Origin of the sequence: Neisseria sp. P0019.S003 (assembly GCF_051957115.1) — a bacterium.
In the GTDB taxonomy this organism is placed as follows: Bacteria; Pseudomonadota; Gammaproteobacteria; order Burkholderiales; family Neisseriaceae; genus Neisseria; species Neisseria flavescens_D.
Map to the genome: position 1 here is coordinate 114,998 of NZ_JBQCWT010000003.1, position 113,352 is coordinate 228,349.

The 113,352-nt window shown below is 50.8% G+C and carries 107 protein-coding genes, 3 tRNA genes and 2 pseudogenes (2 of these 112 only partly in view); 62 read left to right on the forward strand and 50 right to left on the reverse strand.

What is annotated here, in order from left to right; translation table 11 throughout:
- The 3 genes from ACTHTS_RS05960 to rpmE form a co-directional block, all read right to left on the reverse strand.
- Positions 1–712, reverse strand: the 5' portion of a protein-coding gene (locus ACTHTS_RS05960; protein ID WP_440369512.1) for a hypothetical protein. It extends 176 nt beyond the left edge of the window; 712 of the gene's 888 nt are visible here — the first part of the coding sequence; the start codon lies at positions 710–712; the stop codon falls past the left edge of the window.
- Between the two features lie 138 nt (positions 713–850).
- Positions 851–2,509 carry an ArnT family glycosyltransferase gene (locus ACTHTS_RS05965; protein ID WP_440369513.1) on the reverse strand — a complete coding sequence of 553 codons (1,659 nt, stop codon included), beginning with the start codon at positions 2,507–2,509 and terminating at the stop codon, positions 851–853.
- Positions 2,510–2,744: 235 nt separating this feature from the next.
- Positions 2,745–2,960, reverse strand: a complete 216-nt coding sequence (gene rpmE / locus ACTHTS_RS05970) for a 50S ribosomal protein L31 (protein WP_003681847.1) — start codon at positions 2,958–2,960, stop codon at positions 2,745–2,747.
- Positions 2,961–3,240: 280 nt separating this feature from the next.
- Here rpmE and ACTHTS_RS05975 point away from each other — a divergent pair, with 280 nt between their 5' ends.
- Complete coding sequence (locus ACTHTS_RS05975) at positions 3,241–3,774, forward strand: acyltransferase (RefSeq protein ID WP_440369514.1); 534 nt, start codon at positions 3,241–3,243, stop codon at positions 3,772–3,774.
- Positions 3,775–3,836: 62 nt separating this feature from the next.
- On the opposite strand, the gene ACTHTS_RS05980 is transcribed toward ACTHTS_RS05975, so the two are convergent.
- The 9 genes from ACTHTS_RS05980 to ACTHTS_RS06020 form a co-directional block, all read right to left on the reverse strand.
- Positions 3,837–4,292: a four-helix bundle copper-binding protein gene (locus tag ACTHTS_RS05980; protein WP_440369515.1), complete on the reverse strand. Its 456-nt coding sequence runs from the start codon at positions 4,290–4,292 to the stop codon at positions 3,837–3,839.
- Positions 4,293–4,507: 215 nt separating this feature from the next.
- Positions 4,508–5,362, reverse strand: a complete 855-nt coding sequence (locus ACTHTS_RS05985) for an amino acid ABC transporter substrate-binding protein (protein WP_070837101.1) — start codon at positions 5,360–5,362, stop codon at positions 4,508–4,510.
- A gap of 75 nt (positions 5,363–5,437) precedes the next feature.
- Entirely contained in the window at positions 5,438–6,169 is a 732-nt protein-coding gene (locus tag ACTHTS_RS05990; protein WP_440369516.1) for an amino acid ABC transporter ATP-binding protein, read from the reverse strand.
- A gap of 1 nt (position 6,170) precedes the next feature.
- Positions 6,171–6,839, reverse strand: coding sequence for an amino acid ABC transporter permease (locus tag ACTHTS_RS05995; RefSeq protein WP_049344971.1), 669 nt, complete (start codon positions 6,837–6,839; stop codon positions 6,171–6,173).
- Positions 6,829–7,488, reverse strand: coding sequence for an amino acid ABC transporter permease (locus ACTHTS_RS06000; protein WP_440369517.1), 660 nt, complete (start codon positions 7,486–7,488; stop codon positions 6,829–6,831). The genes ACTHTS_RS05995 and ACTHTS_RS06000 overlap by 11 nt, the downstream gene beginning before the upstream one ends.
- 164 nt (positions 7,489–7,652) lie before the next feature.
- Complete coding sequence (locus tag ACTHTS_RS06005; RefSeq protein WP_440369518.1) at positions 7,653–8,870, reverse strand: MFS transporter; 1,218 nt, start codon at positions 8,868–8,870, stop codon at positions 7,653–7,655.
- A 301-nt stretch (positions 8,871–9,171) separates the two neighbouring features.
- Positions 9,172–9,600, reverse strand: coding sequence for a hypothetical protein (locus tag ACTHTS_RS06010; protein ID WP_049332858.1), 429 nt, complete (start codon positions 9,598–9,600; stop codon positions 9,172–9,174).
- Positions 9,601–9,608: 8 nt separating this feature from the next.
- On the reverse strand, positions 9,609–10,124 hold the full coding sequence (locus ACTHTS_RS06015; RefSeq protein ID WP_049332857.1) for an outer membrane protein assembly factor BamE: 516 nt from the start codon (positions 10,122–10,124) through the stop codon (positions 9,609–9,611).
- 459 nt (positions 10,125–10,583) lie between these two features.
- Positions 10,584–11,222: an MBL fold metallo-hydrolase gene (locus ACTHTS_RS06020; RefSeq protein ID WP_440369519.1), complete on the reverse strand. Its 639-nt coding sequence runs from the start codon at positions 11,220–11,222 to the stop codon at positions 10,584–10,586.
- Between the two features lie 111 nt (positions 11,223–11,333).
- Here ACTHTS_RS06020 and ACTHTS_RS06025 point away from each other — a divergent pair, with 111 nt between their 5' ends.
- Complete coding sequence (locus ACTHTS_RS06025; protein WP_440369520.1) at positions 11,334–12,140, forward strand: DNA ligase; 807 nt, start codon at positions 11,334–11,336, stop codon at positions 12,138–12,140.
- Positions 12,141–12,205: 65 nt separating this feature from the next.
- On the opposite strand, the gene ACTHTS_RS06030 is transcribed toward ACTHTS_RS06025, so the two are convergent.
- Both ACTHTS_RS06030 and ACTHTS_RS06035 read right to left on the reverse strand, forming a co-directional pair.
- Entirely contained in the window at positions 12,206–12,856 is a 651-nt protein-coding gene (locus ACTHTS_RS06030) for an HAD-IA family hydrolase (protein ID WP_440369521.1), read from the reverse strand.
- 10 nt (positions 12,857–12,866) lie between these two features.
- The gene (locus tag ACTHTS_RS06035) at positions 12,867–13,853 is read right to left on the reverse strand and encodes an RluA family pseudouridine synthase (RefSeq protein ID WP_440369522.1); all 987 of its coding nucleotides are present in this window, start codon (positions 13,851–13,853) and stop codon (positions 12,867–12,869) included.
- Positions 13,854–14,367: 514 nt separating this feature from the next.
- On the opposite strand from ACTHTS_RS06035, the gene ACTHTS_RS06040 reads away from it, so the two are divergent.
- The gene (locus ACTHTS_RS06040; RefSeq protein ID WP_440369523.1) at positions 14,368–17,262 is read left to right on the forward strand and encodes an Rne/Rng family ribonuclease; all 2,895 of its coding nucleotides are present in this window, start codon (positions 14,368–14,370) and stop codon (positions 17,260–17,262) included.
- A 259-nt stretch (positions 17,263–17,521) separates the two neighbouring features.
- Here the strand turns inward: ACTHTS_RS06040 and mscL are convergent, their stop codons facing one another.
- Positions 17,522–17,965 (reverse strand): large conductance mechanosensitive channel protein MscL, encoded by a 444-nt coding sequence (gene mscL, locus ACTHTS_RS06045; protein WP_036492108.1) that lies wholly within the window; start codon positions 17,963–17,965, stop codon positions 17,522–17,524.
- Between the two features lie 449 nt (positions 17,966–18,414).
- Entirely contained in the window at positions 18,415–19,203 is a 789-nt protein-coding gene (gene fabI / locus ACTHTS_RS06050) for an enoyl-ACP reductase FabI (protein WP_003748060.1), read from the reverse strand.
- A 208-nt stretch (positions 19,204–19,411) separates the two neighbouring features.
- Between fabI and ppk1 the strand changes: the two genes are divergently transcribed.
- Together ppk1 and ACTHTS_RS06060 are read left to right on the forward strand one after the other, a co-directional pair.
- Positions 19,412–21,469 (forward strand): polyphosphate kinase 1, encoded by a 2,058-nt coding sequence (ppk1, locus tag ACTHTS_RS06055; RefSeq protein ID WP_070461136.1) that lies wholly within the window; start codon positions 19,412–19,414, stop codon positions 21,467–21,469.
- A gap of 102 nt (positions 21,470–21,571) precedes the next feature.
- On the forward strand, positions 21,572–23,587 hold the full coding sequence (locus ACTHTS_RS06060) for a prolyl oligopeptidase family serine peptidase (RefSeq protein WP_440369524.1): 2,016 nt from the start codon (positions 21,572–21,574) through the stop codon (positions 23,585–23,587).
- A 248-nt stretch (positions 23,588–23,835) separates the two neighbouring features.
- Here ACTHTS_RS06060 and ACTHTS_RS06065 read toward each other — a convergent pair whose 3' ends face one another.
- Positions 23,836–24,009, reverse strand: coding sequence for a DNA topoisomerase (locus ACTHTS_RS06065; RefSeq protein ID WP_083307450.1), 174 nt, complete (start codon positions 24,007–24,009; stop codon positions 23,836–23,838).
- Between the two features lie 22 nt (positions 24,010–24,031).
- Here ACTHTS_RS06065 and ACTHTS_RS06070 point away from each other — a divergent pair.
- Positions 24,032–24,223, forward strand: a pseudogene (locus tag ACTHTS_RS06070) (aminotransferase class IV); the annotation flags it as partial.
- 44 nt (positions 24,224–24,267) lie between these two features.
- Here ACTHTS_RS06070 and ACTHTS_RS06075 read toward each other — a convergent pair.
- Positions 24,268–25,725 (reverse strand): DUF389 domain-containing protein, encoded by a 1,458-nt coding sequence (locus ACTHTS_RS06075; protein ID WP_440369525.1) that lies wholly within the window; start codon positions 25,723–25,725, stop codon positions 24,268–24,270.
- Positions 25,726–25,923: 198 nt separating this feature from the next.
- Here ACTHTS_RS06075 and ACTHTS_RS06080 point away from each other — a divergent pair, with 198 nt between their 5' ends.
- From ACTHTS_RS06080 to ACTHTS_RS06105, 6 genes are all read left to right on the forward strand, one after another.
- Positions 25,924–26,049 carry a hypothetical protein gene (locus tag ACTHTS_RS06080; protein WP_265511057.1) on the forward strand — a complete coding sequence of 42 codons (126 nt, stop codon included), beginning with the start codon at positions 25,924–25,926 and terminating at the stop codon, positions 26,047–26,049.
- 260 nt (positions 26,050–26,309) lie between these two features.
- Entirely contained in the window at positions 26,310–26,546 is a 237-nt protein-coding gene (acpP, locus tag ACTHTS_RS06085; RefSeq protein ID WP_003679644.1) for an acyl carrier protein, read from the forward strand.
- A 161-nt stretch (positions 26,547–26,707) separates the two neighbouring features.
- Complete coding sequence (gene fabF, locus ACTHTS_RS06090; protein ID WP_070712168.1) at positions 26,708–27,955, forward strand: beta-ketoacyl-ACP synthase II; 1,248 nt, start codon at positions 26,708–26,710, stop codon at positions 27,953–27,955.
- A gap of 178 nt (positions 27,956–28,133) precedes the next feature.
- Positions 28,134–28,826, forward strand: a complete 693-nt coding sequence (locus ACTHTS_RS06095; RefSeq protein WP_063068368.1) for a hypothetical protein — start codon at positions 28,134–28,136, stop codon at positions 28,824–28,826.
- A 141-nt stretch (positions 28,827–28,967) separates the two neighbouring features.
- Positions 28,968–29,855 carry a homocysteine S-methyltransferase family protein gene (locus tag ACTHTS_RS06100; protein ID WP_440369526.1) on the forward strand — a complete coding sequence of 296 codons (888 nt, stop codon included), beginning with the start codon at positions 28,968–28,970 and terminating at the stop codon, positions 29,853–29,855.
- 98 nt (positions 29,856–29,953) lie between these two features.
- Entirely contained in the window at positions 29,954–31,384 is a 1,431-nt protein-coding gene (locus ACTHTS_RS06105; RefSeq protein ID WP_440369527.1) for a basic amino acid/polyamine antiporter, read from the forward strand.
- A 66-nt stretch (positions 31,385–31,450) separates the two neighbouring features.
- Here ACTHTS_RS06105 and ACTHTS_RS06110 read toward each other — a convergent pair whose 3' ends face one another.
- Together ACTHTS_RS06110 and ACTHTS_RS06115 are read right to left on the reverse strand one after the other, a co-directional pair.
- Positions 31,451–31,780, reverse strand: a complete 330-nt coding sequence (locus ACTHTS_RS06110; protein ID WP_440369528.1) for a rhodanese-like domain-containing protein — start codon at positions 31,778–31,780, stop codon at positions 31,451–31,453.
- Positions 31,781–31,832: 52 nt separating this feature from the next.
- Positions 31,833–32,489: a protein-L-isoaspartate O-methyltransferase family protein gene (locus ACTHTS_RS06115; protein ID WP_440369529.1), complete on the reverse strand. Its 657-nt coding sequence runs from the start codon at positions 32,487–32,489 to the stop codon at positions 31,833–31,835.
- A gap of 182 nt (positions 32,490–32,671) precedes the next feature.
- Between ACTHTS_RS06115 and tpiA the strand changes: the two genes are divergently transcribed.
- The 5 genes from tpiA to ACTHTS_RS06140 all read left to right on the forward strand — a co-directional run bounded on the left by tpiA (position 32,672) and on the right by ACTHTS_RS06140 (position 35,047).
- Entirely contained in the window at positions 32,672–33,445 is a 774-nt protein-coding gene (gene tpiA / locus ACTHTS_RS06120) for a triose-phosphate isomerase (RefSeq protein ID WP_004519014.1), read from the forward strand.
- A gap of 7 nt (positions 33,446–33,452) precedes the next feature.
- A complete protein-coding gene (gene secG / locus ACTHTS_RS06125; protein ID WP_036492092.1) occupies positions 33,453–33,812 on the forward strand; it encodes a preprotein translocase subunit SecG in 360 nt (119 codons plus the stop codon).
- Positions 33,813–33,827: 15 nt separating this feature from the next.
- Positions 33,828–33,913: transfer RNA gene (locus ACTHTS_RS06130), tRNA-Leu, on the forward strand.
- A gap of 90 nt (positions 33,914–34,003) precedes the next feature.
- Entirely contained in the window at positions 34,004–34,561 is a 558-nt protein-coding gene (locus ACTHTS_RS06135) for a UbiX family flavin prenyltransferase (RefSeq protein WP_004519012.1), read from the forward strand.
- A gap of 51 nt (positions 34,562–34,612) precedes the next feature.
- Positions 34,613–35,047 carry a hypothetical protein gene (locus ACTHTS_RS06140; RefSeq protein ID WP_440369530.1) on the forward strand — a complete coding sequence of 145 codons (435 nt, stop codon included), beginning with the start codon at positions 34,613–34,615 and terminating at the stop codon, positions 35,045–35,047.
- A gap of 52 nt (positions 35,048–35,099) precedes the next feature.
- On the opposite strand, the gene ppk2 is transcribed toward ACTHTS_RS06140, so the two are convergent.
- Positions 35,100–36,029, reverse strand: coding sequence for a polyphosphate kinase 2 (ppk2, locus tag ACTHTS_RS06145; RefSeq protein WP_003748092.1), 930 nt, complete (start codon positions 36,027–36,029; stop codon positions 35,100–35,102).
- Between the two features lie 166 nt (positions 36,030–36,195).
- On the opposite strand from ppk2, the gene ACTHTS_RS06150 reads away from it, so the two are divergent.
- The 11 genes from ACTHTS_RS06150 to ACTHTS_RS06200 all read left to right on the forward strand — a co-directional run bounded on the left by ACTHTS_RS06150 (position 36,196) and on the right by ACTHTS_RS06200 (position 46,138).
- Complete coding sequence (locus tag ACTHTS_RS06150; RefSeq protein WP_440369531.1) at positions 36,196–37,977, forward strand: chorismate-binding protein; 1,782 nt, start codon at positions 36,196–36,198, stop codon at positions 37,975–37,977.
- Between the two features lie 101 nt (positions 37,978–38,078).
- A complete protein-coding gene (locus ACTHTS_RS06155; RefSeq protein ID WP_039863743.1) occupies positions 38,079–38,939 on the forward strand; it encodes a ParB/RepB/Spo0J family partition protein in 861 nt (286 codons plus the stop codon).
- A 276-nt stretch (positions 38,940–39,215) separates the two neighbouring features.
- Positions 39,216–39,569 carry an ATP synthase subunit I gene (locus ACTHTS_RS06160; RefSeq protein WP_222570738.1) on the forward strand — a complete coding sequence of 118 codons (354 nt, stop codon included), beginning with the start codon at positions 39,216–39,218 and terminating at the stop codon, positions 39,567–39,569.
- A complete protein-coding gene (gene atpB / locus ACTHTS_RS06165) occupies positions 39,559–40,425 on the forward strand; it encodes a F0F1 ATP synthase subunit A (protein ID WP_440369532.1) in 867 nt (288 codons plus the stop codon). The genes ACTHTS_RS06160 and atpB overlap by 11 nt, the downstream gene beginning before the upstream one ends.
- Before the next feature lie 64 nt (positions 40,426–40,489).
- Positions 40,490–40,726, forward strand: a complete 237-nt coding sequence (atpE, locus tag ACTHTS_RS06170) for a F0F1 ATP synthase subunit C (protein ID WP_004519005.1) — start codon at positions 40,490–40,492, stop codon at positions 40,724–40,726.
- A 73-nt stretch (positions 40,727–40,799) separates the two neighbouring features.
- Positions 40,800–41,270 (forward strand): F0F1 ATP synthase subunit B, encoded by a 471-nt coding sequence (locus tag ACTHTS_RS06175; protein ID WP_004464459.1) that lies wholly within the window; start codon positions 40,800–40,802, stop codon positions 41,268–41,270.
- A 4-nt stretch (positions 41,271–41,274) separates the two neighbouring features.
- Positions 41,275–41,808, forward strand: a complete 534-nt coding sequence (locus ACTHTS_RS06180; protein ID WP_004519004.1) for a F0F1 ATP synthase subunit delta — start codon at positions 41,275–41,277, stop codon at positions 41,806–41,808.
- A 10-nt stretch (positions 41,809–41,818) separates the two neighbouring features.
- Complete coding sequence (atpA, locus tag ACTHTS_RS06185) at positions 41,819–43,366, forward strand: F0F1 ATP synthase subunit alpha (protein WP_440369533.1); 1,548 nt, start codon at positions 41,819–41,821, stop codon at positions 43,364–43,366.
- A 24-nt stretch (positions 43,367–43,390) separates the two neighbouring features.
- Complete coding sequence (gene atpG, locus ACTHTS_RS06190) at positions 43,391–44,266, forward strand: F0F1 ATP synthase subunit gamma (protein ID WP_101755791.1); 876 nt, start codon at positions 43,391–43,393, stop codon at positions 44,264–44,266.
- A gap of 38 nt (positions 44,267–44,304) precedes the next feature.
- Complete coding sequence (gene atpD / locus ACTHTS_RS06195; RefSeq protein WP_003683789.1) at positions 44,305–45,702, forward strand: F0F1 ATP synthase subunit beta; 1,398 nt, start codon at positions 44,305–44,307, stop codon at positions 45,700–45,702.
- 10 nt (positions 45,703–45,712) lie between these two features.
- Positions 45,713–46,138, forward strand: coding sequence for a F0F1 ATP synthase subunit epsilon (locus tag ACTHTS_RS06200; protein WP_440369534.1), 426 nt, complete (start codon positions 45,713–45,715; stop codon positions 46,136–46,138).
- Positions 46,139–46,513: 375 nt separating this feature from the next.
- On the opposite strand, the gene ACTHTS_RS06205 is transcribed toward ACTHTS_RS06200, so the two are convergent.
- The 4 genes from ACTHTS_RS06205 to ACTHTS_RS06220 all read right to left on the reverse strand — a co-directional run bounded on the left by ACTHTS_RS06205 (position 46,514) and on the right by ACTHTS_RS06220 (position 50,534).
- Positions 46,514–48,226 carry a flotillin family protein gene (locus tag ACTHTS_RS06205; protein WP_296115620.1) on the reverse strand — a complete coding sequence of 571 codons (1,713 nt, stop codon included), beginning with the start codon at positions 48,224–48,226 and terminating at the stop codon, positions 46,514–46,516.
- Positions 48,227–48,431: 205 nt separating this feature from the next.
- Positions 48,432–49,097, reverse strand: coding sequence for a YqiJ family protein (locus ACTHTS_RS06210; RefSeq protein WP_440369535.1), 666 nt, complete (start codon positions 49,095–49,097; stop codon positions 48,432–48,434).
- Between the two features lie 214 nt (positions 49,098–49,311).
- Entirely contained in the window at positions 49,312–49,980 is a 669-nt protein-coding gene (locus ACTHTS_RS06215) for a PspA/IM30 family protein (protein ID WP_440369536.1), read from the reverse strand.
- A gap of 53 nt (positions 49,981–50,033) precedes the next feature.
- Positions 50,034–50,534, reverse strand: a complete 501-nt coding sequence (locus ACTHTS_RS06220) for a hypothetical protein (protein WP_049344991.1) — start codon at positions 50,532–50,534, stop codon at positions 50,034–50,036.
- Positions 50,535–50,715: 181 nt separating this feature from the next.
- Here ACTHTS_RS06220 and polA point away from each other — a divergent pair, with 181 nt between their 5' ends.
- The 4 genes from polA to ACTHTS_RS06240 all read left to right on the forward strand — a co-directional run bounded on the left by polA (position 50,716) and on the right by ACTHTS_RS06240 (position 59,961).
- Positions 50,716–53,511 (forward strand): DNA polymerase I, encoded by a 2,796-nt coding sequence (gene polA, locus ACTHTS_RS06225; protein ID WP_440369537.1) that lies wholly within the window; start codon positions 50,716–50,718, stop codon positions 53,509–53,511.
- 45 nt (positions 53,512–53,556) lie between these two features.
- The gene (locus ACTHTS_RS06230; protein WP_440361223.1) at positions 53,557–55,839 is read left to right on the forward strand and encodes a sel1 repeat family protein; all 2,283 of its coding nucleotides are present in this window, start codon (positions 53,557–53,559) and stop codon (positions 55,837–55,839) included.
- Between the two features lie 178 nt (positions 55,840–56,017).
- Positions 56,018–59,305, forward strand: a complete 3,288-nt coding sequence (locus ACTHTS_RS06235; RefSeq protein ID WP_440369538.1) for a DUF2339 domain-containing protein — start codon at positions 56,018–56,020, stop codon at positions 59,303–59,305.
- Positions 59,306–59,580: 275 nt separating this feature from the next.
- Positions 59,581–59,961: a putative zinc-binding protein gene (locus tag ACTHTS_RS06240; RefSeq protein WP_440369539.1), complete on the forward strand. Its 381-nt coding sequence runs from the start codon at positions 59,581–59,583 to the stop codon at positions 59,959–59,961.
- A 142-nt stretch (positions 59,962–60,103) separates the two neighbouring features.
- Here the strand turns inward: ACTHTS_RS06240 and uvrD are convergent, their stop codons facing one another.
- Together uvrD and gap are read right to left on the reverse strand one after the other, a co-directional pair.
- Positions 60,104–62,311: a DNA helicase II gene (uvrD, locus tag ACTHTS_RS06245; RefSeq protein ID WP_440369540.1), complete on the reverse strand. Its 2,208-nt coding sequence runs from the start codon at positions 62,309–62,311 to the stop codon at positions 60,104–60,106.
- A 100-nt stretch (positions 62,312–62,411) separates the two neighbouring features.
- Positions 62,412–63,440 carry a type I glyceraldehyde-3-phosphate dehydrogenase gene (gene gap, locus ACTHTS_RS06250; RefSeq protein WP_003682614.1) on the reverse strand — a complete coding sequence of 343 codons (1,029 nt, stop codon included), beginning with the start codon at positions 63,438–63,440 and terminating at the stop codon, positions 62,412–62,414.
- A gap of 775 nt (positions 63,441–64,215) precedes the next feature.
- On the opposite strand from gap, the gene ACTHTS_RS06255 reads away from it, so the two are divergent.
- The 3 genes from ACTHTS_RS06255 to ACTHTS_RS06265 all read left to right on the forward strand — a co-directional run bounded on the left by ACTHTS_RS06255 (position 64,216) and on the right by ACTHTS_RS06265 (position 66,685).
- A complete protein-coding gene (locus ACTHTS_RS06255; RefSeq protein ID WP_440369541.1) occupies positions 64,216–65,751 on the forward strand; it encodes a sodium-dependent transporter in 1,536 nt (511 codons plus the stop codon).
- Positions 65,751–65,843 (forward strand): methionine/alanine import family NSS transporter small subunit, encoded by a 93-nt coding sequence (locus ACTHTS_RS06260; protein WP_036472778.1) that lies wholly within the window; start codon positions 65,751–65,753, stop codon positions 65,841–65,843. Before ACTHTS_RS06255 ends, ACTHTS_RS06260 begins: the two co-directional genes overlap by 1 nt.
- 308 nt (positions 65,844–66,151) lie before the next feature.
- Positions 66,152–66,685, forward strand: coding sequence for a hypothetical protein (locus ACTHTS_RS06265; RefSeq protein ID WP_440369542.1), 534 nt, complete (start codon positions 66,152–66,154; stop codon positions 66,683–66,685).
- Positions 66,686–66,765: 80 nt separating this feature from the next.
- On the opposite strand, the gene ACTHTS_RS06270 is transcribed toward ACTHTS_RS06265, so the two are convergent.
- A complete protein-coding gene (locus ACTHTS_RS06270) occupies positions 66,766–67,461 on the reverse strand; it encodes an LrgB family protein (protein ID WP_039861867.1) in 696 nt (231 codons plus the stop codon).
- Between the two features lie 15 nt (positions 67,462–67,476).
- Positions 67,477–67,950: a CidA/LrgA family protein gene (locus tag ACTHTS_RS06275; RefSeq protein ID WP_371509404.1), complete on the reverse strand. Its 474-nt coding sequence runs from the start codon at positions 67,948–67,950 to the stop codon at positions 67,477–67,479.
- Positions 67,951–67,964: 14 nt separating this feature from the next.
- Between ACTHTS_RS06275 and ACTHTS_RS06280 the strand changes: the two genes are divergently transcribed.
- Positions 67,965–68,858, forward strand: a complete 894-nt coding sequence (locus tag ACTHTS_RS06280) for a LysR family transcriptional regulator (RefSeq protein WP_440369543.1) — start codon at positions 67,965–67,967, stop codon at positions 68,856–68,858.
- 248 nt (positions 68,859–69,106) lie between these two features.
- Complete coding sequence (gene mgtE / locus ACTHTS_RS06285; RefSeq protein WP_070848826.1) at positions 69,107–70,579, forward strand: magnesium transporter; 1,473 nt, start codon at positions 69,107–69,109, stop codon at positions 70,577–70,579.
- A gap of 149 nt (positions 70,580–70,728) precedes the next feature.
- Here the strand turns inward: mgtE and ACTHTS_RS06290 are convergent, their stop codons facing one another.
- Entirely contained in the window at positions 70,729–70,995 is a 267-nt protein-coding gene (locus ACTHTS_RS06290) for a SemiSWEET family transporter (protein ID WP_004518970.1), read from the reverse strand.
- Positions 70,996–71,213: 218 nt separating this feature from the next.
- Between ACTHTS_RS06290 and ACTHTS_RS06295 the strand changes: the two are divergent.
- Positions 71,214–71,743: pseudogene (locus ACTHTS_RS06295) on the forward strand (IS1595 family transposase); the annotation flags it as partial.
- Positions 71,744–71,763: 20 nt separating this feature from the next.
- Here ACTHTS_RS06295 and ACTHTS_RS06300 read toward each other — a convergent pair.
- Positions 71,764–72,147 (reverse strand): hypothetical protein, encoded by a 384-nt coding sequence (locus tag ACTHTS_RS06300; protein WP_004518967.1) that lies wholly within the window; start codon positions 72,145–72,147, stop codon positions 71,764–71,766.
- A gap of 207 nt (positions 72,148–72,354) precedes the next feature.
- Here ACTHTS_RS06300 and thiE point away from each other — a divergent pair, with 207 nt between their 5' ends.
- From thiE to ACTHTS_RS06320, 4 genes are read left to right on the forward strand one after another with little or no spacing between them, the layout of a single operon-like run.
- Positions 72,355–72,972 (forward strand): thiamine phosphate synthase, encoded by a 618-nt coding sequence (thiE, locus tag ACTHTS_RS06305; protein WP_049329750.1) that lies wholly within the window; start codon positions 72,355–72,357, stop codon positions 72,970–72,972.
- 42 nt (positions 72,973–73,014) lie between these two features.
- The gene (gene thiS, locus ACTHTS_RS06310) at positions 73,015–73,209 is read left to right on the forward strand and encodes a sulfur carrier protein ThiS (RefSeq protein WP_049351218.1); all 195 of its coding nucleotides are present in this window, start codon (positions 73,015–73,017) and stop codon (positions 73,207–73,209) included.
- A gap of 58 nt (positions 73,210–73,267) precedes the next feature.
- On the forward strand, positions 73,268–73,561 hold the full coding sequence (locus ACTHTS_RS06315) for a YciI family protein (protein ID WP_049332239.1): 294 nt from the start codon (positions 73,268–73,270) through the stop codon (positions 73,559–73,561).
- A 54-nt stretch (positions 73,562–73,615) separates the two neighbouring features.
- Entirely contained in the window at positions 73,616–74,404 is a 789-nt protein-coding gene (locus ACTHTS_RS06320; RefSeq protein WP_049332237.1) for a thiazole synthase, read from the forward strand.
- 71 nt (positions 74,405–74,475) lie between these two features.
- Here the strand turns inward: ACTHTS_RS06320 and ACTHTS_RS06325 are convergent, their stop codons facing one another.
- The 5 genes from ACTHTS_RS06325 to ACTHTS_RS06345 form a co-directional block, all read right to left on the reverse strand.
- The gene (locus ACTHTS_RS06325; protein WP_440369544.1) at positions 74,476–75,219 is read right to left on the reverse strand and encodes a uracil-DNA glycosylase family protein; all 744 of its coding nucleotides are present in this window, start codon (positions 75,217–75,219) and stop codon (positions 74,476–74,478) included.
- Complete coding sequence (rimI, locus tag ACTHTS_RS06330) at positions 75,213–75,656, reverse strand: ribosomal protein S18-alanine N-acetyltransferase (RefSeq protein WP_440369545.1); 444 nt, start codon at positions 75,654–75,656, stop codon at positions 75,213–75,215. Before rimI ends, ACTHTS_RS06325 begins: the two co-directional genes overlap by 7 nt.
- A complete protein-coding gene (tsaB, locus tag ACTHTS_RS06335) occupies positions 75,653–76,360 on the reverse strand; it encodes a tRNA (adenosine(37)-N6)-threonylcarbamoyltransferase complex dimerization subunit type 1 TsaB (protein WP_440369650.1) in 708 nt (235 codons plus the stop codon). The genes rimI and tsaB overlap by 4 nt, the downstream gene beginning before the upstream one ends.
- Before the next feature lie 129 nt (positions 76,361–76,489).
- Entirely contained in the window at positions 76,490–77,164 is a 675-nt protein-coding gene (locus ACTHTS_RS06340; RefSeq protein WP_440369546.1) for a glutathione S-transferase family protein, read from the reverse strand.
- Between the two features lie 188 nt (positions 77,165–77,352).
- Positions 77,353–77,428 (reverse strand) — tRNA-Phe (locus tag ACTHTS_RS06345).
- 204 nt (positions 77,429–77,632) lie between these two features.
- On the opposite strand from ACTHTS_RS06345, the gene ACTHTS_RS06350 reads away from it, so the two are divergent.
- A complete protein-coding gene (locus ACTHTS_RS06350) occupies positions 77,633–78,193 on the forward strand; it encodes a hypothetical protein (RefSeq protein ID WP_440369651.1) in 561 nt (186 codons plus the stop codon).
- A 47-nt stretch (positions 78,194–78,240) separates the two neighbouring features.
- Here ACTHTS_RS06350 and coaD read toward each other — a convergent pair whose 3' ends face one another.
- From coaD to ACTHTS_RS06365, 3 genes are all read right to left on the reverse strand, one after another.
- Positions 78,241–78,753 (reverse strand): pantetheine-phosphate adenylyltransferase, encoded by a 513-nt coding sequence (coaD, locus tag ACTHTS_RS06355; RefSeq protein WP_003682645.1) that lies wholly within the window; start codon positions 78,751–78,753, stop codon positions 78,241–78,243.
- A gap of 106 nt (positions 78,754–78,859) precedes the next feature.
- Complete coding sequence (locus tag ACTHTS_RS06360) at positions 78,860–79,546, reverse strand: Bax inhibitor-1 family protein (RefSeq protein WP_440369547.1); 687 nt, start codon at positions 79,544–79,546, stop codon at positions 78,860–78,862.
- A 163-nt stretch (positions 79,547–79,709) separates the two neighbouring features.
- Positions 79,710–79,985 (reverse strand): oxidative damage protection protein, encoded by a 276-nt coding sequence (locus ACTHTS_RS06365; RefSeq protein WP_003682648.1) that lies wholly within the window; start codon positions 79,983–79,985, stop codon positions 79,710–79,712.
- Between the two features lie 128 nt (positions 79,986–80,113).
- Here ACTHTS_RS06365 and glnE point away from each other — a divergent pair, with 128 nt between their 5' ends.
- A complete protein-coding gene (gene glnE, locus ACTHTS_RS06370; RefSeq protein ID WP_440369548.1) occupies positions 80,114–82,798 on the forward strand; it encodes a bifunctional [glutamate--ammonia ligase]-adenylyl-L-tyrosine phosphorylase/[glutamate--ammonia-ligase] adenylyltransferase in 2,685 nt (894 codons plus the stop codon).
- Between the two features lie 90 nt (positions 82,799–82,888).
- On the forward strand, positions 82,889–83,401 hold the full coding sequence (locus tag ACTHTS_RS06375; protein ID WP_440369549.1) for an SH3 domain-containing protein: 513 nt from the start codon (positions 82,889–82,891) through the stop codon (positions 83,399–83,401).
- A 113-nt stretch (positions 83,402–83,514) separates the two neighbouring features.
- Here the strand turns inward: ACTHTS_RS06375 and ACTHTS_RS06380 are convergent, their stop codons facing one another.
- A complete protein-coding gene (locus tag ACTHTS_RS06380; protein WP_440369550.1) occupies positions 83,515–83,736 on the reverse strand; it encodes a cell division protein in 222 nt (73 codons plus the stop codon).
- 311 nt (positions 83,737–84,047) lie between these two features.
- Here ACTHTS_RS06380 and ACTHTS_RS06385 point away from each other — a divergent pair, with 311 nt between their 5' ends.
- The 4 genes from ACTHTS_RS06385 (at position 84,048) to ACTHTS_RS06400 (ending at position 88,750) form a co-directional block, all read left to right on the forward strand.
- Entirely contained in the window at positions 84,048–85,142 is a 1,095-nt protein-coding gene (locus ACTHTS_RS06385; protein ID WP_440369551.1) for an FAD-dependent oxidoreductase, read from the forward strand.
- Between the two features lie 168 nt (positions 85,143–85,310).
- On the forward strand, positions 85,311–87,374 hold the full coding sequence (glyS, locus tag ACTHTS_RS06390; RefSeq protein WP_440369552.1) for a glycine--tRNA ligase subunit beta: 2,064 nt from the start codon (positions 85,311–85,313) through the stop codon (positions 87,372–87,374).
- Between the two features lie 161 nt (positions 87,375–87,535).
- A complete protein-coding gene (apbC, locus tag ACTHTS_RS06395) occupies positions 87,536–88,615 on the forward strand; it encodes an iron-sulfur cluster carrier protein ApbC (RefSeq protein ID WP_440369553.1) in 1,080 nt (359 codons plus the stop codon).
- A 59-nt stretch (positions 88,616–88,674) separates the two neighbouring features.
- Positions 88,675–88,750: transfer RNA gene (locus tag ACTHTS_RS06400), tRNA-Lys, on the forward strand.
- A gap of 155 nt (positions 88,751–88,905) precedes the next feature.
- Here the strand turns inward: ACTHTS_RS06400 and ACTHTS_RS06405 are convergent.
- The gene (locus ACTHTS_RS06405; protein ID WP_440369554.1) at positions 88,906–89,754 is read right to left on the reverse strand and encodes an RnfABCDGE type electron transport complex subunit B; all 849 of its coding nucleotides are present in this window, start codon (positions 89,752–89,754) and stop codon (positions 88,906–88,908) included.
- A 163-nt stretch (positions 89,755–89,917) separates the two neighbouring features.
- Here ACTHTS_RS06405 and ACTHTS_RS06410 point away from each other — a divergent pair, with 163 nt between their 5' ends.
- Positions 89,918–90,385, forward strand: coding sequence for a YchJ family protein (locus tag ACTHTS_RS06410; RefSeq protein ID WP_440369555.1), 468 nt, complete (start codon positions 89,918–89,920; stop codon positions 90,383–90,385).
- 264 nt (positions 90,386–90,649) lie between these two features.
- Here ACTHTS_RS06410 and ACTHTS_RS06415 read toward each other — a convergent pair whose 3' ends face one another.
- Positions 90,650–91,438: an inositol monophosphatase family protein gene (locus ACTHTS_RS06415; RefSeq protein ID WP_003684681.1), complete on the reverse strand. Its 789-nt coding sequence runs from the start codon at positions 91,436–91,438 to the stop codon at positions 90,650–90,652.
- A gap of 164 nt (positions 91,439–91,602) precedes the next feature.
- Here ACTHTS_RS06415 and ACTHTS_RS06420 point away from each other — a divergent pair, with 164 nt between their 5' ends.
- Positions 91,603–92,328, forward strand: coding sequence for a 16S rRNA (uracil(1498)-N(3))-methyltransferase (locus tag ACTHTS_RS06420; RefSeq protein WP_440369556.1), 726 nt, complete (start codon positions 91,603–91,605; stop codon positions 92,326–92,328).
- 53 nt (positions 92,329–92,381) lie between these two features.
- Here the strand turns inward: ACTHTS_RS06420 and ACTHTS_RS06425 are convergent, their stop codons facing one another.
- The 3 genes from ACTHTS_RS06425 to cyaY form a co-directional block, all read right to left on the reverse strand.
- The gene (locus ACTHTS_RS06425; RefSeq protein ID WP_440369557.1) at positions 92,382–93,779 is read right to left on the reverse strand and encodes a hypothetical protein; all 1,398 of its coding nucleotides are present in this window, start codon (positions 93,777–93,779) and stop codon (positions 92,382–92,384) included.
- Positions 93,780–93,963: 184 nt separating this feature from the next.
- Complete coding sequence (luxS, locus tag ACTHTS_RS06430) at positions 93,964–94,470, reverse strand: S-ribosylhomocysteine lyase (RefSeq protein ID WP_440369558.1); 507 nt, start codon at positions 94,468–94,470, stop codon at positions 93,964–93,966.
- Between the two features lie 54 nt (positions 94,471–94,524).
- Entirely contained in the window at positions 94,525–94,848 is a 324-nt protein-coding gene (gene cyaY, locus ACTHTS_RS06435; RefSeq protein WP_070585221.1) for an iron donor protein CyaY, read from the reverse strand.
- Between the two features lie 50 nt (positions 94,849–94,898).
- Between cyaY and lptM the strand changes: the two genes are divergently transcribed.
- Both lptM and lysA read left to right on the forward strand, forming a co-directional pair.
- Positions 94,899–95,090, forward strand: a complete 192-nt coding sequence (gene lptM, locus ACTHTS_RS06440; protein WP_003684659.1) for an LPS translocon maturation chaperone LptM — start codon at positions 94,899–94,901, stop codon at positions 95,088–95,090.
- A gap of 17 nt (positions 95,091–95,107) precedes the next feature.
- Positions 95,108–96,328: a diaminopimelate decarboxylase gene (gene lysA / locus ACTHTS_RS06445; protein WP_440369559.1), complete on the forward strand. Its 1,221-nt coding sequence runs from the start codon at positions 95,108–95,110 to the stop codon at positions 96,326–96,328.
- Between the two features lie 102 nt (positions 96,329–96,430).
- Here the strand turns inward: lysA and ACTHTS_RS06450 are convergent, their stop codons facing one another.
- Positions 96,431–96,658 carry a SlyX family protein gene (locus ACTHTS_RS06450; RefSeq protein ID WP_004518924.1) on the reverse strand — a complete coding sequence of 76 codons (228 nt, stop codon included), beginning with the start codon at positions 96,656–96,658 and terminating at the stop codon, positions 96,431–96,433.
- A 1-nt stretch (position 96,659) separates the two neighbouring features.
- Positions 96,660–98,033, reverse strand: a complete 1,374-nt coding sequence (locus tag ACTHTS_RS06455; RefSeq protein WP_440369560.1) for a Na+/H+ antiporter family protein — start codon at positions 98,031–98,033, stop codon at positions 96,660–96,662.
- 362 nt (positions 98,034–98,395) lie between these two features.
- Here ACTHTS_RS06455 and ACTHTS_RS06460 point away from each other — a divergent pair, with 362 nt between their 5' ends.
- The 3 genes from ACTHTS_RS06460 to ACTHTS_RS06470 all read left to right on the forward strand — a co-directional run bounded on the left by ACTHTS_RS06460 (position 98,396) and on the right by ACTHTS_RS06470 (position 104,986).
- Complete coding sequence (locus ACTHTS_RS06460; protein WP_440369561.1) at positions 98,396–99,715, forward strand: MFS transporter; 1,320 nt, start codon at positions 98,396–98,398, stop codon at positions 99,713–99,715.
- Between the two features lie 844 nt (positions 99,716–100,559).
- Complete coding sequence (adhE, locus tag ACTHTS_RS06465) at positions 100,560–103,175, forward strand: bifunctional acetaldehyde-CoA/alcohol dehydrogenase (RefSeq protein ID WP_440369562.1); 2,616 nt, start codon at positions 100,560–100,562, stop codon at positions 103,173–103,175.
- Positions 103,176–103,696: 521 nt separating this feature from the next.
- Positions 103,697–104,986, forward strand: a complete 1,290-nt coding sequence (locus ACTHTS_RS06470; RefSeq protein WP_004518917.1) for a ferredoxin reductase family protein — start codon at positions 103,697–103,699, stop codon at positions 104,984–104,986.
- 276 nt (positions 104,987–105,262) lie between these two features.
- Here ACTHTS_RS06470 and leuS read toward each other — a convergent pair whose 3' ends face one another.
- On the reverse strand, positions 105,263–107,893 hold the full coding sequence (gene leuS / locus ACTHTS_RS06475) for a leucine--tRNA ligase (RefSeq protein WP_440369563.1): 2,631 nt from the start codon (positions 107,891–107,893) through the stop codon (positions 105,263–105,265).
- A 210-nt stretch (positions 107,894–108,103) separates the two neighbouring features.
- Between leuS and dnaJ the strand changes: the two genes are divergently transcribed.
- Positions 108,104–109,243 (forward strand): molecular chaperone DnaJ, encoded by a 1,140-nt coding sequence (gene dnaJ / locus ACTHTS_RS06480; protein WP_440369564.1) that lies wholly within the window; start codon positions 108,104–108,106, stop codon positions 109,241–109,243.
- Positions 109,244–109,308: 65 nt separating this feature from the next.
- On the opposite strand, the gene ACTHTS_RS06485 is transcribed toward dnaJ, so the two are convergent.
- A complete protein-coding gene (locus ACTHTS_RS06485) occupies positions 109,309–109,752 on the reverse strand; it encodes a MarR family winged helix-turn-helix transcriptional regulator (protein ID WP_440369565.1) in 444 nt (147 codons plus the stop codon).
- A gap of 149 nt (positions 109,753–109,901) precedes the next feature.
- Here ACTHTS_RS06485 and ACTHTS_RS06490 point away from each other — a divergent pair, with 149 nt between their 5' ends.
- The 5 genes from ACTHTS_RS06490 (at position 109,902) to ACTHTS_RS06510 (ending at position 112,849) form a co-directional block, all read left to right on the forward strand.
- On the forward strand, positions 109,902–110,357 hold the full coding sequence (locus ACTHTS_RS06490) for a hypothetical protein (RefSeq protein ID WP_440369566.1): 456 nt from the start codon (positions 109,902–109,904) through the stop codon (positions 110,355–110,357).
- Positions 110,358–110,380: 23 nt separating this feature from the next.
- Positions 110,381–110,818 (forward strand): cytochrome b, encoded by a 438-nt coding sequence (locus ACTHTS_RS06495; RefSeq protein WP_440369567.1) that lies wholly within the window; start codon positions 110,381–110,383, stop codon positions 110,816–110,818.
- A 39-nt stretch (positions 110,819–110,857) separates the two neighbouring features.
- Positions 110,858–111,328 carry an antibiotic biosynthesis monooxygenase family protein gene (locus ACTHTS_RS06500; RefSeq protein ID WP_440369568.1) on the forward strand — a complete coding sequence of 157 codons (471 nt, stop codon included), beginning with the start codon at positions 110,858–110,860 and terminating at the stop codon, positions 111,326–111,328.
- Positions 111,329–111,618: 290 nt separating this feature from the next.
- Positions 111,619–112,197, forward strand: coding sequence for a TMEM165/GDT1 family protein (locus ACTHTS_RS06505; RefSeq protein ID WP_440369569.1), 579 nt, complete (start codon positions 111,619–111,621; stop codon positions 112,195–112,197).
- A 1-nt stretch (position 112,198) separates the two neighbouring features.
- Positions 112,199–112,849: a TIGR01621 family pseudouridine synthase gene (locus ACTHTS_RS06510; protein WP_440369570.1), complete on the forward strand. Its 651-nt coding sequence runs from the start codon at positions 112,199–112,201 to the stop codon at positions 112,847–112,849.
- Positions 112,850–112,923: 74 nt separating this feature from the next.
- Here ACTHTS_RS06510 and ACTHTS_RS06515 read toward each other — a convergent pair whose 3' ends face one another.
- Positions 112,924–113,352 carry the 3' portion of a LysR family transcriptional regulator gene (locus ACTHTS_RS06515; protein ID WP_003748251.1) on the reverse strand. 498 nt of this gene lie beyond the right edge of the window, so the window shows 429 of its 927 coding nt (coding positions 499–927); the start codon falls outside the window, past its right edge; the stop codon is at positions 112,924–112,926.

The window sequence follows — 113,352 nt, forward strand, 5'->3', positions numbered from 1 at the left end:
GCATTTTGCGCCAGCGGACGGGGTCGATGAATTGTTTGAAATAAGGGCTGTTGGTGGCCGAATAATATTGCGGCCAGATGTAGCCGATGATTTTTTTGTTGGGAAAGCGTTGGTGGATGTCATCAACGGCGGTTTTCACGTCTTTTTCCCATTGCACCAAATCGGGGGAAGTGATGTAGAACACAGGATTGGCATAGTCGCTGATGGCGGCGGTGGGCGCACGGCGTTTGCTGACTTGCCGCCATTTGGCCAAGATGGCTTCGTTGTCAACGTTGGGGCGGTAGTGGCGGATGCCGTGCAGGTGTTCGGAGGGCATGCCGTAGTTGCTGATGAAGGCGCGCGGGTTTTCTTCTCTGAAGATTTGGTACATCCGCGCGAAGTCGGTTTTCAATTCGTCGGGTGTCAGCAGCTGGCCGTCTTTTTCGGCAAACCAGCTTTCGATGTCGGTAGAAATGGTACGGTAGCCTTCGCGGCGCGATTGTTTGGCCAATTCACGGATGCGCGCTTCGTTGAGTACGCCGTGTTTGCGTTTGCCCGTCGGATCGGGTTTGACCAGCTCGCTTTCGTAAACCAAGAACACTTTGGAGAGTTTGTCGGCAGTAAGGTCGGGTTTGCCGACATAGTCCATGCGGTCGTAGATAATGAAATCTTTGGCATGGACGGAGAGGGCGGTCAATAAGAGGACGAGGGGCAAAAGGCGGTTGGGTTTCATGTTTTTAGGTAGATAAGGGAAAAGGGCCATTGTACGGGAAGCGGTGTTAAAGTGAGTCAAAGGCCGTCTGAAAGGATAAAAGTTCTTTCAGACGGCCTTTGTTGGACTGGGAATGTTCAGTTTTGAGGCTGGTGTGATTTATTGCATCGCAGTTTTTTCCAGCAATAGGAAAGTTTCGGTTTTGTTGCGCGGTCTTGCGCCTTGCCACAAGGTTTGCCAACCCGAAGGTGCGCCGATGTTGGCGGCTTGGCGGATAAGGCGGTAGCGGCAGGATGGGTTGTCGGTCGTGGTTTTAATATGGCTGTATTGTGTCCACGCGATGCGTGTGCGCTGGTCTTGGCCGTCGATGCTGATACATTCGAGGCCGTCTGAAAGTTTCTGTTTCAATTCGGAAGAAAGCGCGGCTTCCATTTGGTGTACTACCGGCGCATGGCTTTTGGCGGCGTTGAGCCACGGTAAAAACAGGGTCATTAGTAAAGCCCAAGCCAAGGTAACGCCGGCCGCCCAGTTGGTCACGGCTTGGCGGCCGCGGATGTTTTTACGCGTAATCGCCCAGAGCCATAACGGGGTAAACAGCAGGGCGACGGCCATTGGAATCGGGTCGATGTCGGGGATGTAATACGGGCTGAAATAGGCGGCACGTTCGGCCAGTTTGGCAGGCCAGCCGTAGTTCATGGCGAAGAAGCCCAGCCACAGGAAGACGGCAATCAGACCGAATGCCATGATGCCGAACCAGTTGATAAATGCCACTGCACCGCGACGCAGTCCGTCCAGTTGTGCCGCGCCGAGCAGGGCGAGTGGCGGCAACAGCCAAACGAGGTTGTCTTGTAGGCGTTGCGGGTTGATGGCGAGCAGGGCTGTCATGATAACCAGCCACGACAGGCTCAGAATGCCCCAGTTTTTATCGTGGATACGCGTGCGGCTGAGCGTCCATGCTGCCAGCGGCCAAGCAGGCAGGGTAAACCACAGCAGGTTTTTCAGATAATAGGGCAGGTTGAAGGCCGTCTGAATCTGATGGAAACCGCCGAATATGCCTAAGGAATAATGGTTGAACCAAATATCAAACCATTCTGGATTGGTTTTGGATAAAACCAGCGGATACAGAATCAGCAGGGGCAGGGAAACGACGATGGTGCCAATCAGAGTCAGCAGATAGCGTTTGCTTTGCCAAGTGGAATGGAACGACAGGGCAAGTGCCAAAAACATCATGGCCGCGGTCAGCAGATAGCCTGAGGATAGGGAGAGTAAAACCCAGCCGCCGCACAACAGCAAAATGGCAATAATGACGCGGCGGCGTGCCAGTGAAAAGCCGCACAGAATCAATCCAAACGCTGCAAAAGCGGCCGACATGGGATTGAGGAAGTGGGCGATGGGCAGCAAACCGATGCTGCCGATAAGGATTAAGACAACGCTGCGGCCGTGGTGTCTGCCGAGAAAGTTGAAACCGGCAAAACCGCAGGCGGTCAGTCCGATGGCGGTAAATACCACGCCGGCAAAACGTGCGGCATCATAGGCATCGGCCGCCCAAGGCGAAAACAGGGTTTGGAATGCGGTTGCCGCCCATAAAAAAGCAGGGGAGATGGTGAAATCGGGTTGGCCGAAGATTTGCGCAACCAGCAGGCTGCCGCCGTTTTTCATGGATTCGGAGGCGGTAAAGAGGGAGGGTTCGGCAGGGTTCCATAAGTCATGCGAGAACACGCCCGGCCACAGCCAAGCAAAGGCCATTAGCAGCAGAAGCCATGGTTTTTCATGGGTTTTTTGGGGGCGGCGCGGATCGGGCGGTGTGTAAGTCAGCATGGAAGGTCAAAAAACGGTTGGTTTGAATAGCAATGGTACAGGGTTTGACGGGTTTGCGCGACATGCCGGACCGGAGAGCTTTGTAAAATAATGCTGACGGCTCGTTTTTATCGGGTGTTTGGAATGATATGGCATTCGGTTGACGACAAAAGGCTCAGGACGTCTGAAAGAAATGTTTCAAACGGCCTGAATGCAAAAAAGACTGCACGAAGCAGTCTTTTTGACAAAGCGGCAATTAGCGTTTGAACAGGTTGCCGAATTTGTTGTTGAATTTGTCCACACGACCGGTAGTGTCGACGATTTTTTGAGTACCGGTGTAGAAAGGGTGGCACAGAGAGCAAACCTCAACGTTGAAGCTGTCTTTTTCCATTGCAGATTTGGTCACGAATTTGTTGCCGCAAGAGCAGGTAACGTTGATTTCGTGGTAGTTCGGGTGAATACCTTGTTTCATTTGATTTCCTTTCGATTAAGCGGGCACAGGGATTTTGCCTGTACTTCAGTTAAGCGTGGAATTTTCGCTATTTTTGGCTGTTTCGTCAAGAGGATATTTTGTAGCAGGGCAGTTTCGCAACAGACAAGAACAGTTTAGAATAGACTCTCGAACCAAACATTATGCGGTCAGATTGTAATCTCACTGAAAAGAGGATGTAAAACCTCCTCTAGATGTGAAACTTTAAGAAGAATAATAGTCTGAATAATATTTACGCTTGTACGAACAGGAGACGGAATCAATGTGGAAAAGGATATTGACGTGCATTTTGCGTGTTTGGGGAGGAATGTTGCCTCCGTCTTATTGCAAACCATTCGGCCGGATTGCGCAAAAATTCCGTGCTGCTTTGGCTGCGTGCATTTCTCCAAACATCGGTAAAAACGTCAATATTGAAAAAGGCGGATACGTCTTTCCGGATACAGTAGTCGGCGATAATTCGGGCATCGGCGTAAATTGCGAAATCTGCCGCGGTTTGACCCTCGGCAAGAACGTGATGATGGGGCCGGAATGCCTGTTTTATTCGACCAACCACAAATTCAACCCTGAAACCCGCAGCTTTGAAGGCTATACGGACATCCGCCCGATTGTGATTGAAGACGATGTCTGGATTGGTCGGCGTGCGATTATCATGGGCGGCGTTACCATCGGCAAGGGCGCGGTAATCGGCGCAGGTTCGGTGGTGACCAAAGATGTGCCGCCTTATTGCGTGGCTGCGGGCAATCCTGCGATTGTTCGGAAAAATCTGCTCGATGAGCAAGAGCTTGCAGCCGAATAGCGTAAACAAAATAGCAAAATAAAAGGCCGTCTGAAATTCAGACGGCCTTTTTTCAATAGTGCTTAAGCGGCAATTTTTTCGCATTCTTTAATGCAAGCCAAGCAAGATTCGTAGCAGGCTTTGCACTCGGCGTGGTGGCCGGCGTGTTCTTTGCAGGCGGCAGCACATTGTTTGCAGGCTTCGATGCATACTTTCGCCAAAGACGGAGTCAGGCGTGAATTTTGGGCGGCAAGGTTTTGCAAGGTGCCGCACAGTGCCAACATTTGGTTAACGCCGGTTGCGCAGTCTTTCATGGAAGTATCGCCTGTGCTCAACAGGGCAATGCAGTGTGCCAAACAGATTTGACCGGCTTCAACGCAATGTGCGGCGGCTTTGCGCGCAGCTTCGTAGGCGCGTGGTGCAGAATGTGCGTGACCGGCATGGTGTGCATGGCCGGCATGGTCGTGAGCGCGGGCGAAAGAAGCGGCGGCGGTGAGAGAGACAGCAGCGGCGCTGCCGATAAATTGACGACGGTTCATCATAGTTTCCTTTTTGCTTTGTAGAAATATCGGACGAATTATTTCATCCGTTATTAAAAGGTTATCATGTTATTCGTTTTTAAACAACAGGCCGTCTGAAGGTATCGATAGCACGTTCAGACGGCCTGTTGTTAGATATGATATTTGTTTAAATCAATCACAAATCGGATAGCTGAAATACGGTCAAGTGACTTTTTGCCGAGAAAATAGTCGGTTTATTCTGCCAACAATTCTTCCGGTTTGACTTTCTCGCCATACACGGGCAAGAGGGTTTTTTCATAGGCGGCTTTCAGACGGCCGTCTTTTTTCATGGCGGCGATTTCGCCGTTGACCCAGTTCAGGAGGTCGGTGTTGCCTTTTTGAACAGCTGGGGCGATGAATTCGGCAGGGCCGAGGTTGCCGATGGCGACTTCAAAATTCGGGTTTTCTTTTGCCCATGCCCACAGCAGGGCGTTGTCGTGGGCGAGTGCTACTCCGCGGCCGTCTTTCAGTGCGTCGAAGGTTTCGGTATTTTGGTCGAATTTCAGCAGTTTGACTTCAGGATGGTTTTTGGTGAAGAAGGCGTCGGCGGTGGTGCCTTTGTTGACCAGAAGGGTTTGGTCTTTCAATTGCGCAACGTCGGTAATCGGTTTGTCTTTGGGGGAAACTACGCCCAAGGCCACTTTCATGTAAGGATCGGCGAAATCGACGGCCTCGGCGCGTTCGGGTGTTTTGGTGAAGTTGGCGAGGATGAGGTCGACTTTGCCGGAACGGACGTATTCGACGCGGTTTGCGGCCTCGGTCAGGACGAATTCGACTTTGTCGGGGCTGCCGAGCAGGTCTTTGGCCAGGTCTTTGGCGATTTCAACGTCAAAGCCTTGGTTTTTGCCGTTGGCGTCAACATAGCCGAACGGAGGCTTGTCGCCGAATACGCCGATACGGATGACGCCTTTTTCTTTGATGGAGGCAACGGTTGCCGCGCCACTGCTTTGTGAAGATTGGGCATCGCCGGAGCCGCCTCCGCAAGCAGTCAGGCCGACGGCGATGGCGGCGGAGGCGAGGAGGGCTTTGAATTTGGCATTCAATTGCATGAGTGTTTCCTTTTCAAATGTTTGGTTGAAAGTGGAGGCCGTCTGAAAAAGGGTTCGGACGGCCTGAAAATAAAATCAGTAGTCCATGCCTGCCAAGAATTGGCGGGCGCGTTCGCTTTTGGGGGCGGAGAAGAAGGTTTCGGGGTCGGACGATTCGACGATGCCGCCTTTGTCCATGAAGACGATGCGGTCGGCAACTTTGCGGGCAAACCCCATTTCATGGGTTACGATGAGCATGCTCATGCCTTCATGGGCGAGTTCTAAAACCACTTCCAAGACTTCGCGCACCATTTCGGGGTCGAGTGCAGCGGTGATTTCGTCCAGCAGGATGACTTCCGGATTCAGGCACAGGGCGCGGACAATGGCGATGCGTTGTTTCTGGCCGCCGGAGAGTTCGCGCGGATAGGCGTTTTTGCGGTCGAGCAGACCGACGCGTTCCAACAGTTTGTCGGCTTGTGCCTCTGCTTCGGCACGGTTGCGGTTTTGTACTTTCACTGGGCCTAAGAGGATGTTTTCGATGACGGTCATGTGGGCAAACAGTTCATAGCTTTGAAAGACCATGCCGACTTTTTGCCGGGCGGTTTGCCAGGAAACGTCTTTGCCGAATTCGCCGACTCCATACATCACGATGCTGCCGCCTTGGTGCGGCTCCAAACCGTTTACGCAGCGCAGGAGGGTGGATTTGCCGCAGCCGGACGGGCCCAGCAGTACGATGACTTCGCCTTTTTCCAAGTCCAAGTCTAAGGATTGAATGGCGGTTACGTTGCCGTATTGTTTGTGCAGGTTGCGGATGCTCAGTAAAGCCATGTCAGTGTTCCCATTTTTGTTCAAGTTTTGCCGCCAGCAGCGACAGCGGCCAGCAACAGAAGAAATACAGCATAAAAATCAGGCCGTAAACCCAAAATGAAGCATTGGGTTGCGTCAGCAGCGAGTTTTCGATGATTTGCTGGCCGACTTTGACGACTTCGATGACGCCGATAAGGGAGGCGAGCGAGCTGGTTTTGATCATGCGCGTAAACAGATTGACGGCGCCGGGCAATACGCGGCGGATGCTTTGCGGCAGCTCGATGTAGCGGAATACCTGCCCGCGGCTCAAGCCGAGTGCTAGGCCTGATTCGACCTGGTGTTTTTCAATCGATTCCAATGCGCCGCGGACCAAATCGCCCATTTCGGCGATGCCCCACATGGTAAATACCCAGACGCAGACCCAAAATCCGTCGATGTGGATGCCTGTCCAGACGGATAGGCCGAAATACAGGCCGAACAGCCACACCAGAATCGGCACGATTCGGATGGTTTCGAGATAAAATCGTCCGATAAAGCGGATGAGCCGGTTGCGCGAACGTAAAACCAAGCCGAACAGCGTACCCAATACACAGGAGGCGGCAACGGAGGCCAGGGAAATCTGCGCCGTCAGCAATAAGCCTTCGCCCAAGCGTGCCGCGTTTTGTCCTTCAAACAGCCAGTCAAACACCATATTTTGCACTCCGTACGCGGTTTTCTGCCCAGCGCGCCAGAAGCGAAACGGGCAGAAGGATGATCAGGTAGCTGGCAAACAGCAGGAACAAGGCTTCGTTGGTTTTATAGTCCATGCCGATGATGTCTTTGGTAACGAACAACAATTCTGCAATGCCGACCGCGCTGACGATAGATGTTTCTTTCATCAAAAACAATACGTTTGCGCCGATGGCAGGAACGGCGACCGCCCATGCCTGAGGCAATTCGACATAGCGGAACACTTGAAAGCGGCTCAAACCGATGGCCTTGCCCGCTTCGATCTGCCCTTTGGGGACAGCCAAAATACCGGCGCGGATGGCTTCCGCCATATAGCTTGCGCCCAAGAAAACCAGTGCGATCACGCCGCAGGTGAAACCGTCCCATTTAATGCCCATTTTCGGCAGGCCGTAATACAGGAAAAACAATTGGATCAGCAGGGGCGTATTGCGCGACAGCTCGATATAGGTGCGTGCCAATGCGTAGAAGGGGCGGATGCGGTATGCCGTAACCACGGCAACGGGCAGGCCGAACAGCAACGACAAAACGACGCCATATACCGACAATTCCAGCGTCAGCTTTGCCGCATCGACAAATTTAGGGATGGCATCGATCAGATAAGACCAGTTCATCAGAGTCAGACAATCAGCATGATAAAGGCAGTATTTTAACGGGTTTGTAAGAGAGTGTTAAATAATGGATAGGAATATCGATTGTGGATAAAACACAAAAAATGGAATAAGGCAAAGGCCGTCTGAAACGTTTCAGACGGCCTTGAAATGTCAAGGTTTCCGCGTCAGGCGGCAGCCGCTTTCTGTTCATGAATCAGTAAATTCAACAGGGCGGCCGCGCCTGCCAAGACTGCGTCGGCGTACCACATCCAGCCGTAATCGTTGAAGTGCGTGATGACGATGCCGCCGATGTACGAACCCAAAAAGCCGCCAATTTGGTGGCTCAACATGGTCAATCCGAAGAGGGTGGCCAAGTAGCGCGTGCCGAAAAGTTTGCCGGTAATGGCGGCGGTGGGGGCGACGGTTGCCAGCCAAGTAAAACCGAGTCTGGCGGCGAAAAGATAGAAGTTCAAATCGGTTTTAGGTGCGGCCAGATAAATCAATATCATGGCGACACGCGAAGCATATAAACCGAAGAGGACGTATTTGCCCAAAAATCTGCCGGTACACCAGCCTGAAAAAATACAGCCGGCGATGTTTGCCAAACCAATAATGGCAATGGAGGTCGAAGCGACCGTAGCGGGGAGGCCGCAAAGTGAAATTTCGGTCGGTAGGTGGGTAACCAAAAAGGCGATGTGGAAACCGCAGGTAAAGAAACCCAAATGCAGCAAGATATAGCTGCGGTTGGCGAAAGCCTTGCAGACGGCCTGCTTCAGGGTTTGGCCGCCGTTGTCGGTATGGACGGTGTGAGAAGCATGTTTGCCGCCGGCCAGCCACCAAGAAATCGGCAAAATCAAGATGGCAATGACTGCCCAAACATAAAATGTCCCCGTCCAGCCGACGTGGGGGAGGGCAATCAAACCTTGAACCAGCGGCGCGAACAAAAATTGCCCTGCGGACCCGCCTGCATTGACCAAGCCGGAAGCCAAGCCACGCCGATGAGGCGGCGTTTTGGCGGCGACCTGTCCCATAATGATGGAAAATCCGCCCGAACCCGTACCGAATGCCAACAATAAACCGATACCCAGCATCAGCCCCCAATAAGTCGGCATTTGCGGTACCATCAGACAGGCGGCAATCAATAGAACCGTACCGCCGGCTAAAACCTTAAACGCGCCGAAGCGGTCGGCCAACGCGCCGGACAAGGGTTGCGATATGCCCCACATCAATTGGAAAACGGCAATAATCAGGCTGAACTGGGTCATGCTCAATTCGGTAGAGTTAACGACGGGCAGGACAAAAAGCCCTAAAGTCATCCTCATGCCGATGGTAATCAGCAGGATGGAGGCGGCAGCGGCAATCAGCAGCCACAAATTGGGTAATTTGGCAGAAGAATCGGTCATGATGTTTGTGTGTAAGGGGGCAGGGAATAAAAGCTATTCCTGCCACTATATTATTTATTTGATTTCTCGGTGAGCCGATATATAAACGCGCGATTCTACCATTGGGCGAGAAACGGCATAAATAACCGTTGGTTCTTTGGATATGGTAAAAAATGATATGGCTTTGAGGATGAATTGAGGATGAAGCGGTCAAATATTCTTTGTTTGGTACTGACGGAGCAAGCAAATTGCCGTTGAATTTTCGTTTGAGAAGAAAGGCCGTCTGAAAAGTTTCAGACGGCCTTTGTTTGACTGACTTACATCAGATGATTTCCAGAATGAAATACTGACGCAGTTTTTCGTACACATTATTTTGTACGTTGATACAACCATTGGTTATGATGCGGTCGGCCACATGAGGAGAAGCGATGCGTTCCATGCGTCTTTCCTGCGGCTTGAGCGTCCATACCCTGTGTAACGCAAACAGAAAGTCATTTTCTTCTTTGAAGCCGATAACCTCGCCACCGTAACCCGGTTTGCTGGTCATCATCGGCGTCATATTGAATTTGCCTTTCGGAGTGGTCTTGCCAATCAGTACCGGATGGCACTGACCGTCATCGGCAAAGCAAAGCTCCGCCTTAGCTGTATTGACCACAACTTTTTTACGCTGGATATAGTCACTGACAGCATCGGCAGCGGCCAAAGAATTCAGACCTGCTGCCAAGGCTATACCCAATAGGATCCGTTTCAAATTTGTCCTTATTGACGGATACGTTTAGGAGCTTCTTTAATGATCTCGCGGATGATCACTTGAGGCTCTTGTTTAGGTGTAGGTGCTGGAGGAGGACATACAGCATCTTTAGGGAATACTGGATTCCAGAAGAAGCTGCGTGCAAATTTGTCTTTGTCGAAGATCACTTTGTATTGGCAAGTAGTGATGCCTTCAACGCCGGAAGTGTTTTCAGGGTCAACACCTACGCCTGGGGTGTAGAAGTGGAACAGGTAGTCCCATTCACGCACGCCAACCATGCCTTCGTCGTAGTGAGGACGGCCGAGGATTTTGTAGATGTCGTCTTTGGTCAGGCCAGGACGCATTTGATCCAGCTCGTCAAAAGTCGGGAATGTACCGCGGTCTTTGTTGAAGGTCAGGGAGTAAGGTTTAGGGAAGCGTGGTTCGTCTGTAGTGCCTTCAGGAGTGATTTTGCTCTTAGTAGCACAGGCGGCCAGCAGGCCGGTAGCCAGCAGGACGAAGCCCACTTTTGCGATTTTTTTCATTTGATAATCCTTTTATTGATTTTACCAGCCGAACTTTTCAGACGGCCTGTTAGTGCCGGCAGCGAGTTTGCCGGTTTACCCAAATAATGTTGTGCTTCTTAAAGATGTACCCGACGGTTTGACAAACAGAACATCGGCACATTCCGGCAGGGCATTGCGCCTCATCTCCGTTGTATCCGCCTGAGTCGGCAGAACCGTTCAGACGGCCTGACTGACATTTATTGTCACTTTGTAACAATTTCACTGCGAGTAAGGCTTGGGGTTTAGAGATGTCCGGTTTTCGATAAATCAGGTTGTATTGCGTAATACCTTGTTATCTTTGTGCTTTAGTTCATTTTGGCATTTGCCGGAGATTAGGTACTTAATCTTTCGGGTGTTATCCCTGCAAATTGTATGCCAGTTTTCCTTTATACGCATAATCTGTGTATGCCAGAATGTTGGCTTTATACAACATTCATATTAACGGACCAGAAACGGATTGTACCTTTTCTCATGCCCGATGCTGGTCATGCGGCCGTGTCCGGCTATAACTTGCGTGGTTTCGGGCAGGGTTAATAGTTTAGCGCAGATATTGTTTATGAGGTCATCATGATTGCCGCGCGGAAAATCTGTGCGACCAACGGTCTCATAAAATAAAACATCGCCTGCGACTAAAAGACCGTTTTCAGCGTTGTAAAAAACGACTTGGCCGGGAGTGTGGCCGGGAATGTGGAGGACTTGGAAGCTGTGGTTGCCGACCTTGAGCGTTTCCCCTTCTTCCAGCCAGTGTGTCGGCGTGAATGACGGAGAAACGGGGAAGCCGTATTGCGCCGTCGTTTGCGGAAGGGCTTGGAGCAGGAATTCATCGTCTTTGTGCGGGCCGAGAACGGGTACGTTGCAGGTTTTTAAAAGCTCAACCACGCCGCCTGCGTGGTCAAGATGGCCGTGAGTCAGCCAAATGGCGGTCAGCTTGAGGCCTTTGTTTTGGACTTGTTGCAATAAATAGGGTACGTCGCCGCCGACATCGGTCAAAACGGCTTCTTTGGTTTCGTCATCCCAAATCAGCGTGCAGTTTTGACGGAAGGGGGTAACGGCGTTGATTTCAAATTGGAGTGCCATGGGTGTTCCTAGGAAATGCTTATTTAATGTTGTTTACGGTTCAGACGGCCTTTTGTTATTATGCATATATAATAAAAAGCAAGTCTGGAAGAGTGTCTTATGAATAATGTAATGCGAACCATGATACCGATTTTTGCGGCTTCTTTCATCTCTGCGGTGTTTGGTGCAGATTTGTTGTTGGCGCAGGAATATAAAAATCAAGATATTTCCGGTTGGGCCATGAGTGAAAAGTTGGATGGCGTACGCGCGTATTGGGACGGCAGGCAGCTGGTCAGTCGTCAGGGTTATGCGTTTACACCGCCCAAAGGTTTTACAGCAGGTTTTCCGCCGTTTCCGATGGATGGTGAGTTGTACAGCGGACGAGGGCGGTTTGAGCAAATTTCCGCGACGGTGCGTTCTGCCTCGGGAAATTGGGACGGCATCCGCTTGCATGTTTTTGATGTGCCGCAGGCGCAGGGTAATCTGTATCAGCGGTTGGAAACGGCTTCGAAATGGCTGAAATCACACCCGTCGGCACGGTTTACGGTTATTCCGCAAGTCAAGGTGCGCGACAAACAGCATGCTTTGGATTTTTTGAAACAAGTCGAAGCGCTGGGTGGGGAAGGTGTGATGCTGCGTCAACCTGAAGCCCGTTATGCAGGCGGTAGAAATGGGCAGCTGTTGAAGCTGAAAAGTGAATATGATGATGAATGTACGGTGACGCGTCATTATGAGGGCAAAGGGCGCAATGTCGGGCGTTTGGGTGCGGTAGGATGCAAAAACCAATATGGCGAGTTTCGTATCGGCAGCGGTTTTAAGGATAAAGACCGCGACCATCCGCCGAAAATCGGTGCGCTGATTACTTACCGTTATCGTGGTTTTACGCAAAAGGGAACGCCGAAATTTGCAACATTTGTCAGGGTGCGCTCGGATCGATAAAACAAATTAAAGGCCGTCTGAAAATAGGTTTCAGACGGCCTTTCATATAGATGTTGTATAGATTTTTATAAGGTTTCCAATACATCAGGCAATTCGGCCAAGCTGTTGAGCATGGCGACATGGGGCAGGGAGGAAAGCTGTTGGGCGGTATGTGCGCCGGTGGTGACTGCGATGGCGCGGATTTTGGCATTGGCGGCCATTTCTAGGTCGTGGGTGGTGTCGCCGACGACGACGGCCTCTTCCGGCTCAACACCCAGTCGGTCGCAGAGGGCGAGTACCATGTCGGGCGCGGGTTTGGACGGATATTCGCTAGCGCAGGCGGTTTCCAGCCAAAAGGCTTGGGTGTCGGTTTGCTCGATGGACCTATCCAGTCCGCTGCGGCCTTTGCCGGTCGCTACGGCAAGCCAATAGCCTTGTTGCTTCAAGCGTTGCAGGCAGGGTAGGGCTTCGGGGAACAGGGTCATGTTGTGATTGTTGGGATTGAGGTAGTGCGCGGCATAGGTCTCGATCAGGGTTTCCTGAACGTGTTCGCTGACGTTGTGGGCAAGGCGGCGGATGATGCCGGACAGGCTGTATCCGATGAGCGGACGGATTTGGTCGGCTTCGGGAACGGGTAGGCCGCAATCGGCAAAGCTTTGCTGAAAGGTGTGGATGATGGGGTTGGTGGTGTCGGCAAGCGTGCCGTCCCAGTCGAAAATAATAAGTTTGGGTTTCATGGTTTTCCTTTCAGACGGCCTTTTCCTGATTTTCCAACATTAAAACGAATTGCGCCAATTCTTGCGGCAGGGGGGCTTTCAGAATCAGTTTTTCGCCGGTCAGCGGATGGGCGAGGTGCAGCTCGGAAGCGTGCAGGAACATTCTTTTCAAACCGAGCTTCTGCAGGCGTTTGTTGGCTTGATAGTCACCGTAGCGTTCGTCGCCGGCAATGGGGCAGTCTTGCGATTGCAGATGGACGCGGATTTGGTGGGTGCGGCCGGTTTTTAGGGTGGCTTCGACAAAGGTCAGGTCGGATAAGCCGACTTGGTGCAAAAGGCCGTCTGAAAAACGGTTTAACACGCGGAAGATGGTGTGGGCGGATTGGCCGTCTTCGCTGATGCGCACCATTTTTTCGCCTTGTGCGCCGGTGTATTTGAACAAGGGGAGCTTGACGTGGAAGCGGTCGTTCGGCAGCTTGCCGACACCCAGCGCGAGATAGATTTTTTTCGGATGGTCATTGCGGATGGCTTCGTGCAGTTTCACCAAGGCGCTGCGTTTTTTGGCAATCATCAAGAGGCCGCTGGTGTCTTTGTCGAGGCGGTGGACGAGTTCGAGATAACGCGCTTCGGGACGGGCGCGGCGGATTTGTTCGATGACGCCGAAGCTCACGCCGCTGCCGCCGTGGACGGCAACGCCGGACGGTTTGTTGATGACTAAAAGCGCATCGTCTTCGTAAATGATGTCAAACTCGCGCGCAGGCGCGGCCTGGCTTTCAGACGGCCTTTGTTTTTCGGCGATGCGTATCGGCGGAATGCGGACGGTATCGCCTGCCTGAATGCGGGTGTCGGGTTTGCAGCGTTTTTTGTTCAGCCGCACTTCGCCGGCGCGGATAATGCGGTGGATATGGCTTTTCGGGACGCCTTTGAGGATTTTTATCAGATAGTTATCAAGGCGTTGGCCTTCCTCGTGTTCGGCAACGGCAATCAGGCTGACTGAATCTTTGCGTATTGCGTGCATTTTCTCTATAATCCCAAACGTCCGTTTCTGGACCCGAACCTGCCGTCGCAGGCCGTCTGAAACGGATTTATTGTTAAAACGAGATTTTATATTAAAAACGCACTCCGCAAAGCATTTCCTTGTGTTTGTTCAAAGCCGGCAAACGCAATCCCGTAATTAAGTTTGAATTGAACCTGCCGTCCGGCCGGGCGTAAGACGCAGTCTGCGCAGCACCGTCCGAAATTACCGGCGCTACGATAATAAGAAGATGTAGGCTGCCTTATTTTGTCCGAAGCATCAGCATTCGGACGGCAGCGGAACCATCAACCTTTCCGCCGCATTGTTCTTTATTTCCTTCTTTATCTGAATCCGTCCGCACATGGCTTGAGCTCAAGCATGCAACCTTGCGGATTTCAAATCAAATACTGGTTACACGGGGATTTTCCCATCTTGCCTTTGAAGAGTGCCAACCGGACAGACAGGCCGTCTGAAAAAGATATTCACAAATCAAACGGCCGCTGTTCACGAGGTGACTATGAAAAGAATGTTATTCAACGCAACGCAGGCCGAAGAGCTGCGCGTTGCCATTGTCGATGGCCAAAATCTTTTAGACTTGGACATCGAAACGCTGGGCAAAGAACAGCGTAAAGGCAATATCTACAAAGGTATCATTACCCGCATCGAGCCGTCGCTGGAAGCGTGTTTCGTCGATTACGGAACCGACCGCCACGGCTTTTTGCCGTTTAAGGAAGTATCGCGTTCATATTTCCGCGATTACGAAGGCGGCAGGGCGCGTATTCAGGACGTGCTCAAAGAGGGCATGGAAGTTATCGTCCAAGTCGAAAAAGACGAGCGCGGTAACAAAGGCGCGGCACTGACTACTTTCATCAGCCTGGCCGGCCGCTATTTGGTATTGATGCCGAACAATCCGCGCGGCGGCGGCGTATCCCGCCGTATCGAAGGCGAAGAGCGTCAAGAGTTGAAAGCCGCTATGGCCGAACTCGACATTCCGAACGGCATGAGCATTATTGCCCGTACTGCTGGTATCGGCCGTAGTGCGGAAGAGTTGGAATGGGACTTGAACTACCTCAAACAACTCTGGCAAGCCATTGAAGAAGCAGGCAAAGCACATCATGACCCTTACCTGCTCTTCATGGAAAGCTCGCTGCTGATTCGTGCGATTCGAGACTATTTCCGTCCCGATATCGGCGAGATTTTGGTGGATAATCAAGAAGTTTATGACCAAGTTGCCGAGTTCATGAGCTACGTCATGCCGAGCAATGTAGGCCGTCTGAAACTCTATCAAGACCACACGCCGCTATTCTCCCGTTTCCAAATCGAACATCAAATCGAAAGCGCGTTCTCACGCAGCGTCAGCCTGCCTTCCGGCGGCGCGATTGTGATCGACCACACCGAAGCCCTGGTTTCCATCGACGTCAACTCTGCGCGTGCCACACGCGGCTCTGACATTGAAGACACCGCGTTCAAAACCAATATGGAAGCCGCCGAAGAGGTTGCCCGTCAAATGCGCCTGCGCGACTTGGGCGGTTTGGTCGTCATCGACTTCATCGACATGGAAAATCCGAAACACCAACGCGATGTTGAAAACGTCCTGCGCGACGCACTCAAAAAAGACCGCGCCCGCGTGCAAATGGGCAAACTTTCGCGTTTCGGCCTTTTGGAATTGAGCCGCCAACGTTTGAAACCGGCTTTGGGCGAAAGCAGCCATGTTGCGTGTCCGCGCTGTGCCGGTACCGGTGTCATCCGCGGCATCGAATCCACCGCCCTGCACGTTTTGCGCATCATTCAAGAAGAAGCGATGAAAGACAACACTGGCGAAGTGCATGCACAAGTACCCGTCGATGTCGCCACCTTCCTGTTGAACGAAAAACGCGCCGAGCTGTTTGCGATGGAAGAGCGTTTGGACGTCAACGTCGTCCTGATTCCGAATATCCATCTGGAAAACCCGCACTACGAAATCAACCGCATCCGCATTGATGACGTAGAAGAAGACGGTGAACCGAGCTACAAACGCGTTGCCGAGCCGGAAGAAGACGAATCCGCCAAACCTTTCGGCAGCGAAAAAGCCAAAGCTTCCCGTCCTGAGCCGGCTGTCAAAGGAGTACGCCATACACAGCCTGCACCGACCGTTGCCCCTGAGAAAAAAGCCTCTTGGTGGGACAGCTTCAAAGCTTGGTTGAAACGCATTTTCGGCGGCGAGCCTGCACCTGCCGCAGTTGCTCCAGAGCCTGCCGAAAAACGCACTACAACCAACCGTAGCCAAAACAGCAACCGCCGTTCAAACAGCCGCCGTCAAAATCCACGCCGCAATAACAAACACGACGGCAGCAAAGTCGAAGTGCGCGAAGTGAATGCCGAAGCTGCCGACAGCAAGGTTGAAGAAAACAAATCAAACGAAAGCCGCAACGACGAGCGTAAAGACACCCGCCGCAACCGCAACCGTAACAACAACCGCCGCGATGATCGCAACAACGAGCGCAACCGTGTTGAGGAAGTGGTTGAAGACGTAAATGTTCAAGAAGTGGCTGCACTGGCTGAGATGCCGTCTGAAAACCAAGCGGAACAAAACGGCAATAAACGCCGCCGCAACAACGGCCGCAACGAGCGCAACCGTCATCAACCTGCGGAAAACCGTGTTGAGGACGTGAACGTTCAAGCCGATGGCGAACAGGCGCAAGTCGAAGCGGACGACAACGCCCGCAGCGAAGAGGGTGTGAAAAACAATGGCCGTCAAGGACGCGACCGCAACAACCGTCAGCGCAACAACCGCAACGACCGCCGTTCCAACAGCAAAAAACGCAATATTCCGTCTTCGGCAAAAATCGAGCAATACCTGAACATTACCGATACCGCCGACAAAGTACTCTTTGCCGTAGCGCATGTTTTGGGTTTGAACGAAACGGTTGAAGCTGCAAATGCGACATTGTCTTCTGAAAGCGACCAAGCCGAGCCACTGGTGATTGTGGTATCCGAGCCTGAAGTGACCAGCGCAGAGCCATTCGTATTTGCGATTGAAAGCGAAGACGAGCCTGCCATAGCGCAAACTGAAGGCGCTGATGCCGAACAAGCCCTGCTTGCTTCTGCCGTCAGCAACGTCAAAGAAGCTATTTCCGCGGTATTATCTCCGAATGAAACTGCCGTTGCAGAAGTCGCAGAACCGGTTGAAGCGGCAACTGAAACTGTGGCAACGCAAACTGAGGCCGCAGCTGAAGCAGCGCCTGTCGCAATCGTTGTACCTGAGAGCTTGGGCGATTTGATTTTCGTTGAAACCGATCCGCAAGCCGTTGCCGCTTTTGCCGCGCAGCCACAACCTGAACCGGTCGCTAAAGCACGCCGTTCGGATGTGCCTAAAGTAGAAGTGGAAGATGTAGCAATCGAAATGATTTTGGTGGAAACACGCAAAGACTAAGATTGGTTTTCCAGTTAAAAGCCCGATGTTGAACGCATCGGGCTTTTTTATTGGTTGAGAGGGAGCAAGCCACTTATTATTTTGTATTTGCTATGAGTGGTTGCTTCATGGTTAAAAAGCAGGATAGCTTGCTGAGAAAGGGAGGAGTGTGATTCTTTCGATGGGAAGGGCTTGACGATAAATAGATCGGTATGAAAAAAGGCCGTCTGAAATGGTTTCAGACGGCCTTGGTTTATGTGTGTATGTTTAGGTATTGTGATTATTTTTTGTTCAGAGAGTCACGGATTTCGCGCAACAACAGAACTTCTTCGCTAGGCTCTGCTGGTGCTTCTTCAGCAGGAGCTTCGGTTTTTTTCACAGAGTTGATGGCTTTAACCACGCAGAAGATGGCAGCGGCAACGATCAGGAAGCTGATTACAGTGTTGATGAACAGACCGATGTTCAGGGTAACGGCACCGGCTGCTTGAGCGGCCGCCAGGTTGGCGTAACCTTCAGCAGGAGCGGCTTGTGCGCCGTCTTTCAGGGTAATGAACAGGTTGGAGAAATCAACGCCGCCGATCAGCAGACCGATAGGAGGCATGATTACATCGTCAACCAATGATTTGACGATGCCGCTGAATGCTGTACCGACAACCATACCGACTGCGAGGTCGACAACGTTGCCACGCATAATAAATTCTTTAAATTCTGAAGCGATTGACATAATTAATCTCCTGTATGTGTTTGAGTCAAAATCAGATGTAGTTCAATAAAACGGCAGGCATATTAACGCTTTATCGGTTAAGAAAAATTCATTAATGTTAAATTTTGTATTTCATGCTAAAAATGCCCGGCTTCTATGCCTTCTGTATGAAAAAACAGGCCGTCTGAATTTTTTCTGTTACTTTTTTACACCACTTTTTATCAGCGGCTAAGTATCAGATAACATGAATGTTATCTTTAGAATCAATGCTCTATCGGAATTTCAGATTAAGGTGGAATGATAATATAATAATGTTGAAAACATAATCATTAAAAACCTGTAAAGGTAATGTTTCGTATCCGTATTTGACTTTCAGACGGCCTTTTTGGTTATGCAGTTATTCAAGCCATAATGTAATAGTCATAAAAAACGCACTTTCATCATGAAAGTGCGTTTTGCGTGTAAACCGTTTAGTTCTCTTCGTCGTTCAGTGCGTTGATGCTGTAACCGCCGTCAACGTACGTAATCTCGCCGGTGATGCCGGAAGCGAGGTCGGACAGCAGGAAGGCGGCTGTGTTACCGACTTCTTCAGTGGTAACGTTGCGACCCAATGGGTTGTGGGAAGCGACGTGGCCCAAGAGTTTGCTGAGATCGGCGATGCCGGAAGCGGCCAGGGTTTTGATCGGGCCTGCGGAGATGCCGTTGCAGCGGATGCCTTCTTTGCCCAGGCAGGCGGCAGTGAAGCGGATGCCGGCTTCGAGGCTGGCTTTGGCCATGCCCATAACGTTGTAGTTAGGAATGGCACGAACGGCGCCCAAGTAGCTCAGGGCAACGATTGCGGCGTTGCGGCCCTGCATCATCGGACGGGCGGCTTTGGCCAGCGCAGGTAGGCTGTATGCGGAGATTTCGTGAGCGGTGTTGAACGCTTCACGGCTGATGCTGTCGAGGAAGTCGCCGCTCAATGCTTCTTTGGGGGCGAAGCCGATGGAGTGGACGAGGCCGTCCAAGCCGTCCCAATGTTTGCCCAAGTCAACGAACACTTGGTTGATTTCGTCGTCGCTGGCAACGTCGCAGCGGAACACGAGTTCGGAGCCGAGTTCGGCCGCCATTTTACGGACGCGCTCTTCCAGTTTGTCGACAACGTAGGTGAATGCCAATTCCGCGCCTTGTTCGCGGCAGGCTTTGGCGATGCCGTAAGCGATGGAACGCTCAGAGATCATGCCGGTAATCAGAATTTTTTTGCCTTGCAAAAAGCCCATTTTCTTATCCTTTAGCAGTGGTATTGCGGTTGCATTAAACTGCGCATTATAGCAAAAACCGCTGTTTCGGCATAGAAAAAAACGGATAACCCTTTGTCTTGCCTCAAATAGGGATAAGGTTTTCTGCCAAGGCCGTCTGAAACCTGACGGAACGGCGGCAAAACGTTATACTTTATAGTCTTAATGACCGATGTTTCAGGAGTGAACCATGCCCGAGCAAAACCGCATTCTTTGCCGAGAACTCAGCCTGTTGGCGTTTAACCGCCGTGTACTGGCTCAGGCGCAGGATACGAAAGTTCCTTTGTTGGAGCGTTTGCGTTTTTTGTGCATCGTGTCTTCCAATTTGGACGAATTTTTTGAAGTGCGCATGGCGTGGTTGAAACGCGAAAACAAACTGCGTCCGCATCAACTGCTCGACAACGGAAAAACCGCAGCCGAAACCATCGAAGCGGTGGCGAAAGAGGCGCAGGCTCTGATCCGCGAGCAGTACGATCTGTTTAACAAAGTATTGCAGCCTGCACTCGGCCGCGCCGGCATTCATTTCTATCGCCGTCACAAATGGACGGCTGCGCAGAAAAAATGGATCGAAAACTATTTCGACAACGAGCTGTTGCCCATTCTTACCCCCATCGGCCTTGATCCGTCACACCCGTTCCCGCGCCCGTTAAACAAATCGCTCAACTTTGCCGTCGAACTCGAAGGCACGGATGCGTTCGGCCGTCCGTCCGGAATGGCGATTGTTCAGGCGCCGCGCATTTTGCCGCGCGTCGTCCCCATGCCGTCTGAAATTTGCGGCGGTGATGCAGGCTTTGTGTTCTTGTCTTCGATTTTGCACGCCCATGTCGGCAAACTCTTTCCCGGCATGAAGGTTAAAGACTGCCATCAGTTCCGCCTCACGCGCGACAGCGATTTGACGGTCGATGAAGAAGATTTGAAAAACCTGCGTGCCGCGATTCAAAACGAGTTGCACGACCGCGAATACGGCGACGGCGTGCGCTTGGAAGTAGCGGACACTTGTCCGGCGCATATTCACGACTTCTTGCTTGCCCAGTTCAAGCTAACTTCTGCCGAGCTGTATCAGGTCAAAGGGCCGGTCAATTTGGTGCGCCTCAATGCCGTCCCCGATTTGGTGGACAGGCCGGATTTGAAGTTTCCGCCGCGCAATGCAGGCCGTCTGAAAGCCTTGCGTAAAAATGGCTCCGTATTCAAACTGGTCAAACAGTCGCCGATTTTGCTGCACCACCCGTATCAGTCTTTCGATCCGGTTGTCCAAATGATACGCGAGGCCGCTGCCGATCCGGATGTGTTGGCCGTCAAAATGACCATTTATCGTACCGGCAGCAATTCCGAGCTTGTGCGCGCATTGATGAAGGCCGCACTAGCGGGCAAGCAGGTTACCGTCGTGGTCGAACTGATGGCACGTTTTGACGAAGCCAACAACGTCAACTGGGCGAAACAGCTGGAAGAGGCAGGCGCGCACGTCGTGTACGGCGTATTCGGCTACAAAGTTCATGCCAAAATGGCTTTGGTTATCCGTCGCGAAGACGGCGTGCTCAAGCGTTATGCCCACCTCGGTACCGGCAACTACCACCAAGGCACATCGCGCATCTACACCGACTTCGGCATCATCACCGCCGACGATCAGATTACTGCCGATGTGAACACTTTGTTTATGGAAATCACAGGTTTGGGCAAACCGGGCCGTCTGAACAAGCTCTATCAAAGCCCGTTTACCCTGCACAAAATGGTCATCGACCGCATCAAGCAGGAAACCGAACACGCCAAAGCAGGCAAACCGGCGCGGATTACCGCCAAGATGAACTCCCTCATCGAGCCGAGCGTGATTGATGCGCTGTATCAAGCTAGCACGGCAGGCGTGCAAATCGACCTGATTGTGCGCGGTATGTGTACTTTGCGCCCGGGTGTAAAAGGCTTGTCCGAAAACATCCGCGTCCGCTCCATTATCGGCCGCCAACTCGAACACTCGCGCGTGTATTGCTTCCATAATAACGGCGCAGACGATACCTTTATCTCCAGCGCCGACTGGATGGGTCGCAACTTCTTCCGCCGCATTGAAGTTGCCACGCCGATTACCACGCCCGAACTCAAAGAACGCGTGATCCGTGAAGGTTTGGAAATGGCTTTGGAAGACAATACCCAGGCTTGGCTGATGCAGCCTGACGGCAGCTATGTCCGCACCCAGCCGCAAGACGGCGAGCCTGCGTTTGGTTTGCAGGAAGGTTTGTGGAAAATATACGGACGTTAAGTTGGATAATGTCTCAGGCCGTCTGAAACGCAGGTTTCAGACGGCCTTTTTTGATTTTGCCGTTATAATTCCGTTTCCCAATCTTTCAGACGGCCTTTTCCTATGAAATCTTACCCCGATTCCTATCTCCATTTTGAAAACCTCGAATCTCCCGAAACGCAAGATTTTGCCGCCGCGGCGCATGCCGAAACGCGCAAGCGTTTTTTAGAAAACGACAAGGCGCGCGAATTGTCTGACGGCATTTTGGCGCAGTTGCAGGACACGCGGCAGATTCCGTTTTGTCAGGAACACCGCGCGCGGATGTACCATTTCCATCAGGACGCGGAATATCCGAAGGGCGTGTACCGCGTATGTACAGCGGCGACGTACCGTTCCGGCTATCCTGAGTGGAAAATTCTGTTTTCGGTGGCGGATTTCGACGAATTGCTCGGCGACGATGTATATTTGGGCGGCGTATCGCACTTGGTGGAAAAGCCCAACCGCGCGTTGTTAACACTGAGCAAATCGGGCGGCGATACGGCGTACACGCTGGAAGTGGATTTGGAAGCAGGGGAATTGGTAGAAGGCGGTTTTCACTTTCCGGCAGGCAAAAACCATGTGTCGTGGCGCGATGAAAACAGCGTGTGGGTGTGTCCGGCCTGGGACGAGCGGCAGTTGACCGAATCGGGCTATCCGCGCGAAGTATGGCTGGTGGAACGCGGCAAGAGTTTCGAGGAAAGCCTGCCTGTGTATCAAATTGCCGAAGACGGCATGATGGTGAACGCGTGGCGTTATCTCGATCCGCAGGGTTCGCCGATTGATTTGATTGAAGCGTCGGACGGTTTTTACACCAAAACCTATTTGCAGGTGTCGGCCGAAGGCGAGGCGAAACCGTTAAACCTGCCCAACGATTGCGACGTAGTCGGCTATCTGGCCGGACATCTTTTGCTGACACTGCGCAAAGACTGGAACCGCGCGAACCAAAGCTATCCGAGCGGCGCATTGGTGGCAGTAAAATTAAACCGCGGCGAATTGGGCGCGGCGCAGCTTTTGTTTGCGCCCGATGAAACGCAGGCATTGGAAAGCGTGGAAACGACCAAGCGTTTTGTCGTGGCGAGCCTGTTGGAGAACGTACAAGGCCGTCTGAAAGCATGGCGCTTTACCGACGGCAAATGGCAGGAAGTCGAACTGCCGCGCTTGCCTTCGGGTGCGTTGGAAATGACCGACCAACCGTGGGGTGGCGACGTGGTTTACCTTGCCGCCAGCGATTTCACCACGCCGCTGACGCTGTTTGCGCTGGATTTGAACGTGATGGAACTGACCGTCATGCGCCGTCAGCCGCAGCAGTTCGATTCAGACGGCATCAACGTGCAGCAGTTTTGGACGACTTCAGCCGACGGCGAGCGCATTCCTTATTTCCACGTCGGCAAAAACGCCACGCCCGACACGCCGACCTTGGTTTATTCCTACGGCGGTTTCGGCATTCCCGAATTGCCGCATTATCTCGGCAGCGTCGGTAAATATTGGCTGGAAGAGGGCAATGCCTTCGTGTTGGCGAACATACGCGGCGGCGGCGAATTCGGCCCGCGCTGGCATCAGGCGGCGCAGGGAATCAGCAAACATAAAAGCGTTGATGATTTGCTGGCAGTCGTGCGCGATTTGTCCGAACGCGGTATCAGTTCGCCTAAACACATCGGTTTGCAGGGCGGCAGCAACGGCGGCCTGATTACCGCCGCCGCCTTCGTACGCGAACCGCAAAGCATAGGCGTGCTGGTGTGCGAAGTGCCGCTGACCGATATGATCCGTTATCCGCTGCTGTCCGCCGGTTCAAGCTGGACGGATGAATACGGCAATCCGCAGAAATACGAAGTCTGCAAACGCTGGCTGGGCGAATTGTCGCCGTATCATAATCTTTCAGACGGCATCAATTATCCGCCAGCGCTCATTACCACCAGCCTCAGCGACGACCGCGTCCATCCCGCCCACGCGCTCAAGTTCTACGCCAAACTGCGCGAAACCTCGCCGCAATCGTGGCTCTACGCCCCGGACGGCGGCGGCCATACCGGCAACGGCACGCAACGCGAATCCGCCGACGAACTTGCCTGTGTCTTGCTGTTTTTGAAAGAGTTTTTAGGGTAGAAGTAAGCAGCAGGACTGACTGTTTCGTAAAGTTGAGAAACAAAATACTCTTGTTTCGGCAAGTGAAAAGAAGGCCGTCTGAAAAACGAATATTAAAGTTTTTCAGACGGCCTTCTTTTCTTTTAACTTTCAACATATCCCGATAAAATGGACACTTTGTAAGTGATCATTGATGGAAGACGCAATTATGGCAACCGAACCGAAAAATTATACACGATTTAGAAAATAATTTCAAACAAAACAATATATTAAAACTCAAACAAATCTTTCCCGAAGTCTTTTGCGAAGACCAAATCGACTTTGAGAAACTCAAACTCGTCCTTGGCGTAGAAAACCTTGCCGGTGTGGGCGAACGTTATCAACTCGATGCTGTAGAAACTAGTAGCGTTGTTTACAGTATTTCCAGGAGAATACTGAAACATGAACATGCACAAAAACACCCGTCTCACCCCGTCTCTGGATTTGGATATCCTCAACGGCATCATGCGCCAAGCCGTGTTGCAGCAGCTGCAAACCTACTTGGGCGCGGACACCATCATCGAAACACACATCACCCGCGATATGCTCGAACGCGCAGAAAAAATCCGCCTCTCCAACGCCTTGAGAGGCGTGTTTGAGGCGGATTTGGTGTACTAGGAACAATCAATGATTTCTCGGAAATGGATAAAGCCTGAAGGCGATTATTCGTTAGACGGTTTATCTGTCTGAGACTTGTGCGTTTGCAATATGCTCACTACCTTACCCTCATAACGCTGGCGTAACCACGCCTGTATCCGCTCGTAATCTTTGGCAGGTAGTGGCTGCTCCAATTCGAGAGAGACAACGACGATATCGTCATATGTATCTGTCTTCGGTTCTGCGTTTTTTTGGCTTTCAGACTGTTCGGAAACAGGCGTTGTTTGCGCTTTATCCCAAGCCAAGCCGCGTCCGACAACGATTTTTTCCGCTTCCGGATATTGGGCTTTTAATTCCTTAAGTACCGCTGCATCGTCGATATCGGAGGCTTTGCCTGCCAGTACGGTATCGATATAGGCCTGTTGCTCTTTCAGCTCATTTTGCTGCTGAACCGGGTTGTTTTGGCTTGCCAGCAATTCTTCGATTTTGGCATTGTCCCCTCCCGCATAGACCACGTTGACCTTCGGCTCTTTCACACCTGACGCTTCAAGGCTTTTCACGAGCAAGGCGGAAATTTTCTCGGCATTGCCCGTTCCATTGACAATCAGACTGACTTTATTTTCTCTATGGTTCAACATCTTACGCAGCACGAAAAAACCTTCCTGTTGCTTCGCAGTGGCAATGGCAGCATTGGCTCTGGTGTTGAAGATTTCCTGACGCACCAGTCCTGATGCCATATAGCCGCTCGGAATCATCACAGCCAACACGACGGCAGTAATAATGATGCTGTGCAACCGGCGTTTGGATTCCGTTACCAACCCCCTGCGCGGCAGCTTGAGCAGCTTGGAAAACAACAAGGTCGCAAAAGCGATGAACACGCAGTTGATGGCAAAAAGATATGAAGCACCGAGAAAGTAGTGCCAGTTGCCATGTGCCAGTCCGTAGCCCGCAGTACACAGGGGTGGCATCAATGCGGTAGCAATCGCCACACCCGGTATGGCATTGCCTCCCTCTTTTCGGGTCAGCGCCACAATACCCGCACTACCGCCGAAGAAGGCAATCAACACATCCCAAAGGGTCGGCTGAGTACGCGCCAAAATCTCGCTTTGCGCCTCTTTAAGCGGGGTTAACAGGAAATACAACGTAGCGGTAATCAAGCTGATGACGACGAATATAATAATATTGCGCACGGCTTGACGGATCAGCGCAGTATCCCCTACCGCCAAACCGTAACCCATACCGACTATCGGCCCCATCAACGGCGAAATCAACATCGCTCCGATCACTACTGCCGTGCTGTTTACATTCAGACCGATACTCGACACAGCAATGGCAAACATCAATACCCACATACTGGTTCCGGTCACCCGAGTATTGGCGCGGATGGTGGCATCGATCTTATCGGGATGAGCTTGGTCATGCGCAAGATTGAACACATCTTGCAACTTGGTCATGGCACCATTGTCTTCTTGTTTCTGCTTTTCTTGTATTTCCTGATTTTTACTTTCTTCCTGATCTTGCATATGCGTATCCTAAAGTTTTAATAGTTTATTTTAAACATCTAATTCATAAAGAATTTTTGAGTAATGAAATAATGCCTTGCCATTACGGCTAAATCTGACAGGCACACTTCCCACAATATATTATATTAGCATACGTCCGCAAACTTTTCCTCCGTTAGATGAAGGAAGGGCAAAGTTGCCGTTACAGCAAGCCGTAACGTGGGCTTTACCCACGAGATGAATGCCAAAATGAAAGTCTATGTGACTGTTGTCGGATTTAGTTGTTGGATGGTGGATTTCGTGGGCAAAGCCCACGCTACTTGGGTTATCCCAAATCTGCCTTGATTGAATAAAAGATCGTCTGAAAACGGGGAAATCAGTTTTCAGACGACCTTTCCGCTTATTAACTTATTGATACCAAGGAAAAACAAATTCCTGCTTGTAGGTTAAAATCAGCCTATGCTAATATGCGCAACAACAGGTTTTTCCAGAATAATCTGTGCTAAAATGCAGGATTAGATGGAAAACTCTATCCGAATTCGGTACAATACCGACGAATTATTTCCCTTAAACAACCTGCCGCAAGGCGAAAAGGAACGACTGACATGTCAAACATCGAACAACAAGTTAAAAAAATTGTTGCTGAACAACTGGGCGTAAACGAAGCCGAAGTGAAAAACGAATCTTCTTTCCAAGACGATTTGGGTGCTGACTCTCTGGACACCGTAGAACTGGTGATGGCTTTGGAAGAAGCTTTCGGCTGCGAAATCCCTGACGAAGACGCTGAAAAAATCACTACCGTACAATTGGCTATCGACTACATCAACGCCCACCAAGGCTAATCGGTCGCACCAAACATCCAGCCTCTGCTGCGCCATCGCAATAGAGGCTTTTACCTTATTATTAAACCCCTGAAATTTCAGACGGCATGAGTTTTGCCCGTTTCACGAAGAAAAAGAGCAAGGCTGCCGCGAAAATCCCGACAACCAACAGCGAGATTATCATGAGTCAGAGAAGAGTAGTCATCACAGGTCTTGGCCAAGTATCACCGGTCGGCAACGACGTCGCCACCGCATGGAGCAATCTGCTCGCAGGCAAAAGCGGCATCGGACGGATTACCCGCTTTGACGCATCCGACATCAACAGCCAAATCGCCGGCGAAGTGCGCGATTTCGACATCGGCCAATACATCAGCGCGAAAGAAGCGCGCCGTATGGACGTGTTCATCCACTACGGTATCGCCGCCGCCCTGCAAGCCATCAATGATTCAGGCTTGGACGATTTGGAAACCCTTGACAAAGACCGCGTCGGTGTCAACATCGGTTCCGGTATCGGCGGTCTGCCGAGCATTGAAGCGACCGGCAAAGCCGTTATCGAAGGCGGCGCGCGCAAAATCAATCCTTTCTTTATCCCAGGCTCGCTGATTAACCTGATTTCCGGCCACGTCACCATTCTCAAAGGCTACCGCGGCCCGAGCTACGGTATGGTTTCTGCCTGTACGACCGGCGCACACTCTATCGGCGACTCTGCACGACTGATTAAATACGGCGATGCAGACGTTATGATTGCCGGTGGTGCAGAGGGCGCGATCAGCACTTTGGGCGTTGGCGGTTTTGCCGCCATGAAGGCACTTTCCACCCGCAACGACGATCCTGCTACCGCTTCCCGTCCGTGGGACAAAGGCCGTGACGGTTTCGTCATCGGCGAAGGAGCAGGCGTGCTGGTGTTGGAAGAATTAGAACACGCGAAAAAACGCGGTGCGAAAATTTACGCCGAAATCGTCGGCTTCGGTATGAGCTCCGATGCTTACCACATTACTGCGCCTAACGAAGAAGGCCCTGCATTGGCCGTTACCCGCGCCCTGAAAGATGCTGGCCTGAACCCTGAAGACGTTGATTACGTTAACGCACACGGTACATCGACTCCTTTAGGCGATGCCAACGAAACCAAAGCCCTCAAACGCGCTTTGGGCGATCATGCGCGCAAAGTCATTGTTAACTCCACCAAATCCATGACCGGACACTTGCTCGGCGCGGCCGGCGGCGTGGAAGCGTTGTATAGCGTGTTGGCAGTACACGAGCAAAAATCTCCACCGACCATCAACATCTTTGAACAAGACGTTGAAGCCGGTTGCGATTTGGACTACTGCGCCAACGAAGCACGCGATGCGAAAATCGACGTTGCCATCTCCAATTCCTTCGGCTTTGGCGGTACCAACGGCACATTGGTATTCAAACGCTTCAAAGACTGACAGAAGGTTTTAAGTAGATTAAAAGGCCGTCTGAAACTAGGTTTCAGACGGCCTTTTTTATTTTAAAATACAAATATTCTTGATAATCTGTATCATTTATATAAAAATATCGACTCCTATCAATATCGCCCGAATTTTATCGGGTAATCAACCCAATTACATTTTTAAGGAGTCTGCAATGAAAACTATCCGTATTCTAGCATTGGCCGCTGCACTGGCCGCCGTGCCTGCATTTGCGTCTGATTTCGGCCATGAACAGGCATTGACCATAGACGGCAAGCCTGCCCATTTGGCAGAAACTTCAGCCCGTATTTTGGCAAACGAAACCCTGACTGCGCCGCAACTGGTCGAAGACATTACCGATGGATTCGGTTCGAAAAAAATTCCAGGTTATAAATTGATGATTATGGGCCGCACTTATTCGGTGGCGGCAGAAACCAAACCGCCAAAAGAGGGCCAAACTCAGTGGCGGGACAATACGTTCATTCATCGCGGCGTAAAACTGTTTGTCGGTATTCCGGTCAAAAACGGTAAGATGGATTTGGCGTCTGCCAGATTGATTAATATCGGCGTGGTTGACGATAACGGTGGTGCTGCGCCTCATGATGAGGGTGAAAAAATCCGTCCGGTCGGCAAACAGCTGATGTCTCCCGATACCAAAGTGGAAAATGCGAAACTCAATATTGCCAAACTGACGTTGCCAAATATGAAATTGGGTGAAACCAGTGGCGGTGGTGTGAAATTGGAAGCATCGGCAACATTGGATGGTAAGCCGATACAGACCAAAATCGACAGCACGTTCTCCCGCTTCTATTCCGCCAAACCAGCCGCTACACGGCCGTTTATGGCAGATGCACGGTTTGTGAAATAATCGTAAAGGCCGTCTGAAATCCAGTTTCAGACGGCCTTTTATATAACGAAACTGCATAAGTTTAGTTCTGTATAAATTAAAGATAAGGAGTTAAAAAAGCGTAGAATGGCGATTTTAAAAATTCATCATTGGAGGTCGATCATGACGGTAACGATTTTAGACGGTGGAATGGGGCGTGAACTGCATCGGCGCGGCGCACCGTTTCGTCAGCCGGAATGGTCTGCTTTGGCTTTGATGGAAGCGCCGGAGATTGTACGCGAAACGCATTTGGACTTTCTTCGCGCAGGCGCACAGGTGATTACGACCAACAGCTATGCGCTTGTTCCGTTTCATATCGGGCAGGAGCGCTTTGATGCTCAAGCTGCCGAATGGGCAAGGCAGGCAGGCCGTTTGGCGCGTGAAGCGGTGGAACAAAGCGGGACTACTGCAAAAGTGGCCGCAAGCCTGCCGCCGTTATTCGGTTCTTACCGCCCTGACTTGTTTGACAAACAAGTCGCACCTGCTTTGGCGCGCCCTTTAATATCGGGTTTGATGCCGTTTGCTGATATTTGGTTGGCAGAAACCGTATCCAGCTTGGAAGAAGCGCGTTTCTGGCGCAGCAGTCTGCCTGATGACGGTAAGCCGTTTTGGGTATCGTTTACTTTAGAAGATACGATGCCGCATGATGTACCGGTGTTGCGTTCGGGAGAAAACGTGCGCGAGGCGGCGGATTTCGCGGTAGAAATAGGTGCGGCGGCAATGTTGTTCAATTGCAGTCAGCCTGAAGTAATGGCAGAAGCTTTGAAAGTGGCACATGAAGCCCAAGGCCGTCTGAAACTGGGTGTTTACGCCAATGCATTTGAACCGGTAAAAGGACAGATGAACGAGGCCAACGACGGTTTGGACCCGATTCGCGCTGATGCCACGCCGGAAAATTATTTGGCGTGGGCGAGACAATGGGCGGATTTGGGTGCTGAAATCATCGGCGGGTGCTGCGGTATCGCACCTGAACATATCCGTGCGTTGGCGCAAGGATTTAAGGCCGTCTGAAAGCGGCTGCATAATATTTTGATACGGTTAGAACAGGCTAAAAAAGCCGGTAATGCCGTCGCTTCACAAACACATAATGATAAAAATCAGGAATAAACATGTCGCAAAAATCTCAAATCGGCTTGGTTGCACTGACGGCCTTGGTTATCAGTTCCATGATTGGTTCGGGTATTTTCAGCCTGCCGCAGAATATGGCTGCCGTTGCAGGTTCGCAGGCTTTGCTGTTGGGTTGGCTGATTACCGGTGTGGGCATTATCTTTCTCGGCTTGTCATTTTCGGCCTTGTCCAAACTTAAGCCCGAATTGGATGGCGGTATTTATACGTACGCCCGCGACGGCTTCGGCGATTTGATGGGTTTTTTCTCGGCGTGGGGCTATTGGCTTTGCACCACGGTCGGTATTGTCGGCTATTTGGTGGTTGCGTTTGAAGCAGTAGGCGGATTTGTCGATACGCCGGACAACGTGATTTTCGGCAAAGGCAACACATTTGCTGCTTTTGTTGGAGAATCAGTAATTGTGTGGCTGATTTACTGGTTGGTAGTGCGCGGTATTAAAGAAGCGGCAGGAGTGAACCTGATTGCGACGGCAGTCAAAGTATTTCCGCTGATTTTATTTATCGCTATGGCAGCCTATTTCTTTCAAACCGAAGTGTTTATGTCCGATTGGACAGGGGCGAGCCTTGCTACGCCTGAAAATCCTGATGTCAGCCTGATGACGCAGGTGAAAAACACAATGCTGATTACGCTGTGGGTGTTTACCGGTATTGAGGGTGCGGCGGTTTTGTCCAAGCATGCGCGAAGTCGTGCTGATGTCGGTCGAGCAACCATTATCGGAGTCAGCTTGACGCTGGCCATGTATGTGGCAATTACCGTCTTGGCTCAAGGTATTTTGCCTCGTGCGGATATTGCTGCAATGGCTAATCCGTCTATGGCGGGCGTGTTGGCGCACATGGTCGGCCCTTGGGGTAACGTGCTGATTTCTTCCTGCCTGATTGTGTCTGTGCTGTCGTCTTATTTAAGCTGGACGCTGTATGCGACCGAGATTCCGCACATGGGTGCGAGAAACGGCGCATTTCCAAAATCGTTTATCCCGTTGAATAAAAACGAAGTGCCGCAGGGTTCGTTGATGTTTACCACTTTGACCGTGCAGTTTTGCCTATTGCTGGTGTGGTTAAAAGGCGAAGATTATTCTGCCTTGCTGATGGTATCGACTTCCATGATTTTGATACCGTATCTGTTAATTGGTGCATATCTGCTCAAATTATCGCTGACACAAAAGGCCGCGGCAAAATACCGTCTTATCGGCGCTGCAGCAACGCTTTATGCGGCTTGGATTGTCTATGCGGCAGGCACGGAATATTTGCTGCTTTCAGTCTTGCTCTATTTACCCGGCGTATTGCTGTTTCTCTATTCGCAAAAGAAACACTATGGAAGTTGTCAGTTCAACCGTATGGAAAAAGCCGTATTGGTATTGCTGTTGATTTTGGCTGTGCCGGCCGTACAGCAGTTTGTCGCTAGCTTACAAGCATAAGCAGAAAGGTTTGAAAAAGGCCGTCTGAAATCCAGTTTCAGACGGCCTTTTATTGATAAAACCGATTCAGTACCGCATCATTTTGCTGTCCACCTGCATTGCCCAAGCATCAATACCGCCTTGCAGGTTGTAAAGGTTTTCAAATCCGGCGTCTTCCAAATACATTGCTGTGTGCAGGCTGCGGATGCCGTGGTGGCAGTAAATGACGATGGGCAAATCGTCGTCGGGCAGCTCGTTTTGGCGCAGGGGGATGAGGTTCATCGGGATATGAATGGCGGTGGGCAGGGTGCAGATGGTGCGTTCTTCATCGGTGCGGACGTCGAGCAGATGAAATGCGCGGCCTTCGTCCTGCCATTGTTTCAATTCGGTGGGCGAGAGTTGGATAATATCGGTCATAGGGTTGGGTATAAAAGTATGAGGCCGTCTGAACTTTCAGACGGCCTGTTGTTTAAAAATCGAAATCGCCGAACGGATTGGCCGATTTGTCTTCCAAGTGTGCCACGACAGTGTCGAACAATACTTTTTCGGAAAACTCATTGCCGTTACGCGTCAGCAAAAGCGCGTGTTGTACCGGTTTGCGGCCGACGATGACCACCATACGGCCGCCGTCTTTCAGTTGCTCTTTCAGAATTTCAGGTACGCTGTCTACTGCGCCGCCTACATAAATCGCATCAAAAGGCGCGCCTTGAGATGCTTCGGTCAGGCCGTTGCTTTGCACATAATCGACGTTGGCAAAGCCCAATTCATCCAAAACTTTTTTGGCGCGTTGCTGCTGTTCGGCATCGATGTCGTCGGTTACGACTTTGCCGGCCAGTTTGGACAGCAGGGCGGTTGCATAGCCTGAGCCTGTACCGATTTCTAAGACGGTTTCGTCTTTTTTCAGTTTCAAACCTTGAGCCAGGCGGGCAACGACTTTGGGTTCCAACATCTTATGGCCGTTGGCCAGCGGCAGCTCCATATCCGCATAGGCCAAACCTTGAAAAGCCTCGCCGACAAAATGTTCGCGCTCGATCTCCTCCAAAGCATCCAAAATGTCGAAGTCCAAGACATCCCACGGACGAATCTGCTGTTCAACCATATTGAAACGCGCTTTTTCAAAGTCCATATTTGTGCTCCGTTCAATTCTTAATTTTATCGAAACATACATTATAAATCCTTGTCGGAGAGTGTGCCATCTTTCAGACGGCCTCAAGGCTTGTTAATAATTGCCAAGCGCACATATATCCACTAAACTTTCACATCACACGACGCTACAACAAGCAACAACCAACACACGGAGCAATAAAGATGTATCACCAAATCGGAATGTGGGACCAAAAATGGGTTATCGGCAACTGGAAAATGAACGGCCGACTCCAAAACAACAATGCGCTTATGCACCGCTTCCGTGTCATGCCAACCGCAGAACGCGTGTTAATCGGCCTGGCCGCTCCGACCGTTTATCTGTTGCAACTGCACAACGCCATGCAAATCGTTTTGAACAACCGCATCTTGACCTGTGCGCAAGACGTGAGCCGTTTCCCGAATAACGGTGCGTACACTGGCGAAGTGTCCGCCGAAATGCTTGCCGACATCGGTACAGACATCGTCCTCATCGGCCACTCCGAGCGCAGCCTTTATTTCGGCGAGAAAAACGAAATCCAACGCCGCAAAATGGAAAACGTCCTCAACGTCGGCCTGATTCCATTGTTGTGCGTCGGCGAAAGCCTGGAAGAGCGCGAGGCCGGTAAAGAACACGAAGTCATTGCCCATCAGCTTTCCATCCTGCAAGGTTTGAACACCAAAAACATCGCCGTTGCCTACGAGCCGGTTTGGGCGATCGGTACAGGCAAAGTCGCCACCGTCGAACAAATCGCCGACATGCACGCATTTATCTACAAAGAAATCTTGTCTTTGTGCGGAAGCGATGTTAAAATCCGCGTTCTTTACGGCGGAAGTGTGAAAGCGGATAACGCAGCCGACATCTTCGCAGTACCTCATGTAGACGGCGCATTGGTTGGTGGCGCGTCATTATCCTATGACTCCTTTACCGCCATCATCAACGCAGCACAAGCCTCGTAGAAAACATATGGAAGCCTTTAAAACCCTTATCTGGATTATTAATATTATTTCCGCTCTGTTCGTAATCGTGTTAGTATTGCTGCAACACGGTAAAGGTGCGGATGCCGGCGCAACATTCGGTTCCGGCAGCGGTAGCGCGCAAGGCGTATTCGGTTCTGCCGGTAATGCCAACTTCCTCAGCCGCTCGACTGCCGTTGCTGCAACATTTTTCTTTGCGACCTGCATGGCAATGGTGTATATTCACACCCACTCCAATAAGCACGGTTTAGACTTCAGCGATGTGAAGCAGACCCAACAGGCTCCTAAGCCTGCAACGCCTGCACAAAACAATACAACTCCTGTTGCTCCGAATCCTCAGCAGCAGTAAGACAATTTGATTTATGCCGACATGGTGGAATTGGTAGACACGCTATCTTGAGGGGGTAGTGGCCGTAGGCTGTGCGAGTTCAAATCTCGCTGTCGGCACCACATTAGAAAATCTAACCGCTTTTTAGCGGTTATTTTTTCGTCTTTAGAATCTGCCTTTCCTTTATTTTTAGGCCGAGACAGGGAAATACAATGAAGCGTTTGGTTGTCGGCATCAGCGGTGCCAGCGGTTTTCAGTATGGCGTGAAGGCTTTGCAGCTTTTGCGTGAGCATCAGGTAGAAACGCATTTGGTGGTTTCGCAAGGGGCGGAGATGACCCGTGCTTTGGAAACGGATTACACCAAAGAAGACGTTTATGCTTTGGCGGATGTCGTGCATTCTGTCCGTAATGTCGGCGCAAGTATTGCCAGCGGTTCGTTTTTGACGGACGGAATGTTGATTGCGCCGTGTTCAATGAAAACTTTGGCTTCGGTTGCTCATGGGTTTGCCGATAATTTGCTCAGCCGTGCGGCGGATGTAACGTTGAAAGAGCGGCGCAGGCTGGTGTTGATGGTGCGTGAAGCGCCGTTAAACTTGGCACACATCGATAATATGCGCCGTGTAACAGAGATGGGTGGCATCGTGTTTCCCCCCGTTCCGGCTTTATATCAGAAGCCCGAATCTATCGAAGATATGATTACACACAGCGTCTCTCATGCTTTGGACTTGTTCGGTATTTTTCAAACCGATGCGCCGCGCTGGCAGGGTTGATGCTTTAGACGGCCTGAGCATAAGTTACGACTGAGAAGGAAGATAAAAGCCATGCAAACGATTCCTGCCAATATCGTGAAGTTTTTGAGTAATCATCATGTTGTCAGTATTGCTGCTGCGGAAGAGGGCGAAGTTTGGGCGGCTTGCTGTTTTTATGTGTTTGACGAGGCGAATGCCCGATTGATTGTGCTGACTTCTTTGAAAACGAAGCATGGCGGAATGATGAGCCGTTCTGCCAAAGTAGCCGGCACCATCGCTGGTCAGCTCGATAGTATCACGAAAATCAGCGGTGTTCAGTTTGCGGCGACTGCCGCTTTGATTGAAGATGAAGCGGATTTGAAAGCGGCGCAGTCTTTATTTTACAAAGCGCATCCTGCTGCTCGAGTGATGAAAAGTGATGTCTGGGCGTTGAATTTGGACAATGTGAAATTCACGGACAATAAATTGGTATTTGCACAAAAAACGTATTGGAATCGTGAGGATTAAGAAAAGGCCGTCTGAAAGATGAAATTTCAGACGGCCTTTGATGCTTTAAGAATTAATCGTGTCCGATGTCTACGGTTTTTTCTTTGTAACGTGTGTCGGGAATCAAAACAATTTTATCGTCCACTTTGCCGATGGCTTTCACGTCTTTGCCCGGATAGTCCAGCTGGTGCAGGAAGTAGCGGATACAGTTCAAACGTGCGCGTTTTTTGTCGTCGGAGCGGATGATGACCCAAGGCGCGTCGCCGGTGTGGGTGTGGAAGAACATGGCGTTTTTGGCTTCGGTGTAGTCGTCCCAGCGGTCGAGCGACTGGATGTCCACGGGGGACAGTTTCCAGTGTTTCAGGGGGTCGTCACGACGGGAGATGAAGCGGCGGAGTTGTTCTTCACGGGATACGGAGAACCAGAATTTGAACAGGTGGATGCCGCTGGCAACAAGCATACGTTCCAATTCAGGGGTTTGACGCATGAAGAGCAGGTATTCGTTAGGTTCGCAGAAGCCCATTACGCGTTCTACGCCGGCACGGTTGTACCATGAGCGGTCGAAGAATACCATTTCGCCTGCGGTCGGCAGGTTTTGGATGTAGCGTTGGAAATACCATTGGCCGCGTTCGGTAGTGGTCGGTTTTTCCAGTGCGACAACGCGTGCGCCGCGCGGGTTCAAATGTTCCATAAAACGTTTGATGGTACCGCCTTTACCGGCTGCATCGCGGCCTTCAAACAGGCTGACGATACGCTGACCGGAATCTTTAACCCAGCTTTGTACTTTCAATAATTCGATTTGCAGCTTCTGTTTTTCTTTTTCGTAAACAGAACGGCGCATACGTTGTTTGTACGGGTAGTTGGCAGGAAGCGGTGCGCTGCTGGAATCTTCGTCTGAACCGCGTCCTTCGTGTTCCAAAACAGCCTTTTCGAATACTTGCAGCTGGTCTTGTTTCTCGCCCAGTTCAACATTCTCGAACGGTTCTAGTTGGTGGTCTGCCATAAAGTCTCCTTATCGATTAAGTTTTAAATGATATAGTGTGGTATGGTTTGATTCTACCCTTTTATGCCTCGTTCGACTACATAAAATTACATTAGAGTACTTTTTTTGAATTTGTCTGCTAACTTATGTAAAAGCAGCGTATAATCAGCCTATTTGTACAGCAATCATGCCTTATTTCGCCCTGTTTGACGATGCCGTGAGCGGCCGAGCAAAACTCTATCAAAATCATGTAGAAAGCCATCGGTTTTATCATAACGAACTGGATTCGTTAACAAGTATTTTGCAAGCCGGCTGGAAAAAGGGTTTGCATGCAGTGTTGTTTGCAGACTACGAATTCGGGTTGCCGCTGATGGATATTCCGTCTGGTCGCAGTGGCAGTCTGCGTTTGCACTGGTTTGCCGATTATTCCGAAATCGATGCCGAAAGCTGGCTGGCCAATCATTCAGACGGCCTTGAGGCAGGCATCTCTACTCCCCGATTCTCCGTATCCGAAGCCGATTATCTCGAGCATATCCGTCAAATCCACGAAGCCATCCGCCGCGGCGATACCTATCAAATCAATTACACCGCACGCCTGCACCTGCAAACTTACGGCAATCCGATTCAACTTTACCGCCGCTTGCGCCAGCCTGTGCCGTATGCCGTTTTGTCTTGTCTGCCTGACGGGGCAGGGCAGGAGGCGTGGACTTTGTGTTTTTCTCCCGAACTTTTCCTCAAAATCGATTCAGACGGCCTGATTACAACCGAGCCGATGAAGGGCACTGCGCCGATTCTTCATGACGGACAAGATGAACGCCGCGCCGTTGAATTGCAAAATGACCCTAAAAACCGCGCCGAAAATGTGATGATTGTCGATTTGTTGCGCAATGACCTCGGCAAAATCGCGCAAACGGGCAAAGTACGTGTGCCTGAACCGTTTAAAGTTTCCCGTTTCGGCAGTGTTTGGCAGATGACCAGTGCCATCGAAGCGCAGGCGCTGGCTGATGTTTCGGTTGCCGATATTCTCCGTGCAGCCTTCCCGTGCGGCAGTATTACCGGCGCACCCAAACGCATGAGTATGCAGATTATTGAGTCCCTTGAATCTGAGCCGCGTGGTTTGTACACAGGCAGCATCGGTTTTTTGCATCCGTGTGATACGGGTTTGGGGTTTGAAGGCGTGTTTAATGTCGTGATCCGCACCTTATCCCTGAAACCGGTTTCAGACGGCCTTTATCAAGGTGTCTATGGCGTAGGTTCGGGGATTGTGATTGATAGCGATCCTGAGGCCGAATATCGCGAGTGCGGTTGGAAGGCGCGTTTCATCAATGAATTACGGCCTGATTTCGGTATTTTTGAAACCATGCGCGTGGAAGACAAACAATGCCGTTTGCTTGATTTGCATTTGGGCCGTCTGAACAGCTCGGCGCAAGCGCTCAACCTGCCTTGGCCTCAAAATGCAATAGAGCAAATCCAACATTATATAGATGCGTTGCCAAATGGGTTGTTTAGAGTCAAAGCCGCCTTGTTTTCAGACGGCCTTGCATTGAGCCATGCGGCTGTTTCTGAATTGGATGGGCAACAATACGTCATCCTGAGTGAGCACACATTAAGCCAACGCGATTATCTGCGCCGTTTCAAAACCACACGCCGTGAAATTTTTGACCAAGCATGGAAAACGGCAGAAGGGCAGGGTGCATTTGACAGCCTGTTTTTCAATTCAGACGGCCTTTTGTTAGAGGGTGGAAGAAGCAATGTGTTCGTCAAATATCAAGGACAATGGCTCACGCCGTCTTTGGATTTGGATATTTTGAACGGGGTAATGCGCCAAGCGGTATTGAAGCAGCCGCGGCTTTTAGGTGCGGATACAATCAAAGAAACCCGCATCACGCGTTCTATGTTGGAAAATGCGGAAGAAATCGGCTTGAGTAACGCTTTAAGGGGCGTGTTTGCGGTTTCGCTCCGTAAATAAATGGCAATAGTCAAATCATTGTGATTCAAATTGTCGTAAAGCGGCAATATCCGATAGAATACGTCATTTCAACAATGAGGCCGTCTGAAAGGGAAAACAATATGGCAAAAGCAAAAGGTGGATTGGGACGCGGTTTGGATTCGCTGATTTCCAATGCAGTGGACAGCAGCAGTAGCGACCGCCTGACAACGGTTGCCATCGCCGATATTCAGCCCGGCCGCTATCAGGCGCGTGTTCAAATTGATGATGAAGCTTTGCAGGAATTGGCCGATTCCATTAAAGCGCAAGGCATTATCCAGCCGGTTATCGTACGCGAACGTGGTTTGTCTCAATATGAATTGATTGCCGGCGAACGCCGTTGGCGCGCTTCCCAGTTGGCCGGTTTGACCGAAATTCCCGTCGTTATCAAAACCATCAGCGACGAAACCGCGTTGGCCATGGGTTTGATTGAAAACCTGCAACGTGAAAACCTCAATCCGATTGAAGAAGCTCAAGGTTTGAAACGCCTTGCCGACGAATTTGGCCTGACTCATGAAACCATCGCAAAAGCCGTCGGTAAAAGCCGTAGTGCCATCTCCAACAGCCTGCGTCTGTTGAGCCTGCCTGAGCCGGTTCAGGAAATGCTTTACCAACGCCGTCTGGAAATGGGTCATGCTCGTGCGTTACTGACCTTGCATGTGGTTGACCAATTGGAGTTGGCTCAAAAAGCCGTCAAAAACGGTTGGTCGGTGCGCGAGGTAGAGCGCCGCAGCCAGTTGGCACATCAAAAAGCCAAGCCGGAAGCAGCCAAAACCATCAGCCCGGATATCCGCCGTATTAATGATGCCCTGACTGAGCGTTTAGGTGTCAATGCCGAAGTCAAAACCAGCAATCAGAAAAAAGGCAAAATCGTACTGCATTTTGATACGCCGGAAACGTTCGAATATCTACTGAAACAGTTAGGCATTAATCAAGAGTTTTAACGGTTTGATAAACAGGCCGTCTGAAAAAAGTTTTTCAGACGGCCTGAATTTTTGATAAAAGGACTGGTCGTACAGATGTTTACAATACAAATCAAAATCTTCTGTAAAATCTGTGTAGCAACATGTAATTTGTGTTAAACTCCGTTCCTGCAAAGATTTGTTTTATATGTGTTAATCATTTATCTGTGAAAGGTTCACAAAGATTAACATATTGCTTGACGTTAACAAACTTCTTGATTATATTAATTTACCTTGCGTTTTGGGGTGTGAAGTACAATGAATCAGATAGTCCCATTGCAAGTGATTGTATTGTTAATAATTTCAGTTGTTTGTGCGTTATTTTCCGGATTGCCCGGCTTCCTCTCTGCTTTGGCGGGAGGATTTTCGTATATTTTGCCTACCCTGGTTGCAGTTTTACTTTTAAAGTTTTCCCGACGAAATCCCGATCTGCAAAGTTCGATGTTTATCGGCGGAGAGGTTTTAAAAGTAGTGCTGTCGCTGGTATCTATGTCGGTCGTTTTTGCGATATGGCATCGATCACTGGTATTTTACCCATTTTTATTGGCGTTTCTTGGCGTCAGTCATTTGGTTTTTTTAGTATTGTTGAGAGTGAAACACTATGGCAGGTGAAACTATGACCGCTGCCGACTACATCAAGCACCACTTGCAAAGCTTGACCAGTATGTCGGATGTTACTCAGGGTCAAGGACTGAAAAACATCGCTGATTTTTCGTTCATTAACCTTGATGCAATCTTTTTTGCCGTTCTGTTGGGTGTAATCGGCAGCTTCCTTTTGTGGCGCGGTGCCAAAAAAGCGACGGCCGGTGTTCCCGGTCGTTTCCAAGCGGCTGTTGAAATTCTGTTCGAATTCGTGGATGACATGTGTAAAAGCATTATTCATAACGAACAATCGCGTAAAGCTGTTGCGCCTTTAGGCTTGACTCTGTTTGTCTGGATTTTCCTGATGAACGCCATGGATATGTTGCCAGTCGATTTGCTGCCAATGGTATGGCAAGGCGTTGCCGGTAATCATCACGCACTGTTGCGTGTCGTACCGACTGCTGACTTGAATACTACTTTGGCTTTGGCAATTGGCGTATTGTTGGTATGTATTTATTACAATATCAAAATTAAAGGCTTTGGCGGTTGGATTCACGAATTGTTCAGCGCGCCTTTTGGTCCAATGCTTGCTCCGGCCAACTTCCTGCTGAATTTGGTAGAGTTCTTGTCCAAAACCGTATCCCACGGTATGCGGTTGTTTGGTAATATGTATGCCGGCGAGCTGGTGTTCCTGTTGATCGCTCTGTTGGGCGGTGCATGGGCGTCAACCGGTAGTGTCGAAACTTTGGATCCGATTTTATTTGTGTTCCACCTGATTGCCGGTTTGGCTTGGGCGATTTTCCACATTTTGGTTATCACCTTGCAGGCATTTATTTTCATGGCGTTGGCGTTCGTATATATCGGACAGGCGCATGATGCACACTAATCAAGTAGTTTTTTTGTAGTTTGTTTTTTGTAGTTTAACCTTTACTATTTTAAGGAGTTTAAAAATGGGTTTGATTGCTATCGCATGTGGTTTGATCGTTGCCTTGGGCGCATTGGGTGCCTCTATCGGTATCGCAATGGTTGGTTCTAAATACTTGGAATCTTCTGCTCGCCAACCTGAGCTGATCGGTCCTCTGCAAACCAAACTGTTCTTGATCGCTGGTCTGATCGACGCGGCTTTCTTGATCGGTGTGGCTATTGCCCTGTTGTTCGCCTTCGTTAACCCGTTTAGTGGTGCGTAATCAAGACGGAGCGATCCGTTCAGATACAGGCTTGCCGTCTGTTTGATTAACCCAGATACGAAGGTTAAGTAACGTGAATATTAATGCAACCTTATTTGCGCAAATCCTAGTTTTCTTTGGCTTGGTTTGGTTTACGATGAAATTCGTATGGCCTCCGATCGCCAAAGCATTGGATGAGCGTGCCGCAAAAATCGCCGAGGGCTTGGCTGCTGCCGAGCGCGGTAAGAGCGATTTTGAGCAGGCAGAGAAAAAAGTTGCAGAACTTATGGCCGAAGGGCGTAATCAGGTAACCGAAATGGTTGCCAACGCCGAAAAACGTGCTGCAAAAATTGTAGAAGAAGCCAAAGAGCAAGCTTCTCATGAAGCAGCACGCATTGCAGCTCAAGCAAAAGCTGATGTGGAGCAAGAAGTTAACCGTGCGCGCGAAGTGTTGCGCGAACAGGTTGCTACACTGGCTGTTAAAGGTGCGGAATCTATCTTGCGTAAAGAAGTTGATGCTTCCAAACATGCAGATTTGCTCAGTACCTTAAAACAGGAGCTGTAATCTTATGGCAGAGTTCGCAACGATTGCCAGACCTTATGCGAAAGCATTGTTTAGTCTGGCTCAGGAAAAAAACCAAATCGAGTCTTGGTTGGGCGAACTGAAAGAACTCGCAGCGGTTGTTCAGGATGAGAAAGTCATTGCTTTCATCGAGCAACCGGAAACGGGAGCTTCCGAAAAAGCAGAAACGCTCAAAGGTCTTGTCGGTATCAAAAATGTCGAATTGGCAAATTTCATTACCGTTTTGGCCGAGCAAAAGCGTTTGCTGGTATTGCCGGAAATTTATGCCCAATATCAAGATTTGACCTTGATACACAACAATACGAAATCGGCAGTAATTTACAGCGCGTATGAACTCAGTTCTCAGCAGCTGGCCGATGTTACCGATATCCTGACAAAACGCTTCAACAGCAAATTGGATGTGGTAGCTAAAGTTGCCCCTGAATTAATCGGCGGCATCAAAGTAGAAGTGGGTGATCAGGTCTTGGATTTGTCCGTACAAGGCAAACTGAATGCTTTGTATGCGACTATGACAAATTAGGAGAGTTTTCATGCAGCTTAATCCTGCTGAAATTAGCGATTTGATTAAAGCCAAAATCGAAAATCTGTCCGTCAATGCAGAAGTGCGTACTCGTGGTACCGTTGTTTCTGTTACAGACGGCATTGTGCGCATTCATGGCTTGTCAGACGCGATGCAAGGTGAGATGCTCGAATTCCCCGGTAACACTTTCGGTCTGGCCATGAACTTGGAGCGTGACTCCGTCGGTGCCGTAGTGTTGGGTGAGTACGAACACATTAAAGAAGGCGATACAGTTACCTGTACCGGCCGTATTTTGGAAGTGCCGATCGGTCGCGAACTGGTTGGTCGCGTAGTTGATGCATTGGGTCGTCCTATCGATGGTAAAGGTCCAATCAACACAACATTGACCGCTCCAATCGAAAAAATTGCACCAGGTGTGATTGCGCGTAAATCGGTTGACCAACCAATGCAAACCGGCCTGAAAGCTATTGACTCTATGGTTCCGGTTGGTCGTGGCCAACGTGAGTTGATCATTGGTGACCGTCAAACCGGTAAAACTGCTGTCGCACTGGATGCCATCGTTAACCAAAAAGGTACAGGCGTTATCTGTATTTATGTGGCTATCGGTCAAAAAGCATCTTCTATTGCCAACGTAGTACGCAAATTGGAAGAGCATGGCGCGATGGAGCATACTATCGTGGTTGCTGCAACTGCTTCTGAAGCCGCTGCACTGCAATATATCGCTCCTTACTCCGGTTGTACCATGGGTGAATTCTTCCGTGACCGTGGTGAAGATGCGTTGATCGTATACGATGACTTGTCTAAACAAGCCGTTGCATACCGTCAAATTTCCTTGCTGTTGCGTCGTCCTCCTGGCCGTGAAGCATATCCTGGCGACGTATTCTACCTGCACTCCCGTCTGTTGGAACGTGCGGCCCGCGTCAGCGAAAACGAAGTTGAAAAACTGACAAATGGCGAAGTAAAAGGCAAAACCGGTTCTCTGACTGCGTTGCCAATTATTGAAACCCAAGCCGGTGACGTATCAGCATTCGTACCAACCAACGTAATCTCGATTACAGACGGCCAAATCTTCTTGGAAACCGACTTGTTCAACGCCGGTATCCGCCCTGCAATCAATGCCGGTATTTCCGTATCGCGCGTAGGTGGTGCAGCACAAACCAAAGTCATCAAAAAACTGGGTGGCGGTATCCGTTTGGCGTTGGCACAGTACCGTGAGTTGGCAGCGTTCTCGCAATTTGCTTCCGATTTGGACGAAGCAACACGCAAACAGCTGCAACACGGTGAAGTGGTTACTGAATTGATGAAACAAAAACAATTCAGCACATTGAACACTGCCGAAATGGCATTGACTTTGTGGGCGATCAACAACGGTTCTTACGCAGATGTTCCGGTATCCAAAGCCTTGGCTTTCGAAGCAGAATTTTTGAGTTTCGTACGTACGCAACATCCTGAGGTTCTGGAAGCGATTAATGCATCAGGCGCAATGTCTGACGAAAGCGAAAGAGCATTGACCGAAGCCATGAAATCTTTCAAATCTTCTTACGCTTACCAAGCATAAGTATTGAGATGAAAGGAGTCTGAAATGGCAGTCGGAAAAGAGATTCTCACCAAAATCCGTAGTGTTCAAAATACCCAAAAGATCACTAAAGCGATGCAAATGGTGTCGACCTCTAAAATGCGGAAGACTCAAGACCGGATGCGCTTAGCGCGTCCGTACGCCGAAAAAGTGCGTACAGTGATGAGCCATCTTGCACAGACCAATGCCGATCATGGTATCAAATTGTTGGAGCCGCACCGCGAAGTGCGTCGTGCCGGTTTCATTTTGATTACCTCGGACAAAGGTTTGTGCGGTGGCTTGAACGCAAACGTACTGAAAAAGTTTTTGGCGCAAGTTCAAGAGTATCAGGAACAAGGCATCGAAGTCGAAGTCGTGTGCCTGGGTAGTAAAGGTTTGGCTGCATGCCAAAGTATCGGTTTGAATGTTATTGCCAGTGCAACCAATTTGGGCGATACCCCGAAAATGGAAGCGTTGCTTGGCCCTTTGACCGAAATCTTCCAACGTTATGAGAAGCATGAATTAGACCGTATCCATATGGTTTACTCACGTTTTGTCAACACAATGCGCCAAGAGCCGCGTATGGAAGTTTTGCTGCCTATCGGTGAAAACGTTATTGACGACGGAACAGGTCATTCTTCATTTACTTGGGAATACCTCTACGAGCCGAGTCCTATCGCCGTATTGGAATATTTGGTTCGCCGCTATTTAGAGTCTGTGGTTTATCAGGCATTGAGCGACAACATGGCATCTGAACAAGCCGCGCGTATGGTAGCGATGAAAGCCGCAACCGACAACGCAGGCAATGCCATCAAAGAATTGCGTTTGGTGTACAACAAATCGCGTCAAGCCGCGATTACCACAGAATTGTCAGAAATTGTAGCAGGTGCAGCGGCAGTTTAATGCCGTCTGAAGCCTGAACAGGAAATTAGGATACGATAATGAGCCAAGGCAAAATCGTACAAGTTATTGGTGCGGTGGTTGACGTGGAATTTCCACGCGACGCTATCCCGCATGTTTACGATGCCCTGAAATTGGACGAGAACGGTCTGACTCTGGAAGTTCAACAACTTCTGGGTGACGGTGTTGTCCGTACTATTGCAATGGGTAGTTCAGACGGCCTGAAACGCGGTATGTCTGTAAGCAATACTGGTGCGCCAATCACTGTGCCGGTAGGTAAAGGTACATTGGGTCGTATTGTCGACGTATTGGGTACGCCTGTTGATGAAGCAGGTCCGATCGATACCGACAAGAGCCGTGCCATTCACCAAACTGCTCCAAAATTCGACGAGTTGTCTTCAACTACCGAATTGCTGGAAACTGGTATTAAAGTGATCGACTTGCTGTGTCCGTTTGCTAAGGGCGGTAAAGTAGGTCTGTTCGGTGGTGCCGGTGTGGGCAAAACCGTGAACATGATGGAATTGATCAACAACATCGCCAAAGCGCACAGCGGTCTGTCCGTGTTCGCAGGTGTGGGTGAACGTACCCGTGAAGGTAACGACTTCTACCACGAGATGAAAGATTCCAACGTATTGGATAAAGTAGCCATGGTGTATGGCCAAATGAACGAACCTCCAGGCAACCGTCTGCGCGTTGCTTTGACCGGTTTGACCATGGCCGAATACTTCCGTGACGAAAAAGATGAAAACGGTAAAGGTCGCGACGTATTGTTCTTCGTTGACAACATCTACCGTTACACTCTGGCCGGTACCGAAGTATCTGCACTGTTGGGCCGTATGCCTTCTGCAGTGGGTTACCAACCGACATTGGCTGAAGAAATGGGTCGTTTGCAAGAGCGTATTACCTCTACCCAAACCGGCTCCATTACTTCCATCCAAGCCGTATATGTACCTGCGGATGACTTGACTGACCCGTCTCCAGCGACAACTTTCGCCCACTTGGACGCGACCGTCGTATTGAGCCGTGATATTGCATCTTTGGGTATTTACCCGGCAGTTGACCCGCTTGATTCTACTTCACGCCAATTGGATCCGATGGTATTGGGTCAAGAGCACTACGACGTAGCGCGCGGTGTACAGTCTACTCTGCAAAAATACAAAGAATTGCGCGACATTATCGCCATTCTGGGTATGGACGAATTGTCTGACGAAGACAAACTGACTGTGATGCGTGCCCGTAAAATCCAACGCTTCCTGTCTCAACCGTTCCACGTTGCCGAAGTATTTACCGGTTCTCCAGGCAAATACGTTTCATTGCGTGACACCATCGCCGGCTTTAAAGCTATCTTGAACGGCGAATACGACCATCTGCCTGAACAAGCGTTCTACATGGTAGGCGGCATTGAAGAAGCGGCTGAGAAAGCGAAAACCTTAAACTAAGGAGGCCGGCATGAGCACCATGCAAGTTGAAGTGGTTAGTAGCGAGCAAAACATCTATTCGGGCGAGGCCAGCTTTGTGGTGGTTCCGACCGTTCAAGGTGAGCTTGGTATTTATCCACGACACGAGCCGATTATGAGTTTGGTACGCCCCGGCGCATTGCGTTTGACTGTTCCGGGTGAAGCTAAAGAAGTGCTGGTTGCCGTTTCCGGTGGCGTTTTAGAAGTACAGCCTGATAAGATTACTGTATTGGCAGACGTTGCCGTTCGCAGTACAGAAATGGATCAGGCGCGTGCTGAAGCAGCTAAAAAAGCAGCCGAGGCAGGTGTTTCTGCAGCCAAAGATGATAAATCTCTGGCCGAAGCGCACAAAGCATTGGCAGCAGCCATTGCCCAGCTGAAAACTTTGGACTACCTTCGTTCGCAAAAAAACAAGTAATGTGGGTTCATCAAGAAAAAGCACAACGAAATGTTGTGCTTTTTTATTTGCCTGAAGATAAGCGGTTTGATATTAAAATACCGATAGACGAGTAGATGGCAAGCTTGAAATCGAAACGGTAGAATCAGTTTTTATGACTCAATTGTTGGCGGATCATTGTCAAAGCAGTTAGCCTTGTTATTTGGCTAAGAATAGCCCACTCAATCTTTTTTAACCACAAAAAGCAGGTTGGATAATTCCTAATTTATTGCAACCGCAACAGATCTGAATTGATCAGTATTGAAAATATTAGAATTTGTGGAAGTTTTTGTATAAACAAAAGGCCGTCTGAAAACCTGTTTCAGACGGCCTTTAAACCATTATGACGGTATCTGTTTATGATTGGTCGATGCTTTTATCCAGTCCTTGGGTCAGGCCGTTGATGTCGCCACCATTCAATCCCAACTCTTTCAAGAGACCGTCAACCAACGGGGCTTGGCTGCGGTAGCGCAGGGCGCTGTTGACCATTTGGTCTGCAAGGCTGGCTTGTGTGGTTTGGCCGTCTGAAGCACCTTCCGCGCTGTTTGCACCACCGGCAAAGCCACCTAGACCATTGACTTGCAAGATTTTGATGTCTTCGATTTTTTCCATTGGGCGGACGGATTCGCGGATGATGTCCGGCAGGTGTTTTAAGAGGGCAAGGCGGACTTGCATTTCAACCTGTTCAACGCTCAGGACGTTGGCAGCTTCGTTCACAGCGCGGGTACCTTCTGCATCAACCTTGTATTGTTGCTCTTGCGCTTGCGCCAACAGAATTTTGGCATCGGCCTCACCTTTGGCTTGAAGGCGTTGTTTCTCGGCTTCGGCTTCGGCGGCGATACGCACGGCTTCAGCGCGGTCTTGTGCAGCTTGTTTTTCAGCTTCAGCGGCGACGGTGAGCGAAATCGCATCTTTTTGCGCGGCTTCTTCTGCGGCAATCAATTCAACCGCTTTGGCACGCTCGGCGCGTTCGGTTTCGCGTACGGTAATCACGCTCTCTTCTTCGCGAACGGCGGCGGCGCGGGCTTTGTCGGCTTCGGCCTTGGCTTCGGATTCGGCACGCGATTTTTCGGCAACGGCGATGGCGCGGTCTTGCTCGGCCAATTCGATGGCTTTGCGGCGTTCAACCTCGGCCTGCTCAACGGCTTGGGCTTTTCTAATGTCTTCGTTTTTAATGTCGCGTTCGGCGGCAATGCGTTTCAAATCCACTTCGCGTTCAGCGGCAATTTTGGCTTCTTCCGCTTCACGTTTTTTCTGAGATTCTTGCTCGGCAATGCTGGCCTCTTGTTCGGCACGGCGGACGGCAATCTCACGCTCTTGTTCGAGTTTGGCGTATTCTTCTTCGCGCGAGATTTTCAGGCGTTGCTGCTCGGCTTCGAGGTTTTTGGTTTTGATTGCCAAATCGGTGTCTTGTTCGATTTCGTTACGTTTTTTGCGGCGGCCTTCGATGGTTTCGGTCAGTTTGGTCAAACCTTCCGCGTCAAAGGCGTTTTGCGGGTTAAAGAACTCAAAGCTGGTTTGGTCGAGGCCGGTCAGGGAAACGGTTTCGAGTTCGAGACCGTTTTTGAACAAGTCTTCGCTCACGACTTGTTGTACTTTCTGGACGAAATCAACACGTTTCTCATGCAGCTCTTCCATCGCCATTTCGGCGGCAACAGCACGCAGGGCGTCAACGAATTTACCTTCGACGAGGTCTTTCAACTCATCGGGAGACATGGTTTTCATACCCAGCGTTTGTGCGGCGGTCGCAATGCTCTCGGCGCTGGGTTTAACGCGGACGTAAAATTCCGCCATTACGTCAACGCGCATACGGTCGCGGGTAATCAGCGCTTGTTGGGCAGCGCGGCGCACTTCAAGGCGCAGTGTATTCATGTTGACGGGGATGATTTCGTGCAATACGGGCAGCACCATCGCACCGCCGTTCATGATGACTTTTTCACCACCAAAACCGGTGCGGACAAACGAGACTTCTTTGCTGGCGCGGCGATACAGACGGGTCAGGATGAGACCGAGTACAAACAGCGCGACGAGTATGACGCCGGCGATAGTGCCGATGGAGACCAAATTCATGGTTTTTCCTTTCTTCTTGTTAATATGCCTTTGGGGGCGGTGGATTCAGAAGGCTTTGAGAGAAAGAGGCCGTCTGAAAGGGTTAAAAATATGGGTTGAAATAATAGGAGTGTTCTAATTGTTATTTCAAATTTCTAGATAGTGAGGATAGGGCGGTAAAGTATCTATTTTTCCCGTATCGATAAATCAGCGGTTTCAGACGGCCTTAATCTACCAAGCTGCCGCTCGGATTCAAAATCGCTTTAAATGTATTTCCGTTCAACGACACCAGTAATACCGCATCTCCTTGTTTTAATACATCTTCAGAGTCAGGCTCTACCATCACATAATGCTGTTGGCCGTAAGCATCTTTCACGCGCACCTGCGCCGCATTGCCTACCCGAGCTTCGCCCAATACCACCGTGCCGACGCGGCCGATTAAACTTTCTTGCGAAACGGCAGTGGTTTCATCTTTCGGCATAATTTTGTACAAACCGCTAGCCGTCACCCGTACTAAGGGCAGGGAAAGAAACCAAACGATGACTGCTGCCAGCGTGCCATTCAGATAACTGCCGAATACAGTGGCAAAGGCCGTCTGAAACAGATAACCCGTCAGTCCGTATACGGCAAGAAACACCACCATCAACATCAACACCGGGATACGTCCGACATACAGCCAGCTCAGGAAACGCACGAATATGCCTGCATCCGCCACATCCAATCCGACCTCGGCGTGCGCGGTTTCGGTCAGACTGTCGGGCAACAGGTTGTCCAGCCAGTCGCTGATACCGCCTGCCAGCATGGAAATGACTTCCAACACACCGAGCAAAACCATCAGCGCAATGGCAATGCCGAAGATTTCAGTTTCGGGGGCGTTGATTAAATTCCACATATTGCATTTCCTTATTCTTTTTAATTTTCAGACGGCATATATTTTATTTTAAAGTTAAGCCGATTGGATATGGGTATTTTTATTAATTTGTCGTAACTGACAGGATTTTTCCCAATTCGGCATCTTCTTGTTATTGAGGTGTGTATGGTTTTCTTTTTTCAGACGGCCCCGTGAAGATAGAGGCCGTCTGAAACCGAGATTTTCTCAATATGGCTTATGATTTCGCTTTTAATGCTGCCAATCTTTCGGCAATGCGGTTGTTGCGGCTTAAGTCTTCCAGTTCTTTCAGCTTGGCTAACTGCGCCGCATCGGTGCTGCTGTGTACTGAGTTTTGGCGACCCATCACACGGTCGAAAGCTTTGCCGCTTTTTTCGGCATCACGGGCGATACGGTTGAGGTCGCTGCCGTTGCCTCCTGCCGCTTTGCCTGCGCCCACGCTTTGCTGTGCGGCACGCCAATCTTGCAACTGCTGCTGCATCTCGCGTTTTTTCGCCTGCAAGGCGGCGATAAAGCCTTCGAGCTCTTTTTCTTGTGCGGCACAATCGGCAATGGTGTTTTCCAAAACAGGCAGACGCGCTTCGATGTCCATTTGTTCGGCGATACCCGCTTCGGCAAGATCATCGCGACCGGCATCTACGGCAGCTTGCAGATTGGCATCGATGGCTTCGTGACGGTTGCTCTCGTCTGCCATTTTCTTGGCGGCAAGGTGTTTCTGCGCCAACACTTTGCCTAACTCAGCACGAACTTCATCTACTGCGCGCTCGATTTCGCGGATACTTTCGTTCATTACCGTTTCAGGCGCGAGGTTTTCCGCCGCATCAATCAGGGCATGAAAACCGCCGCTTACCAGACGGCCTACTCGGCGGGATAGGGTTTCGCTCATTTGGATTTTCCTTTCACTAAAATGTGTTTGTTTCATTTGGTATGGAGGCAGCCTTAAACTTCATTTGCCTGCTGCACAATCTTCGCCAGTTTCAAAGTATTTTCAAGCTGTTGCAACACGGTATCGTCGTATGCCGCGCCTTTACCGGTTACGGCGAGTTGCAGGATGCTGTCGGTCAGGCGGACGATGCGCCACATCAGTTCGCGCTCGTATTTTTTCAAATCGTCGAGGTCGGCTTCTTCGGGCAGGTCGGCTGCAAGCGTCGCACCCAAGTCGGGCAGCTGCTCAAACAATCTCGCTACGATATGCGAATGCACTCCGGCCTGTTTTTCAGCGTGCAAGATTTCATGTTTTGCCGCTTGGAAAAATTGCTCCTGCGCCGTCAGTGCAGAGCTGTAATCGCGCGTTTGCGTATGCGCCAAGCGCGCCAGCTTGAGCAGTTCGCGGATTTTTTCAGACGGCGTATTCGCTCCTTCGATTTTGAGTTCAGCAATAAAATCAGCATCTTCCTGAGTGATGCGCACACTAATTGGGATACGGTTCGTTGCATTCATATTCGTTTGCTTTGGTTTGTATTCATTTGAATACAAATATACAAGATGAGATTCTGAGGTGCAATACCTGAAACCGTATATTTATGTAAACATCAGACCGTCTGAAACTTGATTTTCGGTTTTCAGACGGCCTTTTCCTTTATAATCCGTACATTATTTTCATACACACAGCAGGTTCTCCATGTCCAACAAACCCACACTCCTTCTCGTTGACGGCTCTTCTTATCTTTACCGCGCCTATCATGCTATGGGACAGAATTTGTCTGCGCCCGACGGTGCGCCGACTGGGGCGATGTATGGCGTGTTGAACATGCTGCGCCGGCTGCGGGCGGATTATGTGCACGATTATTGCGCGGTGGTGTTTGATGCTAAGGGCAAGAATTTCCGCCACGAGATGTTCCCCGACTATAAGGCGACGCGTCCGCCAATGCCGGACGATTTGCGCTCGCAGGCGGAAGCTTTGCCGGATTTGGTGCGCCTGATGGGCTGGCCGGTATTGGTGATTCCGCAGGTGGAAGCGGACGATGTTATCGGCACTTTGGCTAAGATGGCTAGCGAAGCAGGGTGGAACGTGGTGGTATCTACCGGCGATAAGGACATGGCTCAGTTGGTGAACGAGCGTGTGACGCTGGTGAACACGATGAGCGGCGAAACGCTGGACATTGAAGGCGTGAAGGAAAAATTCGGTGTACGCCCCGACCAAATCCGCGATTATCTCGCACTGATGGGCGACAAGGTGGACAACGTGCCGGGTGTGGAAAAATGCGGCCCGAAAACGGCGGTGAAGTGGCTGGAAGCCTACGGCTCGCTGGCCGGCGTGATGGAACACGCTGGCGAAGTCAAAGGCAAAGTGGGCGAAAACCTGCAAGCCGCTTTGGAACAACTGCCGCTGTCGTATGAGTTGGTAACGATTAAAACCGATGTGGACTTGCACACCGAGCTTTCAGACGGCCTCGAAAGCCTGCGCCGCACTTCGCCGAAATGGTCGCAGCTTGCGGTCGATTTCAAACGCTGGGGCTTCCGCACTTGGCTGAAGGAAGCAGAAAGCCGTATGCACGAAGCGCAAAACACAGATTTGTTCGGCAGCGAGCATATCGGCGAACAGGCCGCATTGGCGATGGAAACACAGCCGGAAAAACAACCCGAACTTGCCCCAGCCCCTGAAAAACTGGATTATCAAGCCGTTACCACCGAAGCGCAGTTTGCCGCTTTGTTGGACAAACTGGCTCAGGCGGAAAAAATCGGCATCGATACAGAAACCACGTCATTAGACGCGATGAACGCCTCACTGGTCGGCATCAGCATCGCGTTCCAAGCAGGCGAAGCGGTTTACATCCCCGTAGGACACAGCCTGACTGCTGCGCCGGAACAGCTTGATTTACAAGACGTATTAGGCCGTCTGAAACCGCATTTGGAAAATCCCGCCCTGAAAAAAATCGGGCAAAACCTCAAATATGATCAACACGTTTTCGCCAACTACGAGATCGCCCTAAACGGCATTGCCGGCGACGCTATGCTCGCTTCCTACATCATAGAGAGCCATCTCGGACACGGTTTGGACGAATTGTCCGAACGCTGGCTGGGCTTGGAAACCATTACCTACGAATCGCTGTGCGGCAAAGGCGCGAAGCAAATCGGTTTTGCCGACGTCGCCATTGAGCAGGCGACCGAATACGCCGCCCAAGACGCAGATTTCGCCCTGCGCCTCGAAGCGCACCTGCGCGCGCAGATGGACGCCAAACAGCTTGAAATGTATGAAAAAATGGAGCTGCCCGTCGCGCAGGTATTGTTTGAAATGGAACGCAACGGCGTACAAATCGACCGCGCTGAACTCGCCCGCCAAAGTGCAGAACTCGGCGCCGAGCTGATGAAGCTCGAACAAGAAGCCTACGCCGCCGCAGGCCAGCCGTTCAACCTCAACTCGCCCAAACAGCTGCAAGAAATCCTGTTCGACAAAATGGGCATCCCCACCAAAGGCCTGAAAAAAACCGCCAAAGGCGGCATTTCCACCAATGAAGCCGTGCTCGAACAGCTTGCGCCTGACTATCCATTGCCCAAAATCATCCTACAAAACCGCAGCCTGGCGAAGCTCAAATCCACCTATACCGACAAGCTGCCCGAAATGATTTCCCCCAAAGACGGCCGCGTGCATACTACCTATGCCCAAGCCGTCGCCATTACCGGCCGCCTCGCCAGCAACAACCCCAACCTGCAAAACATCCCCATCCGCACCGCCGAAGGCCGCCGCGTGCGCCGCGCCTTCACCGCACCGCAAGGCAGCGTTATCGTTTCCGCCGACTATTCCCAAATCGAGCTGCGCATCATGGCGCACCTCTCCGGCGACAAAACCCTCATCGCCGCGTTCCAAAGCGGCGAAGACGTACACCGCCGCACCGCCGCCGAAGTATTCGGCACCGCCTCCGAAAACGTCTCGTCCGAACAACGCCGCTACGCCAAAACCATCAACTTCGGCCTGATTTACGGCATGGGCCAATACGGCCTTGCCAAATCATTGGGCATCGACAACATCTCCGCCAAAAACTTTATCGACCGCTACTTTGCACGTTATCCCGGCGTCGCCGAATACATGCAGCGCACCAAAGAACAAGCCGCCGCGCAAGGCTTCGTCGAAACCCTGTTCGGCCGCCGCCTCTACCTGCCCGACATCCACAACAAAAACGCCAACGCCCGCGCCGGAGCCGAACGCGCCGCCATCAACGCCCCCATGCAAGGCACCGCGTCCGACCTCATCAAACGCGCCATGATAGACGTATCCCGCTGGCTTTCAGGCGACCTCCTGCAAAGCAAACTGATTATGCAGGTGCATGACGAATTGGTGTTGGAAGTACCTGAAGCAGAGCTGGATTTAGTGAAAGAAAAACTGTCGCAGATTATGGCGAAAGTGGACGAAGGGATGTTGAACGTGCCGCTGGTGGCAGAAGTGGGCGTGGGTATGAATTGGGAAGAGGCACATTGAGATAGTATGGTGGTTAACAGATTGTTTTGAGAAAGGAATAAAGTAATGAGTGTTCAAGATTTAATTGACGACAGTGTAGAGTTATTCAATAAGAAAAAATTTGACGAAGCGATTGAGAAGCTGAATCAGGCTTTAGATAAAATTGAAGATAAAAATAGCCAAATTCAGGAGCAAAACGATATTCAGTTTTTGCTTGGCCGTTGTTATTTAGAGCAGGCGAAGAAAGCCAAAGGCAAGGATTCGGAACAGTTGTTTGAGCAGGCAGTTAAACATCACCAACAGCAATTGAGGCTTGCCGAACAGCTGGAAGATAAGCAAAACAGCCTTCAAGAACAAATCTATGCCGAATCTTGGCTTAGCCACTGCTATTTAGAGCAGGCGAAGAAAGCCAAAGGCAAGGAGTCAGAACAGTTGTTTGGAAATGCAGTTGAGCATTTCCAACAATCATTGGAATTTGCCAAACAGCTGGCAGACAAGCAAAACAGCCTTCAAGAACAAATCAATGCCCAATATTGGCTTGGTCGTTGCTATTTAGAGCAGGCGAAGAAAGCCAAAGGCAAGGAGTCAGAACAGTTGTTTGGAAATGCAGTTGAGTATTTCCAACAATCATTGGAATTTGCCAAACAGCTGGCAGACAAGCAAAACAACCTTCAAGAACAAAACAATGCACAATTTGGGTTAGGCAGCTGCTATTTTGAACAGGCGCTAAAAGCCAAAGGCAAGGAATCGGAACAGTTGTTTGGAAATGCAGTTGAACACCACCAGCAGCAATTGAGGCTTGCCGAGCAGTTGGAAGATAAACAAAACAGCCTTCAAGAACAAATCTATGCACAATCTTGGTTAGGGCGCTGCTATTTAGAGCAGGCGAAGAAAGCCAAAGGCAAGGAATCGGAACAGTTATTTGAGCAGGCAGTTGAACACCACCAACAGCAATTGAGTCTTGCCGAACAGCTGGAAGATAAGCAGAACAGCCTTCAAGAACAAATCGATGCCCAATCTTGGCTTGGCCGTTGCTATTTTGAGCAGGCACTAAAAGCCAAAGGCAAGGAGGCAGAACAGTTATTTGGACGGGCAGTTGAGCATTTCCAACAATCATTGGAATTTGCTAAACAGCTGGCAGACAAGCCAAACAGCCTTCAAAAACAAAACAATGCACAATCTTGGTTAGGCCGTTGTTATTTCGAACAAGCCATAATTCAAAAAAACTGGGAAAGATATTTTGACTGGAAAAAACAGAAAATACAGGGAGATTTATTTGGAACTCAAAAAGAAAAAACAGTAATAGACGACATTACTACCATTCTGGCAGTTTTAAATATCCCGCCTATGGAATTAGGGTCAATTCCTCTTGCCCATTATACTTCGCCCTCAGTATGCGAAAGATTATTCGGCATTGTTAGTGATAAAGCCGATGATAAAGTTCCTGTTGATAGTAATAAGGTTAGTCCGATGAGAATTGGCAGCTCCACTTATATGAACGACCCGACCGAAGGGGAAGGGCTGTTGGAGTTGTTGAATCTGCAGGATTTGGAATTGGAAAACAAGGCTGACTGCCCTGTCCATAATGCTTTCTTTACCTGTTTCTCCAGCCGCGTCAACGATTTGAACCAGTTCCGTTTGTATGGCAAAGAAAATGGAGTAGAAGCATCGGGCTGCTGCTTGGTATTTAATAAAAACGGAGATTGGTTGAAAGAGCCTGATATTTCTGCTTCGTTCGGAGGTTTTACAAACAAACAGAACGAAGGTTTAAAAGAATTAGCGAAGGTAGATGTAGCGGGTTTAGAAGATGAAAGCCTGCCACTTTATCAGGTGGCTTATATCGCTTATTACGATGAATATGTTGCTGAAGAGAAATGTAAGAAATGGTTGATGAATGAGAACAACCAAAAATTCGGCATTCGATTAAAGCCTGTAGGAAAAAATCCAAGTTTGTATCAATTGCGTATCAACAAGCTTGAAGAAGCGTTGATAGAGTTAATGAAAAAATCTAATAATATCAGCGATGAAGATAAAAAAGCTTTGGAATATATCCGTTATCTTTTTAAAGATTTCGCTTTCCGCGATGAGGAAGAATTCCGTCTGCTGAAAATCGAACAAATCGGTTCGGACAAAATCGAATATTGCAAAACCACAAAATCCGTCTATCTGCCTTATGCCGATATACGCGATATTGTGGATGAAGTGATTTTGGGGACGAATTACGAAAAGAGCGGAAAAGAGCGCAAGGCGGAAGTGTTTCAGCATTTGATGCGGAAATATTATCCAAACGTTAAAGTTTCCCGCTCGTCGTTGCCAATTAATGCCAATCCGCCGATTAAAAAAGATTAATCAATTGAAGGCCGTCTGAAAAATCCCTAAACATTTTCAGACGGCCTTTTTTCTATGCCGATTCTCTACATTCTATTCGCCGTATGCTTTTGTTCTCGGCCTTTTGTCTCTTTTTTTCATGAATAATGTTGCTGGTGTTACAATCGGCATATTCTTATTGTTATCAAACAGGTGTTTCATGCAGTTTTTTGGCCTGCTTATTCCTATTATGATTGGCTATTTTCTTGATGAGATGGCCACGGGCGTGATTATTGGGTCGTTGTTTTGGCTGGTTGCTTGGTCGATTGCCAAACAGCGTCAAGAAGAGCGTTTGGCTGAATCTGCTACGGCAGGCGACAGGATGCAGAAGCTGGAGCAGGAAATCGAGCTGCTGAAACGGCGTTTGTCGGTGTTGGAGCATGAGGCTGTCCGTGATGAGGCGAAGGTAGGGCAGGGGCTTGAGGCTCGGGCTGTTGCTGATGTTCAGACGGCCTCTGAGCCGCTTCATGTTCGGGTTGAGCCTGAGGCGGAAGCTGCGCCTGTTAAGCAGAAAATTGAAGAGGCATTTGCTCCTTCTTTTTCTATACCTATTAATCCTGTTTCTGCCAAGGCTGCTGCTTCGTCTGAGCCTGTTGTGGAAGAAGTTGTCGAGGCGTTTGCTCCGGTTGCTGCTGAACAAGCAGGGCTGCCTAAGGAAGAGGCTGTTGTTGCTTCGATGCCGTCTGAAAGCGAAGAAGCGCCATCGCGTCAATTCGTTATCCATAAAGATAAGGTGGAAGTCGGAGAGTATAAGTTTTCCGACAATCCGATTGTTGCTTGGTTCTTGCGCGGTAATCCGCTGTTGAAAACCGGTATTGTGGTGCTGTTCCTCGGCTTGGCGTTCCTCTTGCGCTATGCCTCTGAGCGGGTTCATGTGCCGGTGGAGCTGCGTTATCTGACTGTGGCAGGTGCCGGTTTGGCGGCGGTGGTCGGCGGCTGGAAGCTGCAAAGCCGTAAGCGTGAATATGGCTTGGTGTTGCAGGGTTTCGGCGTGGCGGTGATGTATTTGACGGCGTTGGCTGCGTTGAAACTGCATCCGCTGCTACCTGTGTCGGTCGTGTTCGGGCTGATGGTGGCGATGGTTGCGCTGATGGCGTGGCTGGCGGTAAGGCAGAATGCGCAGATTATGGCGCAGGTTGCTTTAATCGGCGGTATGGCCGCGCCTTTGCTGACTTCAGACGGCAGCGGCAATTATTTGGTGCTGTTTTCTTATCTCGCCCTGCTCAACGGCGGTGTGGCGGCGATTGCTTGGTTTAAGGCATGGCGTCCGCTGAACCTGACGGGTTTTGCCGCTACTTTTGCCATTGCCGCGCTGTGGGGCATGCGAAGTTATACGCCGCAACATTTCGCCACTACCGAGCCTTTCTTGATTTACCACTGGCTGCTCTATACCTTTATCGCGTATCTGTTCGCACGCCGTAAGCTGACGGAAAACAGCGAAGACAGCGTTACGCCGATTGCCGACAATGCGACTTTGGAAGAAATCGGCAAGAGTATTTATACACACGGCCTGCGCGTGCATGTCCTCGACCATACTTTATTGTTTGGCACGATGGCGGCGGCGTTCGGCCTGCAATACCGCATGGTGGAGCATTGGCCGTCTGCGGATGCGCTTTCCGCATTGGGTTTTGCCGCTGTTTACGGACTGGCCGCGCTGCTGCTGAAACGTCAGCAGGGGCTGTATATTTTGCGTCAGGCGTTTTTTGCGTTGGCGGTGTTGTTCCTCACGATTGCCGTTCCGCTTTATTTTGAACCGAGCAATACGGTCATTTTGTGGAGTGCCGAATCCGCACTGGTTTATTTCTTCGGTCTGCGCCAACAGCGTCCGCATATCCGTTTGGGTGCGCTGATTGTTTATCTCTTGGCGGCACTGATTCAGTTGGGCAATTATCAGGGCTTCGGCGCTGATACCGTTCTGGAAGGGCAGTGGTTTACAACGGTTGTGGTGTTGCTTGGCGGAGCAGCGATTTACTTGCTGTGGTATTTCTCGCGTCGCGAAGGTTCGGCGCAATGGGAAAAATCCGTTCAGACGGCCGTGTTGTCGGCCGCCTTGCTGTACATCTCTATTTTGCCTTTGCTCTTCTTGGCCGACCAAGGCAGCATTGTCGCTCTTTCCGCTTTGGCTGCGGCGTGGGCATTCTGCCGGCGCAAACACGAGCCGAATGTATTTATCACATTTGCCTTGGGCAATGTATTGTTCGCCCTGTTGCTGCAAGCCGGTATTATTTATGAATCCCAAGGCTTCCTGAGCCATCTGTACCTTATTGCCGCTACGCCTTTGCTGTTTGCGGCTGCCTACGCGCTGCAATATCCGCGTGTGCCGGTTGCAAGCGAAAAACCGGAAGGAAACGAGGTTTACTTTGCGCAGGTTTCAGGCTGGATCATCCTGCTTACAGCGTTGGCGACAGGCAGCTACGCCCTTTATATGCAATGGACAGGCGAGGAAACCCTGTTTATCGAGTTGTGGATGTGGCCGATATTTGCCAGCTTACTGCTGTTTGCAAAACGTTTGAAATGGGAAGAGTTGCTGCAGGCAAACTTGGCATTCCTGCCCGTGTTTGCCCTGCATTTTGTCTTCTACCATACCGAACACGCATGGACAGCCGCCGCAGCCTTGCCGCTTGCCGCCGCTACCGTGTTGAACTTCATCATTCTGAACAACTATCCGCGCCCTGATCTGATTTGGTTGCACAAACTCAATATCACGATACTCGGCATACTTTGGACGCTGTGGACCGCGCTGTATGTCGGCGGCCTCCTCTCCGGCGTTTGGACTCAGCTTTCATGGCTGGTCGTGCCTTTGGCAATGTGGATTGTTTTCCATACGCAGCGCCAACGCGCATTTTTCAGACGGCATCAAACCATTTATCAGCATTTCGCCTTGCCGTTGTGCGCCCTTGCTGCCGCCTGGTGGATGCTGTGGACCAACTTCTCCACGCCGTTCCAACCTGCGCCGTTGCCGTATATTCCCGTGCTTAACCCAGTAGAACTCGCCAGTGCCGGTATGCTTTGGTTTGCCCTGAAATCCCTGCCCGAAGCCTTGCCGCCCGACCTTCGCCGTACCACGGTAACCGCAGTCGCCGCCTTGGCATTTATGCTGATCAGCGCGGGCGTGATGCGCGTATGGCATTTCTACGACGGCATCACTTGGCGTCTCGACATCATGCTCCAATCCTTCGGCCTGCAAGCCAGCCTCTCCGTCGTGTGGGCAGTAACCGCCATCATCTTGATGGTACTCGGCAACCGCCGCAAACAGCGTTCCTACTGGATGACAGGTGCGACGCTGATGGGCATCGTAGTCGTCAAACTCTTCCTGATCGAGCTTTCCAACAGCGGCGGTATCGCGCGCATCGTCTCCTTCATCATCGTCGGCCTGTTGCTGCTTTTGGTCGGCTGGTTTGCCCCCGTTCCGCCCAAAGCAGAGAATGATGGCGAACACAAAGCCTAATCATTAACTTCAAATAAAAAGGCCGTCTGAAAAAAGCAGCGTTATCTGTTTTCAGACGGCCTTTATTTTTTAGAAGGTGCCATCTGCTTTGTTCTAGAATGTCTAATCGTATTGAGTTATGATGCCTTTTAATATATAAATGGATAAGCCGTAGGCCGTCTGAAAAAACGAAAACGGGTGCAACCCGAATATTCACATACCACGCATGATGCGCCCGACAGACTGACCATGGGTGGACATATAAAGATAAAAACCGCTACCGAAGGAAATAGAAAATGCCTAACCGCAATGAGCTTCCCTTAATTTATTCTTGTTCCGGATGTTCCGATGTGGCGCAGCTGGCCAACAACACTGCCGTGGCGCTCGACCATGCCGGAGAATTTGAAATGTCGTGCATTTCCGGCGTGGGCGGCAAAGTCGCACCGTTGGTACGCAAAGCGCAGTCCGGACGGCCGATGTTGGTTATTGACGGCTGTCATCTGCATTGCGCCAAATCGTGTTTGGAAAATGTGGGCGTTGAAATCTCGGAAGGGCATCATGTGAAACTATACGAACTGGGCTACAAAAAACGCTTTGGCAAAAGCTATGACGAGGCTACGGTAGAAGAGGTTTATCAATATGTTTTGACGAAGAAGAAAGATACCTTCAGCAGCTAAATGCCTTGATTTGCGATTGTTATTTAATATGAAGGTATGATTTAAAAGTGGTTTGAATGTAACAAAGGCCGTCTGAAAACGGATAGCAATTTTGAGCTAAAACGTTTTCAGACGGCCTTTATCATTCCAAGCCTTCTAATTTTTACATCTCTTCCAATTTCGCAAATTTGGTATCCAGCTCTTTTACGCCCTGTTTGCCGAAATTGATGGTCAGTCGGGCGGATTCGCCTTTGTCCACGGCGTCGATAATCACGCCGGTGCCGAATTTGGCGTGGCGGACGTTTTGGCCGATGCGGAAGCCTGCGTAGGTTTGCGGCTGTTTGTAGTCGTCGATGATTTTGTCCCGTTGTACGGTAGTTTGGCGTGTGTTGCTGTAGCTGTCGTAGGCGGTTTTTTTGACGGACAGGTAGTGCAATACTTCGGGTGGGATTTCTTCGACGAAGCGGGAGACGATGCCGAATTGGGTTTGTCCGTGCAGCATGCGTTGTTGCGCCATGGTGATGTAGAGGCGTTTGCGGGCGCGGGTGATGGCGACGTACATGAGGCGGCGTTCTTCTTCGAGGCCGCCGCGTTCGGCAAGGCTCATTTCGCTGGGGAAGCGGCCTTCTTCCATGCCGGTGAGGAATACGGCGTTGAATTCCAAGCCTTTGGAGGCGTGGACGGTCATGAGTTGGACGGCTTTTTCGCCTGCGCCTGCTTGGTTTTCGCCGGATTCGAGGGCGGCGTTGCTCAAGAAAGCGAGGATGGGGAAGGCGGGGTCGTCTGAAATGTTTTCGGGCAGGGTTTCAAAGTTGCTGTCTTCGGGTTTGAACTCGATGGCAGCGTTGACAAGTTCGTCTAAGTTGTCGAGGCGGTCTTGGTTGTCGCCTTTTTGGGTTTTGTAGTGTTCGGTCAGGCCGCTGTCTTTGAGGATGCCGACGATAATTTCGGACAGGGGCATTTGTCCGACTTGGTTGCGCAGGGCTTCAATCAGGCGGACGAAGGCGGCGATTTTGGCGGCTTTTGCGCCGGCATTGCAGGCTGCCTGCCAGAGGGTGATGCCTTGTTCGTTTGAGGCCGTCTGAAGGTTTTCGATGGTGCGTGCGCCGATGCTGCGTGGTGGGAAGTTAATCACGCGTAAGAGGGCGTTGTCGTCGTCGGGATTGACGGCGAGGCGTAGATAGGCAAGGGCGTGTTTGATTTCTTGGCGTTCGTAAAAGCGCAGGCCGCCGTAGATTTTGTAGGGGATGCCGCTGCGGAACAGGCTTTGTTCGATGACACGCGATTGGGCGTTGCTGCGGTAGAGGACGGCGATTTCGTCCAAATCCCAGCCTTCTCGTTCGAGGGCTTTGGTTTCATCCACGATGAATTGGGCTTCTTCGAGGTCGGTAAAGGCGGAGTAGTAGCGGATTTTGTCGCCTGCTTCGGCGTCGGTGCGCAGGTTTTTGCCGAGACGTTCGTCATTGTTTTCGATGACGGCGTTGGCGGCGGCGAGGATGTTGCCGACGGAGCGGTAGTTTTGTTCGAGTTTGACGGGAGCGTCGATGTGGAATTCTTCCATTAGCGCGGTCATGTTGCCGACGTTTGCACCGCGGAATCGGTAAATGCTTTGGTCGTCGTCGCCGACGGCAAAGACGGCGGCGTGGTTGCCGGCAATCAGTTTCAGCCAGGCGTATTGCAGTTTGTTGGTGTCTTGGAACTCGTCGACCAAAATATGGTTGAAGCGGTTTTGGTAGTGTTGGCGCAGGATTTCGTTGTTTTGCAGCATTTCGTAGCTGCGGAGCATGAGTTCGGCAAAATCGACCACGCCTTCGCGTTGGCAGATTTTGTCGTATTCGGCGTAGCACTCAATCATGCGGCGTGTGTGCGGATCGGGCGCGCTCAAGACGGAAGCGCGCAAGCCGGATTCTTTTTGCGCGTTGATAAAGCCTTGCAGCGAACGCGGCGCGATGATTTCTTCGGCGATGTTGAGGCTTTTGAGCAGGCGTTTGATGAGGGAAAGCTGGTCGCCGCTGTCGAGGATTTGAAAGGAAGACGGCAGACCGGCGTCGCGGTGGTGCAGCCGTAGAAAGCGGTGGCAGAGGCCGTGGAACGTGCCGAGCCACATGGCGCGGACGTTGACGGGAATCATCGCGCCCAAACGGGTCTGCATTTCTTTGGCGGCTTTGTTGGTAAACGTTACCGCCATAATGCTGTGTACGCTGGCTTGTCCGCTTTGCAAAAGCCATGCGATACGCGTGGTCAGTACGCGTGTTTTGCCGCTGCCCGCGCCCGCCAAAACGAGGGCGGATTGCGGCGGCCAGGTTACGGCGGAGAGTTGTTCGGGGTTTAAGCCTTGCAGGAGGTTGGGGGCGGATTCGTTGGGAAACATGAAGAGGCCGTCTGAAAATAAATGGGAATGCGATATTTTAAAGGAAATACAAAAGGCCGTCTGAAAAGATGTTTCAGACGGCCTTTGTGTTGGAAGCCGATTAGAACGGACGTACTTCCAAACCGAACATACGGCGCGCGGTATTCAGCATTTGGCAGCTGAAGCCCCACTCGTTGTCGTACCATGCGAACACTTTAACCATTTTGCCTGCGGTTACTTTGGTCAGCGTAGAGTCAAATGTGCTGGCTTGGGTAGTGTGGTTGAAGTCCATAGAAACCAGTGGCAGGGTATTGTAGGCCAATACGCCTTTCAGACGGCCTTCTTCGGAAGCGGCTTTCATCAGCGCGTTGATTTCTTCGGCGGAAGTGTCGCGGCCTGCTTGGAAGCTCAGGTCAACCAGGGAAACGTTGACGGTCGGTACGCGGATGGCGAGGCCGTCGAGTTTGCCTTTCAGGTCCGGCAATACCAAACCGACGGCTTTTGCAGCACCGGTTTTGGTCGGAATCATGTTTTCCACGCCGCTACGCGCACGGCGCAGGTCTTTGTGGCGTACGTCGGTTACGGTTTGGTCGTTGGTCAGCGCGTGGATGGTGGTCATCACGCCGTTTACGATACCGATGTTTTCGTTCAACACTTTGGCCACGGGTGCCAAGCAGTTGGTGGTACAAGACGCGTTGGAGATAACGGTCATGTCGTCGGTAATCACGTCGTCGTTTACGCCGTAAACGATGGTTGCGTCAACGTCATCGCCGCCGGGAGCGGAAATCAGTACTTTTTTCGCGCCGCTTTCCAAGTGGATTTTGGCTTTCTCTTTGCTGGTGAACGCGCCGGTACATTCCATTACCAGGTCAACGCCCAATTCGCCCCATGGCAATTCGGCTGGGTTGCGGGTAGAGAAGTAAGGGATTTTTTTGCCGTCGATGATGAGGTGTTTCTCATCGTGGGAAACTTCAGAGTTGAAGCGGCCGTGAACAGTGTCAAATTTGGTCAGGTGGGCGTTGGTCTCGATGCTGCCGCTGGCGTTGATGGCAACGATGTCGAGTTGGTCTTGCAGTTTGTAGTCGAAAATAGCGCGCACTACTTGGCGGCCGATGCGGCCGTAACCGTTGATGGCAACTTTGATACCCATGGCTTTTCCTCTTCTTTTGGGTTTGGGTTGTGGATTGAATGGCGGCAATTATAGCAAAAATGTAGTGCTGTGTAATTAATGTTTTATTGAAATTTTTTGGTTTGATTATTTTTAATTGTAGATGATTAGAGTAGAAATACAGGTTTAAATTTAATGTTATTTTATATTTTTTGAAATTTTATTTTTATTAATTCCATTTTTTGGTGTTTTATGTCCGTTTTAAATCATGGTAATGAAGGAAACGGGAAAAGGCGGATTGTTTTTGTTTATATTAAACGGAATTTGAGTGTGGCTTTTGATTACAACATACAACAGTGGAATTTTCAGACGGCCGGGATTGGACGGAAGGAAAACAGGCCGTCTGAAACATTTTGATGACGGGGGATTTGAATGCGTTGGGTTGCCGCTTTTCCTTACGGGATAAGGGAAAGGCGGTTTGCGGCGAGGGCGGTTGTCAGTGGGAAGGGGAGGGAAAAACGGGGATTGGGTGTTGCGTTTGGCTTGTATATAAAGAAGTGTATGAAGATTTTAGTCGTAGTGCATGAAGATTTTCCTTGCGATTTTAATGCAATACTGACTTGCCAACAGTGTTAAATTTTTTTACGATAAGGTCAGATTATGTTTGCATGGCCATAAGCGGTGCATTCTTTAAATACCGGATATTATCCTTGTCCGAATATCTATTTTAACCGGCCGGTTTGTCCGACCTGATTCCTAAATATATACGCGCAAGGCCGGGAGGCCTTGACGACACTCGATTTTTAAGAGGTTCATTGTGTCAAATTCTCAATCCAGCGAACGCGCGACGTTTAGCAGTCGCCGTGCCTTTATGTTTGCCGCCATCGGCTCGGCCGTGGGCTTAGGCAACATTTGGCGTTTCCCTTACATCGCCTTCGACAACGGCGGCGGTGCTTTCGTCCTCCCTTATTTGGTTGCGCTGTTGACGGCAGGTATTCCGCTGTTGCTGCTCGACTACGCCATCGGCCACCGTTACCGCGGTTCGCCTCCTTTGGCCTTCCGCCGCCTCGGCCGTTGGTTTGAGCCGGTGGGTTGGTGGAACTTCCTGACCAACGTCATCATCTGTATCTACTACGCCGTGATTGTCGGCTGGGCGGCAAGCTATGCCTATTATTCTTTGACTTCGGCATGGGGTACGGATCCGCAGGCATTCTTCTTCAAAGACTTCCTGCAAATGGCCGATGCCAAAGACTTGGGCTTGGATTTTGTCGGTAAAGTTGCCGGTCCGTTGATTGCCGTGTGGGTGTTTACGCTGGCGATTATGGCTTTGGGCGTGCAAAAAGGTGTGGCCGGTGCGTCCACATTCTTCATGCCTTTGTTGGTGGTGATGTTTGTCATCATGGTAGGTATTGCACTGACCTTGCCGGGTGCGGCAAAAGGTTTGGACGCTTTGTTTACTCCTGATTGGAGCCGATTGTCCGATCCGAAAGTCTGGGTAGCCGCATATGGCCAGATCTTCTTCTCGCTCTCCATCTGCTTCGGTATTATGATTACTTATTCTTCTTACCTGAAGAAAAAAACCGACTTGGGCGGCACAGGCTTGGTTGTCGGCTTTGCCAACAGCAGCTTCGAGTTGCTCGCCGGTATCGGCGTATTTGCAGCATTGGGCTTTATGGCTCAAGCCGCAGGCAAAGAAGTCAGCGAAGTGGCATCCAGCGGTATCGGCTTGGCGTTTATCGCGTTCCCAACCATCATTAACCAAGCGCCGATGGGCGCGTTGATCGGCGTGTTGTTCTTCGGCTCGCTGGTGTTTGCCGGTGTGACTTCCATGATTTCCATCGTTGAAGTGATTGTGGCCGCAATTCAAGACAAAATGAACATCGGCCGTGTCAGCGCAACGATGATTGCAGGCGTTCCCATGGCGATTATTTCCACCTTGCTGTTCGGTACGACCACCGGCCTGCCTGTGTTGGACGTATTGGACAAATTCATCAATACTTACGGCATTGTGGCTTCCGGTTTTGTTTATGTTTTGGCGATTGTCTTGTTGAACAAGCTGCCGGAACTGCGCAACCACTTGAACGCGCTGTCTTCCATCCGTGTTGGTAAAGTGTGGACTGCCAGCGTGGTGGTTACCGTTGCTATGCTCGGCTATATGCTTTATCAAGATACCGCTGGCCTCTTAAAAGAGAATTACAGCGGCTATCCTGACAGCTTCCTCAATATTTTCGGTTGGGGCATGGTAGGCGCCATCCTCGTATTGTCGGTTTTGCTGTCGTTCTTGCCGTGGAAACATGGTCAGAATTTCAACGTCAAAGACGAACATGAACACGAACGTGAAGGAGACGAATAATGAGTACTTCAGCCATTATTATGATGCTTGTCGCACTGATTGTCATTTGGGGCGGATTCATCGTCTCCGTCCTGCGCCTGCCTAAAGAATAAGGCTTGGGCAAATGAAAGGGCCGTCTGAAACTTAAATTTCAGACGGTCTTTTTGCGACATGACGGGGAAAGTGGGAAAGAAGGATTCCCCTGATTGGTGGGGTAGTCTGGAAATTTGATTATGTATTATTGATTATGATGTGTAAATTATATCTATTTGTTTTTAAAAGATTTTAGTCCGATTGTCGTTTTAATGAACCGTTGTTCCCTTTGAACCCTACCTGCTATTTTCTTTGTTTTAGAATAAAGGCTCTCATCGACCTGATGGGGCATTGGGTACAGCAACTGTTTATTTTTAAGGAGACTTCCGTGGCTAAAGTATATCAACCAGGTACAGAAATTGATTCTAAAGATTTTGTTTTCGGTCTCAATCCACGCGAGTGGAATGGCTTTTTTTCAAAAGGCATAGGGTCGGATAATGGCCATAATGAGCATGTCTTCCGTCTCGATCCGCGCGAGTGGAACGGCTTTTTTTCAAAAGGAGTAGAGTCCGATCATGGTCATAATGAGCATGTTTTCCGCCTCGATCCGCGCGAGTGGGACGGTACTTTTTCAGGAGAAGGCAAAGGTCCTAATGACGGTTATGATGATGACCATATCATCCGCCTTGATCCGCGTGAGTGGGAAGGTTTTGAGCCTGCACAACCGGCCGCGAAGCCGATATTGGAATCCAAAGCTTTCGATGGCGATGAACTTTTGAGCCGTGCCTTTGGTGAGGTTGATCCTCTTGATTCTTCTGTCGGTCTTTCCTCAGACAATGCGACCTATTCAAGCAATGGTACAGGTTCATCTGCGTTGGATACCATTCATGATTTAGCAGAGGCTTCTATTTTCAAACTGTAATCGTTCCATAATATAAAAGGCCGTCTGAAACCGATATGTGTTTCAGACGGCCTTTTTGTGTATGGTCATCGGGACGAAGCCTAACTCATCATCCAAATTACCAAATGCACCATGGTCGGGCCAAACAATACCATAAACAGTCCGGCCAGAATCATGGTCAGACTCGCCATGACGCCTTCGGTTTCGTGGCGTTGTCCGGCGCGTGATGTGCCGAAGCCGTGGGCGGCATTGCCGAATGCTACGCCGTTGGCGGTACGGAAACGGATGCGGGTGAAGGCCAAAAACAGGTCGCCGAATATCATGCCGACAAAGCCGGTGATGATGGTGAACAGGGAAACAAGCGAGGCTGAACCGTGGATTTCGCTGGCGAGGACAACGGCAAACGGCGTGGAGATGGAACGCGCCATCAGGCTGTTGGTTACTTCGTTGTTGAAGTGGAACATATGGCTCATGAGGAATGCGCTGACTACGCCGACAAACATGCCCACCATAATGGCGATGGAGAGGATGGGCAGCTGGCGGCGGATGACTTCGCGGTTTTCATAAATGGGGACGGCAAAGGCAACGGTAACCGGAGTAAGCAGGAAGACGATGCCTTGGGTATATTTGTGGTAGGTGTCGTAATTGACGCCGAATGCCAGCAGCAGGAGGATGGTGCTGACGGAGACGGTAACGACGGGGGAGAAAATCATTAAGGGTTTTTTGCGGTGGATTTTTTTGGCAACGACATAGGCAAAGCAAGTCCAGATGAAGCAGGCGAGGGCGGTGTAGTCCATTTTTATTCTCTATTTTTAGGAGTGGAGTTTTTTGTAGAGGCGGCGTTTCCAGCGGTAGCAGAAGTCGAGGGTAAGGGCGGTGCTGATCATCACGAGCGCGGTGCCGACGGCGATGGTCAAAATCAGCTGCCAACCTTCGGACATCAGCAGGTCTTGATATTGCAAGACGGAAACCATGATGGGGATGAAGAAAAAGACGAGTTCGCCCAATGCCCATTTTGCGCCGCGGTCAACCATGCCCGGGCGGATGATGCCGAGCCCCAAAAGGGCGAGCATGAGGAACAAGCCCAATACGCCTGAAGAAACAGGCAGATGCGTGAAGCGGACGATAAGGTCGGAGACGCCCCATACTGCGCCGATGATGGCAAGCTGCAAGGCCGTCTGAAAAAATCTGGTGAGGGAATCCATGATATGGGTGTGTGTTGAATGAAAGGCTTGATTATAGAAACCTTGTTTCTGCATAATATGAATTATTAAACGAATAATCATGCCTTAGAGGAATAATGGACTTCAAAAGCCTGCATTGTTTTGCCGAACTCATCCGCCTGCAAAGTTTTTCGGCCACGGCTTCCGCGTTGAATTTGACGCAGCCGACGGTCAGCAAAATCATTCAGGCTTTGGAAGAAGAATTGGGCGTGCCGCTTTTGTGCAAAGAAAACGGACGCAAAAAGCGGCAGGTGCAGCCGACCGCAATTGGCGAAGAAGTCTATCGCCATGCGTTAAACCTTTTGCACGAACGCGATTTGCTGCTGGCCCGCATTGACGATTACCGCCATGTCAAAAGCGGGACGCTGCGTTTGGGTTTGGCCCTGTTCGGCAGCGATTTGCTCAGTCATGCGCTGTTTGATTTCCACCAAAAATGGCCGGACATCGAATTGTCGTTTTTGGAACAAGGCTCGCTCGCCATCGAGCAATCCCTGCGCAACAACGAACTCGATGCCGGGCAGCTGCTCGCGCCGGTTCACGAAGACTTCGACAGCATTACTTTATGCGACTATCCGTTGGTGGTTTTGATGCCGAAAAATCGGGCGAGACACGATGCGCTGACGCTCAAAAGCCTGCAACACGAGCCCTTCATCCTTTTCGGTGCAGGGTTTTCCCTCAATGAAACCATTCAGACGGCCTGCCGCAATCAAGGTTTTACGCCCAACGTTGTCTGCCGTACCGGGCAATGGAATTTGGTCGCCGACATGGTTGCGCACAATATGGGCATTGCCTTGTTGCCCGAATACTATGCCCGAAAAATCAATCCCGATGTCTTTGCCGCCATTCCTTTGGTCGAACCTGAAATCCGCTGGCAGCTCACCATGGCATGGAAAAAACACCAACGACCGACGCCGGCCTTAAGGGCTTGGTTGGACGTGGTCAGGGAAGCGTTCGGCAGGCGAAACAAATAAAATCAAATCATCAGGCCGTCTGAAAAAAAAAAGGGTGTCGCTATCACCCGGTTTCAGACGGCCTTTCCCGTTAAAAATGGTAAAACGGCCTAAAAAAGAGTAGAATATGCACCGTTTACAAACTCTGCGCCTCTCAGCAGGCTCGAATTATGGACCTTCCCAGTTCGCCTTTGAACTTCCCATCAGATACACAACAACAATAATCATCCCGCCGAAATGCCTTCCCGCGTCCGGCGGGCGGAGCATTTATGAGCATCGAACAAACCCCTCCGAATCTCGACCATACCCCCGACAATGAAGCGGTGGAAGACCGCATTTCTGACGATCGCATCTCTGACGATATCGACCGCATCCACGCCTTATGTGAAATCCTCGAGCCGTCCTTTGAACAAATCGAAGCCGGTGTGCCGATTGAAGACGAAAGCCTGCGCGACAAGTTTACCGAGCTGACCGTCCTCTTGGCCGAGCTGCACCCTGCCGACGTGGCCGCCGTCTTGGAATCCCTGCCGCCGCGCGAGCGTAACATCGTCTGGCTTTTGGTTGCCCCGGAAGACGACGGCGAAGTGTTGCTGGAAGTATCCGACGCCGTACGCGAAACGCTGATCGAGTCCATGGACAAAGACGAGCTGTTGGCCGCCGTCGATGATTTGGACGCGGACGAATTGGCAGAACTGGCAGACGACTTGCCGCACCAAGTGGTGTACGAAGCGCTGCAAACGCGTGATGAAGAAGAGCGCGAGCAGGTCAAAGCGGCGATGTCTTACGAAGACAACCAAGTCGGCGCGATTATGGACTTTGAATTGGTCAGTATCCGCGCCGATGTAACGTGTGAGGTCGTGTTGCGCTACTTGCGCCGTTTCGACAGCCTCCCCGACCATACCGACAAGATTTTCGTGGTCGATGAAAACGACGTGTTGCAAGGCGTTCTGCCCATCCGCAAACTCTTGGTCGCCGACCCCGAAGACATGGTGGCGGACGTGATGGCCACCGATGTCGTGCGCTTCCGTCCCGAAGACGACGTGGAAGAAGCGGCGCAGGCGTTTGAACGTTATGACTTGGTAACCGCGCCGGTTGTCGATGAAAACAAAAAGCTGATCGGCAGGATCACCATTGACGAAATGGTGGACGTGATCCGTGAAGAATCGGAAGCCGACATGTTTAACATGGCCGGTTTGCAAGAAGAAGAGGACTTGTTCGCCCCGATTTGGGACTCGGTGAAAAACCGCTGGATGTGGCTTGCCATCAACCTGTGTACCGCCTTTATCGCCAGCCGCGTGATTGGCGCATTTGAAGGCAGTATCGAGAAAATCGTCGCACTGGCCGCGCTGATGCCCATCGTCGCCGGCATCGGCGGCAACTCCGGCAACCAAACCATCACCATGATCGTCCGCGCCATGGCAATGGGACAAATGACCAGCACACAGGCAGGCCGCCTGCTGAAAAAAGAAGTCGGCGTCGCCCTCGTCAACGGCATTATTTGGGGCACGGTAATGGGCGTGATTTCATGGCTGCTCTACGGCAACATCGGCATCGGTTTGGTCATGGTGGCCGCGATGACCTTGAACCTTTTGCTGGCCGCGACCGTCGGCGTCCTCATTCCCGTCATGATGGACAAAGCCGGACGCGACCCGGCATTGGGCAGCTCGGTGTTGATTACCGCGGTTACCGACTCCGGCGGCTTCCTGATTTTCTTGGGATTAGCAACCATGTTCCTGTTGTAATAGGAAAAAAAAGACGTGTTCGATACGTCCTTTTCAAACCGTTTAAAAGGCCGTCTGAAATTTCAATTTTCAGACGGCCTTTGCTGTTTTTTAAAGCTTTACATCATGAGGGCGTTTAGTTTTGGGGCTGACGTAGATTAGCCCCTTGTTTAAAGCGAAGTCAGAAAAGTCAGAAATCCCAATATCACGCCGACTGCGTTGGGTATAATCAGAATCCAGTCTTTCCGGGGTTCTTTGCTCCAACCGTACAAAACCCAAATCAGACAGGATACTGCTGCAAACAGGGGTTGCCACGGCTGCGCCTTTGCCCCTTGCATATTGGCGATAATTTGGGGGATATAGGCGACAAATACGAAAATACCTATTGCCGCTCCTATGCTGCCGACAACGGTATTGAATTTTGCTTTGCTTATCATGCTGGTAAGTCTCCTTTTAATATGAAAATCGAGGCGGTAGATAATATGGGCAGGCTGACTCAGCCGAGGGAACAGCCGCAGCCGCAATGATGTTCGTGGCCTTGGCCATGTTCGTCCGAATCTTCGGCAAGCAGGGCTTCGTAGTCGCCGCTTTCAATCAGGCTGACCAGTTCTGCCGGACTTTCCGCGCCTTCTACCTAGTCGCAGGATAAATAACTCTATTCTACCGCAAAATATGTATGTCATCATCCATCATTTGGCCTTGGCTGCCGATGAGGTTTTCGAGGGCTCTGTCGAGCTGGACGAAAGCTATTTCGGCGGATAGCGTAAAGGCAGACGTGGTCGAGGTGCGGCAGGAAAAGTGGTTGTCTTCGGCATTCTGAAACGCAACGGACGGGTCTATACCGTTGTGGTGGATAATGCCAAGTCTGAAACGTTATTCCCTGTCATCAAAAAGAAAATCATGCCGGACAGCATTGTTTACACGGATAGCCTGAGCAGCTATGATAAGTTGGACGTGAGCGGTTTTATCCATTACCGCATCAACCATTCCAAGGAATTTGTCGACCGTCAGAACCACATTAACGGCATTGAGAATTTTTGGAATCAGGCAAAACGTTTCTTGCGAAAATACAACGGAATCGATCGCAAATCTTTCCCGCTGTTCTTGAAAGAATGCGAATTTCGATTTAACTTCGGCACACCGTCTCAACAGCTTAAAATCCTGCGAGATTGGTGTGGAATTTAGGGCTAATCTACGTCAGCCCCTTAGTTTTTGATGACGTTTACGGCGTAATGGGCAGTAGTGTTACGGCGGGCTTGGGCGCGCATCATATAGACCTGCACTTTATATTTGCCCGATTGGGTAGCGATACCGTCAAATTTATCGCCTTGTGCCGAACCGTTAAATACGGCTTCATCGTCTTTGGGTGCCCATACGTTGAAATAGGCGTTAGGGCTGCCGGTTTTACTGATGCGCAGGCGGTCGCCCTTGCGTACGGAGAACAAATGCTCGGCGGTTTGATAGCCGGTGATTTTGCCGGAAAAACGCTGCTTGGTTTGTTTGTGTGCCGAAGCTGGTTTTGAAGCTTCCGCTTTAGGCGTGGCGGCATTTGAATAAGTGGTAAACAGTAAGGGAAGGGCGGCTAACAAGAGAAATTTTTTTCATGGGTTGGGTCTCCGAATGTGGGGCGCCAATATGGCACTCATTTTGATAACCCATCAGTATGTTCATATTTTTATAAAGCCAAAGCCGAATAGGGCAATATTCATTTTTTCAATCAGGCCGTCTGAAAACAAATATTATTCAGACGGCCTTTTCTGATAATATAACAACGAATTATTCCTTTCGGAGCCGTTATGACCTTCCCGCCACTCAAATCTCCCCTGAAATTTTACGCCGTTGTTCCCACTGCTGACTGGGTCGAGCGCATGGTCAAAGCAGGTGCCGACACGGTGCAACTGCGCTGTAAAATCCTGCATGGCGACGAGTTGAAACGCGAAATCGAACGTTGCGTCGTAGCCTGTCAAAACAGTGCAACCCAGCTTTTCATCAACGACCACTGGCGCGAAGCGATTGCCGCAGGTGCATACGGCGTGCATCTCGGGCAGGAAGACATGGACACTGCCGACCTAGCCGCGATTGAAGCTGCCGGTTTGCGCTTGGGCTTGAGTACGCACTCTGTTGCCGAACTCGATCGCGCCTTGTCCGTACAACCTAGCTACGTCGCCAGCGGTGCGATTTTCCCGACCACGACCAAGCAAATGCCGACCGCCCCGCAAGGTTTGGACAAACTGCGCGAATACGTCAGACAGGCACGCGGCACGCCCGTCGTCGCCATCGGCGGCATCGATTTGAACAACGCCGAAGATGTGCTTGCCACCGGCGTTTCCTCACTTGCCGTCGTCCGCGCCGTGACCGAAGCGGAAAATCCCGAAGCGGTGGTTAAAGCGTTTCAGGCTTTGTGGGATGAATAAGGCCGTCTGAAAATAAGAAGTCTGACAAGAGGAGCAAACATCATGAAGATTATATTGAACAATGAAACCATCACATTAAACGGCACAACCGTTGCCGACCTTATCGCCCAAACTTCGCCGCCAAAACCGTTTGCCGTTGCCGTCAATACCCAGTTTGTCGCCAAAGGCACGTATGCGGAAACGGTTTTGAACGAAAACGATAAAGTGGACATTGTGCGCCCGGTAGTCGGCGGATAAGCGGTTTTACTGCGCGTATAGCTGCGCTATTGGTTTAATGCTGAGAAAAGGAAAAGAGATGTTTATCGTATCGTTGGAATATATGAAAGAATTGGCTGCGGTTGAAACCTACCTGGCCGAGCATATCGCGTATCTCGAACGGTATTATCAAGCAGGTGTATTTGTGATGTCTGGACGCAAACAGCCGCGGACAGGCGGCGTTATCCTGATGAAAGCATCAGGCAGGGAACAGGTGGAAAAGTTAATTGCAGAAGACCCGTTTCACCGAGAAGGCGTAGCGAAATACACGATTACCGAGTTTATTCCGACTAAGGTCGCCGAAGGACTTGAAAACTATTTGGAAACTATCTGAACCGATTTTTTAGAAGGCTATTGCCTCAAAAATAATATTACAAAGGAATCCATCATGTTTACCCTATACGGAGAAACTTTCCCTTCACGGCTGCTGCTCGGTACGGCTGCTTATCCGACGCCGGAAATCCTCAAGCAGTCTGTCCAAATCGCGCAACCGGCGATGATTACCGTTTCGTTGCGCCGCGCGGGAAGCGGCGGCGAGGCGCACGGGCAAGGGTTTTGGTCGTTGTTGGAAGAAATGGGCGTACCTGTGTTGCCCAATACCGCAGGCTGTCAAAGTGTTCAGGAAGCCGTGACCACTGCGCAAATGGCACGCGAAGTGTTTGATACTGATTGGATCAAGCTCGAACTTATCGGCGATGATGACACGTTGCAGCCCGATGTGTTTCAGCTTGTTGAAGCGGCGGAAATCCTGATTAAAGATGGCTTCAAGGTGCTGCCTTATTGCACTGAAGATTTGATTGCCTGCCGCCGACTGCTTGACGCAGGCTGTCAGGCGTTGATGCCGTGGGCGGCGCCGATTGGCACGGGTTTGGGCGCGGTTCATGCTTATGCGTTGAAAGTCCTGCGCGAACGTCTGCCCGACACGCCGTTGATTATCGACGCAGGCTTGGGTTTGCCTTCGCAGGCGGCGCAAGTGATGGAATGGGGTTTTGACGGCGTGCTGCTGAATACCGCCGTTTCCCGCAGCGGAGATCCGGTCAATATGGCACGCGCTTTTGCGCTTGCGGTCGAGTCGGGTCGTCTGGCTTATGAGGCGGAACCTGTGGAGGCGCGTGAGAAAGCGCGCGCCAGTACGCCGACGGTGGGCCAGCCTTTCTGGCATTCGGCGGAATATTGATAAACGTCAGGGCGTGTCGAACACGCCCTTTTTTGTCGGTGGAAAACCTGATTTCAGATTGAACAGAATGTTCAGACGGCCTTGGACAAAAGCTGTTTCAATGGCTTTAAGATTTGCCATGCCTGAGCTTTGAGTTGCGGCTGCATCAGCAGGCGGGCAGGGTGGGGAATGACGAAATGCGGCCGCTCTGCGCACAATTCGTTCATCAGCCCGATCATGTCGGGGCTGTCGAAGATTTTGCCGAGGAACAATACTGCGCGCGCTTGCGATGCAGTCAGCTCGTTTTGCATTTCTGCAAGCTCGGAGCGGATGTGTTCGGCATCGGGGAGGGCGGTAAATACGGGCGCTGTTTTGACCCATGCGGTTTTGTGCGCCTGCTCGGGCTTGAGGCCGATGGCGGCGAGGATGTTGTCGAGAAGCGTGCCGACGTCGCCGCTAAACAGCGTACCGTGCAGGCTGTCTTCGGTAGACGGGCAAATGCTGACCACCATGATTTCAGACGGCCTGATGGTTACTTCAAGGCGGGGCAGATTGTCTGAATGCGTGGCTTTTTCTGTTTTTGCCGGTGTTTCGGCGATGGCTTTGGGTGCAGCTTCGGGAACGCGGACAGCAGGTTTGGCCGTTTGCGCAGTGGCAATGGCGGCAGTGCGTGCCTGATGGGCACCTGCGGATAAAGTACGCACGGCTTGCGCGGTATCGGCGGCAATGGTTTTGGGGCGGACGGGCGCAGCATGGATGATTTTGGCGTTTCGGTTCAGCCACATCGGGCCCAAACCCAAGGCTTCGTGCAGGTGCAGATAGCGGCTGCTTAACATGATTTCTCCATCAATACGGCATCTTCGCTGCCACCGTCGGGCAGGGCGTAGTAGTTTTTGCGGCGGCCGCAGGTTTGGAAGCCGTGTTTGCGGTAGAGCTGTTGCGCGGTTTCATTGCTTGCGCGGACTTCGAGCAGCAATCGGGTTGTGCCTTGCTGTTGCACTGCATTTTGCCAGTGTTGCAGCAGGGCGGACGCAATGCCTTGGCGGCGGTATTCGGGCGCGACGGCAATCAGGTGTAGCTCGGATTCGTCAAACACGGTTTGCCACACGATAAAGCCGGTAATTTGGTGGTCGGTCTGGCTGAGCCAAACGCTGTCGGGATGGTGTTGAACCGCCGATTCAAACTGCTGCGCCGTCCACGACGAGGGATTGCCTTGTGCGTCGATGGTGGCAAGAGCGGGGCAGTCGGCAAGTACGGCTGGGCGCAGGTTCACGGTTTGGCCTTTTGTTGGGCTTGCTCTTGCGCGGTCAGGGCAATTTTGTTGCGGACGTAGAGCAACTCGGCGTGTGCCGCGTCAATAGCAGGATAGCGGCCGCTGCGGGCAAGTTTAAGATAGTCGGCGGCGGTCGGCATATCGGCTTGACCGTCAAAAGGCGGTTTGTCGGCGAGGGCAAAGGCATTGCCGATGCCGCCGGTAGGCGTTTGGCCTTCGGGCGCGGTAATGGCGACGGCTTTGCCAACCGTGTAATCGCTCAAGCGGACGTGGTTTTGCGTATTAAACCATGCGTAGAACACTTCGCCCATGCGCGCATCGGTGGCTGCCAGTACGCAGCTGGATGGCGGCAACAGCGAAGCAGCGGCATCGAGGCAGGGAATGCCGATCATGGGCGTGTCAAACGGTGTGGCCAAACCTTGTGCAACCGCCGCGCCGATACGCAGGCCGGTAAATGCGCCGGGACCCTGTGCATAAACGATGCAGCCCAAATCGGCGGCAGTAATACTCGCTTCTTTAAAGAGGCGATCGATTTGCGGCAGGATTTGTTCGGATTGCTTGGTGCCGACGTTTTCGTGAAACAGGCGGATTTCGCCTTGATGTTCCAATGCAATGGACAGAAAGGATGTGCTGGTGTCGATGGCAAGAGTCGGGCGGTTGTCGGTTGGCATGGTGTTATTTTTTAGAAGGATATGGTTTGCCATTATAGTGGAACGGCGAGGGGGAACAAAGCATTCGGGCGGCGCGTTGGTAAAAACGCCGTTTGCCGCAAAGCTATTCGATAAGTGAACCAAGGTTTCAGGCTGTCTGAAAATGTTTCAGACGGCCTTGTTTTATTTGTCGAGTTTCAATAAAGGCGAACCTGCTTTTTCAACGGCGCGGCGGTAGGCTTCATGCGCTTCGATGCGCTGCAAATAAGCGCGGATATTGGGGTAATCGGCAAAATCGAAGCGGTCGGCCGCGGCTTGCAGCGGATAGCTCATCATGATGTCGGCACCGCTGAGGCTGTTGCCGACCAACCATTCGCGGTTTTCCAACTCGTTGTTGATATGGGAAAGATGCAGCGCGGCTTGCGGATGGATAAAGCTGCTTTTGACGCTGCCGCTGATTTTGCGGGCAATCGGTTTGACGAAAAACGGCATGGGCGCGCTTTCAATCCGGCGAAATACCAGTCCGAGCAGCAATAACGGCATCAGTGAACCTTCGGCATAATGCAGCCAGCGTTGATATTGCCAGTATTCGCGGCTGCCGCGTTCGGGCATCAAACGGCCGTTGCCGTAGGTTTGAATCAGATAGTCGGTAATCGCGCCGCTTTCCGCCAAGATAAAGCCGTCATCATCCAATAAAGGCGATTTGCCCAAGGGATGGATGGCTTTGAGTTCGTCAGGGGCGAGTAAAGTGTCGGGATGACGGCGGTAGGTTTGCAGGCGGTAGGGTGTACCGAGGATTTCAAGCAGCCAAACGATGCGCAGGGCGCGGGATTGGTCGAGCGAATGTAGGGTAATCATGAGGGGCTTTAGATATCGGTTTGTTTGAGGCCGTCTATGCTGATTTGGCAGGCATCGGCGTATTTGCAAGAATAATGTGATGGAGTGGGGAAATTATAGATACCAACAACAGATGGATAGGATATTTTGGTGTATGGTTAGTTTTGAATAAAATTTAGATAAAAAAATAACCGCTTCAAGGCGGTTTGTGGTGGCCAGAGGCGGAATCGAACCGCCGACACACGGATTTTCAATCCGTTGCTCTACCAACTGAGCTATCTGGCCTTCGCGTGTTTCGTCGCGAGATGTGAATTAAACCAAATTTTGTTGCCTTGTGCAAGCGTTTGCAGGCTTTATTTTTGAGGCGGTAAATTAAGATTTTGTTTTGTATTGAATTATTTTTCGTTTTAATTGGCAGTTTTTAGGTTTGCCGGTTTGATTTTCAGACGGCCTAAGATACAATCGGCTTTTTTGCTTTGGATTTATGCCATGCTGTATGTGTTTGTTCGTGATATGTGGGATGTTTTGCGTTTGCGCTATCGTTCGCCGGAGACGTATTTGTATTCGCCTTTAGTGATGGCGGCGGTGTTGCTGCTGTTGGGGGTGGTGAACGCGGCCAGCATGTCGCCTTTGTTTGGCAGTGGCGCGGCGGCGGTGTGCCTGTCGGTGATTTTGGTGATTGTGAAATGGTTGGTGTTGAGCCGCTCGATGCGTAAGGTGCTGCATTATTACGGTGCGCCCCAACTGCCTTTGTGGGGCTTTATTTTGGTATCTGAGGCTTTGCTGCTGCCGCTGTTGCTGGTGTTGTATGTGCCGGCGTTGGCTGCGTTTGCGCTGTTGTGGCAGGCTTGGGTTTTTGTGGTGCAGGTACGCGGTTTGATGTGGATGGGGAATGCGACGGTAGGCCGTGTTTTGGTGGGTTATCTGTTGTATGGTTTCGGCGTGTTGTGTGTGGGTACGGTGATTTTGATGCTGTTTATTGCCGCCGGTTGGTTGGACATGGAAACGTTGAATCAAAACCTGCAGGCATTGATGTCTGCCCGTAAATAATCAATGGAAATTGGAAGGCCGTCTGAAATGTTCAGACGGCCTTTGTTTTATGTATTTGTTTCGTGGTCTTGCAGGATTTTTTGATAGACGGGGTCGGGGAGGTAGCGGCCTATCATGTCGCGCCAGCCTTGTGGGCCGACCAAGCCTTTGACCATGGTGGAGGACACTTCGGCTATTTCGCGCGGCGGCATCAGGAATATGGTGGAAATTTCGGGGGCGATGTCGCTGTTGATGTAGCGCATTGAGCGTTCGTATTCGTAGTCGGCGGAGGAACGGATGCCGCGGACGATGAAATTGGCGTTGGCTTCGCGGGCGTAATCGACCAAAAAGCGGTTTTCAAACACGCTGATGCGGACGTTGGGGAAGGGGTGGGTAATGGCATCGAGCATGGCGCGGCGTTCTTCTATGGTGTAGGTGCTGCGCTTTTCGGGATTGGTACCGATGGCGACGATGAGTTCGTCAAAGAGGGACTGGGCTTCCTGTATCATCCACAGGTGGCCGAGGGTGGGAGGGTCGAAGCTGCCTGCGTACACGGCACGGCGCGGAGTGGTCGTGGTCATTTTAGGTTGGGAATGGGGTTTGTGTACGTTCAGGATAGGGGAGTTTGCCGGTGATGTCAAAAATCAAAAAGGCCGTCTGAAATTTCAGACGGCCTTTGCGGCTTTATCAGTCGTCACCACTAATAGAGATGAGGATTCTCAGGAGGCTGCTGAAAATGTTGTAGATGGAGATGAAGATGGTCAGCGCCGCGCTGATGTGGCTGTCTTCACCGCCATCGATAACGGCACGAACTTGCCACATAATCATCAGGGAACTGAAGACAACGAAGCCGGCCGCGATGGTCAGGCTCAGGGCTGGGATGTTGAGGAAGATGTTGGCCACAACGGCAATCATGAGCACTATCGCACCGGCACCGAGGAAGCTGCCGAGTTTGTTCATGTTCATTGTGGTGCGGCGCGCCATGGCGGACATGGTGAAGAATACACCGGCGGTCATGGCGGCGGCTGTACCGACGATTTGCGCGCCGTTATTAATAGACAGGGTGTATTGCAACATAGGGCTGATGGCAAGGCCCATGCCGAAAGTGAAGATCATCAACAGGGCTACGCCGACGTTGCTGTAACGGTTTTTCTCAATCAGGAAGGTCATGCCGTAGAAAAAGCCGAAGAAGGCGGCCAGGGCAACATAGTATGAACCGAATATGGCGAAAATGTTAAAGCCTGTTTTGGCGGAAAAGAACGCGCCGGCAATGGCAGGAATGAAAGACAGGCCGAGCAGGCGGTAGGTTTTTTGCAGGACGGTATTTTTGGCAACCGAGCCTTGCGAGGTATAGTCGTAAACGTCGTTTTGCATGGCGTTTGCTCCAGTGTGGATTGAAATGAATGAAATTTGGATTTTAACAGAGAATCATGGGTTTGTATGATTTATCTGTTCTATTTGCCTAATATGCGGGGCAATCGGGAATTTTAAAGGCCGTCTGAAAATCGGGTTTCAGACGGCCTTGGCTTTTCAATGCTTATTTAGGCTCTTGCGGAACATAGCCTTGTACGGCATCTGCTCCGTCGCCGAAGAAGTATTGTTCCATCTGCTGGGCAAGGTATTCGCGTGCGCGCGGATCAGCAAGGCTTAGGCGGTTTTCGTTGATGAGCATGGTTTGGTGACGGGTCCAAGCCATCCATGCTTCTTGGGAAACGTTTTCAAAAATGCGTTTGCCCAATTCGTTGGGCAGCGGCGGAAATTTCATGCCTTCGGCTTCTTTGCCGAGTTTGACGCAGTGAACCATACGGGTCATGGCGGTTTCCTTATGTGGGGTTGCAAAGGTTGGTATTTTAGCCGATTGCACGGATAGGGGAAAGCGTGGGTTTCAGACGGCCTGAAACCTTGCTATGATGGTCTTTTCTGTTTATTCAGGCAAAGATTATGAACCGCCTCGATACTGCCCGCCGTTATTCCCTTTTTCTCGCCCGCAACCTTGATTCCGGCAAACTCAAGCCCGAAATCTTCCTGCCCATGTTGGACAAGGTTTTGACCGAAGCTGATTTTCAAGCTTTTGCCGATTGGGACAAAATCCGCACGGAAGAAAACGAGGAGGAATTGGCGCGGCAGTTGCGCGAGTTGCGTCGTTATGTCGTATCGCAGATTATCGTGCGCGATATCAACCGCATCAGCGATTTGAACGAAGTAACCCGCACGATTACGCTGTTTGCCGATTTTGCCGTTAATACCGCGCTGGATTTCGCCTACGCCTATTATCAGGACATGTACGGTACGCCGATCGGGCGTTATACGAAATCGCCGCAGCATTTGAGCGTAGTGGCGATGGGCAAGGCGGGCGGCTATGAGTTGAACGTGTCTTCTGACATCGATTTGATTTTCATCTATCCCGAGTCTGGCGACACAGACGGCAGGCGCGAACGGGGCAATCAGGAGTTTTTCACCAAAGTCGGGCAGAAACTGATTGCGCTGCTGAACGACATCACCGCCGACGGGCAGGTGTTCCGCGTCGATATGCGGCTGCGGCCGGACGGCGATTCGGGCGCGCTGGTTTTGAGCGAAACCGCGCTGGAGCAATATTTGATTACGCAGGGTCGCGAATGGGAACGCTACGCGTGGTGCAAAGGTCGCGTGGTTACGCCGTATCCGAACGACATCAAATCGCTGGTGCGCCCCTTTGTGTTCCGCAAATATCTGGATTACAGCGCGTACGAGGCAATGCGCAACCTGCACCGCCAAATCCGCAGCGAAGTCAGCAAAAAAGGCATGGCGGACAATATCAAACTCGGCGCGGGCGGCATCCGCGAAGTTGAATTTATCGCCCAGATTTTCCAGATGATACGCGGCGGCCAAATGCGCGCGCTGCAACTGAAAGGCACGCAAGAAACGCTGAAGAAACTTGCCGAGCTGGGCATCATGCCGTCTGAAAACGTCGAAACCCTGCTTGCCGCCTACCGCTTCCTGCGCGATGTCGAACACCGCCTGCAATACTGGGACGACCAGCAAACCCAAACCCTGCCCACCTCGCCCGAACAGCAACAACTGCTCGCCGAAAGCATGGGTTTCGACAGCTACGCCGCCTTTTCAGACGACCTCAACGTTCATCGGAGCAAAGTCAATCAGTTGTTCAACGAAATTTTGAGCGAACCCGAAGAACAAACGCAAGACAACAGCGAATGGCAATGGGCATGGCAGGAAAAACCCGATGAAGAAGAACGGCTAGGCCGTCTGAAAGAATATGGGTTTGATGCCGAAACCATCGCCACGCGGCTCGACCAAATCCGCAACGGCCATAAATACCGCCACCTTTCCGCACACGCCCAGCCGCGTTTTGACGCCATTGTGCCGTTGTTAGTAGAGGCGGCGGCCGAGCAACCCAACCCGACCGACACATTAATGCGGCTGTTTGACTTCCTCGAAAACATCAGCCGCCGCTCCGCCTATCTCGCCTTCCTCAACGAACATCCGCAAACCTTGGCGCACCTGGCACAAATCATGAGCCAAAGCTCATGGGTGGCGGCGTATCTGAGCAAATACCCGATTCTGCTGGACGAACTCATCAGCGCCCAGCTTTTGGATACCGCGTTTGACTGGCCGACACTCGCCGTCTCGCTTTCAAACGACCTTAAAGCCTGCGGCGGCGACACCGAAGCGCAAATGGATACTCTGCGCCATTTCCAACACGCCCAAGTCTTCCGCCTCGCCGTTCAAGACCTTGCCGAATTGTGGACAGTTGAATCACTTTCCGATCAACTCTCCGCACTTGCCGACACTATCCTCGCCGCCGCCGTGCAGTGTGCGTGGGCGGATATGCCCAAAAAACACCGCGACACGCCGCAATTTGCCATCATCGGCTACGGTAAACTGGGCGGTAAAGAGCTCAGCTATTCCTCCGACCTCGACTTAGTCTATCTTTACGACGACCCACATCCCGATGCAGGCGATGTTTACAGCCGCCTTGCCCGCCGCCTGACCAACTGGCTTTCCGCCGCCACCGGCGCAGGCAGCCTCTACGAAACCGACCTGCGCCTGCGCCCCAACGGCGATGCAGGTTTCCTCGCCCACAGCATCGCCGCCTTTGAAAAATACCAGCGCGAAAACGCCTGGACGTGGGAACATCAATCCCTTACCCGTGCCCGTTTCATCTGCGGTACGCCTGATGTTCAGACGGCCTTTGACCGCATACGCACCGAAATGCTGACTGCCGAACGCGACCAAACCGTTTTAGCAGGCGAAATCATCGAAATGCGCGAAAAAATGTTCCCTACTCATCCTCCAGCCGACAGCAACGTCAAATACGCGCGCGGCGGCGTGGTCGATGTCGAATTTATCGTCCAATATCTGATCCTTGCCCATGCCCGCCAATATCCGCAACTCCTCGATAATTACGGCAACATCGCCCTATTGAACATCGCTGCCGACTGCGGCCTCATCGACAAAACCCTAGCCGAACAAAGCCGCACCGCCTACCGCTTCTACCGCCAGCAGCAACACAACACCAAACTGCGCGATGCCAAAAAAACCGAAGTGACGAACGAATTGCTGACCCATTACGGCAACGTGCGAAAACTGTGGCAGGAAGTATTTGGGGCAGAAGTGAAGTTCGGATAAGCAGGTGGCGTATTCAACGTCAAAAGCCTGCACGGCAACACAATTTACCGCCACAACAAACTCACTCTAAACATATAAGGAAAACCAACCATGAAGAAAATGGCACTGTTTTTAACGGTTGTACTGTCGTCGGCTGCAGCCCAAGCTGCTGAATATTTGTTGCCTTATACCGAATGCGATGGCTCTGCAAACGTTCGTGCTGCTCCTGATACACGCAGCAAAATCATGACCGTATTGGATTATGAAAGCAAAAAACATAAAATACTCAGTAAACAGGGTAAATGGTTTCATATTCAATTAGACGGAATCCGTACAGGCTACGTCCATCAAAGCCAAGGCTTTATCGTGCACAATTATGTTGTCGCCAGCCCTGACGGATCGGCAAACATCCGTAACAACAGCTACCCCGAAGAACCGATCAGGCAAGGCGAAATCATCAAAACACTCCCAAACGGAACACGTGTACAGATCGCCCCAGCCTTCAGAAAAGGCGACTGGTTGTGGTACAGCAATCAGGGAGCTTACACAGAAAAAGACGAGTATGGTCATCATGTTTCGATTCAGGGTTATATCCATAAAAGTCAACTTCGACGCATGGAGTAATAAAGCAAGCAATTTATTCAATTAAGGCATACTTTCGGACATAAAGTAGGTACTGTTTTGCCGAAGATATAAAAAAGGCCGTCTGAAACTTTTCAGACGGCCTTTTATGGCATTTATTCTTCTTCCTGTTCTATCTCTGTCTCTGCAGGTTTTTCAAGGAAGTTGTCTGTCAACCACAGTAAAGCGCCACTGCACATAATGCCTGCTTTAATCCACATGGCGGTATCTTCGCCCCATTCGTAAATCCAGGCCAAGACTTTTGGGACGGCGTTCATATAATTCAAACCGAATGCCAATACGCCGAGGATAAATAAAGTACTGCCCAAGCTTTTCATCATTATTCCTTATAAAATCAAATGGGTGCATCAAAGCCAATCAGCGGTGCAATGATGCTGAGTGAATGTAAATATGTCAAAAGATGGTATTATAGTAGGTTTTATGTAAGGAAGATATTTTTATGAAAGTTGATTGGCAGCTTGAAGCGGTTAACTGTCTAGTGCGGAGGGAAGATTTTGGTTTGCGTATTACTGATTCAGTTTGAGCATGATATGCAAAAACTGTTCTCATTTTGTGTCGATATTGTGATATAGCAAAACAAGTTCTAAAATATGCTGCTTATTTATATATTAAAAACAAGGAGAAACTGATGTCTAAGGTTACGGTACTCGGTGGCGGTCTGTCGGGCCGTCTGATGGCGTTCCAACTGGCAGAGCAGGGCATTTCGGTCGAGTTGTTTGAGAAAGGCGAACGCAACGGCGCGCAAGCCGCCGCTTATGTTGCCGCGGCCATGTTGGCGCCGTCTGCCGAAGCGGTGGAGGCAACGCCCGAAGTCATCCGTTTGGGCAAACAAAGCATCGCGCTTTGGCGCGCGATTGTCGGCCGTCTGAATACGCCGGTGATGATGCAGGAAAACGGCAGCCTGATTGTCTGGCACACGCAGGACAAGCCGCTTTCTGCCGAGTTTGCCCGTCATTTGAAGCGCGGCGGTGTGGCGGAACATGAAACCATACGTTGGAACGCGGATGAAGTTGCGGCAAACGAACCGCAACTGGCAGGGCGGTTTTCAGACGGCCTGTACCTGCCGACAGAAGGGCAGTTGGACGGACGGCAGGTATTGAATGCGCTTGCCGATGCTTTGGAATCAATGAATGTAGCGTGTCATTGGTCGTGCGAACGCGAAGTCGAAGATTTGGCGGCGCAATACGATTGGGTCATCGACTGCCGCGGTTATGGCGCAAAAGCAGCGTGGAACAGGCCGTCTGAAAGTGTGTTGCGCGGCGTTCGCGGCGAAGTGGCACGCGTTTACGCCCCTGAAATCGAGTTGTCCCGCCCCGTGCGCCTGCTGCATCCGCGCTATCCTTTGTATATCGCGCCGAAGGAAAACCATATTTTTGTGATTGGTGCGACCCAAATTGAAAGTGAAAGCCAAGCGCCGGCAAGCGTGCGTTCCGGTTTGGAACTTTTGTCTGCGCTGTATGCCGTGCATCCGGCATTTGGCGAGGCGAATCTTTTGGAACTGGCCACCGGCCTGCGCCCGACTTTAAACCACCACAATCCCGAAATCCGCTTCAACCGCGAACGCCGCCTGATTGAAGTCAACGGCCTGTTCCGCCACGGCTTTATGATTTCTCCGGCCGTTACCGGTGCGGCCGTGCGTTTGGCCGGCGCGCTGTTTGCCGGAAGCGACATTCCCGAATACGACGAAACCAGCGGTTTGCCGTATATCCGCGTCGCAAATTGAAGCCGTTGCGGACGAAGTTGCTTGAAAATCGGGCAAATTGTTTGTGAAAGACAGCCACAGGCCGTCTGAAAATGATAAAATCGCCGTCAATTCAATTAACCTTGCGTCTGAAAACCGCATGATGCCGTATTCAGACGCCAAACCAATTTCCTATTTAACGATAAGCACATGACAACCCAAACCCTTTTAATCGAACTTCTCACTGAAGAACTCCCGCCAAAAGCCCTCAATAATCTGGGCGACCACTTTGCCGCTTCCGTTGCCGAAGGCTTGGAAAAGGCGCAACTGATTGACGGCGCAGCCGAATACACTGCCTACGCTTCTCCGCGCCGTTTGGCCGTTCAAGTCAAAAACGTGAAAGCCGTTCAAGCCGATCAAAAAATCGTGAAAAAAGGCCCGGCCGTGGCAAATGCCATGAAAGACGGTGCGCCGACTAAGGCTTTGGAAGGTTTTGCGCGCGGTGCGGGTGCGAAAATCGAAGACCTGACCATCATCAACGACGGCAAGCAAGACGTGTACGCCTACGAGTACGTCCAAACCGGCAAATCATTGGGCGAACTTTTGGAAGACATCATCAATGCCGCAGTGAAAAAACTGCCGATTCCTAAAGTCATGCGTTGGGGCAGCAGCACATTTACCTTCGTGCGCCCTGTACACAGCCTGATCGTGCTGCACGGCGGCGACATCGTAAACGTCAGCGTTTTGGGTCTGCAAAGCGGCAACAAAACATTGGGTCACCGCTTCCTTTCCAGCGGCGAAATCACCATCAAAAATGCCGACAGCTACGCCGCACAAATGCGCGAGCAAGGCAAAGTAGAAGCCTCGTTTGCCGAACGCAAAGCCGCCATTCAGACGGCCTTGAACGAGCAGGCAGGCCGTCTGAACGCGACCGTTGCCGCCGATGAAGCATTGTTGGACGAAGTGACTGCATTGGTCGAATGGCCTGTGGTATTGGAAGCCGGTTTTGAAGAACACTTCCTCGCCGTGCCTCAAGAATGCCTGATTCTGACCATGCAGCAAAACCAAAAATACTTCCCGCTGCTCGACCAGAACGGCAAGCTGATGAACCGCTTCCTGCTGGTGTCCAACCTACAAACCGAAGACCCGTCACACATCATCCAAGGCAACGAACGCGTCTTGCGCGCGCGCCTGTCTGATGCCGAGTTCTTCTACAAACAAGACCAAAAAGCGACTTTGGAAAGCCGCCTGCCGAAATTGTCCAGCGTGGTTTACCACAACAAAATCGGTTCGCAGGCCGAACGCATCGAACGCCTGCAAAGCATCGCCGCCCATATCGCCAAAGCATTGGGCGCGGATGCCGCCGCAGCCGAGCGTGCCGCACGTTTGGCCAAAGCCGACTTGGTAACCGAAATGGTCGGCGAGTTCCCAGAATTGCAAGGCACTATGGGCAAATACTACGCCCGCTTGGACGGCGAAACCGAAGAAATCGCCGAAGCCATCGAGCAGCACTACCAACCGCGTTTTGCCGGCGACAACCTGCCAGAGGGCAAAGTGGCAACCGCCGTTGCTTTGGCCGACAAACTGGAAACCTTGGTCGGCATTTGGGGCATCGGCCTGATTCCGACCGGCGACAAAGACCCCTACGCCCTGCGCCGCGCCGCCTTGGGTATTCTGCGTATGCTGATGCAGTACGGTTTGGACGTAAACGAACTGATTCAGACGGCCTTCAACAGCTTCCCGCAAGGTTTGCTCAACGAGAAAACGCCGTCTGAAACTGCCGACTTCATGCAGGCGCGTTTGGCCGTGTTATTGCAAAACGATTATCCGCAAGACATCGTCGCCGCCGTATTGGCGAAACAGCCACGCCGTTTGGACGACGTAGTGGCGAAACTGCAGGCCGTTGCCGCGTTCAAACAGCTGCCCGAAGCCGCCGCATTGGCCGCAGCCAACAAACGCGTACAAAACCTGCTGAAAAAAGCCGATGCCGAGTTGAGCGCGGTTAACGAAAGCCTGTTGCAACAAGACGAAGAAAAAGCCCTGTATGCTGCCGCGCAAGGTTTGCAGCCGAAAATTGCCGCCGCCGTTGCCGAAGGCAATTTCCAAACTGCTTTGTCCGAGCTGGCTTCCGTCAAGCCGCAAGTCGATGCATTCTTCGACGGCGTGATGGTAATGGCTGAAGATGCCGCCGTGAAGCAAAACCGTTTGAACCTGCTGAACCGCTTGGCAGAACAAATGAACGCAGTTGCCGACATTGCGCTCTTGAGCGAATAAGGCCGCGTTTCAGTTGACCTTTTTTCAGGCTGCCCGATGATTCAGGCAGCCTGAAGTTTTTCGGGCGTATCCCTTGCATGGCGTTCAAGGGTATAATTCAGCAGATTTGTCGCACGACAAATCGCGCACATAAACAATTTCCCACATTCAAGAGGCAGATTATGAATATCCCAGCCATCCGAACCGCACTCGATGCCGTATTGATTCCCCATACAATGCGTACTTTGGGCAGCGAAAAAGCCGTTACACTCCTTGAAGAGCGTTCAGACGGCCTGCATATCGGCCTGAAATTCGCGTTCCCAGTTGCCCATATCGCCGCAGACATTGCCAACGTCCTCCAAGAAGCCGTCATGGCCCATACTGGCGACACGCATATTCATTTGAGTATTGATACCGAAATCGGTACGCACAAAGTCCAACCCGGCGTGGCGACCATCAAAGGCGTGAAAAATATTATTGCCGTTGCATCCGGCAAAGGCGGTGTCGGCAAATCAACGACCACTGCCAACCTTGCCACCGCAATGGCCAGAATGGGCGCACGCGTCGGCGTACTCGATGCCGACCTGTACGGCCCAAGCCAGCCCACCATGCTCGGCGTACAAGACCGCAAACCCGACCAACAAAACAAAAAACTGATTCCCGTTGAAGCCGAAAGCGGCATTCAAGTAATGTCTATCGGTTTCCTGGTCGATACCGACCAAGCCGTCGTTTGGCGCGGCCCGATGGTCAGCCAAGCATTGCAACAGCTGATGTTCCAAAGCGAGTGGGACAATGTCGATTATCTCTTCATCGACCTGCCGCCCGGTACTGGCGATATCCAATTGACCCTGTCGCAAAAAATCCCCGTAACCGGCTCCGTTGTCGTTACCACGCCGCAAGACATCGCCCTGATTGATGCACGCAAAGCCGTGGATATGTTCAACAAAGTCAATATCCCGATTTTGGGCGTTTTGGAAAACATGTCTGTTCATATTTGCTCCAACTGCGGCCATGCCGAAGCAATCTTTGGCGCAGAAGGCGGTAAAAACTTGGCAGAGCGTTTGAACGTACCGTTGCTCGGCCAGCTTCCGTTGAGCCTGCCTGTACGCGAAGCCATGGACAGCGGCACATCTTCAGCTTTGTTTGAAAACAACCAAACCATCGCCGACATCTACACCGAAGCCGCATTCCAAATCGCGCTGGCTATTGCCGATAAAGGCAAAGACTTCAGCAGCCGCTTCCCGAAAATCGTCGTCGAATAAAAAAGTTTAAAAAAGTTGTTGACAGCTGTGTGCCCCATCTCTATAATACACAGCTTATCGGGTCGTTAGCTCAGTCGGTAGAGCAGCGGACTTTTAATCCGTTGGTCGAGCGTTCGAATCGCTCACGACCCACCAAATATGAAAACCTGCTTTGAAAAAAGCAGGTTTTTTGCGTTTGGAGTTTAGGATTTTGTTATTGAAACAATTCATAGCATATCAAGCATCAGGCCGTCTGAAAGATATTTTCAGACGGCCTGAAGTTTTATAGGAATGGTTTGTTGTTTTGGAAATCAGCGCGCTTCTTTGGCCGCTTCCTGCTCGGCTTTGTAGCGGCGCAGAAATTCGATGGCGGCGGCTTTTTCGGCTTCGTTGCCGTATTTGGCATCACGTTGGGCGCGGCGCAGTTCGGCGCGTTCTTTGGCTTCTTCGATTTGACGCGCTTTGAAGTCTTCGCGGTTGTCGGAGGAGACGAGTTTGTCCTGTTGTGATTGCGCTTTGGCCATGGCTTTGGCAATCAAATCCATGGGGTTGAATGCGGCGCTTGTTGCGGCTATTTGGGTTTGCGCCTGTGCGGCCTGTTTGGCTTTGACGGCGGCTTCGCGTTGCGCCAGCAGGGCTTTGCGTTCGGCATCATCGCGTTGTTTGCGCGCGGTATGGCGTTCAAAACGGCTTTGTGCGTGTTCGGCGGCGGCAAAGCGCGGTTCGGCAGATGTGCTGAAACGGCGTGCTGACGGCAGGAAGGGCTGCGATACGGGAACCATGTCGATGCAGTCGACGGGGCATGGGGTAACGCACAAGCCGCAACCGGTGCATTCGTCGCTGATGACGGTGTGCATCAGTTTGGACGCGCCCATAATAGCATCGACAGGGCAGGCGCGGATGCAGGCGGTACAGCCGATGCAGACGGCTTCGTCAATCAGGGCTACGGCTTTGATTTGTGTTTTTGCCGGAGCGAGGTATGGCTTGCCCAACAGGTCGGCAATGTCTTTCATGACGGTTTCCCCACCCGGCGCGCACAGGTTTACCGGCGCTTCTCCTGCCGACAGGGCGCGCGCATAGGGTAGGCAACCTTCATAGCCGCACTCACGACATTGGGTTTGCGGCAACAGGCGGCTGATGCTTTGGATGGGAATGGTCATTATGGATAGTCAAAATCGAAAAGGCGCATTATATCAGATTGTTGCGTTTATTTTGGCAAAACCCGCTTTGCTTATTTTAGCGAAACTCGCTACGCTCGTTTTCAGACGGCCTGAGCCGGGTTTGCGTTATAATTTTGAAATGGATTTATTCGGGTAATTAGAAATGACGGCTACACTTTGCCCTTGTCAGTCGGGGCGTGTTTATACGGAATGTTGCGCACCGTTTCATGCGTGTGAGGTGGCGGCCTTGACGGCGGAAGAGTTGATGCGTTCGCGTTACAGCGCGTATGTTTTACAGGAAATCGACTATATCGTGGACACGACTGTCCCTGCGCAGCAGAATTTGTTGGACAAGCAGGATTTGGAGTCGTGGAGTAAGCAGACGCAGTGGTCGGGATTGAAGGTTATCCGTCATGTGCCGTTTGGCAAGCTGCATGCTTTGGTCGAGTTTGAGGCGTATTTTGAAGAGAACGGGCAAACTGAGTGCCATCATGAATTGTCGGCGTTTGTGAAAATAGACGGGCGTTGGTACTTTATTGATCCGACCGTTGCTTTGCCGACTATGAAACAGCCTTGTTTGTGTGGTTCAGGCAAAAAGTTTAAGGCGTGCTGCGGACAGTTTTTCAAATAGTAGTGTAAACAGGCCGTCTGAACGTTCAGACGGCCTGAGCTGTTTTTGCAGATAAAAAAAACCATTCATACTAAGGGAGAAGTATGAATGGCCAATACATTGCGGGAAAACGTCTTACTTGCTGCACCGCCCAAAAGGGATGAAAGAGCGGTGTTGTGTCAGCGATTAATATTCTACCGTTTTTAGTATTAAATGCTGTTAAGAAGTGAAATAATTTCAATAAGTTGCAAGATAATCGTGATTTTTTGAAGATAAACGGTATTTTTACTGATTTTCTCGAATCCATTTCACCCATTGTTGAAACAGCTCGGGTTGCAATGCGGCGATGACGGAACGCTTGAATACATGTTCGCCGCTCCAAAAATCGTCGCCTTCCAAAGTGGTCAGGCAGCCGCCGGCTTCTTCAAAAATCAATGCGCCGGCAGCGTAGTCCCACAGCTTTTGTCCGCCGTGGATATAAATATCGTAGCGGCCGCTGGCAAGGTAGCACCAGTCGAGCGTGCTGCTGCCCATGCTGCGGATTGTGCCGAATGGAGCAAGGGTATTCATGCGGCTGGCGAGTTTGCCCGAACGCAGGTATTTGATTTCTACGCCTGCGATGGATTCATTGAGTTTTTTGTTTTCGGAACGCAGCGGCAGCGGCGTGCCGTTGAGGAACGCGCCTTTGCCTCGTTCGGCATAGAAACATTCGCCGCTGACCGGATTGTAAATCACGCCCAATTCGGCATGGCCGTTTTTAACCAGCGCGACGGATACGGCAAAATGCGGTAAACCGTTGACGAAGTTGTTTGTGCCGTCGATAGGGTCGACAATCCACAGGCCGTCTGAATGTTCGTTCCACAAACGGGTTTGCTCCTGAACGCTCATCTCCTCGCCCAACATCGGACAATCCTCCAATAAGGGCAGGGCGGCGGCAAAAGCGGTTTGTGCGGCCAAATCCGCTTCACTCAAAACCGAGCCGTCTTCCTTGCGTCGTGACGGCGTGTTCAGAAAACGCGGCATGACTTCGGTTTGGGCGATGTGGCGGACGACTTTCTGTAAACGGTATAGCACGGCGTATCCTTGTTTTTTGCAGTTTTGCGTGACAGCGGATTAAAATTCGGGAAGTTTTCAAATTATAGTGGATGAAATCGAAATCAGGCAGGCAAGTGTATGTTGCCGTGTTTCAACTTCGTTCACGAAAGTTCAAATTATATACATGAATAAAGCAGGAAACCATGCCCCGATTTTATGTTGATTTTGCCTTAAGCCCCGATAGCGTGGTCGAATTGCCTGATAATGTGGTGCGCCATCTGAATGTATTGCGCGTGAAAAACACGGAAGAAATCGTGTTGTTCAACGGCAATGGCAAGGCATATCCGGCTTTGCCCAAAGTTTTAGAAAAACGCCGCGCCAGCGTGCGGATTTTGCGTGAAGAGGTAACGGACAACGAATCGCCGCTGAACATTACGTTGGTACAGGCGGTATCCTCCGCCGAGCGCATGGATTTCACTTTGCAGAAAAGCGTGGAATTGGGCGTGGCAGAAATTCGCCCGGTCATCAGCGAACGCTGTGTCGTCCGCTTGAGCGGCGAACGCGCTGAAAAGCGGGTGGCACGTTGGCAGGAAATAGTCGTTTCGGCGTGTGAACAAAGCGGCCGCAATATTGTGCCGAAGGTTTTGCCACTGACGACTTATGCACAGGCTCTGCAGCAGTTGCCGCAGGAAACAACCAAACTGTTAATGAGCTTGAACCGCGCACAAAACCTGAGCGATGTTCAGCCTCAATCCGGCAAGGTCGTGTTTATGGTCGGCCCGGAAGGCGGCTGGACGGAGAAGGAAGAGCAACAGGCATTTGATGCCGGTTTTCAATCCGTTACGCTTGGCAAACGGGTGTTGCGTACCGAAACCGCCTCACTTGCGGCCATCGCCGCCATGCAGACGCTTTGGGGCGATTTTGCATAAAGTTCGGGCCGTCTGAAAATATTTTCAGACGGCCTTTTTGTATCAAAACCCAATCAACGAGACATCTCGCCTTGAATAGCACGGATATTCGCTTTGCGGTCGTTGATGGTACGGGTCAGCTGTTGGATTTTAGTCTGATCGCCTTTTTGTTTCGCTGCATTCAGCTGTGTTTGAGCGCGGATAATAGCGGCCTGTTCGTTGCGTACTTCAGTTTGCAATACCTGTTTCCGGGCTTCTTTAGGATTTGGTTTGGGTGCAGGTTTAACTACAGGTGCAGTACGGACAACAGGGGCTTTGTATTTGCTGTATGAAGAGGCGCGTGCTTTCCCTGGGTGGTTGCGCAGGATAATATTGATGCGCGGATTGGCGGCTTCGGCTGTATTGGTCACGCTTGTAATTGGAATATGGGGCAAAATTTTAATATCGTTGTAAACATTGCTTGGATCGAACGGAATATCGGCAGCCGGCTTATATGCCTTAGGGAAAGGCGTTTGTACGGATGTTTTGCTTTGATCTACTGGGGAAAACGTTGCAGCAGGTTTGTTTGGTACATTTGATTCTACTGTTGGCGCAACAACGGTTTTAATCGTTTGTTCGTTAGCCGTGTTTGCGACAGTTGTTTTACCAGTATTGGTGTTTTTTGTATTCTGTCGGGTTGCGGTTTTGGTATAGGCTTTACCTTTACGCTTGGTTTCAACTTTGATAGGTGTTTTGTCAATTGCTTCATCTGAGGCAATTACGGTTTGGTTATTTTGTTTGGCCGTAGTTTTATCAGGTGTTTGGGTTGAAACAACAGGATTCTGAATAATTGTTTGAGGGATTTGAATCGCAGATGTTGTTGGAAGGGTTTGCGTAATAGGGGCAGGAGTATTGTTTGGAGTTTGATCAGCCATAGTTTGAGGCTGTGTAGTAGCAGGCATGACATTGAGAACGTCGGTAGTGTCAATTTCAGATTTTATTGTAGGGGTAGTGTCTAAAACAGCTGTATCGCTGAGAATGGCAAGGCCGTCAGCAACATTTTTGTCAATTTGAGAAGTTAGACGTGCTTGTGCAATAGGAATGGAAATAGGTGCGGGAATACCATTTTCGTTTCGAGCAACAACGACTGGGGTTTGTACCGCAGGCATTGCTTGAGAAGCATGAACGTAGTCAGTGGCAGATGCTTTAAATTCTGTTGTTTGTACCGTTTTTAAAGCGGACATATCGTTGAGGATAGCAGAACCATTTGTAACGGATTTATTAGTTGGTTCAGATTCAGTGAATACGTTAGGTTCTGCAACAATGCTGCTCTCTGTGGTGGTGTTTGTGTCAACTACGCGGCAGGTATTGTTGAGTGGGTATGAAGCATAAACAGAGATGCCTTCAACATTGCAGACATACTCGGCAGCGTTGGCGGCGGCGGGGAGGGTCAGGCTGAGGGCAATGGCGGTTTTGCAGAAAAACGGTTTCATAAAAGCAATAGAATCAGGTTGTTTGTTTAAAGTGTAATTATACTATGTACACTGTCAGCATCCGCCAACTTATTTTTAGGCGGTGTAAAACTGTGGCTGAAAGGTTGAAAATTGGAATAAAAGGTCTTAGGCCGTCTGAAACTTGTCATATAAAGTTTCAGACGGCCTTTGCTGTCATGGCGGATTAAGCGTTCAACAGGCTTTCGTCCAATGTCAGCTCTTCGTTTTTATTGACGGCGACTTTGCGTGCCAAAACGTTTTGGGCGATTTCGTGTGCTTCGGCAAGCGAGTGCATCATGTAGGTACCGCATTGGTATTCGTTCAGCTCGGGGATTTTGCTTTGGTCTTGAACGGTCAAAACATCCTGCATTGAAGCGAGCCATGCGTCGGCTATTTTTTGCTCGTCGGGCGTGCCGATGAGGCTCATGTAGAAACCGGTGCGGCAACCCATCGGGGAAATGTCGATGATTTCAATGCCGTCGCCGTTTAAGTGGTCGCGCATAAAGCCTGCAAACAAATGCTCCAGCGTGTGGATGCCTTTTTCAGGCAGGATTTCTTTGTTGGGAACGCAAAAGCGCAGGTCGAATACGGTAATGGTGTCGCCTTTGGGCGTGGTCATGGTTTTTGCCACGCGTACGGCAGGGGCGTGCATACGGGTGTGGTCGACTTTGAAACTGTCTAGTAGGGGCATTTGGGTGTCCTTTGAGGTAAATAGATTTTTAGCTAGGGATATTTGGAGACTGAATCACAATTCCGCAATCTCAACTGCTTCGCCCGAAGCCGCGCTTAGTGCTTCGTTTAAAACGTCGTAGAAATCGCGGCTGTCGCGCGTTGCCAGCCATTTGCCGTTTTGCTCGGCGAAATGGTAGCCGCCGCTTTTGGCAGCAATCCACAATTCTTGGTTGGGCGTGTGGCGGTTGACGATGATTTGCGTACCGTCTTCGGCTTCGATGGTCAGTACGTTTCCGGCAAACTGGCAGTCGAAATCCCAGCCGTTTTCATCGATTTGGTCTTCAATGTGTTCAAACAATTCTTCGCTCATGCGGATGAATTCGCTTTCGGTCATCATGGCTTTTTGTGTGGTTTTTGTTTAAGATACCGAATCTTGCCACATTCGTAATGATGAAGAAAGTTTTACTGATGAAATACGGCGTATTTTTTGCAGCGGCAACGGCTCTGCTGCTCTCTGCCTGCGGCTACAAAGGCGACCTCTACCTGCCCAAAGAAGGCGACAAGGCGCGCTTCGGCGTGATTCAGACCGGCTTGAAATTCGATACGGCAAAAGAGCCGACCACTCAAACCAACGATTAAAAAAAGACTTCACAAACATGACCTTATCCTGCGAACAAATCCCTTATTCCCATCTTGCCGAGGAATTCGGCACGCCGCTTTATGTGTACAGCAAATCTGCGCTGACCGAGGCGTTTGAAAACTACCAAACCGCGTTTGCCGCTTTAAATCCGCTTGTCTGCTATGCGGTCAAAGCGAATGGCAACCTGAGCATCATCAAGCACTTTGCTTCTTTGGGGAGTGGTTTTGACATTGTGTCCGGCGGCGAGTTGGCGCGTGTTTTAGCGGCAGGCGGCGATGCGGCGAAAACGATTTTTTCCGGTGTGGGTAAGAGTGAAGCAGAAATTGAATTTGCGCTGAATGCAGGCGTGAAATGCTTCAATATGGAGAGCATTCCCGAAATCGACCGCATTCAGAAAGTTGCCGCGCGTTTGGGTAAAGTCGCTCCGGTTTCCCTGCGCGTCAACCCCGATGTCGATGCCAAAACCCATCCTTATATCTCCACCGGCCTGAAAGCCAACAAATTCGGTATTGCCTATGCCGATGCGCTTGAGGCCTATCGTCATGCTTCCCGACAAAGCCATTTGAAAATTGTCGGTATCGACTGCCATATCGGCTCACAACTGACCGACCTCAGCCCGCTTGTCGAGGCCTGCGAACGTATCTTGGCCTTGGTTGACCAATTGGCAGCCGAAGGCATTGTGTTGGAACACTTGGACTTGGGCGGCGGTGTCGGCATTGTTTATCAAGACGAAAATGTGCCTGATTTGGGCGCGTATGCCCAAGCCGTTCAAAAACTGATCGGTACACGCCGTCTGAAACTGGTTCTCGAGCCAGGCCGCAGTTTGGTCGGCAATGCAGGCGCGTTGTTGACTCGCGTCGAGTTCGTCAAATATGGCGAAGAGAAAAACTTTGTGATGGTCGATGCGGCGATGAACGATTTGATGCGCCCGGCGCTTTATGATGCCTATCATCACATCGAAGCGGTCGAAACCAAAGACATTGAGCCTCTGACGGCCAATATCGTCGGCCCGATTTGCGAAACCGGCGACTTCCTCGGCAAAGACCGCACCATCGCCTGCGAAGAAGGGGATTTGTTGCTTATCCGCAGCGCCGGTGCGTATGGTTCAAGCATGGCGAGCAACTACAACACGCGCAATCGTGCGGCGGAAGTATTGGTTGACGGCAGCGGATACAAACTTATCCGCCAACGTGAAACCGTCGAGCAGCAAATGGCCAACGAATTGGCTTGTTTGTAAGGTTGGATTGTTTAAAAGGCCGTCTGAAAGCTTGATTGACTTTCAGACGGCCTTTGTTATGAAAGAAAAGGGCATGTATCCAACACGCCCTTTTTTAGGTTATCAATAATGCGGCGGAATTTCATCGCGCAGGCTGTACGGTTCGCGTTCGCCGTTTGCGCCTTTGTCCTGCATCCGTTGGTACAGCAGCCGCAGCTGGCCTTGCTGCAAATCCAAAGCCTGCTGCATCTTGGCGATGGTGTCGTTCAGGCTGCCGATTAAGTCTTCCTGTAAGGCCGTCTGAATTTCCAGCTCGGTGACGCGGTGTTCCAATTCCTGAATATCGCTCATATTAAAGCACCATCGCGGCAATCCAGCCTGCAACCATCAGCGGGATATTGTAGTGGATAAAGGTCGGGATAACCGAATCGCGGATGTGGTCGTGCTGACCGTCGGCGTTCAAGCCCATGGTCGGGCCGAGCGTTGAGTCGGAAGCGGGGGAGCCCGCATCGCCCAGCGCGCCTGCCGTGCCGACAATGGCCACGGTAGCCATTGGGGAGAAGCCCAAGCTGATGCACAAAGGCACATAAATCGCGGTAATAATCGGCAAGGTGGAGAAAGACGAGCCGATGCCCATGGTTACCAGCAGGCCGACAAACAGCATGGTAAAGGCGGCCATGCCTTTATTGCTTCCGAACAAAGCCATGCTGCGCTCGACCAAAGGCTGAATGTCGCCGGTCGCGTTCATGACGGCGGCGAAACCTTGTGCCGCAATCATAATAAAGCCGACCATCGCCATCATTTTGATGCCTTCGCCGAACACATCGCTGGCGGCGGAGCGGTTCATCACGCCCAACATCATAAACACGGCAAAGCCCAACATCGCGCCCAATACCAACGAGTTTTCATACAAAAGCTGAATGGCAAAGCACACGGCAATCGCCACGGCCGCCACCAAGCTGCGATAGGTTGACGGCTCTTGCTGCTGCACCGCTTCACGATTGTCTTCCGTATCGGCGGCGTTGTTTTGATAAATGCGCGGCTTGCGGTAGTGCAAAAAGGCCAGCAGCAAGCCGGAGACCATGCCCAAAGCCGGAATCGCCATTGCGTGCATCACATTGATGCCGCCGGTGTCCATCCCTGCCGAGCGGATATTGCCCAACATGATGTCGTTCAAGAAGATGGAGCCGAAACCGTAAGGCAGGAACATATAAGTCGTTACCAAGCCAAACGTAATCACGCAGGCCACCAGGCGGCGGTCGAGTTTCAAACGGTTGAACACCAACAGCAGCGGCGGAATAATCATCGGGATAAACGCAATATGAATCGGCACAACGTTTTGGCTCATCACGCCCATGCACAAAATAATCGCCAGCAGCATCCATTTGACCGCGCCTTCGCCTTTCGCATTGCCTTCGCCGCCGTTGAGCTTGCGGATAATCACGCCGGCGAGCTGTTGCGGCAGGCCGGAATGCGTGATGGCCATGGCAAACGCGCCGAGCATGGCATAAGACAGCGCGATTTGCGCCCCGCCTTTCAAGCCTTCGTTAAAAACGGGAATAATCCCTTGCTGCACCACATCGCCGGCCGCGTTGGTTACATTCTCCAAAGGCATACCGGCCACCAAGCCGCCGACAAACGCGCCGACAGCCAAGCTGAGCACCACATGCACGCGCGATAAAGACAGCGCCAGCATGATGATGACCGCAATTACAACCGCATTCATATCGTTCTCCGTTGTTTCAGACGGCCTGTTATGTAAAAACAGGCAATCGTCTGTTTACATATTACAAATAAACATCATAACCCAAGCATGAAGCCTTTGCAAAAAACGGCAGGCCGTCTGAAAACCAAATAATCGGCTTTCAGACGGCCTGAAGTGATTTCTTGTTTCATGTTTTAATATGGTATGCGGTTTATCGCCGAGATGAATATATTCAAAAATAGCCAAAAAACACGCGCTTCCTATTCTTTGCATAGGGTACCAATGTTAAAATCGACACAATGTCTCGGTTTCAGGTTTGTCACTGAAATTAAAGCATTTATTGCTAAAACCCAATTCAATCATACAAACAAAGGAAAGAAGTGATGGATATTCTGACGCGGCTGCACAATCTGCCGCCTTCCCGATTTCATTACAAACTTCTAGTGTTGGTCGGCATCGGCTGGCTGTTTGATGCCATGGATACGGGCTTGGTGTCGTTTGTATTGCCGGCTTTGGGCAAAGATTGGGCGCTGGCTCCGGCGCAGTTGGGCTGGATTGTCAGCATTGCCTTTGTTGGCATGGCTTTGGGCGCGGTATTCAGCGGCTGGCTAGCGGACAGGTTCGGACGGAAAACCGTTTTTGCCGGCACGATGGTGGTGTACAGTATTGCCACAGGTTTGTGCGCGCTCGCACCTGATTTGACGGTTTTGCTGGTGTGCCGCTTTTTTGTCGGCGTCGGCTTGGGTGGCCAACTGCCCGTCGCCGTGTCACTGGTCAGCGAATATGCGCCGCCGAAAGTACGCGGCCGTTTTATTGTATTGCTGGAAAGCTTTTGGGGCTTGGGCTGGCTCTCGGCCGCGCTGGTGTCTTATTTCTTTATTCCGCAAACCGGCTGGCACAGCGCGTTTTTATTCGGCGCCTTGCCCCTGTTTTATGTGCCGTTGGTGTTGAAATTCGTTCCCGAATCCGTGCCTTACCTGCTTTCCCGCGGCAAAACCGACGAAGCGCACCGTTTGGTATCCGCGCTGGAAATTCAGTCGGGCATCACGCCGCCGACACAAGCCGTTGCCGCACCGGCCACCCCGCGCGAACGCATCCGCTTCGTCCAACTTTGGCAACAGCCGTTTGCACGGCGCACGCTGATGTTGTGGCTGGTTTGGTTCGGCATCGTGTTTTCGTATTACGGCATTTTCACTTGGTTGCCCAAATTGCTGGTCGAGCAGGGCAATACCGTGGTTAAAACCTTTGAATATGTGCTGGTGATGATTGTTGCGCAACTGCCCGGCTATATAGCCGCTGCGGCTTTGGTGGAGAGAATCGGCCGCAAAGCAACGCTGGCAGGCTTCCTGGCCGCGTGCGCCGCGTGCGCATGGTTTTTCGGGCAAAGCACCACTGCGGCCGAAGTCATGATCTGGGGCAGCCTGATGTCCTTCTTTAATTTGGGCGCATGGGGCGTTTTGTACACCTACACCCCCGAACTCTACCCCTTGCGCTTCCGTGCCTTCGCATCCGGCTGGGCAGGTGCCATCGGCCGCGTCGGCGGCATACTCGCGCCTATGGTGGTGGCGGCGATGGTGGGCAACAGCGGCGGCTTCGGCAATATCTTTATGATGTTTGCGCTGGTTATGCTGCTGATTGTGGCGGTAATCTTGGTATTGGGTGAAGAAACCAAAGGCCGTACGCTGGAAGACATCAGTCAATAAAAGGCATACATAAAACAAAGGCCGTCTGAAAAATATTTTCAGACGGCCTTTTTTTGCCTTGCCAAGATCCCCGAGTGGAGGGGAGGTTTTTCAGAGCCTTTCACCTATCACTACTACCTTGGAAGCTGTTGGGTCTTAATCCCCATGTGGTGGGGAGGTTTTTCAGAGGGAATTAACCCCTGAAAATCCAACAAAAACCAGTGTCTTAATCCCCATGTGGTGGGGAGGTTTTTCAGAGCTCTGAAATCTGCTAACGAAGACATTGGCGTATTTGAGTCTTAATCCCCATGTGGTGGGGAGGTTTTTCAGAGAGCGGAGGGGTGTTTTCTCTATTAAATTCAGCAGGTTAAAATGGTCAATATCTAAATTACAAATATTCACAAAGATAAACGGGGATTAACATAGAAAATAAGGCTTCCGCCTGAAAAATAAGGGCAATCCAAGTCTGACTTACCCTGAAAAACCTGTTGTTCCCTATTGGGAACAACGTTGTCATTCTAACATCTAAGCCATTGCTTGAGAAGTATATTTAAGAAAATGAGGCCGTCTGATAAAGATTTTCAGACGGTCTTTGTTTTATTTCGAGTATGTAATTTTAATACATCTTTTTTCTGTTTTTATCTTAATTATCGAGGAAAGCGATGAAGAATAACCGTCTTTGTTTTTGTGTAGATAAAAATATTATACTTCAAAGAATTAAAATGAATAAACGATAAAATGGCCGTCTGAAAAGTTCAATCATGGTTTGTGATGTAGGTCAAAGCAAAATGTAACTAAATTACCTATAGTTATCGTAGTGAAAATTTATTGACATTATTGCCACCTTTTATTAAGGAGATACACCATGAACGCATCAGCCGACAACGTCGTCAGCCCAGCCGTAGCCGAGGTAAACAGCCTGGTTGACAAGGGTTTACGGGCATTGGACGAGTTTCTTAAGCTTGATCAGGAGCAGATTGATTTTATTGTTGCCAAAGCCTCTATCGCCGCGCTGGACAAACATGGTGTACTCGCCATGCACGCGGTAGAGGAAACGGGACGCGGCGTGTTTGAGGATAAGGCGACGAAAAACCTGTTTGCCTGCGAAAACGTCGTGCGCCGCCTGCGTGATTTGAAAACCGTAGGCGTCATCAGTGAAAACGATGTAACCGGTATTACTGAAATTGCCGATCCGGTCGGCGTGGTTTGCGGTATTGTGCCGACAACCAATCCGACTTCCACCACTATTTTCAAATCCCTGATTGCGCTGAAAACCCGCAATCCGATTATTTTCTCGTTCCACCCGTCCGCCCAGCAGTGTTCCGCCCACGCCGCCCAAATCGTGCGCGATGCCGCGATTGCGGCCGGTGCGCCGGAAAACTGTATCCAGTGGATTGAAAAGCCGTCTATGGAAGGCACTTCCGCGCTGATGAAGCATCCGGGCGTGGCAACGATTTTGGCGACCGGCGGCAATGCGATGGTAGAAGCCGCGTATTCTTGCGGCAAACCTGCGCTCGGTGTCGGGGCGGGCAACGTACCTGCTTATGTTGAAAAAACGGCGGACATCAAACAGGTGGCGCACGATATTGTGATGTCGAAATCTTTCGACAACGGCATGGTGTGCGCCAGCGAGCAAGCCGTCATTGCCGATAAAGAGATTTACAAAGAGTTGGCCGAAGAATTCAAATCCTACGGCGTGTACTTCGCCAACAAAAAAGAAAAAGCCATGCTCGAAGAGTTTATCTTCGGCATAACGGCGAATTGCGCCAGCTGCGGCGGAGCGAAACTCAATTCTGCGGTAGTGGGCAAACCGGCGGCATGGATTGCCGAACAGGCTGGGTTTAAAGTGCCTGAAAAAACCAACATCATCATCGCCGAATGCCGCGAAGTCGGCCCGAACGAGCCGTTGACCCGCGAAAAACTTTCGCCTGTTTTGGCCATGATTAAGGCGGATTCGACCGAACAAGGTTTGAAGTTCGCCGAAGAAATGGTTGCCTTTGACGGCTTGGGACACTCCGCCGCCATCCATACCGCTAACGAAGAATTGGTCAAAACGTTCGGCTCCCGCGTCAAAGCCCTACGCGTGATTTGGAATTCGCCTTCCACCTTCGGCGGCATCGGCGACGTGTACAACGCCTTCCTGCCTTCTCTGACACTCGGTTGCGGCTCTTACGGTAAAAACGCCGTCGGCGGCAACGTCAGCGCAGTCAATCTGTTAAACATCAAAAAAGTAGGCCGTCGGAGAAACAACATGCAATGGTTCAAAGTGCCCGCCAAAATCTATTTTGAACGCGATTCCATTCAATATCTGCAAGACATGAAAGACTGCGAAAAAGTCATGATTGTGACTGACCGTTCGATGGTTGACCTGGGCTTTGTCGATAAAATCACCCATCAACTGCATCAACGCAAAAACAAAGTGACCATCCAGCTGTTTACTGACGTTGAAGCCGATCCGAGCGTCCAAACCGTCTATAAAGGCACGGATTTGATGCGCAGCTTCCAGCCGGACACCATTATTGCGCTGGGCGGCGGCTCGCCGATGGACGCGGCCAAAGCCATGTGGCTCTTCTACGAGCAGCCGCAAGTCGATTTTGAAGACTTGGTGCAAAAATTCATGGACATCCGCAAACGCGCATTCCGTTTCCCTGAATTGGGCCGCAAAGCCAAATTTATCGGCATTCCTACCACGTCGGGTACAGGCTCCGAAGTGACGCCGTTTACCGTCATCAGCGACGGAGACAAAAAATATCCGATTGCCGACTACTCACTGACACCAACCATTTCGATTGTCGATCCTGCTTTTACCATGACAGTTCCGGCAGGCGTAACCGCCGATACCGGTCTGGACGTATTGACCCATGCCGTAGAAGCGTACGTTTCCGTACTGGCGAACGACTTTACAGACGGCCTCGCTCTGCAAGCCATTAAGCTCGTGTTCCAATACCTCGAACGCTCCTACAAACATGGTGCGGCCGATCCTGAAGCGCGCGAGCATATGCACAATGCCTCTACCATCGCAGGCATGGCGTTTGCCAATGCGTTCTTGGGCATCAACCACTCGATGGCACACAAAATCGGTGGCAAATATCATGTTCCGCACGGTCGTGCCAACGCCATCCTGCTGCCGCACGTCATCCGCTACAACGGCACGCGTCCGCAGAAAACCGCCACTTGGCCGAAGTACAACTACTACAAAGCCGACCTGAAATATCAGGAAATCGCCCGTACCTTAGGCCTGCCATGCAGCACACCGGCAGAAGGCGTAGAATCCTTCGCCCGCGCCTGCCACGAACTGGCGGTCAACGTCGGCATCAAAATGTCGTTTAAAGAGCAGGGCATCGATGAGAAAACCTTCCTCGATGGCAGAAAAGAGCTGGCCATGATGTCTTTTGAAGACCAATGCACCCCGGCCAACCCACGCCTCGCGATGGTGGCCGATATGGAAGAAATCCTGACCAAAGCCTACTACGGCGAATAAAATAGGGTAGTTAAAAAGGCCGTCTGAAACCTGAATATAGGGTTTCAGACGGCCTGAGACCTTTGCAAAATTCCCCAAAATCCCCTAAATTTCCACCAAGACATTTAGGGGATTTCTCATGAGTACTTTCTTCCAGTAAACTGCCCAAGCCATGATTGCCAAACACATCGACCGCTTCCCACTGTTGAAGGTTTCCCTCATGCCAAAATGGATACATTATTGGCAGAAAAAGGCTTGTTTGATCCCCAAGAATTTAAGTTAAGTGTGATGGCAGCATTTGGCTATCGCAAGTAAGAGCCTCACCCAAAAACGCGAAGTGGTGGAATTTATTAAATAATGTTCCACTTTAAACTATCAACGACAAGAAAGGCTGAGCATACCAACATTGGCGTTTTAAGCCCTAACAATGAATACAGGAAGCACTTTATCGATAATTTTGGCCTAATTTTTCCAAGATATACTTAGTCCTGTTAAAACAAGCACCAACTGTTTTATATTTTAATTTCACAAAGAACACTACCATGAAAAATATTAAATTTACCTTATTTGCCTTTTTAGTCGGCATATCCGCTTTATGGCTGTTTGCCACGCCATTTCCAGACAAGTGGGGCGTATTTCCCGTACGTAACCTATTATTACAGTTCACCGGCAGCATCAGCATACTGGCCATGAGTGCTTGTATGATTCTTGCAGTACGTCCCAAAATGTTGGAAGGACTATTTGGCGGATTGGATAAAATGTACCGCCTGCATAAATGGTTGGGCATCATTGCCCTTTCAGGCAGTATCCTGCATTGGATCAGTAAGCAATTCCCCAAATGGCTGGTAAAGCTCGGTCTGTTTGACGGCAAAAAGCCACCGCGCCCACCGATGCAGGAAGTCTTGACTTTAAAAGATTGGTTAGTTACCCAGCGCCATTTTGCTGAAGAAGTGGGTGAGATTGCTTTTTACGTTGCAGTCGTCTTATTGGTTATCGCACTGATCAAACTTATTCCCTACCGTTGGTTTGCCAAACTTCACATCTTAATTGTCCCTGTCTATATTGCACTCGTATGGCACACCATCGTATTGGCAAACTTTGCTTACTGGGCTCAGCCACTTGGCTGGTTGCTGGCTACCGCCCTATTCTTCGGTAGTATTTGTTCCCTCCTCGCCCTCTTTAAACGCATTGGTAAACCGCAAACCGCAACAGTAACTGCCATGAACCAAAACGGCTCCCTGCTTTCACTTACCCTGAATGCGCCAAAATGGCAGGGACACCAAGCCGGTCAATTCCTCTTTTTACGTGCACATGGAGAAAGCCACCCATTTACCATCGCTTCAAACTGGAATCCTGAAAATCAACAAATCAATCTTATCATCAAAGACTTGGGCGACTACACCCATCGTCTGTCTCAACGTTTGAACATCGGTGATACCGTTAAAATTGATGGTGCATATGGCCGCTTCAATTTTTCAGATAAAAATGAACAAATTTGGGTGAGTAACGGTATTGGTTTTACGCCTTTCCTTGCAAGGCTCAAAGAATTAGCCAAACAACCATCCAATCAACAAATTGACTGGTTCCATGCCGATAGAAATTTATCTGCAGAAATAATCAACCAATGGAAAGATTTGGCTCAACAAGCGAATGTTACATTCCACTATATTCCTTCTGAAACCCAAAGATTATCAGCTGATCATATTGTACAAAGCGTTCAGAATAGTGAAACCCGCAGTCTATGGCTTTGTGGTAGTCGTAGCTTTACAAACAGTATTGCAGGAAAACTTAAGACACGCTCATTGCATCAAGAGCTGTTTGAATTCCGCTAAATGAACCTGATGAGACCTTTGTTTGGATTTAGGCTGTCGTGGGAAGGGCTTTTTTGCAAAGGTCTCAGCCTTTCTTTATTCGTCTAAACCTTAGTTTTTATCAAAGCTAAGGTCTTCATTTGAATACGATGGTTCAAAAAATATCTTCATAACTTTAATTTAATGGTAAACCTTACAATTCAAGGAAATAACGGTTTTAAAAATAAAAGGCCGTCTGAAAACCTGTTTCCAAGTTTCAGATGGCCTTTATCCGTATGGCTAAACCTTAAAAGCGGTTTAGACGACGATATTCACCAAGCGTCCGGGTACGACGATGATTTTCTTCGCAGGTTTACCTTCCATGAATTTCACTGCGCCTTCGTTGGCAAGGGCGGCGGCTTCGAGGTCGGCTTTGGATGCGTCGGCGGCAACGGTGATTTTGCCGCGCAGTTTGCCGTTGACTTGAACCATCACTTCGATTTCGGATTTGACCAAAGCGGCTTCATCGACTGTCGGCCAGCCTGCTTCCCACAGTTTCGCGCCGTTCAATTCGCTCCACAGGGTTTCGCAGATGTGCGGCACAATCGGCCACAGCAGGCGTACGGCGGCTTCCAATACTTCTTGGGCAACGGCGCGGCCTTGTTCGCTGCCGGTGTCGGTTTTGTCGTATTGGTTGAGCAGTTCCATCACGGCGGCGATGGCGGTGTTGAACTGCTGGCGGCGGCCGTAGTCATCGCTGACTTTGGCGGTGGTGGCGTGCAGTTTGTGGCGTAGGTCTTTGAGTTCTTTAGACAAACCATCTTGGCTGCCTGCAAACGCTTTGACCGCGCCGCCTTGTTTCAGGTATTCGTAAACAGTACGCCACAGACGGCGCAGGAAGCGGTGTGCGCCTTCGACGCCGCTGTCGCTCCATTCGAGGGACTGTTCGGGTGGTGCGGCGAACATCATGAACAGGCGGGCGGTATCCGCGCCGTAGGCGTTAATCAGCTCTTGCGGATCGACGCCGTTGTTTTTGGATTTGGACATTTTTTCCGTGCCGCTGATGACGACAGGCAGGCCGTCGGCTTTCAGAACAGCGGAAACAGGGCGGCCTTTGTCGTCGAAAGTCAGCTCGACATCGGCAGGGTTGATCCAGTCTTTGCTGCCGTTGGCGTTTTCGCGGTAGTAGGTTTCGCAGACGACCATACCTTGCGTGAGCAGGCGTTCGAACGGTTCGTCAACATTGACCAAGCCTTCGTCGCGCATCAGTTTGGTGAAGAAGCGCGCGTATAAGAGGTGCAGAATCGCGTGTTCGATGCCGCCGATGTATTGGTCGACCGCGCCCCAGTATTTCGCGGCGGCAGGATCGACCATGCCGTCTGAAAATTTGGGCGACATGTAGCGGAAGAAATACCAGCTCGATTCCATGAAGGTGTCCATGGTGTCGGTTTCGCGTTTTGCCGCGCCGCCGCAGCATGGGCAGGTGGTTTCGTAAAACTCGGGCATTTTTGCCAGTGGCGAACCCATGCCGTCGGGTACGACGTTTTCAGGCAGGACGACGGGCAGTTGGTCGGCAGGGACGGGGACGTCGCCGCATTGTTCGCAATGGACGATGGGAATCGGGCAGCCCCAGTAGCGTTGGCGCGAAATACCCCAGTCGCGCAGGCGGTATTGGGTTTTCGGTTCGCCTGCGTCTTGGCTTTGCAGCTTGGTAGCGATGGCGTCGAAGGCCGTCTGAAAATTCATGCCGTCCAAGTCGCCGCTGTTGACCAATACGCCGTTTTCTTTGTCGCCGTACCATTCTTGCCATTGGTTTGCGTTGAATGCGCTGTCGCCGACGGCAATGACTTGTTTTTTCGGCAGGTTGTATTTGGTGGCAAACTCGAAATCGCGTTCGTCGTGCGCCGGAACAGCCATCACCGCGCCGTCGCCGTAGCCCCACAATACATAGTTGGCAATCCACACTTCCAGCTTGTCGCCGTTGAGCGGGTTGACGACGTAGCGGCCGGTCGGCACGCCTTTTTTCTCCATTGTCGCCATGTCGGCTTCGGCAACGGAACCCGCTTTGCATTCGGCGATAAATGCCTGCAATTCGGGTTTGTCGGCGGCTGCGGCGGTTGCCAGCGGATGCTCGGCGGCAACGGCAACATAAGTCGCGCCCATCAGCGTGTCGGGGCGGGTGGTATAAACTTGCAGGAATTTCGCGTAATCGCCTTCCAAGCCTTGTTTGCTGTCGTCTGAAACGGCGAAGCGCACGGTCATACCGCGTGATTTGCCGATCCAGTTGCGCTGCATGGTTTTGACTTGTTCCGGCCAGTGTTCCAGCTTGTCCAAGTCGTTGAGCAGCTCTTCGGCGTAATCCGTGATTTTGAAGTAATACATCGGAATTTCGCGTTTTTCGATCAACGCGCCCGAACGCCAGCCGCGCCCGTCGATGACTTGCTCGTTGGCAAGGACGGTTTGATCGACGGGATCCCAGTTTACCGTGCCGTTTTTGCGATAGACGATGCCTTTTTCAAACAGCTTGGTAAACAGCCATTGCTCCCAGCGGTAGTATTCGGGTTTGCAGGTGGCGACTTCGCGCTCCCAGTCAATCGCAAAACCCAGGCTTTTGAGCTGGGTTTTCATGTATTCGATGTTATCGTACGTCCAAGCGGCAGGGGCGACGTTGTTTTTCATCGCTGCGTTTTCCGCCGGCATGCCGAACGCGTCCCAACCCATAGGCTGCATGACGTTGAAGCCGTTTAAGCGTTTGAAGCGGCTCAATACGTCGCCGATGGTGTAGTTGCGCACATGCCCCATGTGCAGCTTGCCGCTGGGGTAGGGGAACATGGAGAGGCAGTAGTATTTGGGTTTGGAAGCGTCTTCGGAGACGTTGAAAATACGGGCGTCGTCCCATTTTTTCTGCGCCGCAGGCTCAATGGCGGCGGGTTGGTAATGTTCTTGCATGGTCATTCTGTTTTTCGCTTGAAAACGTTGGAAAAAATAAAGATGGGATTATAGCAGGTTGTCGGGCCTGTCGGTTTGACAAAGGCCGTCTGAATGTTTGGATGTCGGAAAAGCACAATTTCAGACGGCCTTGAAAATACTGACTTGAGTTTTTGATACTCGCCCACATATCCCACCCAGTTTGAATTCATTCTTAACACTATCAAAATTATGAGCAATAAAGATTTTTACGAAACCCTTGGTGTTGCCCGCAGCGCTAGCGACGATGAAATCAAAAAAGCCTACCGCAAGCTGGCAATGAAATACCATCCCGACCGCAACCCTGACAACAAAGAAGCGGAAGAAAAATTTAAAGAAGTCCAAAAAGCTTACGACACCTTGTCTGACAAGGAAAAACGTACCATGTACGACCAATACGGCCATGCCGCGTTCGAACAGGGCGCAGGTGCGGGCGGATTCGGTGGCTTTGGCGGATTCGGTGGCGCGCAAGGCTTCGATTTTTCCGATATTTTCAGCCAAATGTTCGGCGGTGGCGGCAGCGCAGGCGGCCGTCAGCCGGATTACAGCGGCGCGGACTTGCAGGTCGGCATAGAGATTTCGCTTGAAGAAGCCGCCAAAGGTGTGAAAAAACGCATCAACATTCCGACTTACGAAGAATGTGATGTCTGCCACGGCTCAGGTGCCAAACCGGGCACATCCGCATCGACTTGTTCGACCTGTCACGGCTCAGGTACGGTACAGGATCGCATAGCCATGTTCCAAATGCAGCAGACTTGTCCGACTTGTCACGGTACTGGCAAAGAAATCAAAGATCCTTGCGTCAAATGCCGTGGCGAAGGCCGCACCAAAACCAGCAAAACAGTTGAAGTCAACATTCCGGCAGGCATTGACGACGGTCAACGCATCCGCTTGAGCGGCGAGGGCGAGCCGGGTCAACACGGCGCACCGGCAGGCGATTTGTACGTCAATGTCCGCGTAAGACAGCACAAAATCTTTGAGCGTAACGGCTTAGACCTGCATTGCGAACTGCCGATCAGCTTTGCCATTGCCGCATTGGGCGGTGAAGTCGAAGTGCCGACTTTGGACGGCAAAGTCAAACTGCACATTCCGAAAGAAACGCAAACCGGCCGCCGTATGCGCGTGAAAGGCAAAGGCATCAAGTCTCTGCGTTCCAGCTCGACAGGCGATTTGTACTGCCACATTTTGGTTGAAACTCCGGTCAACCTGACCGACCGTCAGAAAGAGTTGCTGGAAGAATTTGAAAAAATCTCCTCCGGCCTCGACCTCAGCCAAACTCCGCGCAAAAAATCGTTTTGGGAAAAAGTAGGCGATTTGTTCTCCGATAATTAATCGCTGTGAAAAAGGCCGTCTGAAACCTGTTTACATTGGGTTTCAGACGGCCTTTTTTATATTTTTTAGACTTTTATCATCTTTTGTTGTTTCAATATAATTTTCTGTGCCATTTCCAAAAACTGTTTCTGCTCGTCTGCCGACAGATCCGCCAAGGATTCTTGGTTGATGGCTTTGGCAATTTCGGTGGAGCTTGATTGTAAAGCACGCGCGTGTTCTGTCAGCATAATCAAACGGCTGCGTGCATCTTCAGGATTAGGCTCCCGTGTAATCAATCCGTCTCGCTCCATCCGTGCCAGAGTGTTGGCAATCGTTGCCTGCTTCAAATCGGCACGCTCAACTAATTCCTGTTGGCTCAAGCCGTCTTTATTCCATAGCTCGATCAAAATTGGAAATTGTGCAGGCGCAATCCCCAGTGGTTTTAAGCCTTCGCTCAATAAAATGGCAAATTGGCGGGCAATGTGGTTCATCAGATAGCCTGCCGATTCAGTTTTGAAAACTTCGTTCACTTTGTTTCCTTTAAAATCAGATTGTTGCGGATTATATCACAAATATAGCTTGCTATCTTAATTCATAGCACGCTATACTTATTTCAACTCGATAGCTTGCTATTTAAATGTTTTCAGACGACCTCTCTCAAATGTTCAAGGAAACCATAATGAACCGCAATACTTTATGCAAAATCCACGCCGCCACAGGGGTGGGTGCATTTTTATTCATCGCTTCGTTTTGGAGCAGCACCGTGTTCAGCGAACTCTTCGGCTCGCACGAAACTGTCGCCGCCGTGAAGCAAACCATTGTTTATGCGCTGTTCGGGTTGATTGCCTGCATGGCAACCGCAGGCGCAACAGGCATGAAAATGGGCGGCAAAAGCAAACACGCCGCGATTGCCGCGAAACGCCGACGCATGCCGTTTATCGCTGCCAATGGAATGCTGATTTTGCTGCCTTGTGCCTTTTTCTTGAATAACCGCGCTTCTGCCGGACAGTTTGACAGCGTGTTTTATATCGTTCAAATCGTAGAACTGATTGCCGGTATGGCTAATCTGACGCTGTTGGGACTGAGCATGAAAGACGGATTTTCTATCCGTAAACCCAAATTGAAATCCATTTAATTGTTAATTTAAGAGAAAACATCATGAAACCTGATATTCCGCAACGTTACGGCACTACAACCCGCTTTCTGCATTGGACTATGGCGACCTGCTATCTGTTTATGTTTGCAACCGCCATTGCTTGGAATATGGATGAAAGTCTGAAGTTTTTGACTAATCCTCATAAGGCGGTTGGCTTTCTTCTGCTGATATTGTCTGCTTGGCGTGTGATGCGGGCAATCCGCCAGTCCAGCAATCGACCGGTTGGCAGTATGGTTGCCAAATTTGGACATTGGGCAATGTATCTCCTGATGCTTGCCGTTCCAGTCACAGGTGTTATGAGACAAATTACTCAGGAAGGACAGATTCACGGAACACTGGCATTTTCGTTGCTGTTCTTGTCTCTGGGACATATCGGCATGGTCGTTTACCACTACATCAAAGGCGAATCCGTAATGCCCCGAATGTTCGGAAGAGCTTAAATATCTCACATCAATTTAAACCTATAAGGAACTATCCATATGAATATCCGTAAAAAAACAGCTCTGATCGCCGCTGCCGTCACTGCCTTTGTCGCTGTCGGTTGTACTGCAAATGCCAAACAGTGGCAGGAAAAATGTGAAGCCTTTCAAAACAGTGTTGTCCTCATTAATACTTTTGAAGTGCCGCAGGGTAAAGAAGCCGAAGCTTTGGCTTCTTGGCAAAAAGCGCGTGATTTTTTGAAAACCCAGCCGGGCTATATAGCTACGCGCCTGCACCAAAATATAGATCCAAACGGTAAATATCATTTGGTCAACGTAACCCGTTGGCGCAATATGGAAGATTTTAAAGCCGCTACTGCCAAGATGCGTCAGGCCCTACCGGATAATATGTCTGAAGGGGTTACAGCAAGCCCGGGTTTGTTTAAAGTGATTGAAAACGATATGCCGCATGGTTTTGGCAGATATAGTGGCAAAGGATTTGGCCGTAAATTTGAAGTATGCGGCAAGTAATCGCAGGTCGTCTGAAATCTGCTTTACATTGGGTTTTAGACGGCCTTTTGTTTTTCTTTCTGTTGCTTCAGGCCATGATTTGCCTTACAATTCGCGCTTTACTCTTACGGGAGTAGCCATTCGGTGCAATGCCGAAACCGTTGTCAACATAATCGGCTTGTGCGGCCGTGGCAGCGGTATCTTCTCTGCTTTATCGGAAGACAGGCAAGACGTAAGCGTTGTCCATACCCTTGCGGGCGGTATGCACAGCGCTTTTTGTTTGCCCGCTTTTCGGTTGAGTATCTTAAATCATGGAAGCTTTTTTCTCCTCGACGCTGGGCGTTGCCATTGCCGAAATCGGCGATAAAACGCAATTGCTCGCGCTCTTTTTGGCTGCACGTTTTGCCCACAAAAACGCGATTGTTGCCGGTATCTTTATTGCAACCCTGTTGAACCATCTTGTTTCAGCCGCACTCGGTGTCTGGCTGGCATCCGCTATTTCGCCCGAAGTCATGAAATGGGTGGTCGGAGGCAGTTTTATTGCGGTTGGATTGTGGTTGCTGTTGCCGGATAAAGACGAAGACCCTGATGGCAAATGGTTGAAATACGGCGCATTTACGGCGACGGTCATCCTGTTCTTCTTGGCGGAAATCGGCGATAAAACGCAAATTGCGACGGTTCTTTTGGCGGCAAAATACCAATCTATCCTGCTGGTTGTGGTCGGCAGTATTGCCGGTTTGATGATTGCTTCTGTGCCTGCCGTGTATTTGGGCGAAATGCTGATGCGCAAGATTCCGGCCAAAGCAGTGCGCATTGTTGCGTGTATCTTGTTCTGCCTGCTGGGCATTTTGACCCTGCTTGGCGACGGTATTGTGTTGAAGGCCGTCTGAAATGTGGGACATTGTTTTTGAACACGAAGACTTTGTGGCCATCAATAAGCCTTGCGGCGTATCGGTGCACAGCGAATCAGAAGGGGATGTTTGTCTGACCGCATCGCTGGCGCAGCAGCTCGGCGTTGAGCGCGTGTGGCTGGTTCACCGTTTGGATAAAGCCACCAGCGGCCTGTTGCTGTTTGCGTTAAACCGCGACAGCGCGGCGGCTTTGTCGGCACAGTTTGTCGAGAAAACCATGCGTAAAACTTATTTGGCACTCGGTACGCACAAGCCGGCGAAAAAGCAGGGTTGGGTGAAGGGCGGTATGGCGCGTTCGCGGCGCGGTACATGGAAGCTGACGCGTGATGAGGATAATTTTGCCGTTACCCGTTTCAGCAGCCAAAGCCTGAAGCCCGGTTTGCGCCTGTTTGTGTTGCAACCGTTCACCGGCAAAACCCATCAGCTGCGCGTGACCATGAAAAGCATAGGCAGCCCGATTTTGGGCGATACGCTGTATGGCGGCGATGAGGCAGAACATCTGTTTTTGCACGCTTGGCGTTTGGTTTTCGACTATCGCGGCGAGCATTTCGATATTCGGGTTACGCCTGATAAAACATGGCCGTCTGAAATCGATTTGTCGGCGTGTTTGGGTTCGGATGAATCCGAATAGAAGCAGTGAGATTTTTGTGTATATTAAAAAAGGCCGTCTGAAATTGTTCAGACGGCCTTTTGATTGTTTCAAGTTTACATTTCCAATTCGCTCAAACCCGGCAAGTCGGCAAAACAGCGGTCGTGCGTGATTTGGCAGAAGTTGTCCAGATAGCCTTTGTTGGCATCTTCCGTACGAATGGCGGCATAAAGTTTGCTTTGCAGGCCGTCTGAAGTGATTTTGCGGTGGACGACGTAGCCTTTTTCCAGATACGGCATGACCGTCCAATAGGGCAGGGCGGCGATGCCGCGTTTGCTGGCAACCAGCTGGATAATGGCAATGGTCAGCTCGCTATGGCGGCGCGGCGGATTAATGCCTTTGGGCAGCAGCACTTTTTTGGGCAAATCCAGCATTTCGTCGGGGACGGGATAAGTAATCAGGGTTTCGTCGATAAAATCTTCCGCTTCCCAAACGTCTTTGTCGGCAAGCGGGTGGTCTTCTGCGCAGATGCCGACCATTTCATA

What these genes read in the sequence shown, in the direction of transcription:
- ACTHTS_RS05965 (WP_440369513.1), bottom strand. Translation starts at nt 2,509, where the DNA reads ATGCTGACTTACACACCGCCCGATCCGCGCCGCCCCCAAAAAACCCAT.
- rpmE (WP_003681847.1), bottom strand. Translation starts at nt 2,960, where the DNA reads ATGAAACAAGGTATTCACCCGAACTACCACGAAATCAACGTTACCTGC.
- ACTHTS_RS05975 (WP_440369514.1), top strand. Translation starts at nt 3,241, where the DNA reads ATGTGGAAAAGGATATTGACGTGCATTTTGCGTGTTTGGGGAGGAATG.
- ACTHTS_RS05980 (WP_440369515.1), bottom strand. Translation starts at nt 4,292, where the DNA reads ATGAACCGTCGTCAATTTATCGGCAGCGCCGCTGCTGTCTCTCTCACC.
- ACTHTS_RS05985 (WP_070837101.1), bottom strand. Translation starts at nt 5,362, where the DNA reads ATGCAATTGAATGCCAAATTCAAAGCCCTCCTCGCCTCCGCCGCCATC.
- ACTHTS_RS05990 (WP_440369516.1), bottom strand. Translation starts at nt 6,169, where the DNA reads ATGGCTTTACTGAGCATCCGCAACCTGCACAAACAATACGGCAACGTA.
- ACTHTS_RS05995 (WP_049344971.1), bottom strand. Translation starts at nt 6,839, where the DNA reads ATGGTGTTTGACTGGCTGTTTGAAGGACAAAACGCGGCACGCTTGGGC.
- ACTHTS_RS06000 (WP_440369517.1), bottom strand. Translation starts at nt 7,488, where the DNA reads ATGAACTGGTCTTATCTGATCGATGCCATCCCTAAATTTGTCGATGCG.
- ACTHTS_RS06005 (WP_440369518.1), bottom strand. Translation starts at nt 8,870, where the DNA reads ATGACCGATTCTTCTGCCAAATTACCCAATTTGTGGCTGCTGATTGCC.
- ACTHTS_RS06015 (WP_049332857.1), bottom strand. Translation starts at nt 10,124, where the DNA reads ATGAAAAAAATCGCAAAAGTGGGCTTCGTCCTGCTGGCTACCGGCCTG.
- ACTHTS_RS06020 (WP_440369519.1), bottom strand. Translation starts at nt 11,222, where the DNA reads ATGGCACTCCAATTTGAAATCAACGCCGTTACCCCCTTCCGTCAAAAC.
- ACTHTS_RS06025 (WP_440369520.1), top strand. Translation starts at nt 11,334, where the DNA reads ATGCGAACCATGATACCGATTTTTGCGGCTTCTTTCATCTCTGCGGTG.
- ACTHTS_RS06030 (WP_440369521.1), bottom strand. Translation starts at nt 12,856, where the DNA reads ATGAAACCCAAACTTATTATTTTCGACTGGGACGGCACGCTTGCCGAC.
- ACTHTS_RS06035 (WP_440369522.1), bottom strand. Translation starts at nt 13,853, where the DNA reads ATGCACGCAATACGCAAAGATTCAGTCAGCCTGATTGCCGTTGCCGAA.
- ACTHTS_RS06040 (WP_440369523.1), top strand. Translation starts at nt 14,368, where the DNA reads ATGAAAAGAATGTTATTCAACGCAACGCAGGCCGAAGAGCTGCGCGTT.
- mscL (WP_036492108.1), bottom strand. Translation starts at nt 17,965, where the DNA reads ATGTCAATCGCTTCAGAATTTAAAGAATTTATTATGCGTGGCAACGTT.
- fabI (WP_003748060.1), bottom strand. Translation starts at nt 19,203, where the DNA reads ATGGGCTTTTTGCAAGGCAAAAAAATTCTGATTACCGGCATGATCTCT.
- ppk1 (WP_070461136.1), top strand. Translation starts at nt 19,412, where the DNA reads ATGCCCGAGCAAAACCGCATTCTTTGCCGAGAACTCAGCCTGTTGGCG.
- ACTHTS_RS06060 (WP_440369524.1), top strand. Translation starts at nt 21,572, where the DNA reads ATGAAATCTTACCCCGATTCCTATCTCCATTTTGAAAACCTCGAATCT.
- ACTHTS_RS06065 (WP_083307450.1), bottom strand. Translation starts at nt 24,009, where the DNA reads ATGTTTCAGTATTCTCCTGGAAATACTGTAAACAACGCTACTAGTTTC.
- ACTHTS_RS06075 (WP_440369525.1), bottom strand. Translation starts at nt 25,725, where the DNA reads ATGCAAGATCAGGAAGAAAGTAAAAATCAGGAAATACAAGAAAAGCAG.
- acpP (WP_003679644.1), top strand. Translation starts at nt 26,310, where the DNA reads ATGTCAAACATCGAACAACAAGTTAAAAAAATTGTTGCTGAACAACTG.
- fabF (WP_070712168.1), top strand. Translation starts at nt 26,708, where the DNA reads ATGAGTCAGAGAAGAGTAGTCATCACAGGTCTTGGCCAAGTATCACCG.
- ACTHTS_RS06095 (WP_063068368.1), top strand. Translation starts at nt 28,134, where the DNA reads ATGAAAACTATCCGTATTCTAGCATTGGCCGCTGCACTGGCCGCCGTG.
- ACTHTS_RS06100 (WP_440369526.1), top strand. Translation starts at nt 28,968, where the DNA reads ATGACGGTAACGATTTTAGACGGTGGAATGGGGCGTGAACTGCATCGG.
- ACTHTS_RS06105 (WP_440369527.1), top strand. Translation starts at nt 29,954, where the DNA reads ATGTCGCAAAAATCTCAAATCGGCTTGGTTGCACTGACGGCCTTGGTT.
- ACTHTS_RS06110 (WP_440369528.1), bottom strand. Translation starts at nt 31,780, where the DNA reads ATGACCGATATTATCCAACTCTCGCCCACCGAATTGAAACAATGGCAG.
- ACTHTS_RS06115 (WP_440369529.1), bottom strand. Translation starts at nt 32,489, where the DNA reads ATGGACTTTGAAAAAGCGCGTTTCAATATGGTTGAACAGCAGATTCGT.
- tpiA (WP_004519014.1), top strand. Translation starts at nt 32,672, where the DNA reads ATGTATCACCAAATCGGAATGTGGGACCAAAAATGGGTTATCGGCAAC.
- secG (WP_036492092.1), top strand. Translation starts at nt 33,453, where the DNA reads ATGGAAGCCTTTAAAACCCTTATCTGGATTATTAATATTATTTCCGCT.
- ACTHTS_RS06135 (WP_004519012.1), top strand. Translation starts at nt 34,004, where the DNA reads ATGAAGCGTTTGGTTGTCGGCATCAGCGGTGCCAGCGGTTTTCAGTAT.
- ACTHTS_RS06140 (WP_440369530.1), top strand. Translation starts at nt 34,613, where the DNA reads ATGCAAACGATTCCTGCCAATATCGTGAAGTTTTTGAGTAATCATCAT.
- ppk2 (WP_003748092.1), bottom strand. Translation starts at nt 36,029, where the DNA reads ATGGCAGACCACCAACTAGAACCGTTCGAGAATGTTGAACTGGGCGAG.
- ACTHTS_RS06150 (WP_440369531.1), top strand. Translation starts at nt 36,196, where the DNA reads ATGCCTTATTTCGCCCTGTTTGACGATGCCGTGAGCGGCCGAGCAAAA.
- ACTHTS_RS06155 (WP_039863743.1), top strand. Translation starts at nt 38,079, where the DNA reads ATGGCAAAAGCAAAAGGTGGATTGGGACGCGGTTTGGATTCGCTGATT.
- ACTHTS_RS06160 (WP_222570738.1), top strand. Translation starts at nt 39,216, where the DNA reads ATGAATCAGATAGTCCCATTGCAAGTGATTGTATTGTTAATAATTTCA.
- atpB (WP_440369532.1), top strand. Translation starts at nt 39,559, where the DNA reads ATGGCAGGTGAAACTATGACCGCTGCCGACTACATCAAGCACCACTTG.
- atpE (WP_004519005.1), top strand. Translation starts at nt 40,490, where the DNA reads ATGGGTTTGATTGCTATCGCATGTGGTTTGATCGTTGCCTTGGGCGCA.
- ACTHTS_RS06180 (WP_004519004.1), top strand. Translation starts at nt 41,275, where the DNA reads ATGGCAGAGTTCGCAACGATTGCCAGACCTTATGCGAAAGCATTGTTT.
- atpA (WP_440369533.1), top strand. Translation starts at nt 41,819, where the DNA reads ATGCAGCTTAATCCTGCTGAAATTAGCGATTTGATTAAAGCCAAAATC.
- atpG (WP_101755791.1), top strand. Translation starts at nt 43,391, where the DNA reads ATGGCAGTCGGAAAAGAGATTCTCACCAAAATCCGTAGTGTTCAAAAT.
- atpD (WP_003683789.1), top strand. Translation starts at nt 44,305, where the DNA reads ATGAGCCAAGGCAAAATCGTACAAGTTATTGGTGCGGTGGTTGACGTG.
- ACTHTS_RS06200 (WP_440369534.1), top strand. Translation starts at nt 45,713, where the DNA reads ATGAGCACCATGCAAGTTGAAGTGGTTAGTAGCGAGCAAAACATCTAT.
- ACTHTS_RS06205 (WP_296115620.1), bottom strand. Translation starts at nt 48,226, where the DNA reads ATGAATTTGGTCTCCATCGGCACTATCGCCGGCGTCATACTCGTCGCG.
- ACTHTS_RS06210 (WP_440369535.1), bottom strand. Translation starts at nt 49,097, where the DNA reads ATGTGGAATTTAATCAACGCCCCCGAAACTGAAATCTTCGGCATTGCC.
- ACTHTS_RS06215 (WP_440369536.1), bottom strand. Translation starts at nt 49,980, where the DNA reads ATGAGCGAAACCCTATCCCGCCGAGTAGGCCGTCTGGTAAGCGGCGGT.
- ACTHTS_RS06220 (WP_049344991.1), bottom strand. Translation starts at nt 50,534, where the DNA reads ATGAATGCAACGAACCGTATCCCAATTAGTGTGCGCATCACTCAGGAA.
- polA (WP_440369537.1), top strand. Translation starts at nt 50,716, where the DNA reads ATGTCCAACAAACCCACACTCCTTCTCGTTGACGGCTCTTCTTATCTT.
- ACTHTS_RS06230 (WP_440361223.1), top strand. Translation starts at nt 53,557, where the DNA reads ATGAGTGTTCAAGATTTAATTGACGACAGTGTAGAGTTATTCAATAAG.
- ACTHTS_RS06235 (WP_440369538.1), top strand. Translation starts at nt 56,018, where the DNA reads ATGCAGTTTTTTGGCCTGCTTATTCCTATTATGATTGGCTATTTTCTT.
- ACTHTS_RS06240 (WP_440369539.1), top strand. Translation starts at nt 59,581, where the DNA reads ATGCCTAACCGCAATGAGCTTCCCTTAATTTATTCTTGTTCCGGATGT.
- uvrD (WP_440369540.1), bottom strand. Translation starts at nt 62,311, where the DNA reads ATGTTTCCCAACGAATCCGCCCCCAACCTCCTGCAAGGCTTAAACCCC.
- gap (WP_003682614.1), bottom strand. Translation starts at nt 63,440, where the DNA reads ATGGGTATCAAAGTTGCCATCAACGGTTACGGCCGCATCGGCCGCCAA.
- ACTHTS_RS06260 (WP_036472778.1), top strand. Translation starts at nt 65,751, where the DNA reads ATGAGTACTTCAGCCATTATTATGATGCTTGTCGCACTGATTGTCATT.
- ACTHTS_RS06270 (WP_039861867.1), bottom strand. Translation starts at nt 67,461, where the DNA reads ATGGACTACACCGCCCTCGCCTGCTTCATCTGGACTTGCTTTGCCTAT.
- ACTHTS_RS06275 (WP_371509404.1), bottom strand. Translation starts at nt 67,950, where the DNA reads ATGATTATTCGTTTAATAATTCATATTATGCAGAAACAAGGTTTCTAT.
- ACTHTS_RS06280 (WP_440369543.1), top strand. Translation starts at nt 67,965, where the DNA reads ATGGACTTCAAAAGCCTGCATTGTTTTGCCGAACTCATCCGCCTGCAA.
- mgtE (WP_070848826.1), top strand. Translation starts at nt 69,107, where the DNA reads ATGAGCATCGAACAAACCCCTCCGAATCTCGACCATACCCCCGACAAT.
- ACTHTS_RS06290 (WP_004518970.1), bottom strand. Translation starts at nt 70,995, where the DNA reads ATGATAAGCAAAGCAAAATTCAATACCGTTGTCGGCAGCATAGGAGCG.
- thiE (WP_049329750.1), top strand. Translation starts at nt 72,355, where the DNA reads ATGACCTTCCCGCCACTCAAATCTCCCCTGAAATTTTACGCCGTTGTT.
- thiS (WP_049351218.1), top strand. Translation starts at nt 73,015, where the DNA reads ATGAAGATTATATTGAACAATGAAACCATCACATTAAACGGCACAACC.
- ACTHTS_RS06315 (WP_049332239.1), top strand. Translation starts at nt 73,268, where the DNA reads ATGTTTATCGTATCGTTGGAATATATGAAAGAATTGGCTGCGGTTGAA.
- ACTHTS_RS06320 (WP_049332237.1), top strand. Translation starts at nt 73,616, where the DNA reads ATGTTTACCCTATACGGAGAAACTTTCCCTTCACGGCTGCTGCTCGGT.
- ACTHTS_RS06325 (WP_440369544.1), bottom strand. Translation starts at nt 75,219, where the DNA reads ATGTTAAGCAGCCGCTATCTGCACCTGCACGAAGCCTTGGGTTTGGGC.
- tsaB (WP_440369650.1), bottom strand. Translation starts at nt 76,360, where the DNA reads ATGGCAAACCATATCCTTCTAAAAAATAACACCATGCCAACCGACAAC.
- ACTHTS_RS06340 (WP_440369546.1), bottom strand. Translation starts at nt 77,164, where the DNA reads ATGATTACCCTACATTCGCTCGACCAATCCCGCGCCCTGCGCATCGTT.
- ACTHTS_RS06350 (WP_440369651.1), top strand. Translation starts at nt 77,633, where the DNA reads ATGCTGTATGTGTTTGTTCGTGATATGTGGGATGTTTTGCGTTTGCGC.
- coaD (WP_003682645.1), bottom strand. Translation starts at nt 78,753, where the DNA reads ATGACCACGACCACTCCGCGCCGTGCCGTGTACGCAGGCAGCTTCGAC.
- ACTHTS_RS06360 (WP_440369547.1), bottom strand. Translation starts at nt 79,546, where the DNA reads ATGCAAAACGACGTTTACGACTATACCTCGCAAGGCTCGGTTGCCAAA.
- ACTHTS_RS06365 (WP_003682648.1), bottom strand. Translation starts at nt 79,985, where the DNA reads ATGACCCGTATGGTTCACTGCGTCAAACTCGGCAAAGAAGCCGAAGGC.
- glnE (WP_440369548.1), top strand. Translation starts at nt 80,114, where the DNA reads ATGAACCGCCTCGATACTGCCCGCCGTTATTCCCTTTTTCTCGCCCGC.
- ACTHTS_RS06375 (WP_440369549.1), top strand. Translation starts at nt 82,889, where the DNA reads ATGAAGAAAATGGCACTGTTTTTAACGGTTGTACTGTCGTCGGCTGCA.
- ACTHTS_RS06380 (WP_440369550.1), bottom strand. Translation starts at nt 83,736, where the DNA reads ATGAAAAGCTTGGGCAGTACTTTATTTATCCTCGGCGTATTGGCATTC.
- ACTHTS_RS06385 (WP_440369551.1), top strand. Translation starts at nt 84,048, where the DNA reads ATGTCTAAGGTTACGGTACTCGGTGGCGGTCTGTCGGGCCGTCTGATG.
- glyS (WP_440369552.1), top strand. Translation starts at nt 85,311, where the DNA reads ATGACAACCCAAACCCTTTTAATCGAACTTCTCACTGAAGAACTCCCG.
- apbC (WP_440369553.1), top strand. Translation starts at nt 87,536, where the DNA reads ATGAATATCCCAGCCATCCGAACCGCACTCGATGCCGTATTGATTCCC.
- ACTHTS_RS06405 (WP_440369554.1), bottom strand. Translation starts at nt 89,754, where the DNA reads ATGACCATTCCCATCCAAAGCATCAGCCGCCTGTTGCCGCAAACCCAA.
- ACTHTS_RS06410 (WP_440369555.1), top strand. Translation starts at nt 89,918, where the DNA reads ATGACGGCTACACTTTGCCCTTGTCAGTCGGGGCGTGTTTATACGGAA.
- ACTHTS_RS06420 (WP_440369556.1), top strand. Translation starts at nt 91,603, where the DNA reads ATGCCCCGATTTTATGTTGATTTTGCCTTAAGCCCCGATAGCGTGGTC.
- ACTHTS_RS06425 (WP_440369557.1), bottom strand. Translation starts at nt 93,779, where the DNA reads ATGAAACCGTTTTTCTGCAAAACCGCCATTGCCCTCAGCCTGACCCTC.
- luxS (WP_440369558.1), bottom strand. Translation starts at nt 94,470, where the DNA reads ATGCCCCTACTAGACAGTTTCAAAGTCGACCACACCCGTATGCACGCC.
- cyaY (WP_070585221.1), bottom strand. Translation starts at nt 94,848, where the DNA reads ATGATGACCGAAAGCGAATTCATCCGCATGAGCGAAGAATTGTTTGAA.
- lptM (WP_003684659.1), top strand. Translation starts at nt 94,899, where the DNA reads ATGATGAAGAAAGTTTTACTGATGAAATACGGCGTATTTTTTGCAGCG.
- lysA (WP_440369559.1), top strand. Translation starts at nt 95,108, where the DNA reads ATGACCTTATCCTGCGAACAAATCCCTTATTCCCATCTTGCCGAGGAA.
- ACTHTS_RS06450 (WP_004518924.1), bottom strand. Translation starts at nt 96,658, where the DNA reads ATGAGCGATATTCAGGAATTGGAACACCGCGTCACCGAGCTGGAAATT.
- ACTHTS_RS06455 (WP_440369560.1), bottom strand. Translation starts at nt 98,033, where the DNA reads ATGAATGCGGTTGTAATTGCGGTCATCATCATGCTGGCGCTGTCTTTA.
- ACTHTS_RS06460 (WP_440369561.1), top strand. Translation starts at nt 98,396, where the DNA reads ATGGATATTCTGACGCGGCTGCACAATCTGCCGCCTTCCCGATTTCAT.
- adhE (WP_440369562.1), top strand. Translation starts at nt 100,560, where the DNA reads ATGAACGCATCAGCCGACAACGTCGTCAGCCCAGCCGTAGCCGAGGTA.
- ACTHTS_RS06470 (WP_004518917.1), top strand. Translation starts at nt 103,697, where the DNA reads ATGAAAAATATTAAATTTACCTTATTTGCCTTTTTAGTCGGCATATCC.
- leuS (WP_440369563.1), bottom strand. Translation starts at nt 107,893, where the DNA reads ATGCAAGAACATTACCAACCCGCCGCCATTGAGCCTGCGGCGCAGAAA.
- dnaJ (WP_440369564.1), top strand. Translation starts at nt 108,104, where the DNA reads ATGAGCAATAAAGATTTTTACGAAACCCTTGGTGTTGCCCGCAGCGCT.
- ACTHTS_RS06490 (WP_440369566.1), top strand. Translation starts at nt 109,902, where the DNA reads ATGAACCGCAATACTTTATGCAAAATCCACGCCGCCACAGGGGTGGGT.
- ACTHTS_RS06495 (WP_440369567.1), top strand. Translation starts at nt 110,381, where the DNA reads ATGAAACCTGATATTCCGCAACGTTACGGCACTACAACCCGCTTTCTG.
- ACTHTS_RS06500 (WP_440369568.1), top strand. Translation starts at nt 110,858, where the DNA reads ATGAATATCCGTAAAAAAACAGCTCTGATCGCCGCTGCCGTCACTGCC.
- ACTHTS_RS06505 (WP_440369569.1), top strand. Translation starts at nt 111,619, where the DNA reads ATGGAAGCTTTTTTCTCCTCGACGCTGGGCGTTGCCATTGCCGAAATC.
- ACTHTS_RS06510 (WP_440369570.1), top strand. Translation starts at nt 112,199, where the DNA reads ATGTGGGACATTGTTTTTGAACACGAAGACTTTGTGGCCATCAATAAG.